We start from the raw sequence: 113,285 nt of genomic DNA, 5'->3' as shown, positions 1-113,285 counted from the left end.
GAAAAGTCTGGGCGTCAACGCGATTGAGCTGATGCCCGTGCACCATTTCGCAAACGACTCGACTCTGATCGACAAGGGATTGTCGAACTACTGGGGTTACAACACCATCGGCTTTTTCGCCCCGGACTTCAAGTACACCTCAAGCAGCACGCCTGGCGGCCAGGTGCAGGAGTTCAAGACGATGGTCCGGGCCCTGCACTGCGAGGGCATCGAAGTGATCCTCGACGTGGTCTACAACCACACCGCCGAGGGCAACCACCTGGGCCCGACGCTGTCGATGCGCGGAATCGACAACGCCGCGTACTACCGCTTGGTCGACGACGAGAAGCAGTACTACCTGGATTACACCGGCACCGGCAACAGCCTGCACGTCGGTAATCCGCATTCGCTGCAACTGATCATGGATTCGTTGCGGTACTGGGTGACCGAGATGCATGTGGACGGGTTCCGCTTCGACCTGGCCGCGACACTGGCCCGTGAGTTCTATGACGTGGATCGGCTGTCGGCGTTTTTCGAACTGGTGCAACAGGATCCGACCGTAAGCCAGGTCAAGCTGATCGCCGAGCCGTGGGATGTGGGCCCGGGCGGTTATCAGGTCGGCAACTTCCCGCCACAGTGGACGGAGTGGAACGGGAAGTTCCGCGACACCGTGCGCGACTACTGGCGAGGCGAACCTGCGACACTGGGCGAGTTCGCCTCTCGGCTGACCGGCTCGGCCGACCTCTACGAGCACACCGCCCGGCGGCCGGTGGCGTCCATCAACTTCGTCACGGCCCACGACGGGTTCACGTTGCGCGACCTGGTGTCCTACAACGAAAAACACAACGAGGCCAACGAGGAAGACAACGACGACGGGGAAAGCCACAACCGATCCTGGAACTGCGGCGTCGAAGGCCCGACCGACGATCCGGAAGTCAACGCGCTGCGCGCCCACCAGCAACGCAACTTCCTTGCGACAACGCTGCTGTCGCAAGGGGTTCCGATGATCTCGCACGGCGACGAGCTCGGCCGCACTCAGAACGGCAACAACAACGGCTTCTGCCAAGACAACGAGATCACCTGGGTGCACTGGGATTCGATGGATACCGATCTGCTGGAGTTCACCCGATCTGTGTCCGCGCTACGGGCCGCGCATCCGGTGTTTCGGCGGCGCCGCTTCTTTCGAGGGGTGCCGGTGCGGCGGCGCGGCACGGAGGGGCAGCCCGACATCTCCTGGTTCCGACCGGACGGCTCCGAAATGAACGACGAGGACTGGGATTCGGGTTTCGGCAAGTCAGTCGCGGTCTACCTGAACGGCCTGGGTATCGCCGACCTCGACGCCCGCGGCCAGCGAGTGACCGACGACTCGTTCTTGCTGTGCTTCAACGCCCACCATGAGCCGATCGAATTCACGCTGCCGCCACAAGAATTCGGCCACACCTGGACATGCGTCGTTGACACCGCGGTCGCGGCTGGCAATCTCTTAGACCCGCAATCGACAACGGCCGACGGTGCTGTCCAGGTGGCGGCGCGGGCGATGGTGGTGTTGCAAGCCAGCGGCGAGTAGGACGCCGGCGCTAAGGATTTCCCGCTCAGCCGTGTGGCGCCTCGGAGATCTTGCTGTCCGGCTTGCCCAGCGTCTGGCAGAAGGTTGCGGCGGACAACCGGGTGGCGGTGATCTGCAGATTCGACGGGTCGGATCCACTCTTGTCCTTCAGCATCTTGCTGATCTCGTCGTTCTGCTTCTTCTCGTCCTGCGTGGTGAAGTCTTTGCACTTGGTGTCACCACCGGTGTTGACAATCTGCGAAGCCGAGCATCCACTGAACAGAACCGCGGCGATCGCGATCGCGGCCGGCGTCATTGCCTTCATCATGGGGCCCTTTCTTAGAACGACGTAGCAACTATTAATACACCGCGACGCGCTTTTTCATCCAGAGTCGGATGGACCCGGGCGGCGGCTGGTTCAGGTCGACCACGGCATCGCGTTGCGTGATCTCGACGTTGCCGACGCTCGCCAAGTCGAAAGCGATGCCGCAACTTTGCTCGGTCAGGTTGCGCCACCGACCGCGCGGGCCGCAGTGCGCGGGGCCCGCTGGCGAGCGATCAGCCCTTGCGGCTCTTGACCGCTTCGGTGAGCTGCGGCGCGACCTTGAACAGATCGCCGACGATGCCGTAGTCGGCGATCTCGAAGATCGGCGCCTCTTCGTCCTTGTTGACCGCGACGATGGTCTTCGAGGTCTGCATGCCGGCGCGGTGCTGGATGGCCCCGGAGATGCCCAGCGCGATGTAGAGCTGCGGCGAGACCGTCTTGCCGGTCTGGCCCACCTGGAACTGGCCCGGGTAGTAGCCGGAATCCACCGCGGCACGCGAGGCGCCGACCGCGCCACCCAGCGAGTCGGCCAATTCCTCGACAACACTGAACTTGTCGGCGCTGCCGACGCCACGACCACCGGCCACCACAATGGTGGCCTCGGTCAGCTCCGGGCGGTCGCCGGCGACGGCGGGCTCGCGGGAGGTGATCTTGGTGGCGTTCTCGGCGGGCTCAGGCACCTCGACGTCGACCTTCTCACCTGCGCCGTCGGATGGCTCCGCCTCGATCGCACCCGGCCGCACGGTGATCACCGGGGTGTCGCTGTTGGCCTGGCCCTCCACGGTGAACGCGCCACCGAAGATGGACCACACCGCCTTGTTGTCGGGCTGTACCTCGACCACGTCGACCAGCAGGCCCGAACCGATCCGGGCAGCGAGCCGGCCCGCGATCTCCTTGCCGTCGGCGTTAGCGGCCAGCAAAACGGCTGCCGGAGTTGCGGATTCGGCCAATGCGGCAAGCACGTCGACGGCCGGGGTGATCAGGTAGTTCTCCGCGTCGTCCGATTCCGCGACGTAGATCTTGGCGGCGCCGGCGGACTTCAGCCCGTCGATGAGCGGCTCGGCGGTGCCGGGCTTGCCGACCACGACGGCGGCCGGATCTCCCAAAACCCTTGCTGCGGTGATCAATTCGGAAGTGACCTTCTTGATAGCGCCTTCAGCGCGCTCAACGAACACCAATACTTCAGCCATGAGTTGTTCCGTGTCTTTCGGTTAAAGGTTCAGGTTTCAGATGATCTTCTGGCCGACCAGGTATTTAGCGATGTCGTTGCCGCCCTCGCCCTCGTCGGCGATCTTCTCGCCCGCAGTCTTCGGCGGCTTGGGCGTCGACGTCAGCACCTTGGAACCGGCGTTCGCCAGCCCGACCTCGTCAGCCTCGACACCGATCTCGGCCAGCGTGAGCGTGGTGACTTCCTTCTTCTTGGCGGCCATGATGCCTTTGAAGGACGGGAAGCGGGGCTCGTTGATCTTTTCGTTGACGCTGACCACCGCGGGCAGGGTGGCCTCGACGGTGAACACACCGTCGTCGGTCTCCCGCTCACCGGTGATCTTGTCGCCGTTCAGCGACAGCTTGCGCAGGTGAGTCAGCTGCGGCAGGCCCAGGTATTCGGCGATGACGGCCGGAACCGCGCCGCCGGTGCCGTCGGTGGCCTCGTTGCCGGCGATGACCAGGTCGGTGCCCTCGATGGTGCCTAGCGCACGCGCCAGCGCCCAACCGGTCTGCACCACGTCCGAGCCGTGCAGACCGTCGTCGAGCAGGTGAACGGCCTTGTCGGCGCCCATCGACAGCGCCTTGCGGATCGCCTCGGTGGCACGCTCCGGACCGGCGGTCAGCACGGTGACTGATCCTTCGGTACCGTCGGCGGCTTCCTTCTCGCGGATCAGTAGCGCTTCTTCCACGGCGCGCTCGTTGATCTCGTCCAGGACGGCGTCGGCAGCCTCGCGGTCGAGCGTCCAGTCGCCGTCCTTGAGTGTGCGCTCTGACCAGGTGTCCGGGACCTGCTTGATCAGGACCACGATGTTCGTCATGAGAGTGGCTCGTCCTCCTCGAGTGCGCTCTGCAGCCGCAGAACTTAGGTCACGTCTTGTGCGCACCGCACCCGCATGTTACTGGCTGGTAACTTAGTGTGGTTTGCTCCCCCACCATAGCGGGTCGTCCTGCAGGTTCTGCCCCCCGTGCCCCCACAAGCGGGCAGGCCCGCTGCCAACAACGCTGGATTACCCGAAGTGACGCATTCGCGAACACGTCGCCACGCGTTAGCCTGCCTATGCAATGAGCGCATTCACACCTGAGGTTCCGCGCACGCCCGCGGACGCCGCCCTGCCGTTGACCGGTGAACGCACCATCCCGGGTCTCGACGTGGAGAACTACTGGTTTCGCCGCCATGAGGTGGTCTACCAGCGGTTAGCGCAGCGTTGCGCGGGTCGCGACGTGCTCGAAGCGGGCTGCGGCGAGGGCTACGGCGCCGACCTGATCGCCGACGTCGCGCGGCGCGTGACCGCGGTGGACTACGACGAGGCGACCGTTGCGCACGTGCGCGCCCGTTATCCGCGGGTGCGGGTGATCCACGGCAACCTCGCCGAGCTGCCGTTGCCGGACCAGTCGGTGGACGTTGTGGTCAACTTCCAGGTGATCGAGCATCTGTGGGATCAACCACAGTTCATCGCTGAATGTGCCCGCGTCCTGCGGCCGTCGGGACTGCTGATGATGTCGACTCCCAACCGGATCACGTTTTCGCCGGGCCGCGACACCCCGATCAATCCGTTTCACACCCGGGAGCTCAACGCAGACGAGCTGATGGAGCTGCTGCACCACGCCGGCTTCGCGATCGACGGCGTGTACGGAGTTTTCCATGGACCGCGGCTGCTCGCGATAGACGCCCGGCATGGCGGCTCGATCATCGACGCCCAGATCGAGCGCGCGGTTGCCGATGCGCCGTGGTCGGAGGAGCTGCTGGCCGATGTCGCCGCGGTCGCCGCCGCGGACTTCGATCTCGTCGAAGCCGGCACCGATACGGCGCGGCATATCGACGACAGCCTGGACCTGGTGGCGGTCGCGGTGCGCCCCGCCGGCGACGATGATGCCGGCGCAGCCGGGATCGAGGCGTGGCGCAAGTGACACCGCCGTCTGAGAACACAGTCCCCGGGTTGTTCACCCTGGTGCTGCACACCCATCTCCCGTGGCTGGCCCATCACGGCCGCTGGCCGGTCGGCGAAGAGTGGCTCTACCAGTCGTGGGCGGCGTCCTACCTGCCGCTGCTGCAGGTCTTACGCCGACTGGCCGACGAAGACCGGCACCGGCTGATAACGCTGGGCGTCACACCGGTCGTGATGGCGCAACTCGACGACCCGTATTGCCTTGACGGGATGCATCATTGGCTGGCCAACTGGCACCTGCGCGCGGCCGAGGCCGCCAGCCTGCGCCCCGGTGATGCCACCGGCGGTCCGCCTGCCTCGGCCCCGGACGCTCTGCGCGCCTTCGGTATTCGAGAAATGGCGGAAACCGAGCACGCGCTGGAGGATTTCACCACCTACTGGCGCCACGGTGCCAGCCCGCTGCTGCGCAGACTGATCGACGCGGGTACCGTCGAGTTGTTGGGCGGCCCGCTCGCCCACCCGTTCCAGCCGCTGCTGAATCCGCGACTCCGCGAGTTTGCGCTACGCGAAGGACTGGCAGATTCCCGGCAGCGGTTGTCGCACAAGCCAACTGGGATCTGGGCTCCCGAATGCGCCTACGCCCCGGGCATGGAGCACGACTATGCCGCCGCGGGAGTCGGCCATTTCATGGTCGACGGCCCGTCGCTGCATGGCGATACCGCGCTGGGTCGGCCGGTCGGTGACTCGCACGTCATCGCGTTCGGGCGCGACCTGCAGGTGAGCTATCGGGTGTGGTCGCCCAAGTCCGGCTACCCGGGCCACGCGGCCTACCGCGACTTCCACACCTACGACCACCGCACCGGCCTCAAGCCGGCCCGGGTCACCGGCCGCAACGTGCCCTCGGACAAGAAGGCGCCGTATGACCCCGAGCGCGCCGAGCGTGCCATCGACAGCCACGTTGCCGATTTCGTCGATGTGGTGCGCCGCCGGCTTTCGTCGGAGTCGCAGCGCATCGGCCGGCCGGCCCACGTGGTGGCGGCGTTTGACACCGAGTTGTTCGGCCACTGGTGGTACGAGGGCCCGGCGTGGCTGGAGCGGGTGTTGCGGGCTTTGCCCGCAGCAGGGGTGCGTGTTGGCACGCTCAGCGATGCCGTCAGCGCGGGTCTCGTCGGCGATGCTGTGGAATTGCCGCCCAGCTCTTGGGGTTCCGGTAAGGACTGGCAAGTGTGGTCGGGCGACAAAGTTGCCGATCTGGTACAGCTCAACGCCGAGGTCGTCGACACCGCGTTGGCATGCGTCGACAAGGCGCTGACCCAGACGGCGTCGTTGGACGGGCCCATCCCCCGCGATCACATCGCCGACCAGATTTTGCGCGAGACCCTGCTCACGGTGTCCAGCGACTGGCCGTTCATGGTGAGCAAGGACTCGGCGGCCGACTACGCCCGCTATCGCGCACATCTGCACGCGCACGCCACCCGCGAAATCGCCGGCACCTTGGCAGCGGGTCGCCGTGCGGTGGCACAGCGCCTGGCCGATGGCTGGAATCGCGCCGACGGACTGTTCGGCGCGCTGGATGCCCGGAGGCTGCCGCGATGAGGATTCTGATGGTGTCGTGGGAGTACCCGCCGGTGGTGATCGGCGGACTCGGCCGGCACGTTCATCACCTGTCGACCGCGCTCGCCGCCGCCGGCCACGACGTCGTAGTGCTGTCGCGGCGCCCGCCGGACACCGACCCGAGCACCCACCCGTCGTCGGATGAAATCAACGAAAACGTCCGGGTGGTCGCGGCAGCGCAGGATCCGCACGAGTTCGCCTTCGGCACCGACATGATGGCGTGGACGCTGGCGATGGGCCACGCGATGATCCGCGCCGGGATCTCCCTCAAGCAACCGCGCAGCGACCAGCACTGGCGGCCCGACGTGGTTCACGCGCACGACTGGCTGGTCGCCCACCCCGCGATCGCGCTGTCCGAATTTTACGACGTGCCGATGATTTCCACTATCCACGCCACTGAGGCCGGTCGGCATTCCGGATGGGTCTCGGGATCGCTGAGCCGGCAAGTGCATGCCGTCGAGTCCTGGCTGGTGCGCGAATCCGACTCGCTGATCACCTGTTCACACTCGATGAGCGACGAGATCACCGAACTCTTCGGGCCCGGGCTGGCCGAGATTACGGTGATCCGCAACGGCATCGAGGCGGCGCGATGGCCGTTCGCACCTCGCAAGCCGCGGAGCGGCCCACCGGAACTGCTGTACGTCGGCCGGCTCGAGTACGAGAAGGGTGTGCACGAGGCGATAGCGGCGCTGCCGCGGGTCCGCCGGGCTCACCCCGGTACCACCCTGACCATAGCCGGCGAAGGTACCCAGCAGGATTGGCTCGTCGAGCAGGCCCGTAAATACAAGGTGCTCAAGGCAACTCACTTCGCCGGTCGGCTCAACCACGACGACCTGTTGGCCGCGCTGCATCGCGCCGACGCCGCGGTGCTGCCCAGCCACTACGAACCCTTCGGGCTGGCAGCGCTGGAAGCCGCTGCCGCGGGCACCCCGCTGGTAACGTCGAACATCGGCGGCCTGGGCGAAGCGGTGATCGACGGCGAGACCGGAATATCCTGCCCGCCAAGGGATGTAGCGCGGCTGGCCAAGGCTGTCATCGCAGTGCTCGACGATCCGGCGTCCGCCCAGCGCCGGGCACAGGCCGCGCGGCAACGCCTGACCGCGGACTTCGACTGGCACACGGTGGCCGACGAAACCACGCAGGTCTATCTGGCGGCCAAGCGTGCCGAACGCCAACCGCTGCCCCGGCTGCCCATCGTGGAGCACGCGCTACCGGACCGGTAGGCGGTGCCCGGCTTCATCGCCGAGCCGAGTCGGCGCGCAGGTACCGTCGGCGTCATGGGACTTGTGTATTCGAGCGTCATCGACGCACCGATCTATGAGGTATTCGACTGGCACACCCGGCCCGGCGCCTTCACCCGACTGACGCCGCCGTGGTCGCCGATGCGACTGATCGTGGAGGCTGATTCGCTGGAGAACGGGCGGGCCGAGCTCGGCCTGCCGGGCGGCCTGCGCTGGGTGGCCGATCACCAACCGGACGGCTACGACCCGCCGCGCCGTTTCGTCGACAGCATCGGCACCGACGGACTGGCGTCGCTGCCGGCCAGACTGGCGGTGCGTTGGCGGCACACCCACGACTTCGAAGAGGTCGACGGCCACCAGACTCGGGTCATCGACAGGGTTGCGACGCCGGTCCCCGGCGCCGCACTGCGGTCGATGTTCCGCTACCGGCACCAACAGTTGGCCGACGACATCGCCGCGCACCAAGAGGCGGCCGCCCACGGGTTGGCCCCGATCACGGTCGCCATCACCGGGGCCTCCGGGCTGGTCGGCTCGCAGTTGGCCGCCTTCCTGTCCACCGGCGGCCACCGGGTGATCCGGCTGGTTCGGCACGCTTCTACCAAACCCGATGAGCGGCAATGGGATCCGGACAGCCCGGATCCGGGCCTGCTGGCCGGGATCGACGCGGTGATCCACCTCGCAGGCGCCTCGATCGCGGGCCGCTTCAACGACGCTCACCGAGCCGCGATCCGCGACAGTCGGATCGGGCCGACGCGACGGTTGGCCGAGCTGATCGCGCAATCGAGCGATGCGCCCAAGGTGCTGGTCAGCGCGTCGGCCGTCGGCTATTACGGCTACGACCGCGGCGATGAGACGCTGACCGAAGACAGCGAGCGCGGCGACGGATTTCTGGCCGATGTGGTCGCCGACTGGGAGGATGCGACGATCCCGGCCGAGCAGGCCGGCGCCCGCGTGGTCCGGGTGCGCACCGGGATCGTGCAGTCTCCCGCCGGCGGGACGCTGCGTCTGCTCCGGCCGCTGTTCGCCGCCGGGCTCGGCGGTCGGCTCGGCAACGGTCAGCAGTGGTTGTCGTGGATCGGGATCGACGAGCTGGTCGACGTCTACCACCGCGCGCTGTGGGACACCGACCTGTCCGGGCCGGTCAACGCGGTCGCCGCCGATCCGGTCCGCAACGTCGAATACACCCGCGTGCTGGCCCATGTGCTGCACCGGCCCGCGGTGCTGCCGGTGCCGGCACTGGGACCGAAGGTCCTACTCGGCGACCAGGGTGCACGCGAACTCGCTCTGGCGAGCCAGCGGGTGCTGCCCGCGCGACTGCAACAGGCCGATCATCACTTCCGCCGGTCCACCCTCGAGCGCACTCTGCGGCACCTGCTGGGCCGCGGTTAGAGACCGCGCGGTGCCACCTTGACCGCGGCCGGTGGTGTTCCACCGTTGCAGAGCGTCGGAGCATGCGGACCCACCTTGCGAAAGGTGGCCACCAGAACACTTTGTTCGCGCTGCGCTGCTGTCACGGGCGCCGCTCCTCCTGCCGCTCGGGATCGCACTAACTATCGTCGCCGACGCGCGTCGTGGGCGTCACCCCAGGCGAGGTACTGCGCTGGCAAGCAGAAGAGATGTTCATTAAGTTAATCTTTAACCTTGTGAAGAGAACCTGGCTGGTCGGGCTCGCGTCTTTGCGTGTGCCCGGTGGGAGGTATGGGTGCGTGTGACTCCGAAGATGACTAGCTTGGTACTGACCCGAGCGTTCGAGAGGGGCCTATGTGGGTGAGGTGCGTGCACTCTCGTTAGCACCATCCGCGGCTCCTGCTGAGCTGGATCAGCAAATGTGGGCTGATCCTGAGCAGTTCGAGGTGTGGCGAATCGAGTTACGTCGAAAAGTCCTCGCCCACCTCAGCGAGTTCGTCGCCGGACGGTGCACCGCCGAGCTGGCCGAGTCGGGTGTGGACGTGGCTGGCGACATCCTGCTGAACTTCGTGGCCGGCGGGAAATGCCTGCGCTCGACCTTCATGTACCTCGGCTGGCTCGCGGGTTCCGCAGACAGCGACGAAGCGCTGTTCGCCGCCGCGGGATTGGAACTTCTGCACGCCTTCGCACTGCTGCAAGACGACGTGATGGACGCGGCGTCGTCGCGCCGCGGCCGCCCCGCCGCGCATATTCAATTCAGCCAATGGCACCGGAACCGGAAGCTATCCGGGCCGGCCGAACGATTCGGCGAATCGGCGGCGATCCTGCTGGGCGACCTCTGCCTGATCTGGGCCGAGCAGATGCTGCGCGAAAGCGGCGTGGAGTATCGGAGTCTGCAGCAGGCATGGCCGCGCTACGACGCGATGCGCACCGAACTCGCGCTCGGCCAATTCGCCGATCTCACAAGCGATATCCGCGATCTACCCTCGATGGACACAGTCCTGGACGTGGCACGGCGCAAGTCCGGCAACTACACCGTGCGCCGACCGTTGGAGATGGGCGCGGCAATGAGCGGCTGCAGCGATCGCACCATCTCGGGCTTGGGCCGCTACGGCGAAGCGGTCGGCGAAGCCTTCCAACTTCGCGACGACCTGTTGGGGGTGTTCGGTGCCGCGTCGGTGACCGGCAAGCCCGACGGCCAGGACCTCGTCGAACGCAAGGCCACCAGCGTCGTCACTGCCGCCTATCAGCTGGCCGATCCACTCACTCGCAGGCAGCTCACCGAACTGATGAGCACCGCTGAACTCGACGACGCCGCCATCGAGCGTTGGCGGACCCTGATCGTCACGACCGGCGCGGTGCAATGGATCGAACACGCCATCGGCGATCGCGTCTCCGCGGCGCTCCACGAGCTCGACCAGCTCCGGATCAGCGAACCGGTGCGGGCCGCGCTGACGAACATGGCCGCCGTCTGCACGGAGCGAACCGAATAATGCGCTGCGTGCAAGGCCCCAACAGCCGTGTCGTCGTCGTCGGCGCGGGCCTCTCGGGACTGACCGCGGCCCTGCACTTGGCCGGCCGGGGTCGTGAAGTGACGGTCGTCGAGCGGGAGAGCTGGCCCGGCGGGCGTGCCGGCCGCCTCGACACTCACGGCTATCAGCTCGACACCGGGCCCACGGTGCTCACGATGCCCGACATCATCGACGACGCCTTTGCCGCGGTCGGCGAAAAACTGTCGGATCGACTGGATTTGATGCCGGTAGATCCCGCGTATCGCGCTCAATTCGCCGACGGCAGCAGCCTCGACGTACACAGTGACGCAGACCTCATGGCGGATGCCGTCGAAGAATTCGCCGGCGCCAAGCAGGCCGACGGCTATCGGAAGCTGCGCGCCTGGCTGACGAAGTTGTATCACACCGAATTCAACGGCTTCATCGCCGAGAATTTCGATTCCCCACTGGCACTGGTAAATCCACAGCTGGCGAAGCTGACGGCCCTGGGCGGATTCCGCAAGTGGGACACCATGGTCAACCGCTACATCTCCGACCCGCGACTGCAGCGCGTATTCACGTTCCAATCGCTGTATGCCGGAGTTGCGCCATCCAAGGCGCTGGCGGTCTATGCGGTGATCGCCTACATGGACACCATCTCCGGGGTCTACTTTCCGCGCGGCGGAATGCGAGCACTGCCCGACGCGCTGGCCGCTGCCGCCGCCGATGCCGGAGTTCGATTCGTCTACGGCACAACGGTTACGGGATTGGAGCGCAACGGCAGCCGGGTGGCCGCCGTGCTCACCGACACCGATGAACGCCTCGCCTGCGACGCCGTGGTGTTGACCACCGAACTCCCCGCCACATACTCGCTACTGGGCCGACAGCCACGACGTGTCGGTCGCCTGCGACCGGCACCCTCGGCAGTTGTCGCGCACATCGGCCGGCGCCAGTCCGAGCCGACAGATCAGTCACTGGCACACCACAACATCATCTTCGGCGAGGAGTGGGACCAGACTTTCGACGACATCATCCGGGACGGCCGCTTGATGCGGGACCCGTCACTGCTCGTCACCCGCCCGACGGCCAGCGACCCCAGCCTGGCGCCGCACGGCCACGAATTGTTCTTTGTGCTCGCCCCCGCACCGAATCTAGACCGCGGTGTGGTGGACTGGTCGAAACTCGGCGAAAGCTACACCGAGCAGCTCATCGATACCGTTGGCGCACGGCTGATTCCGGGCTTCCGCGATGGCGCCGAAGTGCTCCATGTCGTCAACCCCGAGGACTGGGCCGCTCAGGGGATGATCGCCGGCACGCCGTTTGCGCTGGCTCACACGTTCGCCCAGACCGGGCCGTTTCGCCCGGCCAACACGGTGCGGGGCATCGACAATGCGGTGCTTGCCGGGTCGTCGACGGTTCCCGGCGTCGGCGTGCCCACCGCAATGATCTCCGGCCGACTGGCCGCCGACCGGGTCACCGGCAACGCCAATCAATCGAAGCAGACCCTGACCTCGGAAGCCGGCCAGTCATGATCCGCACCGAACTGAGCGCCGCAGGTATTGACGATCCGGACTTGCGTGAGGCATATCAGCGCTGCCGAGCACTGAACGCCGCGCACGGCCGTACCTTCTTTCTCGCCACCCGACTCCTCGCCCCGGATCAACGCCCGCCGATCCACGCGCTCTACGGCTTCGCCCGTTACGCCGACGACATTCTCGACGACTTCGATTCGTCGTTGGACACCCAGTCCCGGGCGGCGCGCCTGCAACAACTGTCCGAAGAGTTCTTCGCCGCCGACGAGCATCCGAGCAACCCGGTGCTGGCCGCGGTCCGGCACACCGCGCAGCGTTACGCGATCGGCGACGAACTGTTCGACGACTTCCTGACGTCCATGCGGATGGACCTCACGATCACCGACTATCCCGACCGCGACGCGCTCAACCGATACATGAAAGGGTCCGCGGAAGCAATTGGCCTGCAAGTGCTTCCGATCCTGGGCAGTATCGGCCCCGCAGACGAGGCCGCACCGCACGCCGCGGCGCTGGGCAGAGCGTTTCAACTGACGAACTTTCTGCGGGACATCGACGAGGATCTGGTGCGTGGGCGGGTTTACCTGCCGGCCGATGAACTGGCGTCCTACGACGTCGACCGCGAACTGTTGATGTGGTGCCACACCAATCGCACCACCGACCACCGGGTACGCACTGCGCTGGCCGACCAGCACGACATCGCCCGCGGCGTCTATCGCTACGCCGCTGACGGTGTCACCCTGCTGGAGCCGCGGTCGCGGCCGTGCGTCGCGACCGCATTGACGCTGTACGCCGAAATCCTCGACCGCATCGAAGACAGCGACTTCGCGGTGTTCAGCCACCGCGCCACGGTGGGCAACGGGCGACGACTGCGCGTCGCCGGTGCCGGTCTGATCCGCTCGTGGCGGGCACGGCGATCACATCCCGTCACCTCAACGGCGCCCAAATCTGGTGCAGCGTAGTGGATCGCTGGCAATATTTGATTGTGCTCGGTGCCTGCCTGGCGATCACGCTGCCGCTCGAGATCTTTCGCCCCGGCGTGTACCGCCAGGCGTGGCGCACCGCGCGCGCTGTGTTACCAGTTGCCGCCGCGTTCGTGCTGTGGGACGAAGTAGCGATTGCCGCCCATATCTGGACCTACAATCCCACTTACGTCACCGGCGTGGACATCCCTTTCCACATGCCGATTGAAGAGGTCTTGTTCTTTCTGGTGATTCCGTTGTGCGCTTTGCTGACCTACAACGCGGTGAGCGCCATCCTGCGACGGGCCAATCGCCGATGATGGGCCTGGGTTACACCGTCCCTGCCGTGGTGTCGGCGCTGGCCGTCTGCGTACTCGAATTGATGTTGTTGCGCACCGGCCTTTTTCGACGTCCGGCTTACTGGCTGTCGATGGTGATTGTGATCGGTTTCCAGATCTTGGTCGACGGCTGGCTGACCAAACTGAGCGCCCCGATCGTGATCTACGACAACCGGCAAACCAGTGGTATCCGATTCCCGTTCGACATCCCGATCGAAGACTTCCTGTTCGGTTTTGCCTTGGTCACCGCAGTCCTGCTGCTATGGGAGCGACAACGTGAACATCAGTAACACCGGTCTGTCCCGCGAAGACGTGCCGGCCGCTTTCGACGTCGGCGCTTCGACCTACGACCGCCTCGTCGGTACCAGCCCGGGATACCATGCCCACCTTCGACTTTCGGCACAGCGATTGCGGCTGCCCCACGAGGGGCGCGGGCTGCGATTACTGGACGCAGGATGCGGCACTGGCGCATCGACGGCGGCGCTGCTCAGTGTTGCCCCGCGCGCCGACATCGTCGCGATCGACGCGTCAAAAGGCATGCTCGACGAAGCGAAGAACAAGTCGTGGCCTCCGTCGGTCCAATTCGTGCACACGCCCGTTGAAGGCCTCGCCGAGAACGGCGTCGTCGGTCCCTTCGACGGGATCCTGGCCGCGTATCTGATCCGCAACCTGGCCGATCCCGACACCCAACTGAGGGCTCTGCGCGACCTGCTGGCGCCCGGCGCCACTCTGGCGGTGCACGACTACTCGGTGCGCGACTCGCGCGCCGCCACCGCAGTGTGGAACGCGGTATGCTGGGGCATCATCATCCCCTCGGGATGGTGGCAAACTCGCGACGCGACCCTGTATCGGCATCTGTGGCGCAGCGTGCTGACATTCGACGGCGCAACACGTCTGCGGCAACGGATGCGTGACGCGGGTTTCGTGGCGGTGCACAGCGAGACCATGCCCGGCTGGGAGACCCACATCGCACACACCTTCCTCGGCGACGCGCCGTCATGACCGATCGGCACCGCCGCACATTCCCGGCACCGCAGGGCCTGCCCAGCGCCACCGCGCTGTCGTCGCAGCCGCGAGCCGTCGTCGTCGGTGCAGGCATCGCGGGCCTGGCCGCAGCCACCGGTCTGGCCGAACGCGGCATCGGCGTCGACGTCGTCGAACGCCAGGAGTATCTCGGCGGACGGGTCGGCGCCTGGACCGAGCAGGTGGACGGCGTAGAACTCGCCATGAACCGGGGTTTCCACGCTTTCTTCCGGCAGTACTACAACCTGCGGGCACTCCTGGGCCGCGTCGACCCCACGCTGTCGATGCTGACCGCGGTGGACGACTACCCGCTCGTCGACGGCGCCGGTCGCCAGGACACCTTTCGCGGTCTCCCCCAGACGCCGCCATGGAACGCGCTGGTATTCGCCCTGCGCAGCCCCACTTTTCGATTCACTGACCTGCTCAGGATCGACGCCGGCGCCGCCGCACCGCTGGCCGCGGTGTCGCTGCCGGATATCTTCGACCGCCTTGACCACCTCGACGCCGAGACGTTCCTGAAGAGCATCAATTTCCCCGAGGCGGCCCGACATCTGGCCTTCGAGGTCTTCTCCCGCAGCTTCTTCGCCAGCCCCGCCGAGCTGTCCGCCGCGGAGTTGGCCACCATGTTCCACATCTTTTTCCTCGGCTCCAGCGAGGGCCTGATCTTCGACGTCGCCAACTCCAACTTCGACACCGCACTGTGGGAGCCGCTCCGACAGTACCTCGTCGGCCTCAGAGTCCGCTTCCATCAAGGCATTTCGGTATCGCGCGTCAGCAGCGGCGATGGTCAGACGTTTCGCGTCCACACCGATGCCGACGATCAACTCGACGCCGATGCCGTCGTCCTGGCCACCGACGTCGCCGGACTGCAACGGATCGTCGAGGCATCACCGGGTCTCGGCGACGACCCGTGGCGGGCCCGAATCAAGCGGCTACGCACCGCCCCGCCGTTCCTCGTGCAGCGGTTGTGGCTGGACCGCCCGGTGGCCGTTGGCCGGGCCGCATTTTTGGGCACCTCCGGCCACGAGCCGGTCGACAACATCAGCGTCTTGGACCGCTATGAGCGCCAAGCCGCCGACTGGGCCCAGCGCACCGGCGGTTCCGTGGTCGAGTTACATTCGTATGCGGTTGAATCCGCTCAGCCGCACGATGCGATGCTCGGTCAACTGCACACCCTGTACCCGGAGACCAAAGGCGCGCGGATCGTCCACGAACGCATGCTGCAGCACCACGATTGTCCGCTCTTCGCACCGGGAGCCTACCCACACCGGCCCAGTGTGCTCACCCCGCAGCCGGGGCTGCTACTGGCCGGCGACGGCGTACGCATCGACTTACCGGTCGCACTGATGGAACGTGCTGCCACCACCGGCTGGACGGCCGCCAACGAAATACTGCAGCGATGGGGCCTCACCGGCCACGAGCTGTGCACGGTCCCCACCCAGGGCCGCTCGGCACTGCTACGCCATCTCGCCGGCCGAGGGAGGCTTTCGCAACGATGAGCATCCGCGACACCGTACGACGCCGCTGGCCGAAAGATTGGCCGCTGCAGCCCATCCCGCCAGGTCACTGGTCGGAGCAGCGTCCGACCTACCGCGACGCGTCCCCGGCGATCATCAAGGCGGCGCTGGACCGGTCGCAACGCCGACCGACAGGCAACTGGTACACCTTCGCCGCGAGCCGCGACGTCCGCAGCGGTAAACCGCTCGGGTTCACCGTCGCTGGTGTCGAGTTGGTCGCGTGGCGCGATCAACAGTCCCGGCTGTGCGTCGGCCCGCGCAGTTGCCCCCATCTGGGCGCCGACCTGGCGACGGCTACGATCCACAACGGCGACCTGATCTGCCGATGGCACGGGCTGTGTCTCGGTCGCGACACCGACGAATACCGTTGGCGGCTCCTGCCAAGCTGCGACGACGGCGTGCTGGCATGGGTCCGCCTCGACGCCGTCGGAGGTGAAGACCCGCTGGATTATCCGGTGATCCCGACCCGGCCGACCGGCGACACGTTGGACGCCGTGGCGGTAATGGTCGGAACCTGCGAACCATCCGACATCATCGCCAACCGGCTCGACCCCTGGCACGGCGCGTGGTATCACCCCTACTCGTTCACCAAACTCGAAGTGCTCAGCACTCCCACCGAGGCGACGGACAGCTTCCTTGTTGCGGTGACATTCCGGATCGGCCGTGTCGGCGTACCGACTGTGGCTGAGTTCACCAGCCCGGAAGCGCGGACCATCGTGATGCGCATCGTGGACGGCGAAGGCGTGGGCAGCGTGGTCGAAACTCATGCCACTCCAATCGGTTTGGGCCCTGATAAGCTGCCACAGACCGCGGTGATCGAAGCGACCGTCGCACATTCCGAGCGGACTGGGTTCCGGCGCGCACTGTCCGCCGCTCCGTTGATCACACCGCTCATGCGGATAGCGGCGGCCCGGCTGTGGAAGGACGACCTCGCTTACGCCGAGCGTCGCTACCAGCTGCGGGCCGGCATCGCGTAGCAGCTAGGACGGCGCCGCTGTGTCAGCGCCGCTTGCTCTCGCCGTGATGTCACGGGCGATACCGGCGAACACCGCGTCGCGTAACAACGTCGACACCGCCCAAAATGCTTCTCCAACAATGCCGTAGGGCTGAAACAACACCCGCTGGCGAAAAAGGCAATGACCGTTACCCGAGGCGCAGACCGACAGCTCCAGCCACAACCGTCCGGGTAGCGAAACGTCAGCCCGCAGCCGCAAAAGCCGCGGCCGATCGACATGCTCGACCCGCCACCAGTCCAGCGCCTCGCCGGGGTGAAGTTGACGCGGTCGCTGTGAACGCTTCTGGCCGTTGCCGTTTCGACCGGTCCAGCCGCGCAGCGCCCACGTCGGTGGCGCTGCCGACCAGCCGTGCTCGGCGCCGATCGACTCGAACACCCGCCACAGCGTCTCGGCGTCGCAATCGACACGTCGTTCCGACACCCGCTCGTGCAGCGAACCGCCGGCCCAAGCCGGATCCGTGGGTAACGGCTGCGACGGGGCTTCGTCGCCACCCGGGCGCGACCACCGGGTGGTCAGTACCCTCTCACGAGTCCGCTCCAGCGCCAGTTCGACGGCGTCCTCGTAGTGCGTCAAGCCGTTCTCGGGGTCGGGGATGTGATTGGCGATGTCGTGCTCGGTGCACACCACGTCGTTCTCCAACGACTCCATCAGCGAAGAGACCAATGATCGAGGCAGCGGGGTGATCAGCTTCACCCAATGCGAGGACAGCAACGGCGTGAGAACCGGCACCGGAATGGCGATGCGCCGTTTCAGGCCGGCGATCGCCGCGTACTTCCGGATCATCTCCGTGTAGGTGAAGGTGTCAGGACCGCCGATGTCGAAGGCCCGACTGACATCGGCCGGTAGCTCGGCCGCCTTCGTCATGTAGTAGAGCACGTCGCGGACCGCAATCGGCTGCACCTGAGTGCGCAGCCAGCGAGGGGTGACCATCACCGGCAGCCGCTCGGTGAGGTACCGCAGCATCTCGAAACTCGCCGACCCCGCTCCGATGATGGCCGCGGCGCGGAGTTCGGCGGTGGGAACTCCGGAGTCATGAAGCAGGCGGCCGACTTCCGCGCGCGACGCCAAATGGTCGGACAGGTCCTGGTGCTCGGGGATAATGCCGCCGACATAGACGATGCGGATCAGGCCCGCTTGCGCGGCGGCGTCAGCAACGATCGAGGCGCCCCGCGCGTCGACGTCGACGAAGTTCGCACTCAGCATCGAGTGCACCAGGTAGTAAAGAACCTGCTGCCCGTCGAGCGCTCGTCGCACCTTGTCGGCATCTGTCACGTCACCCTGGACGACCTCGACAGCGTGACGCCACGGCACGCCGTCGAGCTTTTTCGGCGTACGGGCCATCACCCTGACCTCGTGACCGGCAGCCAGCAGTACCGAAACCAGGCGTACTCCGAGGTAACCGGTGGAGCCGAGCACTACGCACCGCATCGCTTACTCCTTGCCTTGCGCAGAGCTTCGTCACGGCGACGATCGTCGCGGCGATGGGCACCGCAGGGTGGGTGTACCCGGTTTCGCGAAGCCGCTTCGGCGTCCGGGACGGTCGACCTGCATCTCCTCCGAATTATCAGTAGTTAAATTTATAGTCACATCTTCTCAAGTGGGGAGCGGATTCACACTGCTGCCAGGCTTGATCGAGGTCACGACCGAATTGGTACCCGGCGCCCGGGTGTGCCCGCCTCCCGGTCACCCCGCGACGACCTCTCGCCCAGATTGCTTCGGCGACTCGCCGCCACCCCGTAACCAGCAATGCCGCGCCGCTCTGGTCTCCCGCGACGGCATCGGTCAGGCCGAAGACGGGATGATCTAACGGTTCGTTTTGACGCCGCCGCACTCGCGATCTCATCGAAGATCGCGAATTCCCAACACCGTGACAGGAGTCGTCGTAGCAACCGACGGCACCCTTCAACAGACAGTCGATACCACCATGGGTATGGCACCCGCGTAGCATCGCTGATCCAGGTGGTTTTCGATAGCCTGGGTCCAGAGTCGCTAACTAAGGATGCAGTCAGGTGACTGAGCGGGGCACAAGTCCACCTCCCAGCAGACCACAGCTGGAAAAGCTGATGTCGGCAGACATGCGGGCAGTCACGGCTCAATCCGACCGGATTGGTCGCTACTTCGCGCGCCAGCACGACGTGAGCGGCAACGACTTCCACGCATTGCTGCACGTCATGGTCGCCGAGACGGCGGGAACGCCGATGACCATGGCTCAGCTCCGTCAGCGGATGGACGTCTCACCGGCAGCGATCACCTACCTTGTCGACCGGATGATCGACGCCGGCCACATCCGGCGCGAATCTGATCCTGCTGATCGGCGCAAAACGCTGCTGCGCTACGAAGCCAGCGGGATGGACCTGGCGCGCGAATTTTTCACGCCACTCGGCGTGCACCTCCGTGCCGCGCTCGCAGGGCTGCCCGACAAGGATCTTGCCGCCGCGCATCGGGCCTTCAGCGCCATGATCGCTGCAATGTCCGTTTTCGAGGACGAGCTCGTGGCGCAGCAGAAGGCGGCATCGGCGGCGCGCGACACCCAGCGCGCTACCGCTGACCTGCAAGAAATCTAAACCGGTGTGAGGCCGATGTGGCGTAGCGCCAAAACATCCGCGGCACCGGCGCCATGCAAACAGATCCGTAATTCGTCGATAAAATGTTGCAGCCAATCCACCACCGCCGCAGTCGATTCGATCGCTGCGGCCAGCAGCGGGCGGGCGACGGCCACCACGTCTGCCCCCAACGCGAGCGCTTTGGCTGCGTCCATGCCGGTGCGGATGCCACCGGAGGCCACCAACGGGATGGCCGGCAGCACCCCGCGCACTTCCACGACGGCCTGAGCCGTCGGTATGCCCCAGTCGGCCAAATCGGGGAACCGGACCTCGCCATACCGGACCAGTTGCTCCACCCGCGACCACGACGTCCCGCCCGCGCCGGCAACGTCAATCGCGGCCACCGGCAATTCTTGCGATCCCATCGTCAATTCCGTGACCGCCGAGGCGCCGATACCGTGGCCGACTTCCTTGAGCAGAACCGGATATTCCAACACACCAGCGATTCGACGCAGTCGGTCGAGCGATCCGGAGAAGTCGCCGTCGCCGTTTCGCTGCACCGCCTCCTGCAGTGGATTGGTGTGCACCGCAAGCGCATCCGCGCCGACGCGAGTGAGCGCATTCGAAATATCCTGGACAGCAGCAGTAGTCAGTTGCGCCAGCCCAATATTACCGAACAGCAACACATCCGGCGCGACGTCTCGAACGGTGAAACTGGATGCGGCCTGCTCCCCCAACGCGCTGTCCAGCATGATGCGTTGCGAGCCGAGCATCATCCCGACACCCATTTGTTGCGCGGCCGCGGCCAGATTCTTGTTGATCGTTCCCGACAGTTCGGCGCCGCCAGTCATTGCACCGATCAATATCGGCGCCCGCAACGGTGCGCCCAAGAAGTGGGTGGACAGGTCAACGCTGGCGAGGCTGGTCTGAGTCAGCGCGTTGTACGGAAGCCGGTAACGCTCCAGCCCGGTCGTCACCCCGGTATAGGTGACCCGCTCGTCGAGGCACACGTCGATGTGGCGTCGTTTGCGCGTGGTGATCCCGTCGGTTGGCACGGCACCTGCCCTCCTCATAATCCTCAATCGACCGGCGGCACAGGTAGCTTGCACGATGCGAGATGGTTCTGATAACTCCGCATTGCCTCGATCAGCGCGGTGAACACTCGGCCCGCCGCGTGCAGGTCGGCGTCGGGCAAGTCTGCCATCGCCTCATGAGAATGGCTTCCCAGCGGGGCAAAGAACGCCCGTGCAGTTGCCAGCCCGGAGTCCGAGTGACGCAAGATCACCTTGCGTCGATCGGCGGGGTCGGACTCCCGGGTGATGTGACCGGATGCCATCATTCGATCTACCAGGTAGGTGATCGCAGCGCCAGACAATCCCATCCGCTGACGTAGTTCACCGGAAGTGACTGGCTCTCCGGCGCTTTCGGCCACCATAACGTGCAGCAGTGCCCGAAAGTCAGTGGGCCGCACGTCATGTAACGCCGCGAAGGCCCGGCCGATCTGCTCGGACTCGGCCGTCATCACCCGCAGATATGCGAAGATCTGCTGCTCGAGTGCGGCTCGGCCGCCCGTGATCTGTTCGGGGCCCATGACGAAGACCAGCTTATCGGTATTGTGCCATTACTTCAGTTGATTAATACTTAATTAACTGAAAGACTTGGTCGAGCCGAAGGGACTTCAGGTGAACAGACAGACACTGGCCGCAACGACTCTCGCCGTCGGCGCAACCGCAGGTATTGGCAGCATCGCCAGCCAACCGAGAATCACCCGGTGGTACTCCCGGCTCGAGAAACCGCGCTACGTTCCACCCAACGGGGTATTTCCCGTCGCGTGGACCACGCTCTACGGAGACATCGCGGTGACTTCCGCGACCGCCATCGACCGCCTGCGTTCAGCCGGCCGTCACGACGAAGCCCGCAGCTACACCGTCGCGCTGGCCGCCAATCTGATCCTCAATGCCGGCTGGAGTTGGCTGTTCTTCAAGTACCACAAGCTGGGCGCCTCAGCGCTAGGAGCAGCCGTACTGGCCGCCAGCAGCGCCGATCTGGCCAGGCGAACCGTTGCCGCCGACCCCCGAGCCGGCGCCGCGCTGATTCCTTATCCGCTGTGGTGTACCTTCGCCACATTGATGTCAGGGCATATTTGGGTTCTCAACCGCCGATCAAACAGGTGAGCCGCTGATGGCCGCGTTGTTGTGGTTCCGTCGCGACCTCCGATTGCGTGACCTTCCACCGCTGCTACGAGCCGCCGCCGACAGCGACGATGTGCTGGCGTGCTTCGTGCTCGACCCGAAACTGGAGGCGTCATCGGGCAGCCGGCGGATGCAGTTTCTGTGCGACTCGCTGTGGCAGCTGCGTGCCGACCTGGACGGTCGCCTGCTGGTGACGCGGGGCCGGGCAGAGGAACGAATCCCGGCCCTGGTCAAGGAGATCGACGCGCCCTCGGTGCACATCTCGGAGGACTTTTCACCGTACGGCCGGCGACGCGACGACCGGGTGCGCGAGGCGCTGGGCGACGTGCCGTTGGTGGCGACGGGGTCGCCGTATTTGGTGTCACCGGGGCGGGTGACCAAGGACGACGGCGAGCCCTACAAGGTGTTCACGCCGTTTTTCCGCCGATGGCGCGACATCGGCTGGCGGCCGGCGGCCCGCACCGGGGCCAAGGCCGCGAGCTGGGTCGATCCCCGACAACTGGGCAAGTGCGCCAAACCAGTGGAGATTCCCGACCCAGCAGTCGAGCTAGACCATCCCGCGGGCGAGGAAGCGGCGCGACGGCAGTGGAAGAAGTTCCTGGACTCCGGACTCGAAAACTACGGCGACGACCGCAACCGGCCGGACCACGACGGTACGAGTCGAATGTCGGCGCATCTCAAATTCGGTACGATTCACCCCCGGACGATGGCCGCCGACCTGGACCAGTCGCGCGATGGCGCGCGAGCGTATCTGCGGGAGTTGGCTTTTCGCGACTTCTACGCCACGGTGTTGCATCACTGGCCCGACAGCATCTGGCGGAACTGGAACCGCGACTTCGACTCCATCGAGGTCGATGACGGGACGGAAGCCGAGAAACGCTTCGAAGCCTGGAAAGCCGGCAAGACCGGTTTCCCGATCGTCGATGCTGGCATGCGCCAGCTGAGCGAGACCGGCTTCATGCACAACCGGGTACGGATGATCGTCTCGTCGTTCCTGGTCAAGGACCTGCACCTGCCGTGGCAGTGGGGAGCGCGGTGGTTTCTCGACCAACTTGTCGACGGTGACATGGCCAGCAACCAACACGGCTGGCAGTGGTCGGCCGGATGCGGCACCGATGCGGCGCCCTACTTCCGCGTGTTCAACCCCACCAGACAGGCCGAGAAGTTCGATCCGGCAGGTGATTACGTCCGCCGCTGGGTCTCAGAACTTGCCGGCGCCAAAGACGTCACGTTGACCAAAGGAGACCGGCCGAGCGACTACCCCGAACCCATGGTCGACCACACTTCGGAGCGCAGTGAAGCACTGCGCCGCTACCAGAAGATGAGCTAGCGGGCGGCTTTCTTGCGCTCGATGTCGGCCAGCGCGGCAGCCAATTCGGCGCGCCGGGCGGCCGAGGTTTCCCACGCCAACTGGCGGTTCTTGACCACCTTGGCCGGGGCCCCGACCGCGATCGAGTAGTCCGGCACCTCACCCCTGACGACGGCGTGTGATCCCAGCACGCAGCCCCGCCCGATCGCGGTGCCGCGCAGCACCGTGGCCTTCACCCCGACCCAGGTGTCGGGTCCGATCCGCACCGGGGACTTGACGATTCCCTGGTCTTTGATCGGCAGCGTGATGTCGTCCATGCGGTGGTCGAAATCGCAGATGTAGCACCAGTCGGCCATCAACACCGAGTCGCCGAATTCGATGTCGAGGTAGCAATTGATGACGTTGTCACGGCCCAAGACCACTTTGTCGCCGAATCGCAGTGAGCCCTCGTGGGCACGGATGGTGTTCTTGTCGCCGATGTGGACCCAGCGCCCGATCTCCAGCTGCGCGAGTTCGGGAGTCGCGTGGATCTCGACACCCTTGCCGATGAACACCATGCCGCGGGTGATGATGTGCGGGTTGGCCAGCTTGAACTTCAGCAGCCGGAAGTAGCGCACCAGATACCAAGGGGTGTAAGCGCGGTTGCGCAGCACCCATTTCAGCGAGGCCGGCGTGAGGAACTTGGCTTGCCGTGGGTCGCGCAGGTTCGAGCCCCGCCAGCGGCGGTGGATCGGGGCGCCCCACATGCTCGTCATGGGCGGAAAGCCTAGACGATGCGCACCCCAACGGTGGGCGCAGGAGCCGGACCATCAACGGACGCACGGCCGGGCAATAGGCCGTACCTGAGCTGGCACAGGTTACCCTCGGCTGTACTCGATGTCTGCTGATGGCCGCCGCGCCGCCGCGTTCCGGGAAGGATTGGGAACCCACACCGTGTCATGGCCGATTGCCCTCCGTGCACTGCGGCATTGGTCATCGATGGTGTCGGCGATCCTTCTTACCGCAGTCGCAGCGGGATGCGGCAACACCGACGCTTGGGTCGACACCGCGCCGGCCGAGGGCTGGCCCGCGCAGTACGGCGACGCCGCGAACAGCAGCTACAGCGCCACACCTGGCGCCGACCGGCTGAGCCTGCGCTGGACTCGGTCGGTCAAGGGGTCGCTGGCGTCGTCCGTGGCGCTCAGCTCGCGTAATTGGCTCGCCGCCAACGCGCAGACGCCGGGCGGCTGTTCGCTGATGGAGTGGGAGAACGACCACAACGGCCGGCAACGGTGGTGCACCCGGCTGTATCAGGGCGGCGGCATTTCCAGCCCTCTGTTCGACGGTTTCGACAACCTTTACGTAGGCCAGCCCGGGGCCATCCTGTCCTTCCCGGTCACCCAGTGGATTCGTTGGCGACGGCCGGTGATGGGATTGCCCTCCACGCCAAGGATTCTCGGGCACGGTCAGGTCTTAGTGGTCACGCACCTGGGCCAGGTGCAGGTTTTCGACGGCCATCGCGGCACGGTGGTCGGCAACTCGGTGGACCTGGTGGACAACGTCGACCCAAGCGACTTCACCCGTGGGCTTGCGGACTGTGGACCGGCCAAGGAAGGGTGCCCGGTGGCGGCCGCACCGGCGTTCGCCAAGGAGAGCGGGTTGGTGGTGATCGGCCTGTGGGAACCGGGTGCGCCGGCGCCGGGCCTGGTCGGGCTGAAGTACCACCCCGGCCAGAATCCGCTGCTGACCCGGGAATGGACCAGCAATGCCGTCGGCGACGGTGTGCAGTCCAGCCCAGTGGTGTCCAGCGACGGCTCTACGATTTACGTCAACGGCCGCGACCAGCGACTGTGGGCACTGCATGCGTCCGACGGCAAGCCGAAATGGTCGGTTCCGCTGAAATTTTTGGCGCAGACGCCGCCGTCGGTGACGCCGGACGGATTGATCGTATCGGGCGGCGGCCCCGACACCCGCCTGGTCGCGTTCACTGATGTCGGCGACCATGCGCACGAGGTGTGGCGACGCAACGACGTCAGCCCGCTGTCGACGTCGAGCCTGGCTGGAAGTGGAGTCGGCTACGCCGTGGTGACCGGTGGGCCGGGTGAAGGTGCGCGGGGCATGACGCTGCTGGTCTTCGATCCGGGCAGCGGCCGAACGCTCAACAGCTACCCGCTGCCGGAGGCGACGGGTTACCCGGTGGGCGTCTCGATCGGTCGTGATCGCCGCGTCGTCACCGCCACCAGCGACGGCCAGGTGTACAGCTTCGCCCCGAGCTAGCCGCTCTTGATCGCCAGCGGCGGGATGGCGTTGCGCGGAACGTGAACCTGGCTAGCGCCGGCCAATGACGGCAAAAGTTCGCCGGGCGCGAAGTAGAAAATCAACTCGTCGTCGGTGATCGCAAAGTTTTGATAATGCGAAGCATCCAGTCCAGACCCGGGCGAAATTACGGCACCGAGTCCGGTTTGCTTTCCGAGCTCCCGTTGCACGATCGGGAAAATGGAATCGAGCGGCTTGGTGTTCGGCGCGAAAAGCGTGTCGAAAGTGATGGCCTTCTGCCCTGCCAAGTCGTAATTGAAGCCCTTGTAGAAAGTCGACGGCCGCGGGCCACCGAGGTCTTCGAAGACTTTGAGCACGACGCTACGGGTTCCGCCGGGCGCCTGGCCGGAGTGGTACTGCTCCGAGCTGACATCCATCTGGTAGGGCACATCACGCGGGCCGGAGGTCTGCGACGACGTCTGGGCGACGTTGATGAAACCGTCCCGATTCTGGCCGAGGAAATCGGTCAGCGACTGGTCTGGATAGTCCGCCGGGAATGTCATGTTCACCGTGTAAGTGGACGTGACCGTGTGCACGTTGCAGTTATCGTCGCCCTGGAGCGTGCCGCCCAAGCTGACGCATGCCGAGTCCGCGGCTGCGACCGCGCCGCCGGACCAGCTCAGCAGGGCTCCGGCCGCTATCATCGCGGCCGACATCATGTTGCGCATCGGTCGACTCGTCCTCGCAGACTCGGAACGGCTGACATGCCGTCCCGCCAGCGTACCTGGCCCCCTCCGGCCGAACTGCAGATGTCGCTCTGCAGAGCGCCTGCCCGGGTCCGTGAGAACAGAGCCGTGAGGTCAGTCCACACGTTGCTGACATCCGCCGCGATCCCGGCGCCGTCGAAGGCCGAGACCAGGTCAGTCCAGAGGTTGCTGCCGTCGGCCAGGGCACCTGATGCGGCTGTGCCCGACAACAGGTCGGCCAGGTGGTTGGTGGGCTCAGCAGCTGCGAAGGTAGACGCCGACCCGCTGCCGCCATAAAACTTCACGAGGTCGAACAGATAGTCGCTGCCTTGCGCGTCGGCCGTCGCGAGATCGTTACCTTCGACGTAGGAGCCGTCGTAGCTGCCCGCACCTGCGGCGTCGCCGCCGGCCAACGCGGGTTCGCCGTTGCCGAACATCACCGTGTAGTCGAAGTTGCCCGGGTTTGCGGGGTCGGTTGTTCCAGCCAACTCATAACTTTGGTCGCCGAAGACGAATGCCGTGTTGTCCGCCGAGCTGCCGGCCGTGTCGGCGTTAGTGGCACCGGCAACCGCCGTAGAACCGGTGCCGTCCACGCTGGCGTAGTTGTTGGTGCCGAAGGCATAGGCGGCACAAGATCTAACACAGAGATAACGGCCAGTCGACCGTCGCCCCGGCGGGCATCGTCAGCGCGACGGTCGGCAGATGAACACTGTCCTGCGCGCTGCCGCACCCGACCCGATCCGAGTGATCACCACTGCCAGCGACTGAACACCCCGCAGAGTCAATCGTTGGCGCAGTGCATCGGGATCGACGTCCACACCGCGGACCAGGATCTCCAGCACGCCGCAATGCAGTGCCGACAACGCTTGCCTGAGCCGGCGCTCGTCGAACCTCAACTGCTCGAGGACCTCGAAGCCACGCACGCCCGACGGCAACTGGTCGCCGGACAGGTAGGCGATCATCGGGTCGAGTTGCCACAGCCCGTGCCGGGCGGCGAAGTGTCGAACCAGACCGGCTCTCACCACCGCCCCGTCGGGGTCGATGATCCACCGGCCCGCCGCTTGCACCGGACAATCGTCCGGCTCGGCGTCGGTGACCTGCTCAGCACGGTCCAGCATGCTGGCCCGTCGGCGTACACCCGGCTCGGTCAGACCCGTCGACCACAGGCAGGCTTCTCGCACCGAGCCGCGATACGAAGTCACCTCGATCTCGCCGTCGAACCCGAGTTGCGTCAGCGCATCGAAATCGACTCCTGGGGCGCATTTAACGACCAGGTTACGGCTCCGATAGGCCTCGATCAGCTCGTCCAGGGCGGGCTGGTAGTCGCGCGGATCGAACCGCCGCCGACCGCCGCTTCGTCGTGCCGGGTCGGCGATCACCACCGTGCCGCGGGTGATCGGATCCAGCGCGTCGGCGCGGCAGAGGTCGGCGGTACCGCCGAGGTTGTGCCGAGCCATCGCCAGTCGGACCGGGTCGATGTCACTGCCGACCACCCGAGCGGCCGATCCGCGCAGCGCCGCCAGCTCAGTGCCAACTGAGCAGGTCACGTCGTGAATGACATTGCCGTGCAGACGCTTAGCCCGATGCAGGGCGACCGGACCGGCGCTGGCCTGCTGCAGCGCATCGTCGGTGTACAGCCAATCCTGAGTTCCGGGCAACTCGGCGAGCTTTCGTAGCGCGCGCCGGCGCAGCAGCACCGTCTCCACCAACACCGGTGTGCGGTCGCCGAATTGCGTTCGTAGCGTTGCGATATCACCGACGCGGTCGGTCAGCGGAAGCGCTCCGACCACAGCCAGCGCAGCCGAGCCCTCGTCCGACGCCAGGTAGGCAACGTCGTCGAGACCGAAGTTCAGGACGGCTTGATCCCGGTGATCTCGACGTTGTAGAACCAGTCCTTCGGTACCAGGTGGCGCCAGAGGGTGGCGTCGGCCCAGCTGAGCACCTTCCAGCTGGTAAACGCGAAGTTGGCCCACGCCCAGCCCAGCTTGTCCGACTGCACCGCGTATTCGAAGGTCCGCAGCGGCCAGCCGAGCATCGCCGCGGTGAACTCGACGGTGGCGGTGTCGACATCGACGGCACCGGCGGCTCTGGCCATCTGTTCCAAACCGGCCGGGGAAAACGTGTGCAGGTCGACGATGGACTCCAACGCCGCGGCGCGGGAGGACTCGTCGAGCTCGGCCTGCGGACGCCGCCAGCTGTCGAGTCCGGGCAACTTGGTGGCGTTCGTCGCGACCCGCCAGGTCAGCGTCGACAGCGTGCGCGCGTAGCCGTTGCCGACAGTGGTCGGCTCGCCGGCGAACACGAACCGGCCGCCCGGCCGCAGCACCCGCAGCACCTCACGCAGTGTCAGCTCGACGTCCGGAATATGGTGCAGCACAGCATGTCCGACGACCAGATCGAAGGAGTTGTCGTCGTAGGGGATGCGCTCGGCGTCGGCGACCCGGCCGTCGATGTCCAATCCCAGCGACTGCCCGTTGCGGGTCGCGACCTTGACCATGCCCGGTGAAAGGTCAGTGACCGATCCTCGCCGGGCCACCCCCGACTGGATCAGGTTCAGCAGGAAAAACCCGCTGCCGCAGCCCAGTTCGAGGGCATGGTGGTAGGGCAAACGGTGAATCTCGTCGTCGGGAACGACGGTGTCGAAGCAGTTCCGGGCGTAGTCGATGCAGCGCTGGTCGTAGGAGATCGACCACTTCTCGTCGTAGTTCTCCGCTTCCCAATCGTGATAGAGGATCTGGGCCAGCTTGCTGTCGTGACGCGCGGCCTCGACCTGCTCGGCGGTGGCGTGCGGTTGCGGCGCCGGATCGGTACTGGTCATGGTCGCCCAGCCTATCGGCCGAGCGGGCCGGCGGGCATCCTGGCTCTGGGTAGCCTCCAGTCCCCTGCCGCGGCGGCGGTCTCAGGTGGATTCCAGGAGTTGTCTGAGACCCGCGATCGCCAGGTCGAGTTCGAATTCAAACTGGTCGTCGGGTGCCTCGGTCTGTACGGAAGCGAGGATTCGGCGCAGGCCGGGGAACTGCTCGGCCGTGGCGCGGCCGAGCACATCCGTGAGCTCCGCCTCCTGGGGATACCTGCCCTGATGCTGGATTTTGACCAGATCGATGTTCGCGTGCGTCATCGCCACATTCGAGATGAGAGATAATCCTCGGCGAGCGAGGGTTTCGTCGAACCCGGCATCGAACAGTGACTGGACAACGCGCTCGGTCAGTTTCATCGCGGTTATCCCCGCCATGCCGTGCAATTGGACGTAGGTGGTCGCGACGCCGACCTGCACCGCGCCGTCGCGGAACGCATGTGCCCACGCGCGCAGCACGGCTTGCCAATCCGCATCCGGCAGGTCGATGTCGGCAAGTTCGGATTCGAAGAGGTCGGCGACGACGAGATTCAGCAGGCCCTGCTTGTCACCGACGTGGTGGTGCAACGCTTTTCGACTGACGCCCAGGGCGTCGGCGATGGCCTTCATCGTCAGCTGGTCGCGTGGCACGCTGCGCGCCGCGGCAACGATTTGCTCGCGGCTGATCTGCGGCGGGCGACCACGGCGCGGGGATTGCGCAGCGCTGGTGTCGACCGGTTGGTGGGCTTCGGTTATCAAACGCGTATATCACGTTGTCGGGCTGACGGTGACACTGACGGTGCTTGCACCACTATCGGAGGCGATGACCAATTCGGCGGCGTTGGGCGCTGACACGACTTCGCCGCCGGTGACTGCCACCGCGTAGCCGTGCGGGAATTCGACGGCCGGCACCGAGATGGTGGTCTGTGACCCGGCGGCGAAGCTGCCGAGTCCGTCGGGCGCTTCGGTGGAGTAGCTGAATTGGAAGACACCGTTGGCAAACGAGTACGAGTCCGGGGTGCCCGAGATGACCTGCGGATATGGTGAAGCCAAGGTCTCCAGAGTCGCGGTGTTGACATTGTCGCCGGTCGGCGCCTGGGCGAGATCGTAGACCAGCGACTCGATGCTCGAGGGGGACGCGGTGGTGGTGATGTCGTTTTGGCCGGTGAAGGCCCACTCGGTCCAACCAGTCAGATCCTTGTTGGCGTCATCCATGATGCTGCCGATCGTCGCCTGGTTGTCGGTAGCGCCGAATTCGGTCATGAATGCCGGGATATCATGCGCCTGAGCGTATTCCAAGGCGTTCTGCACTGAGCTGGCCCCGGTGTAGTCGTGGAACGACAGCACCGTACCCGTGGCGTTGACGGTGCCCAGGCCGATCGGCAGACCTTCAGTGGTGATCGCGTCGGGTTCGAAGAAGATCGGTGTGGTCGGGTCGACAGACCGAATCGCCGAGGACGCTTGGTCATAGAAGGGGGTCAATTCCTGGGCGTCGAAGAATTGGCTGCCCAGCAGCGTCGAGAGCGTGTCCGAGCCCGGTGAAGGTTCGTTCATGATCTCGATGCCGGCGATCGCGGGGTTGCCGTTGAAGGCGCTGGCGAGGTACTGCAGCATCTGCGAGTAGTCGTCCTCGAGCCCAATTCCGTTCGGCGCGTCGCTGTTCGACCAGAACGAATCCCACGCCTGGGTCTCTGCGGGGTTGAAGAATTCCATGTACGGGAAGGGCAGGGCGGGATTGGCCGCCCCGTTGGATTCGGTCGCCCACGCGGGTGCGCCTTCGCCGCCGAATTCGGTGCTGTAGCCATCTTGGTGCACGTCGAGGATACTGACGATCCCGTCTTGGTGCAGGGTCTGGACGGTCGATTCGATCGAGGCCAAATACGAGGTGTCATACACACCGGGCTCGGGTTCCAGTGCAGCCCAGTCGATTCCGAGGCGCACTGCGTTAAAGCCGTTCTCCGACAGGAACTGGGCATCGGCGCTGTTGAATCCGGCGCCTTCGGGTGTGTAGGGCGGGACCTTGATCACCAGGTTGGTGCCGTGCAGTAGCACGACCTGTCCGGTGCTGTCGGTCAGGTAGGTGCCGGTCGTGGTCAGGGGCAACACCGCGCCGACGTCGGTGTTGGTTCCGTTGTCGGGGATCGCGGCCTGGGTGGATGTGGGCGCGGATTCACCCGCGATCGTCCCGTAGCCGCCGGCTGCGCCGTGGTCGCCGAACACCCCGCCGTTGCCCCCGGCGCCGCCGAGCGCCGGCAGCACACCGGAGCCGGTGGCCGCCCCGCCGTCGCCGCCATTACCGCCGTTGTCGAACAGGCCGGTGGCCGCCCCGCCGTCGCCGCCGGCGCCGCCGGTCACTCCTTCTCCGCCGTTGCCACCGTTGCCACCGTCGCCGAGCACCGTCCCGCCAGCCCCGCCGGCACCGCCGGCGCCGCCGTCGGCTCCGGCGCCACCGTCGCCGCCGTCGCCGTACAGACCTGCAGCCCCGCCGGCACCGCCGACGCCGGCGGCGTCGGTGGCCCCGTTACCGCCGTCGCCGAAAAGCAACCCCCCGTTGCCGCCGGTGGCTTCGGCCAGGGTTCCGCCATCGACGCCATTGGGGCCGTCGCCGATCAACATGCCGCTACCGCCGAAGTCGGTCCACAGCGTGTTCACGTTGTCGTCGAACTTGATCCCGGCCGCGCTGGTGATCCACTCCTGTTCCAGGGTGTGCAGCACCGAGTCGAACGAAGCGGCCGTCGCCGAATCCGACACCGCCGAGGCTGACGCACTGCTACCGGCCAGATCCGCAGCGGCCGCGCTGACCGCACCCGTGTCCAGCCCCGCGGTACCCAGGTCGAGGGCCGACAGGCCCGCCGCGGGATCAAGGCCTGCAAGCGCGTCTGTCGCACCCGTCAACGCCGAGGTGATCGCAGTGACGACCGGGTCCGCCACCACGTCCCCGATATCGGCGTTAGCCGACGGCGTCGCAGTCAGTGGTATCAGACCGAATGTCAAAAATGCACCCGCAGTGGTGCGTACGCCCCGCACACGACCGCGAGCCCTTGCTACCTGACGACGACCGTTGTTCGATGCGATCATCACTGTGCCTACTCTCAGGTTTGGACTCTGTCTAGGCGTTGGTTCGGATATCTACCGGGTGGGAATTATTTTGTCAATGCCGATCTCAGAACCGCCCATGTTACCGGCGCAGCCCGCTCGGGGGCAGGGATAAGACCAGTTCAACACGCCATCAACCGGATAGCTCGGGCGCCACGCGAAGTCAGCGTGGCACTCGACGAGAAGCATCTCATCGTTGGTGATTAATCTCAGGCTTTTCTTGGACAAGACGCTCCGCGAGCAGACGCGGGGCAGGCGGATACCTGCCGCTGCCGCGACGAAGCCCTATGTCGCCTCAGCTGCGGGCTGGGTGTCGGGTGCGTCGAACACTTCCAGATAACGCCGGCGCTCAGCATCCCATCGTTGCGTCGGCGCAACCCGGTAGACGTCGTCGAGGCCGGCCTTGGCCGCGGCGAGCGCGGATCGCGGGGTGTCGCCAAAGCGACTCGCCCACGTCGCGGCTGCGTCGAACACGCCGTCGGGAGCCACCATCTCGTCGATCAACCCCAGCTCCTTGGCCTCCTCGGCGCCGAAGAACCGGCCGCTAAACACCATCTCCTTTGCCTTGCTGATCCCGACCATGCGGGCCAGCCTCGCCATGGCGTCCCCGTCGGGAACCAGCCCGGCCAGGATCTCCGTCGCACCGAACCGGACGTTGTCCCCGCTCACCCGCCAATCCGCAGCCAGTGCCAGTCCCAGCCCGGCGCCCAGCGCGTATCCGGTGATCGCGGCGACAGTGGGCTTGGGAATCGCCGCGATGGCGTCGACGGCGGCGCGGTGCACGCGGATCCAACTCTCGGCTTCCGGCGCGGTCAGCGTGCGCAGCTGCGCCATGTCGTCACCCGCGGAGAAGATCTCATGGCCGCCGAACAGGATGACAGCGGCGATGCCATCGTGACGGCCCACCTCGTCCGCGGCCTGCTCGATCTCGCGGTACACCTGCCGCGTCAGCGCGTTGGTCGGCGGTCGCGAGAGCACGACGGTCCCGATGCCGCGACGGTCGGCGTCCAGATGGACGTGGACGAACTCGCTCAATTCCGCCATCGCATTCCGCCGGCCTGGCGGGACCGGTGATAGCGATCGGAGTCGAAGAACTCGAAAATCCAGTTTTCGCCGTCGATGTGGACGTTTGGCTGGACGGTGACGATCTGACGCTCCACCGCCAGCACATCAGCCACCGGGTGCCCGATCAGCGAGTCCAGCTGGGTCCAGGTCGGCGGCAACAGGAAGCAGCGGCCGGCTTCGAAGTCGGCGATGGCGGCCTGCGGCGTCGTCCACTCCGCGCGATCGGATTCGGTGTTGTCGCCGTCGGCCCGCTGCCCAGCCGGCAGGGCACCGACGAAGAAATACGTGTCGTAACGACGGGTGCGCTCGGCTTCGGGCGTGACCCAGTTGGCCCACGGCCGCAGCAGATCCGAGCGCAGCACCAGGTTTTCCCGGCGCAAAAAGTCGGCGAACGACAGCGTCCGGTCATCGAGGGCGCGGCGGGCGTCGGCGTAGACCGAGGCGTCGCGGACAACTCCGTCCGGGTCGTCGGCCCGGCCCGCGAACAACACCCCGGACTCCTCGAACGTCTCCCGGGCCGCCGCGCACACCAGTGCCGTGGCCAGTTCGGTGCCGGTACCGAACCGCTGCGCCCACCATTGCGGCGGCGGTCCGCTCCACGCGATATCGGCGTTGCGGTCGCGGTCGTCGACACCGCCGCCAGGGAACACCATGGTCCCCGGCGCGAACTCCATCTTCGAGTGGCGCCGCATCAGGAAGACCTCTAGACCTTCTGCGCCCGCCAGACTTTCGCGCACCAGCATCACCGTCGCAGCCGGGCGCACCGGCAACGGGACAAATGTGTCGTCACTCATGAACGCCTCCGATGTGCCGCGCGGGTGCGGGTACGACGGGCGAAGTAACGCCCGTCGATCACGTCCACATCGATCGACTGACCGAACGCCGCGGACAGGTTTCCTGCGGTCAGCACATCAGCCAGCAATCCCGCTGCGACGACCCGCCCCTCCGACAACAGCATGCAGTGACTGAAGCCGGGCGGGATCTCCTCGACGTGGTGGGTGACCAGGACCAGCGCGGGCGCGTCGGGATCGGCGGCCAGGTCGGCCAGCCGGGACACCAACTCCTCGCGTCCGCCCAGGTCGAGGCCGGCGGCGGGTTCGTCGAGCAACAGCAGCTCAGGGTCGGTCATCAGCGCACGCGCGATCAGGATCCGCTTGCGCTCACCCTCGGACAGGGTCTCGTAACGGCGGTCGGCCAGATGCTCAGCGCCCAAGCTCTCCAGCATGTCGACGGCGCGGTTGTAGTCGACGTCTTCGTAACGCTCCCGCCATCGGCCCAGCACCGCGTAGCCGGCCGAGACGACCAGGTCGCGCACCACCTCGTCGCCGGGTATGCGCTGCGCCAGCGCCGAGGAGCTCAGACCCACCCGTGAGCGCAGCTCGGACATGTCGACCCGGCCGAGCCGCTCCCCCAGCACGTGGGCGACCCCCGAGGTGGGATGCTCGGCCGCCGCGGCGATGCGCAACAGCGACGTCTTGCCGGCGCCGTTCGCCCCGATGATCACCCAGCGTTCGTCGAGCTCAACCGACCAGGTCACCGGACCGACCAGGGTGTGGCCGTCGCGACGCAGTGACACGTCGGCGAAGTCGATCAGCAGATCGGGGTCGACTGCCTCACCAACGTTTTCGGCCATCCGACCATCGTGCCGTACCGCGGCGCCACGACGGCTGCCGGGCTACCTCGCCTGACAGCTGCTCGGCAGTTATTCCGTTTCGATGTCGACGCGGCTCACCACGCCGTCGAGCGCGTCGGCGGCCTCGATCTCGCCGCGCGTCACTCCGAGCAGGAACAGCACGGTGTCCAGGTAGGGGTGGCTCAGCGACGCGTCGGCGACTTCGCGCAGTGCGGGCTTGGCGTTGAACGCGATGCCCAGGCCGGCGGCCGACAGCATGTCGATGTCGTTGGCGCCGTCGCCGACCGCGACCGTCTGCGCCATCGGCACCCCGGCCTGACTCGCAAAGTCGCGCAGCGCCTTGGCTTTTCCGGCCCGATCGACGATCTCGCCGAGCACCCTCCCGGTAAGTTTGCCGTCGACGACCTCGAGCACGTTGGCGGCGACGAAGTCCAGCATCAGCTCGTCGGCCAGCGGCTGGATGACCTGCCGGAAGCCGCCGGAGACCACACCCACGTGGTAACCCAGGCGGCGCAGCGTGCGGATGGTGGTCCGCGCACCGGGAGTCAGCTCCACGTCGTCGGCGACGTCGTCGAGCACCTCGGCGGGCAGGCCGGCCAGCGTGCCGACCCGCTGGTGCAGCGACTCGGCGAAGTCCAATTCGCCGCGCATGGCGGCGTCGGTGATCGCCTTGACAGCGTCTTCGGCGCCCGCTCGCGCCGCGAGCATTTCGATGACTTCCTGCTGGATCAGCGTCGAGTCGACGTCGAACACGATGAGCCGCTTGGCCCGACGCGCAATGCTGTAGTCCTCCAGCGCGACGTCGACGCCGACGTCGGCAGCGACCCGCGTCAACATCTCCTGCAGCTGTCCCCCGACGCCCGACGGCACGGAGACCCGAAGCTCGAGACCCGTGACGGGATAGTCGGACACACCGCGGATCAGGTCGATGTTGACGCCCAACGACGCGACCTCGCGCGCGACGGCGCCGAACGCCTCAGCGGTGATCGGACGGCCCAGCACCATGATCGTGTGCGTCGGGGGTTCGCGGATGATCCGCAAATCGTCGCTGCGCTCGATCGTGACGTCCAGCCCTACCGAGTGAATGGCAGCCTCGACTTCGTCCCGAAAAGCCTTGCCGTCAAGGACCTTCGATGGCGCCGTCACCAGCACACCCAACGTGAGCCGACCTCGGATCACCACCTGCTCGACGTTGAGCAGCTCGACGTTGTACCTGGAGAGGACTTCGAACAGCGCTGACGTCACGCCTGGTTTGTCGTGACCGGTGACGGTGATCAGTGCCGACACCTTGCGGGGGCTGCTCACCCCAGATGGCCTCCGCGATAAGGCATTACGTGCGGACGTTGATGTCGTCGGCCCGGGCGACGTCGCCGTCCGACCGAAACACGTGAGACTCTGCGCGGATCCGCTCGATCATGTGCGGGTAGTGCAGCTCGAACGCGGGGCGCTCGGACCGGATGCGCGGCAGCTCGGTGAAGTTGTGTCGCGGCGGCGGGCAACTGGTCGCCCACTCCAGCGAGTTGCCGTAACCCCACGGGTCGTCGACGGTGACGACCTCGCCGTAGCGCCAGCTCTTGAAGACGTTCCAGACGAACGGAAGCATCGAGATACCTAGGATGAAGGCGCCGATCGTGGACACCACGTTGTAGGGCTGGAACCCGTCGGTGGGCAGGTAGTCGGCGTAACGACGCGGCATGCCGATGTCGCCCAGCCAGTGCTGGATCAAAAACGTCGTGTTGAAACCGATGAACGTCAGCCAGAAATGCAGCTTGCCCAGGCGATCGTCGAGCATCCGGCCAGTCATCTTCGGGAACCAGAAGTAGGTGCCGGCGTAGGTGGCGAACACGATCGTGCCGAACAGCACGTAGTGGAAGTGCGCGACCACGAAATAACTGTCGGTGACGTGAAAGTCCAGCGGCGGGCTGGCCAGCAGCACGCCGGTCAGACCACCGAGCAGGAAGGTGACCAGGAAGCCGAGCGAGAACAGCATCGGTGTCTCGAAGGTCAACTGCCCCTTCCACAAGGTGCCGATCCAGTTGAAGAACTTGATGCCGGTGGGCACCGCGATCAGGTAGGTCATGAACGAGAAGAACGGCAGCAGCACCGCGCCAGTGGCGAACATGTGGTGCGCCCACACCGCGACCGACAGGGCGGCGATCGACAGCGTCGCGTAGACCAGCGTGGTGTAGCCGAAGACGGGTTTGCGGGCGAACACCGGGAAGATTTCGGTCACGATGCCGAAGAACGGCAGCGCGACGATATACACCTCGGGATGTCCGAAGAACCAGAACAGGTGCTGCCACAGCAGGACTCCGCCGTTGGCCGGGTCGTAGATGTGGGCGCCCAGTTGCCGGTCGGCGGCGAGGCCGAACAGCGCCGAGGTCAGCAGCGGGAAGGCCAGCAGGATCAATATCGAGGTCACCAGGATGGCCCAGGTAAAGATCGGCATCCGGAACATCGTCATCCCGGGTGCCCGCATGCAGACCACCGTGGTGATCATGTTCACCGCGCCGAGGATGGTGCCCAAACCGGCGACGATCAAGCCCACGATCCACAGGTCGCCACCGACGCCCGGCGAGTGGATCGCATCGCTGAGCGGCGTATAAGCGGTCCAGCCGAATTCCGCCGCGCCCCCCGGGGTGATGAAACCCCCCAGCACAATCAGCGCGCCGAACAGGAACAGCCAGAACGAGAAGGCGTTGAGCCGCGGGAACGCCACGTCCGGCGCGCCGATCTGTAGCGGCAACACCAGGTTGGCAAAGCCGAACACGATCGGCGTCGCGTAGAGCAGCAGCATGATCGTGCCGTGCATGGTGAACAGCTGGTTGTACTGCTCGTTTGATAAAAACTGCAGTCCGGGTGCGGCCAATTCGGCCCGCATCAACAGCGCCAACAACCCACCGGTGAAAAACATGGCGAAGCATGTCACCACATACATCATCCCGATCATCTTGTGATCGGTGGTGGTGATCAGCTTGTAGATCAGATTGCCCTTAGGACCTGTGCGCGCCGGGTACGGGCGACTGGCCTCGAGTTCTCCCAGCGGGGGCGCTTCGGCAGTCAAGAACTCCTCCAAACGTCGAGCAGGGCAACCGCGGTCACTGGGTAGCGAGTCTAGCCTCTGCACGGCCGCGGCGACGGCCAGGTCCTACAAACTGTCGTAATAAGCGGATGCACACTTGTGCCCGGACTCGCCGGACGCGGCTTTACCTGGCCGGATGTTAACGTCGGAGCCGTGCCGATCAGGGGTGTACGACCCGCTCTCGCCGCTGCCGCCACGGCAGCCATCTGCGCCGTCGGCTGCAGCGGTTGCACCTCGGATTCATCCGGCGGAAACAAGTCGTCTCAGTCCTCGGTGATCACCAGCACCACCCAAATCGCCGGCGCAGGCGTACTGGGCAACCAACGTCGACCAGACGAGTCCTGCGCCCCCGAACCCGCCGGCCTCGACGCCCCGGCGTCGCCGCGCATCGCTCACAACGCGGCCGGCGTCCAGCCCGACACCGCCGAGGTCCCCGACGACCCGCAGCGCATCATCGTGCTCTCCGGCGACCAACTCGACGCGCTGTGCGCGCTGGGTCTGCAGTCACGCATCGTCGGGGCGGCGCTGCCGGACGGCTCGTCGGATCAACCGTCATACCTGGGCACCGTCGTGCACGAGCTGCCGGGCGTGGGCACCCGCAGCAACCCCGACCTCGGCGCCATCAAGGCCGCCAAACCCGACCTGATCCTCGGCTCGCAGGCCCTGACGCCGAAGCTGTACGCCGACTTGGCGGGAATCGCGCCGACGGTGTTCACCGGCGCACCCGGGGCCGCATGGCAGAACAACTTTCGCGGAGTCGCCGAGGCAACCGCTCGGACCGATGCCGCCAACGGTGTGATCGACCGCTTCACCACCATGGCCCACGACGATGGCGCCGCGCATGACGCCGCCCACTACCAGGCGTCGGTCGTGCAGTTCACCGAGAACGCCGTGCGGATCTACGGGGCCGACAGTTTCCCGGGCAGCGTCTTGACCACCGTCGGCATGGATCGGCCTGCGGCGCAACGGTTTACCGACAAGACCTATATCGAGGTGGGCAGCACCGACAACGACCTTTCGGGCAACGCGAACTTCGCGGCGGCCGATGCCGACGTCGTCTACGTGTCGTTCGACTCGGCGGCCGCCAAAGACCGCGCGCCGACCATCTTCGACAGCGACGCGTGGCGCCGCCTGTCGGCCGCCCGCGACAACCGGGTCTTCGTGGTCAACAACGAGATCTGGCAAACCGGCGAAGGCGTGGTCGCCGCCCGCGGCATCATCGACGACTTGCGCTGGATCAACGCGCCGATCAATTAGCTCTCGGTGTGAGGTCCACCTCACTCATCGAAATGCATAGCTTGCCTATGTTAATATGGGTGGCGTTCAATGGAATTCGACACGAAATTTCGCGCACTGCAGAGGATCGCTGATGAGCACCGTTTCCGCCTACGCCGCTTCCGATAAGTCGGGGCACCTGACCAAGACCACGATCGAGCGCCGCGACCCCGGCCCGCACGACGTCGCTATCGACATCAAGTTCGCCGGCATCTGCCACTCCGACATCCACACCGTCAAAGCCGAGTGGGGCGTCCCCAAGTACCCGATCGTGCCCGGCCACGAAATCGCCGGCGTCGTCACCGCCGTCGGCGCGCAAGTCACCAAGCACAAGGTCGGCGACCACGTGGGCGTGGGCTGCATGGTCAACTCCTGCGGCCACTGCAGCAGCTGTAGCGCCGGCCTCGAGCAGTACTGCAAGAACGGTGCGACGTTCACCTACAACGCCAAAGACAAGGACGGCACGATCACCCAGGGCGGCTACAGCCAGGCCGTCGTCGTCAACGAGAACTTCGTCGTGCGCATCCCCGATTCGCTGCCGCTGGACAAAGCGGCGCCGCTGCTGTGTGCCGGTATCACCCTGTTCTCGCCGCTGCGGCACTGGAAAGCCGGGTCCGGTACGCGGCTGGCGATCATCGGCCTGGGCGGCCTGGGGCACATGGGCGTCAAGCTCGGTGCCGCGATGGGCGCCGAGGTGACCGTGCTGTCGCAGTCGCTGAAGAAGATGGAAGACGGTCTGCGCCTGGGCGCCCAGCACTACTACGCCACCGCCGACCGGGACACCTTCAAGAAGCTGAGGGGCAGCTTCGACCTGATCCTGAACACCGTCTCGGCGAACCTCGACCTCGGCGCCTATCTGGGTTTGCTCGACGTCGACGGCACGCTGGTCGAGCTGGGCATTCCCGAGCACCCGATGGAAGTGCCGGTCTTCCCGCTGGCGCTGGCGCGGCGCAGCCTCTCCGGGTCCAACATCGGTGGCATCGCCGAGACCCAGGAGATGCTGGACTTCTGCGCAGAGCACAACACGCTGCCCGAAATCGAAGTCATCGCAGCGGATTACGTCAACGAGGCCTACGAGCGGGTGCTGGCCAGCGATGTGCGCTACCGCTTCGTGATCGACGTATCGACTCTGTGAGTTGGGCCCTCAGGACCCCGGCGTGCCGGCCTGGTCGCCGATGCCGGACAGCGGCCAACCGGCGGCGGCCAGTCGGGCGGCCACCCGCGCGATGTTCTCCGGGCCCGCGTCGTAGTGCGTCACGTCGGAAATGAAGTCGGCGATCACATCGCGGTCGATGTCGTTGTCGGACAGCTCTTCTTCGTCGATCGAGTCGACCACCTCGGTGATCTCTGCCTCGGTCAGCGGCGTGCTGCGCAGCAGCGCCAGTAGCGCGACGCGGTCGGGCCCCGGGACGCCGTCGGGGTAACCGACCTGCAGCCACGTGATCACGGAGCGGAAGAAGTTGACCGCGGAAGCTGGGGTAATCGCCACCGCGCCAGTGTCGTGGCTGTGTGGTCAGCATCGCCACTTTCGCGCCCGCCTGTGTGCACAATTCATACGCCGTTCATGACACGTCTGTACACAGCTGAACCTCCTTGACCCGCAGTCTTTCTGAATTTTGCTTGGCGATTCTTGGTCACGCTTTGGTTGCGTGAAGGTTCGAACGATTATTCTCAAGTATTCGCGCCATTGGTCGACCGGCATCGCCACGGCGGCCGGCGAGAGCCCTCAGGGCCGACAGTAGGCTCGGCGCTCGCTACCTGCCCGTCCTTGACGGTTGCGCGATGGGCACAGACATCGATTGGATACGAGACCCGGGACGAAGCATCGGCAATTGAATGCCCTGCCCTGTGCGGGTCTTCGACACCGCGCACCGCGACGACGCTGCGCGGTGGCTAGCCGCTCTGGCCACCGCCGGCCAGCCATCGATCGCGCCGACGGTGCAGGCCTATGTCGGCGGATCCGCCGGTGCAGCGACCAGCATCGCAAAGCTTCTACTGGTCAAGCGATTTCGCCGGTAACCACCGCATCCAGACCGAGTTCACCAATCAGACGTTGCCGGGTCAGCGGCAGGGTCAGAAGTTCCAGTCCTCGTCTTCGGTGTTGACGGCCTTGCCGATCACGTAGCTCGAACCCGAACCCGAGAAGAAGTCGTGGTTCTCGTCGGCATTCGGCGACAGGGCCGACAGGATCGCCGGGTTGACGTCGGTTTCGTCACGCGGAAACAGCGCCTCGTAGCCGAGGTTCATCAGCGCCTTGTTGGCGTTGTAGCGCAGGAACTTCTTGACATCCTCGGTCAGGCCGACCTCGTCGTAGAGGTCCTGGGTGTACTCGACCTCGTTGTCGTAGAGCTCGAAAAGGAGTTCGTAGGTGTACTCCTTGAGTTCGGCCTGCCGGGCCGCGTCCTCGCTCGCCAGGCCCTTTTGGAACTTGTAGCCGATGTAGTAGCCGTGCACGGCCTCGTCGCGGATGATCAGCCGGATGAGGTCGGCGGTGTTGGTCAACTTGGCCCGACTCGACCAGTACATCGGCAGGTAGAACCCGGAGTAGAACAGGAAGCTCTCCAGCAGCGTGGAGGCCACCTTACGCTTGAGCGGATCGTCGCCGCGGTAGTAGTCCATCACGATCTCGGCCTTGCGCTGCAGGTTCGGGTTCTCCTCCGACCAGCGGAAGGCCTCGTCGATCTCGACAGTCGAGCACAGCGTCGAGAAGATCGAGCTATAGCTCTTGGCGTGCACCGACTCCATGAATGCGATGTTGGTGTAGACCGCCTCCTCGTGCGGCGTCAGCGCGTCGGGAATCAGGCTGACGGCGCCGACCGTGCCCTGGATGGTGTCCAGCAGCGTCAGCCCGGTGAACACCCGCATCGTCAACTGCTTCTCGCCTGCTGTCAGCGTCCCCCAGGACGGGATGTCGTTGGACACCGGCACCTTCTCGGGCAGCCAGAAGTTTCCGGTCAGCCGCTCCCAGACCTCCGCGTCCTTCTCGTCGTGCAGACGGTTCCAGTTGATCGCGGAGACCCGGTCGACCAGCTTCATTCCATCAGTCACCAGAACCCCACTTCACCAGGACGGATTGCCGACGTTACGTAGGCCACAAACACTACCCCTGGGGTACGACATGGCAACGCAACACAAGAGGTTGTGTTCTCGCGTGTCGCACGCGGAACACTCACAGCGCCGCAGCACCGGCCGCGGCGCTGATGATCTGGCCGTCCCGCCGCGACGGCGCTTCCCCGGCGAAGATCATCACCCGGCCCGCGAAACTCGGGTGCATACCGAACAACGGCCCGTCAGGCTGGCTGTCGTCCTTGATCACTCGGGTCTCGCTGTCAAAAGCCCTTGCGGTCCAAGCCCTGTTGACGCTGATGTCGATACTGTCGATCCATCCGCACGTGCGTCACCAGATTGCCGTCACTGTAGACGACCGCAATGTTCTGCGGTTGATCAATCTCACCGGCCCGCTTCTCGGCACCGGCGACGACGCGACCAGCGTCATCGAACGCGATCGTGCCGTCTCCTATTTGACCGGATGGTCCCGGGCACAGTCGACGAGGCCGGCGTCGACGCGGCCGCACGAGCCTTCGCGCAACTCCTCAGGCGCTGACCGTCGCACGCGAACCAGTGCCCACCCCGAAGAACTTGTACTCGGCAAGCGTGAGCGAGCGGGTGTCGCGCCAGTACTGCCAGGTCATGCCGCTCCACAACGTCCGGTTGACGCCGTGCTCGTCTAAATACCAGCTGCTGCAGCCGCCGGTATTCCACACCGAGCCGGCCAGTTTGCTCTGCAGTTCGGCGTTGGATCGGGCCTGGGCAGAACGGCTGGGCGCCAACGCTTGTGCCCCCGCCTTGTCGACGGCCGCGATCGCCCGGGCTACGTAATGGATCTGCGACTCGATCATGAACACCACCGAAGTGTGACCCAGTCCGGTGTTGGGACCGAGCAGGAAGAACAGGTTCGGCATGTCGGCCACCGCGATCCCGCGGTGCGCGACGACTCCTTCGCGGTTCCAGCGATCCACCAGATCCTCGCCGCGCAGGCCCTTCACATCGACATAGGTGTAGGAGTCGGTGGTGTGAAAACCGGTGGCGTAGACGATGACGTCGGCGGGATGCTCGACACCGTCGCCGGTGACGATGCCGGTGGCGGTGATACGGCTGATCCGGTCGGTGATCAACGTCGCTTTCGGATTGGCGACCGCCTGGTAGTAGCTGCCGGAGTAGAGAATTCGCTTGCAGCCGGCGCGGTAGCTCGGGGTGAGCCGACGACGCAGTTCCTTGTCTTTGACGTAGCGGCGAATGTTCCACCGGCCGACCAACTCGACGGCGCGTAGCAGGCTCGGGCGTTGGGTCATCGCGAACCCGAGGCCTTCGAGCCCCCAGTAAATACCGGAGCGCACCAGAAATCTCAGCCCGGGCACCGTCGCGAAGGCCTTGCGAACGGCGTCGGGCAGCAGGCTGTTCGGCCGCGGCACCACCCACGGCGGTGTGCGCTGGTAGAGCTGCACCTCGGCTACGCCGGCGTCGCGTCGCACCAACTCCGGCACGATCTGGATAGCGCTGGCGCCGGTGCCGATGATCGCGACGCGCTTGCCGGTCAGGTCGACGCTGTGGTCCCATTCCGCCGAATGAAACGCGGGGCCGCGGAATTCATTCATGCCCTCGATGTCCGGGGTGCGCGGAATATGCAAAGCGCCGGCGCCCGAGATGAGGAACTGCGCGACGTACTCGTCGCCCGCCTCGGTGAACACGTGCCAGCGGTATTCGCTGTCGTCCCAGTGCGCGCGGCTCACCTTCTGCCCGAAGCGGATGTATCGGCGCAGGCCGTACTTGTCGGTGACGCCCTGCAGGTAGTCCAGGATCTCCGGTTGCGGCGAGAACAGCTTGCTCCAGGTCGCTTTCGGCTCGAAAGAGAAGGAGTAGAGGTGCGACGGCACGTCGCATGCGCACCCGGGGTAGCTGTTGTCCCGCCAGGTGCCACCGATGTCGTCGGCCTTCTCCACGATCACGAAGTCCACCCCCTGGCGCTGCAGCGCGATGGCCATGCCCAACCCGGCGAATCCCGTCCCGATGATGAGTGCGCGGGTGCGGATCGGCGCCGGCGGCGCGTCGGGTTGGGTAGTCGACTCGGCAATACTCACGGTGAATCAGCCTTTCTTCTCGAATGACCTCGGCCCCGTCAACGCCGCCCGATGCTAGCTGGCAGCGGAGTTGCGCGGCATCGCGTCGTGAATGGGCCGGTCAGGATCCAACTTGATGCCGAGCATCTCGGCGGTACCGCTGATGACGCCCATCGTGATCGTGGTCAGGTGCTCGACGAATTGCTCACGGGGCATCCGTCGCGGGCTGTCGACGTCGGAGCCCAGCCACCAGTCGGTGGCCGCCGCCGCGCAGCCGTACGTCGCGAACGCCGCGAGTTCGAAGGCGCCCGGGTCGAGCTCCATCTCGCGCAGCTCGTTGTTGAACATCTCCGCCATGGCCAACGTGATCTCGCGGCCTTCGCTGAGCGTCCGCGTCGTCGACTCGGACTGCTCGGGGAAGCGGCCCTGGAGGAAGAACCGCAGCACGTTGGGATGCTCGTCGACCAGGCTGACATGCTCCTCTGCGGTGCGATGGATGATCGCGCGCACCGAGTCGTTGGCGAAGTCGATCGACGGAAAGACCGCCGCCCACAGCATGTCGCGCAGCCGCTCCCCGATCGCCTGGAACAGGTCGGACTTGTCGGTGAAGTGCCGGTAGATCTTGGGCTTCGCTGTGCCGGCCTCTTCGGCGATCTCACGAACGCTGAGATCGGGTCCGAGCCGGTCGATGGCGCGAAACGCCGCCTCAACGATCTCCGCGCGCACCTTCTTACGGTGTTCGCGCCAGCGTTCGCTGCGCGCGTCGACCTTCACCCCAGGCTTGGACCCGGGGTGCGGCAGCGCAGGCCGGGGAATTCTGACCACGTCAAGCACCATACCCCGGTGCGGTCGCTGACCTGGCATTCCTTTCGCCGTCGAGTGTGAATATCGCGACGGGACACGCCGCTTACGCGTCGCCGAATTCACATTCGGCAGCAAGGGTCACAGCATGCAGGAGACGCAGCCCTCGACCTCGGTACCTTCCAGCGCCATCTGCCGCAGCCGGATGTAGTACAGCGTCTTGATGCCCTTGCGCCAGGCGTAGATCTGCGCCTTGTTGACGTCGCGGGTGGTCGCGGTGTCCTTGAAGAACAGCGTCAGCGACAGCCCTTGGTCCACATGCTGAGTGGCCGCCGCGTAGGTGTCGATGATCTTCTCGTAGCCGATTTCGTAGGCGTCCTGGTAGTACTCCAGGTTGTCGTTGGTCAGATACGGCGCCGGGTAGTAGGCCCGGCCGATCTTGCCTTCCTTACGGATCTCGATCTTGGATGCGACCGGGTGGATCGACGACGTCGAATGGTTGATGTAGGAGATCGACCCGGTCGGCGGCACCGCCTGCAGGTTCTGGTTGTAGATGCCGTGAGTCTGCACGGATTCCTTGAGCCGCTTCCAGTCGTCTTGGTTCGGGATGCGGATCTTCGCGTCGGCGAACAGCTCCCGTACCCGCTCGGTCTTGGGTTCCCAGAGTTGCTCGGTGTACTTGTCGAAGAACTCACCGGAGGCGTACTTCGACTTCTCGAAGCCCTTGAAGTGCGAACCGCGTTCGATCGCAATGCGATTCGAGGCGCGCAGCGCGTGGTAGAGCACCGTGTAGAAGTAGATGTTGGTGAAGTCGATGCCCTCTTCGGACCCGTAGAAGACGCGCTCCCGGGCCAGGTAGCCGTGCAGGTTCATCTGCCCGAGCCCGATCGCGTGCGAGTCGTTGTTGCCCTGCTCGATCGACGGGACCGACCAGATGTGGGTCTGGTCGCTCACCGCGGTCAGCGCGCGGATGGCCACCTCGATTGTCTGGGCGAAGTCCGGCGAGTCCATCGTCTTGGCGATGTTCAGCGAACCCAGGTTGCACGAAATGTCCTTGCCCACTTTGGCGTACGACAGGTCGTCGTTGAACAACGACGGGGTGGAGACCTGCAGGATCTCCGAGCACAGGTTCGAGTGGGTGATCTTGCCCTCGATTGGGTTGGCCCGGTTCACCGTGTCCTCGAACATGATGTAGGGGTAGCCCGATTCGAACTGCAACTCGGCCAGCGTCTGGAAGAACTCGCGCGCCTTGATCTTGGTCTTGCGGATCCGCGCGTCGTCGACCATCTCGTAGTACTTCTCGGTGACCGAGATGTCGGCGAACGGAACCCCGTAGACACGTTCGACGTCGTAGGGCGAGAACAGATACATGTCCTCGTTGTTCTTGGCCAACTCGAAGGTGATGTCCGGAATCACCACACCGAGGCTCAGCGTCTTGATCCGGATCTTCTCGTCGGCATTCTCCCGCTTGGTGTCCAGGAAACGGTAGATGTCGGGGTGATGCGCGTGCAGATACACCGCGCCGGCGCCCTGCCGAGCTCCCAACTGGTTGGCGTAGGAGAACGAGTCCTCGAGCAGCTTCATGATCGGGATGACGCCCGACGACTGGTTTTCGATGTTCTTGATCGGCGCGCCGTGCTCGCGAATGTTGCTCAGCAGCAACGCGACTCCCCCGCCGCGCTTGGACAGCTGCAGCGCGGAGTTGATCGAGCGCCCGATCGACTCCATGTTGTCTTCGATGCGCAGCAGGAAGCAGTTGTGGACGACCGTGCCACGAATCGTGTAGGTATGCGTGTCTTTAACGTGAAGGTTGTAGACCTTGTCCGGAACTTCCTGTGTGCACTTCAGTTCGCGGATGCCATACACGTGCCGCCCGTGCACGACCTGATACGTCGTGCGCGAGGCACCCTTCTGGCCGACATAGTTGTGCAGGTTCTTGCCGACGTCAAAGATGAACTCTTCATTGGCGCCGGGCAAGCCGGGCACAAACACCTGTCCCGTAACGTTGCCCGATTGGTTCACGTACTGGCGGACCCTGGATAGGATTCCGATTCGGCGCAAAAGAAGCTGAACTTGGTCAATCAGATCAGGATTCACCAAGTCGAGCACCATTCCGCCAGCGGTACTGCACCCATCCCCGCGGAACAATCCGGCCAACAATCCGCGCTGAAACTCGTCGTCGGCGGTGAGGACATCATGAGACAACCGTTTTGAGTGATATCCAGTGCCGACCAGTGACAGGAAAAGTGACGCAACGACTTTGCTGTCGCAAATCATGCGCACCGACTGGTCCGACACACTCTGGTAAACGGAAAGATCGGCCGCGAACACTCGCTTGAATGCCGTCGCCAATTCCTGTTGGTACTCGAGTTCGTGTGTGCCGATCGTGAAGTGAATGCCGTTGGGTGTCGGGCCCGCGGAACCAGATCGCTTGGAAACGTGACCTTCGGCGACATACCAGCCCAGGAGAAGACCGAGGTCGTAGGACACTTCAACGAGGCGATTCACTGATACGAAGTTCATGTTGTGACGCTGCTTGTTGCGATGCTTCCGGTCACAATTGACCTTGCGGATGAGGCCGTCGACCTCTTCGTATTCGCCCGATCCGACGTACTCCATCAGGTCATACACACGCCGCTCACGGCCGTCGAGCGGTGCCGCAGTCACGATGAAGTCTTCTGCGTGAATGTCTTTTGCCGCCAACCACACGAATCCGCTAAACGGATCGGCACCATCGCCTTCGATGAGACTCTCGACCTCGCGCTTCGTCCACACCAGGATCGGATGCTCGGGAGTGCAGCGGATCGGCTCCTTGTGCCCGAAGTGTGAGATCGACACCAGAGCTTGGTCGTTGGGGTTCTCGACAACAGACTCGACGATGGAGAAAGACCCGTCATGCGAGAGCACCCGTTCACCAGCCTGCAGAACCTCGATCGCCTTTGGCCCCTCAGGGGTGTCCACCGGAGTTCCGGCTGGAAAACAGCTCACCGGCTCACCGCGCTGCTTCTTGCCGGAGTTGAGGAACGTCGGCGTCGCCGGCTGGAAGCGGCCGTCGATGATTTCGTCGACCAACTTCTCGGCCAGCCCGGTGTCGCCGGAGGCCAGCGTCAGCGCCACCATCACGACGCGGTCTTCGAAACGCTCGAGGTAGCGCTTGCCGTCGAACGTCTTCAGCGTGTACGAGGTGTAGTACTTGAACGCGCCGAGGAAGGTCGGAAACCGAAACTTCTTGGCATACGCGCGATCCAGCAGCGTCTTGACGAAGTTGCGGCTGTACTGGTCGAGGACCTCGCGCTCGTAGTAGTTCTCCTTGACCAGGTAGTCGAGCTTCTCGTCCTGGTTGTGGAAGAAGACCGTGTTCTGGTTGACGTGCTGCAGGAAATACTGATTCGCGGCTTCGCGGTCCTTGTCGAACTGAATCTTGCCGTCCGCGTCGTACAGATTCAGCATCGCATTGAGCGCGTGGTAGTCCGTCTCGGGCGGGCCTCCCGGAAGGGAGGGGCGAGTGCCGGAGGTTACAGGCTCTGCAGCGACGGTTGGTGACACGTCTGTTCCTTCCAAAAGTCAGCGAGACCCGCGCGGACGGCGTCCACGTCGTCCGGGGTGCCCATCAGTTCAAAGCGATAGAGATAAGGGACGCCGCACTTTCGCGAGACCACTTGGCCCGCGTAGGCGAATTCGGCACCGAAGTTGTTGTTGCCCGCGGCGATGACGCCGCGGATCAGCGATCGGTTGTGTTCGTTGTTCAGGAAGGCGATGACCTGTTTGGGAACATAGCCACCGCGCTCGATCTCAGCGATGCTCGGGTTGCGCAGGCCGCCCCCGTAGGTCGGCAGCACCAGCACGTATGGCTGGTCCACCTCGATACGTTCGTGCAGCGGTATCCGCGTCGCCGGGATGCCCAGCTTCTGCACGAATCGGTGCGTGTTCTCCGAGACGCTGGAGAAGTACACCAAGTTGGAGGACGGCACGGCGATCCCCTCCTTGTCCTGCTACGCCGTTGTGTCGATCAGGCGCTCAGGACGGCCGCGCCGAGCCCTTTGATCCGGTCCGGACGGAAGCCCGACCAGTGGTCGTTGCCGGCCACCACGACGGGGGCCGCCAGGTAGCCCAGCGCCATCACGTAGTCGCGGGCCTCGGAGTCCAAGGTGATGTCGACCTTCTCGTAGGCGATGCCCTGCTTGTCCAGCGCCTTGTAGGTGGCGTTGCACTGCACGCAGGCCGGCTTGGTGTAGACGGTGACGCTCATCGGCGGTACGACCTCTCTTTGACTGGTGCGACTTGACTGGTGAGACTTGAGATGAACAGGGCGAGGCTGGCAACTACTCATGTACTGCTATTCAGCGAGCCGCCGCGCCGCGGAATTCCCGTCTTGCCGGTCCGCTTCAGCCCGGTCGCCGCTGTCGGCTGGTGCATCCCGACTGACCAGGTGCACCTGGGGTCCGTCGGTGTCCGAAACACTACACCTAGTGGTCGACAATAAGTGGAGATACAAGATGTTCGGAAAAACATTCATGAAATTCCCTGGTCGTAAGCCCTGGCGGGACGTGTATTCGGCGTGTCGCAGGTCACAACACAGCCTCGCGACGGCGTACGGACAGGATTACCATCCGGCACCGACATCGGGCCCCGCCGGGCTTGGCACAGCAAAGCGCCCCAACGGCGTGTGACCGCTGGGGCGGGTCGGAGAAATCAGCTGACTTCGGCAGCCAGCTTGCCCACCGCGTCACGCACGTTGTCAGCCACTTCGGGGTGATCGCGCGGGTGTTGACCGCCCAGCGTCTGGAACGGGACCGACAGCTTGATCGTGTCGATCACCCGGGCACCGGCAATCCCGAACGATTTGCGGGTGTCGTCGTGCGCCCACACTCCGCCGTACTGGCCGAACGATCCGCCGATCACCGCCAGCGGCTTACCTTTGAGCGCGCCGTCGCCGAATGGCCGGGACAACCAGTCGATCGCGTTTTTGAGGACGGCCGGATAGCTTCCGTTGTATTCCGGCGTCACCACCAGGGCGGCGTCCGCGTCGGCCGCGGCCGCTCGCAGCGCGGCCACCGGAGCCAGGGACGGGGCCTCGGGGTTCATCACGTCGTCGATCTCCTCGTTGTAGAACGGCAGATCGCCGATGCCTTCAAAGACGGTGACGGTGACTCCCACGGGGGCCACCTCGGTGGCCAGTTCGGCGATCTGGCGGTTGACCGACGCGGCGCGCAAGCTTCCTAACAGCGCCAACACTGTGGTGTCCGGCATGATCTTCAGTCCCTTCACTGGCTGGTGCCTATCCTTGCACCGAATCAACCGGACCGTAGTCCGCTTTGTTCCGATGACGCTACAGTAATTTCGTGAATGCCGTCGACCCGGTTCGCGACCTGCCGATTTCCGTGCCGCAGGAGCGCGGTGACGCTGCCCGCAACCGCGCCCTGCTGCTGGACGCGGCCCGACGATTGATCGACGAGCGCGGCGCCGACGCGGTCACCATGGACGACATCGCCTCGGCGGCCGGCGTCGGCAAAGGCACGGTGTTCCGGCGTTTCGGCAGCCGGGCCGGCTTGATGATGGTGCTACTCGACGGGGACGAGCAGGCCAACCAACATGCGTTCATGTTCGGCCCGGCACCGCTCGGGCCCGACGGGCCGCCGCTGGAGCGGCTTCTGGCATTCGGCCGGGCACGGCTGAAGTTCGCTCACACTCACCACGAACTGCTGCTGGCCGCCAACCGCGATCCGGCGTCGCGCTACGGCGCGGCGGCGACGGTGCTGCACACCCATGTCCGGATGCTGCTGACCTCGGCCGGCACCACCGGCGATCTGGACGCCCAGACCGATGCCCTGCTGGCCCTGCTCGAGGCCGACTACGTCGAGCACCAGCTGATGGAACGCGATCAATCTCTGCAGGCGCAGGGCGATGCGTGGGAAAGCCTGGCGCACAAGCTTTGTGGACGATGAAGCCGCGCTGGATCCGGCACGTCGACCTCGACCAGGTCCTGGCCTCGGTGGAGTTGGGACGTCACCCCGACCCGGTGGGCCGGCCCGTCATCGTCGGAGGCCACGACGGCACGACCGGAGCCGGCTTGAGAACCTTGGTGAATACCAGGCTCAGCTGCCGCATCGCGACGCTATAGGGCCACCACGCAACACGTTTGAACGCGTACAAGGCGCGGATGTCGGGCGAGGTGTAGATCAGGAACCGGTTCCTGGCGACCCCGGACAGGATCTTGTCCGCAGCCTTCTCCGGCGACACCGCATGGCCGCTGAAGCGATCCACCCAGCGGCTGACCTGCGGGTCGCCGCGGTCGACTCCGGCGATCTCGACGGTGTTGACCAGCGGAGTCCGCACCGCACCGGGCACCACCACCGACACCCCGATGCGATAGCGGGCCAAGTCGAACCGCAGCACCTCCGACAGCCCGCGCAAACCGAACTTGCTGGCGCTGTAGGCGGCATGCCAGGGCAAGCCGATCAGGCCGGCCGCCGAGGACACGTTGACCACATGCCCGCCGTTGCGCGCCGCCACCATCGGGGGCACAAAGTTTTCGATCACGTGGATCGGACCCATCAGGTTGATCGAGATCATCTTGTCCCACTGCTCGTGCGACAGCCGGTCCACGGTCCCCCACGCCGAGACCCCGGCGATGTTCATCACGACGTCCATGCTCGGGTGATTGGCATGAATCGCCTCGGCGAAAGCCGCGACCTCGTCGTGGTCCGCGATGTCGAGTGCGCGATGCTCCGGCACCCGAGCGCCGAGCGCGCGAACGTCGTTCACCGTCTCGGCCAGGCCGTCGGCGTTGCGGTCGGTCAGATACAACTCGGCACCCTGGCTGGCGAGCCGCAGCGCGGTAGCGCGGCCGATGCCGCTGGCCGCGCCGGTGACCAGACACCGCTTACCCGCAAACGTCTCCTTCGACATGAGCAATGACGATACCTACCCATCCTGGCCGGGCGCGGTAACGCTAGGCTTTGACCGGACCGCCCCACAGCGCGTTGAGCCACAAGGCCTCGAGCACCCGCACACCACGCTGGACGTCGCCGTGGTCGCCCAGATAGGCGGAATCCCCGGACAGCATCTGCGCGGTGGTCACCGACAAGGTACGCACCAACGTCGCGATGTCGTCGCTGATCGGGTGGGCGGTGCCGGCCCGTAACTCTTCTTTGACGACGCCGATAATCTGTTGCACGACGCCTTCGACCTGCTGGTCGAGCAGGTCGTGGATTTCGGCGTCGGTGTTGCGCGCGGCATTGCACGCCGACATCACCGGGTCGTTGTGGGCGTAGACCGCCGCGGCGCTTCCGACCATGCGCTTGGCGAACGCGGCCGGGGTCTCGTCGACGCCGCGCGGGGCGAAGTATTCGGTGAGCTCCTCGAGTTCCCGTGTCGCGTCGGCCAGGATCTGGGCCAGCACGGCGTACTTGGAGTCGAAGTAGAAGTAGAAGCCCGACCGCGCCACCCCGGCGCGATCGCTGATCGTGCTCACCGACAGCTGGGCGAACGGCTTTTCCTCCAGCAACTCACGCACCGCTCGCACGATGGCGTGGCGCTGACGGTCACCGCGGCGCCGCGGAACCGGCGCCTGCTCGGCCCCCTGCTCGATTCGCACCCGTATGACCTTGCACCACGCCACACCCAAAAGGAAACTTGACAGCCGTCAAGTTTCCCCGAAGGATGGCAGATGGTGATGTCTGCCACACTGTCGATCGACCTCGGCCGTACGCCCCGTTAAGAGGAAGTGTCTTAATTGTCCCAGGCGACCATCAGCACCACCGAATATCTGCTCGACCAGGCCAAGCGCCGATTCACCCCCACGGTCAACACCATCCCCGGCATGGGGCTGTTGGAAAGACGGCTGCTGAACTTCGACTGGAAGCAGCGGGAACTGGCCATGCCGCCACCCGGCAGCGGCCTGCGGCCGGTGATGGGCGACCGGGGCCTGCCCGTGCTCGGCCACATCATCGAAATGTTCCGCGGCGGCCCGGAATTTCCGCTGCACCTCTACAAGACGCGCGGCCCGGTGTTCTACGCCGAGTCGCCGGCCCTGCCGTCGATCGTCGCGATCGGCCCGGACGCCACCCAGGCGATCTTCTCCAATCGCAACAAGGACTACTCGCAGAAAGGTTGGCACCCGGTGATCGGGCCGTTCTTCAACCGCGGCCTGATGATGCTCGACTTCGAGGAGCACATGTATCACCGGCGAATCATGCAGGAGGCGTTCACCCGCAGCCGGCTCACCGGCTACGTCGACCACATCGACCAGGTGGCGTCGGCGGTGGTGGCCGGCTATCCGACCGACGACGCCCGCTTCCTGTTCCACCCGGCGATGAAGGAACTCACCCTCGACATCGCCTCGGTGGTGTTCATGGGCCACCAGCCCGGGACCGACCACGACCTGGTCACCAAGGTGAACCAGGCGTTCACCACCACCACCCGGGCCGGCGGCGCGATCATCCGGACCAGCGTCCCGCCGTTCAAGTGGTGGCGCGGACTGCAGGCCCGCAAAGTGCTCGAGGATTACTTCGTCGAGCGGGTGTCCGAGCAGCGCCGCAACGCCGACGGCACCGACATGCTCTCGGTGCTGTGCCACACCGAGGACGAGGACGGCAACAGCTTCACCGACTCCGACATCGTCAACCACATGATCTTCCTGATGATGGCCGCCCACGACACCTCGACGTCGACCACCACGACGATGGCCTTCAACCTGGCCGCCAACCCGGACTGGCAGGAGCGTTGCCGCGAAGAGTCGGACCGTCTCGGCGACGGCCCGCTGGACATCGAGGCGTTGGAGAAGCTAGAGACCCTCGACCTGGTGATGGACGAGTCGTTGCGGCTGGTCACCCCGCTGCCGTTCAACATGCGCCAGACCGTTCGCGACACCGACCTGCTGGGCTACTACCTACCGGCCGGCACCAATGTGGTCACCTGGCCGGGCACCAACCACTGGTTGCCCGAGCTGTGGACCGATCCGCTGAAGTTCGACCCGGAACGGTTCCTCGAGCCGCGTTCGGAGCACAAGCAGCACCGCTACGCGTTCGCGCCGTTCGGCGGCGGCGCCCACAAATGCATCGGGATGGTGTTCGGCCGCCTCGAGGTCAAGACCATCCTGCACCGGCTGCTGCGCCGTTACCGCCTCGAACTCGCCCGGCCCGGCTACCAGCCCAAGTGGGACTACGGCGGCATGCCGATCCCGATGGACGGCATGCCGATCGTGCTGCGGCGTCTCTAGCCGCAACGCGAGCAGACGCAAAATCGCCCTAAAACCACCGGTTTTGGGCGATTTTGCGTCTGCTCACCCCATCAGCCGTACAGCCGGTTCGCGCAGGCGATGACCGCCGACAGGGCGGACTGCAACGGGTCCGGTGAGCAGCCCATCGCCCAGGCGGCCCGAGCGCCGTCGGTGCCCTGGATGAACGTCGCGGTCGTGTCGTCGGACTGCAGCTGATGGAACTGCAACATCTCCACGGCGACACCGCGCTCGTGCAGCATCGCGGTCAGCGCGGCGACCGGGCCGTTCGCCGTGGCGGTCGCGGTCTCGATGCGATCGCCGAGCGCCAGCGTGGCCTGAAATGTTCGCGGCCCCAACCGGGTGGCCGATCGGCCGGTGTCGGTGCAGTGCCATTGCCCCAGGCGCAGCGGCCCGCCGCTGGGCGCGTAGGTCGCGGTGAACGCGCTCCACGACAGGGTGTCGGCGTCTTCGCGGAGTCCGCGCGGTAGCGGCATGCCGTCGAACAGCAGTGTCGACGATTCGGATGAAGCAAAGGTGATGGTCATGTGCCGGTCTTCTCTGGTCGTCATGAAGTGACCGACGGGTAGTAGCCTCCGACCCACAGCGGGGAGTCGGTCTGGATCAGACCCCGCTGCGGGTGCTGGCTACTACGAGAAGATGTTGCACGATCATCGACGTTAGACGCTGACGGGCGACCGATGCAACTTCTTTTACAGCCACCTGGACGCGGCCGCGTCCAGGTGGCGTCGGATGCGGTGACGGGCCAGGCTGTCGTCACCTTGGTCGATCGCCTCGATGATGCGCAGGTGCGCGTGCCGCACCTCGACCAGATCCGTGTGACTGAGGACCGGCTGGTCGCTGCTGGCCCAGTGCCGGCGGAAAAGCTCACCGAGAATCCGCAGGAACAGCTCCAGCACGGCGTTGCCGGCCAACGCGGCCAGGCCGCTGTGGAACAGGAATACCGCAGCAGCGACCTGGCGTGAGTCGTCGCCGGCCTGCTCGAAAAGCAGCCGGTGCTGTTGCAGGAACGCGCGCACCTGCGGCGTGTCGCTGCGTCTGACGACCTTCACGACATTGTCGATCTCGATGGCGTCGCTGATCATCCGCAGGTCCGCACGGCGGGGCTGCCGGTACTGCAGATACAGCGCGATGGCGTCGATGCTGGCTTGCGCCTGAGGCTCCGCCACCACCAGCCCGCCGCCGGGTCCACGCCGCATGGTTGCCACGGCGTGATACTCCAAGAGCCGCACCGCTTCTCGCAATACCGATCGGCTGACCCGATAGCGTTCCAGCAACGCCATTTCGGTCCCGAAGACTTCCCCCACCTGGGAGCCGCTGCTGACGATGTCGTCGCGAATGGCGGCAGCCAGCACTTCGGCGAGCTTGCCCGGTGGCTCGCCGCTTGGCCGGCCGACCGGGTGGTGATGGTCTTGCAGCCACGCCGTCACCGATTCCGCGTGACGTTCACTCAGCGCCATCGCACGTGCCGCGTCGCCCGCGGTAACTGCGTCCACGATGTCAGCGTGATCACGGTGACGGTGCTCGATCGCCTCGAAGGCATCGCTGGCGGAATCCAGTCGCGAGTCCTCGGCGTAACGGACCGTCAGCCGCATCAGGATGTCGATATACAGTTGCAGCACTGGGTTTTTGGAATGCTCGGCCAGCACGGTATGGAATTCGTCGTTCGACGGCTGCCGGTCTTGTTCGGCACGCAGCACCGCACGCAGTCGATCGATGCCCTCCTCGTCGATGCGCTGGGCGGCGAGCGATGCGGCCAACGGCTCCAACAGCAGTCGGGCATCCAGCAGGTCGCCGACCGTGATGCCCAGGTATTCCAGATAGATGATGAGCGCGTGGGTGGCCGGGGCAGCGTCCGGCTCGCAGATCAGCAGCCCGCCGTTGGGGCCCCGACGCATGCGCGCCACCCGGTGATGCTCGACGAGTCGAACCGCTTCCCGCAGCACCGATCGGCTGACCTGGTAACGCTCTTGCAAAGCCTGCTCCGAGCCGAGCGACACCCCGATCGGCCAGCCCCGTCGAATGATGTCGGCCTCGATACGGCGGGCGATCCGGGTAGCTCGCTTGTCTGCCTGCGCCCCAACTCTCAATTGCCCTCCCGCACAGACGTTTTCAGCACGTCAGCAACAGACATCCGGCGATCGGCCCACCGCCCACTGCGGCCACGGCGACCTCCGGCCGGCGGGCCACCTGGCGCTCGCCCGCCTCGCCGCGCAACTGCAGGCAGGCTTCGTGCAGCAGCCAATAGCCGTGCATGCGCCCCGCCGAAAGCTGGCCGCCGTAGGTGTTCAACGGCAGGGCACCATCCAGCGCGATCCGTTCGGCGCCCTCGACGAAAGGTCCGGCTTCGCCGTCACCGCAGATGCCCAACGCTTCGAGCCAGGCGAAGGTGAGGAAGGTGAACCCGTCGTAGAGTTCGGCGAGGTGCAGGTCGGCGGGGGTCAGATCGGTCCGCGACCACATCTGCGCCGCCGCGTCGACCGACGCCATCTTCGGGTAGTCCGGGCGGTGGAACCAGCCGCCGGCGCCGTTACTGCCGCCGACCGCCTCGACTTTCACGGCCCGATGCGGGCAGTCGTCGGCGTAGCTCGCGGCCGACACCACCAGCGCGATCGACCCGTCGATCGGTACGTCGCAGTCCAACAGACTCAGAGGCAGCGACACCGGGCGTGCGCCCAGGTAGTCCGCCATGGTCATCGGGTCGCGGTACACCGCTCGCGGATTCAGCGCAGCATTGCGCCGGCTGTTGATGGCCAGCCAGCCCAGCTGCTCTTTGGTGGTTCCGTAGAGCTCCATGTGCCGGCGGCATGCCAGCGCCAGCCAGTTCGCGGCCGAATACGCTTGCGCGGCAACCAGATCGTTGACGTCGTCCATCGGGCCGACGACCGGTGGCGGCTCGCCTTCCGGTGTGTCGAACATCCGCGCCAGCGGTGGGGCGGGTGCGTTCTCGTTCTGCTTCACCGGGACTGTGCCGCCGAGCATTTGGACGGTCCGGTAGATGAGGACGTGTCCCGCATGCCCTTCGGAGACCGCGCGGCAGGCCGAGATCACCGGGTTCATCAGACCGCCGGTGCTGAAACCCGTCCCGCAGTCGGGGGCTTCGATGCCCAGTGCGGCGTTGACTTCGGCGGCGGGGGTGTCACCCAGGGTGGCGATCCCGTCGAGATCGCTGGGGGCCAGGCCGGCGTCCTCGATAGCGGCCCGGACCGATTCCATCGTGAGGTCGGGCCCGGGAATGCCGGTACGACGGCCGATTCGGGAGATCCCGATACCGGAAATGATCGCGTCTTTTTCGAAGTAGCTCATCCACGCCGTCCGTTAGACCAACCCGAGGGGAGTTGAGTGTACTGTATTGCCCGTGTCAACCGGGGCGACGTCTTCTTCTCAGCTGCTGGTCGAGCATTGCGACCACTGCGCGCTCTGGGTTCATCCCGCGGCCGGCACCTGCCGCAATTGCGGTCGTCCGTTAGCGGCCAAGCCGGTGTCGGGGCAGGGCTCGGTATTCACCTACACCGTGAACTATCACGCGTTCAACCCGGAGATCCCGACGCCTTATGTGATCGCGCTGGTCGAGCTCGCCGAGCAGGACGGGCTGCGGGTAGCCGCGAATATCGTTGATTGCGAACCGGATTCAGTGACATGTGGCATGCCGGTGGAAGCATTGCCGGAGCGAGGCCCGGGCGGCGCACCGCGGTTTGCCCGCACTGGCTGAGCGGCGCGGATTTCCGCGAGCGTAACGCCAGGACGGTTTTCCAGGCCGTACCGGGCCGGCTCGGCCAGTCGCTCGCGGCGGCGGTTCCCCGGCCGACCTAGTTGATCAGCGGGTCGCGTGGCATCCCGAGGATCCGCTCGGCGATCTGATTGCGGGTCACCTCCGAGGTGCCGCCGGCAATCGCCATGGCCCGGGCGCTCATCACCAGTCGGCCGGCCAGTGCGCCGGCGCCGTCGTACAACGCGGTGTCGGGGCCCGCCAACGCGGCCGAGATCGCGCCGCCTTCGACCATGTGGTCGGCCAGTTTCAGCTTGGTGACGTTGCCTTCGGGGCCCGGGCCCGCGCCCTCGACACTGCGCGCGACGCGGCGCAGGTTCAGCAGTCGCAGCGCGTTCTCCTCGGCCAGGTAGCTGCCCACCCGAGTTCGCCCGCCCGCCAACCGGTCCGGCTGAGCCTTCACCTGCTCCAGCAGTTGGGTGGCCAGGCCCGCGTAGAAGGACCCGCTGCCACCGATGCTGACCCGTTCGTTGCCCAGCGTCGCCCGCGCCACCGTCCAACCGGTGTTGGGCTCGCCGACGACATCTTCGTCGGGCACGAACAGGTCGTTGAAGAACACCTCGTTGAAGTCCGACCCGCCGGTGATCTGACGCAGCGGCCGCACCTCGACCTCGGGGGCGTTCATGTCGACGATCACCGTCGTGATGCCGGCGTGCTTCGGCGCGTCCGGGTCGGTGCGCACGGTGGCCAGACCGCGGGCACAGTAGTGCGCACCACTGGTCCACACCTTCTGTCCGTTGATCTTCCAGCCGCCGTCCACCCGGGTGGCCTTGGTCTTGATCGACGCGGCGTCCGAACCAGCTTCGGGTTCGGAGAACAGCTGGCACCAGATCTCGTCTTTGCGTAGCGCTTTCTCGACGAAACGCTCGATCTGCCGAGGTGTTCCGTGTTGGACCAGGGTCAGGACCACCCAGGCGGTGATGCCGTAGTCCGTGCGCTTGATGCCCGCGGAGCGGAATTCCTCTTCGATGACCAACTGCTGCACCGGATCTGCGGCCAGTCCCCACGGTTTGGGCCAGTGCGGCATCACGTAACCGGTCTCGATCAGCTTGTCCCGCTGCGCCTGCTTGTCCAGCGCGGCGAACTCGGCGACCTCGGCGCGAATCCGGGTCCGCATTTCCTCGGCCTCGGGCGGCAGGTCCAGGCTGTTCTCCCGGGTGACACCGGCGGCGGTGCGCTCGAAGACGTCGTCGGCGGGTGCGTCACCGCCGAACAGAGCCGTCGTCACCAGCGCGCGGCGCAGATGCAGATGCGCATCGTGCTCCCAGGTGAACCCGATACCGCCATGCACCTGAATGTTCAACTCCGCGTTGCGCGCGTACGCCGGAAACGCCAGTGTCGCAGCCGACGCGGCCGCCAGCCGGAACTGCTGCTCGTCCTCGGACGCGGCCCGCGCGGCGTCCCACACCGCGGCGATACCCGACTCACTGGCGACGAGCATGTTGGCGCAATGGTGCTTGATCGCCTGGAAGGTGGCGATGGTGCGGCCGAACTGCTGCCGGACCTTGGCGTACTCGACCGCGGAGTCGACACAGTCGGCCGCTCCTCCGACCGCCTCGGCGGCCAGCAGCGTCCGGGCGCGCGCCAGCGCCGAGTCGTGCGCAGCCGGAAGAATGTCTTCATCGCTGACGCTGACCTTGTCCAGCCGGACACGTCCGGAGCGCCGGGTCGGGTCCAGGTTCTCCGGCACCTCGATCGAGACGCCGGAGCGGTCGCGCTCGATCACCAGCATGTCGTCGCCGGCCGCGACCAGCAGCAGGTCGCCCAGACCGGCCCCCAGCACGATGCCCGCATCACCGTCGGCGACGCCATTGCTGACGCTCACGTCACCGCCCAGGCCGATGCTCGCGGTGGTGGTGCCGTCGACAAGGACCGGCAGCATCCGTGACTTCTGTTCCGCGGAGCCGTCTTTGGCAATGATCGAGGAGGCGATGACGGTCGGCACGAACGGACCGGGTGCCACCGCACGACCGAGTTCGTCGATGACGACGACAAGCTCCGGCAGCCCGTATCCCGAGCCGCCGTGTTCCTCGTCGATGTGCAAGCCCAGCCAGCCGAGTTCGACCAAGGCCTGCCAGAACGGCGGCAAGGCCTCCTCGGGCGCATCGAGCAGCGAACGCGCGGCGGCGCGAGCCTTCTGCGACGTGAGAAACCCGCGGGCTACCTCGGCGAGTTCGCGATGGTCGTCGGTAAGTGCGATACCCATTGCAGGGCCTTCCTCTGGGACGGCATTGGCCGGTCGGAAAGAGTGTACTTAAATGCGAGCGCCTCCCAACCGGGTGGTCGGTCGGGCGGCGTCCAGGCGTAGGACCTCGCCAGCGCGACGGACTACTTGGGCGCGAAGCGTTGACCGGCGTCCAGACGCAGGCACTGACCGTTCAACATCGGATTGTCCACGATCGCCGCGACCAGCTTCGCGTACTCCTCCGGGCGGCCGAGGCGCTTGGGGAACGCCGCGTCCTTGGTCAGCGCGGTGGCGTATTCGTCCGGAATGCCCTTAGTCAGACCGGTCGCGAACAGGCTCGGCGCGATCGCCAGCACGCGAATGCCCAACGACCCGAGGTCACGCGCCATGGTCAGACACATGCCGGCGATGCCGGCTTTGGCGGCGGTGTAGGCGACCTGCCCGATCTGGCCCTCGAACGCCGCGATCGAGGCGGTGTTGATGATGACGCCGCGCTCGTCGTCCTCGGGCTCGTTCTGACTCATGTAGCTGGCCGCCAGCCGGCTGATGTTGAACGACGCGATCAGGTTGAGATCGATGACGGCCTGGAAGGACGCGAGGTCGTGCGGACCGGATTTCGACATCGTGCGCTTGGCGATACCGCCACCGGCCGTGGTCACCGTCACGTGCAGGCCGCCGAGCTTGTCGACGGCAGTCTTCAGCGTTTCCTCGGTGCCGGCGAAGTCGGTGACGTCGACCGGGTAGAAGTCGCCGCCGATTCCAGCCGCGACGTCCTTGCCGTCGGAGCCCTCGCGGTCCAGCACCGCGACGCTGGCGCCGCGGGCAGCCAGCAACTCGGCGCTGGCGCGGCCCATCCCGGAAGCGCCGCCGATCACGATGACCTTCTTGCCGTTGATCTCCATCCATACCTCCTTGTACGGGGCCGACAGCCCGTGCGTCAGCTGCACGTTATCGCGACGGCGCGTGACGTTGTCGGTCAGGCGTGTAAAGGTGAGTTGTGCTGCTGATCGACGTCGCGACCACCTCTGTCGACGTGGGCGGCTCGGCCTCGCGGCGGGCCAAGATCGCGCGGATCGCCGGGTTGCTCGGCTACGCCAGCTCCGATCCCGCGCTGGTCGCAATCGTCGTGGCATGGCTATCCGGTGATCTGCCACAGCGCCAAATCGGGGTGGGCTGGGCGACGTTGCGGTCGATCCCGCCCGCCGCGGCGCAACCGAGCCTGACCGTGCACGGCGTTGACGCAACGCTGTCAGAGATCGGTGCGGTCGCAGGCCAGGGCTCACAGGCCCGTCGCGCGGGACTGGTCGCCGGGTTGTTCTCGGCGGCAACGGAAGTGGAACAGACATTCCTGCGTCGCCTGTTGACCGGTGAGCTGCGTCAGGGCGCGCTGGCCGGCGTGATGGCCGACGCGGTGGCCGCAGCGGCCCAAGTCCCAGCCACCGCGGTCCGTCGCGCGGCGATGCTCGGTGGCGCCCTGCCCGCGGTCGCCGCGGCCGGGATGTCCGGCGGGGCGGCGGCGTTGGAAGCCTTCACCCTGAAGGTTGGCCGCCCGGTCGGCCCGATGCTGGCGCAGACCGCTGCCGGCGTCGGCGAAGCACTCGAAAAGCTGGGCGGCGAGGGCGTTTTCGAAGCAAAGTTGGACGGCGCCCGAGTCCAAGTCCACCGGGCCGGCGACGAGGTCACCGTGTACACCCGCAGTCTCGACGATGTCACCGCGCGACTGCCCGAAGTGGTGGAGGCGACGCTGGCGCTGCCGGTGCGCGATCTGATCGTCGACGGCGAGGCGATCGCGCTCCGCCCGGACGGCAGGCCGCAGCCCTTCCAGGTCACCGGGTCACGCTTCGGCCGGTCCGTGGATGTGGCCGCCGCCCGCGCCGCCCAGCCACTATCGGTGTTCTTTTTCGACATCCTGCACCGCGACGGCATCGACCTGCTCGACGCGCCGACCAGCGAGCGCGTCGCAGCGCTCGACGAGATCGCGCCGCCGCAGCTGCGGGTCGACCGGTTGATAACCTCCGATACCGTTGTGGCACAACAGTTTCTAGCTGCGACGCTGACCGCCGGCCACGAGGGCGTGGTGACCAAGTCGCCGACCGCACGCTACGAGGCAGGCCGGCGCGGGGCCGGCTGGCTGAAGGTCAAACCGGTGCACACCCTGGACCTGGTGGTGCTGGCCGTGGAGTGGGGATCTGGACGGCGACAGGGCAAGCTGTCCAACATTCATCTCGGCGCCCGCGACTCCGCCACCGGCGACCTCGTCATGGTGGGCAAGACATTCAAAGGAATGACCGACGCGATGCTGGAGTGGCAGACCGCACGGTTTCAGGCCTTGGCCGTCGGCGGTATCGAGGACTACGTCGTCCAGGTGCGGCCGGAGCAAGTGGTCGAGGTGGCGCTCGACGGCGTGCAGAAGTCGTCGCGCTACCCCGGTGGTTTGGCGTTGAGGTTCGCCCGGGTACAACGGTACCGCGACGACAAGCGAGCCGACGAGGCCGACACCCTCGACACGGTGCGGGCCATGTACGCGGATTAGACTGCCAGCGGCCCATTCGGCGTGTCCCGTTGCCAGTCCGTGATCTGTGCGATCACGCCACGTGCACCCCGTCTCGGGCTTGTTCGGCAGCAGTGCGACCGCCCGCAAGCGTGGCAGGTTTTCGGATACGAATTCGCAACTGTCGCATAGAAGCCCGCACCGGCGTGGTCGGGAAGCCTTGCTGCCCTATCCGTTGGCGATGGCCTTCGTGCTGGTGTACCCCGCCGAACCCTTCCTCGTCGACATCCCGTCGGGCCGGGCGCCTGCCGCCGCGGTGTCGACGGTGCTGGCTCTCGTCGACTCGTGGTGGTCGCGCCGTCGTGCCTCGAAATCAGCTCTCGCGACTCAGCCAGCGGGCGATCTTGGTCGCAGCCTCCCCATAGAAGACCCGGTAGACCTGTTCGGCGACGTAGCCCATGTGCGGGGTGGCGGTGACGGAGTCCAACGTGCGCAACGGATGCCCCGCCGGCAACGGCTCGGTGTCGAAGACGTCGAGACCGGCACCGGCGATGCGCCGCGACCGCAGAGCATCCACGAGAGCCGACTCGTCGACAAGAGGACCGCGAGAAGTGTTTACTAGCAACGCCGTTGGTTTCATCAACGCCAGTTCGGCGGCGCCGACCAAACCGCGGGACCGTCCGCTGAGAACCAGGTGGATGGTCAAAACGTCAGCACGAGAGAACAACTCGTCTTTCGACACGTAGGTCGTCCCGGCCTGTTCGGCGGCCTCAGGCGACAAGTTCGTACTCCACGCGATGACGTCCATCCCGAACGCCTTACCGACCTGCGCGACCCGGCCGCCGATCCGACCCAATCCCAGCACGCCCAGCGTCGTGCCGCCGAGTTGCCGGCCGACGGAGATCTGCCAGCCGCCGTCGCGCACCGATACCGCCTCGTCAACGACCCGGCGGGCGGTCGCCAAGATCAGCGCCCAGGTGAGTTCGACGGTCGACTCCAGGTAGCCGCCGGTGCCGCTGACGTAAATGCCGCGTTCTTGGGCGGCCGCGGTGTCGATGGCGGCGTTGAACGGCCCGGTGGACGCGATCATCTTGAGTTGGGGCAGCCGCTCGATGACGCCCCGGGGCAGCGGTGTGCGTTCCCGCATCACGCACACCACGTCGAATGGCTTGAGTCGCTCGACCACGGCGTCCGCATCGGCGAGGTGATCGTTGAACACGGTGATCGTGGCGCGCTCGGCAACCTGCGACCAGTCGGCCATGGACAGTGCGACGTCCTGGTAATCGTCGAGGATCGCGACCCGCATCCTGCCAATCTCGCACACCAGGTTTGGCGCCCAGACCGGCCGGGTACAAACCCGACGCGAAGCAGCAGTGTCCAGTGAAGGGAGCTGAAGCGCATGGGAGCCCACGACAAAGTGAGCAACAAGATCGACGACGTCGCCGGGAAGGCCAAAGAGGCCTTAGGCAAGGCCAGCGACGACCACGGCACCGAAGCCGAGGGCAAGCTCGACCAGGCCAAAGCGAGCCTCAAGGACGCCGGCGAGAAGGTCAAGGACGCCGGCGAGAAGGCGAAGGACGCCTTCAAGCACTGACCACGAACTTGAACCTGGGACGGCCACCGGTGTATTGACCCCGGTGGCCGTCCGCTTTCCGAGGCGCCCGATGCGGATGAGATTAAACCGGTTTGGCTCGCGGGTGCCGACCGCCGCCGGTTCAGTGGCCCCGAGAATCTCGAACGTCAGAAGCTGACGGTCTCTTCGAAATGCGCTGAGTGACGGGCACATCGGAGAGTGCCGATCGAGGCCAATTGCGCTGGCCTGGTTGGATCTGCGCGATCCACGGCGACCACGCTGAAACCTCAATCACAATTCATTTCGAGAACGGGCTTCGTGATCGTATGGGCGAAAGGCATCCTTGTCGGATGCATCAGATCAACGGAGTCCGCGACCCGGCGACGAGCTTCCCACTCCCCGTCACCACCGACGATGCAGGCGAACGCCGACAGGCCAACCGGGCCGTCGGGATCAGCGCCCTAGTACTTGCGCTGACCGGGTTGATCGAACTGGTCATCGCCGTGGTCTCGGGCTCGGTGGCTTTGTTAGGCGACGCGTTGCACAACCTGTCGGATGTCTCGACCAGCGCCCTGGTGTTCGTCGGATTCCGAGCCTCACGCCGCCTCCCCACCGAGCGATACACCTACGGCTACGAGCGCGCCGAGGATCTCGCTGGAATCGGTGTGGCGCTGGTCATTTGGAGTAGCGCAATCGTTGCCGGCCAGGAGAGCGTCGAGAAGTTGATCAACCACGGCAGCACCGGCCACGTCGGCTGGGGCATCGCGGCCGCGGCGGTCGGCATCGCGGGCAACCAACTCGTGGCTCGTTACAAACTGACGGTGGGCCGTCGCATCCGGTCCGCGACCGTGGTGGCCGATGCCAAACATTCGCGGCTGGACGCGCTGTCGTCTGCCGGAGCGATGCTGGGCCTGATCGCTGTCGCTCTCGGCTGGACGTGGGCTGACGCCGTCGCGGGTATCGTCGTGACCGGGTTCATCTGCCACGTCGGCTGGGAGGTGACCGCGGACATCGCCCATCGCCTGCTCGACGGTGTCGACCCCGAGATCATCACCACCGCCGAATTCGCTGCCCTCGAGGTCGCCGGGGTCCAGCACGCACACGCTCGCGCCCGATGGACAGGGCGGACGCTGCGGGTAGAGGTGGAGGGCTTCCTCGATTCCGAGACCTCGCTTGCTGCGGCGGATGAGATCGGTCGCGGCGTCTGCGCAATCCTCACGTCCCGCATCCCGGAACTGCAGAGCTTTACCTGGTCGGCACGCGCCGCCTGATGGAGTGCGACGATCACGTCGCCACATCCGACGCCGGCGATGGCGCTGACATCGACGATGTTGCAGGCCCCTGCTCGCCCGTGTCTGGGTCGGGAGCGTTCTCGATCACGCCGTGCGCCCAGCGATCTTGATCAAGACGTCGATGCCGCTAGCCGAGCATTTCTGCGCACCGTCGCGGTGAGGTCACACGCGAGACACGCCTCGGCCAATACGCGAGGTAGGCGCTAGCCGATCTCGCTGTCGAGGTTGACCGCGACATAACCGATCGGGATACCGGTCCACATCGCGATGCATTCCCGCGCCGCCAATTCGACCGCGGCGCGACGGTGCGTGCGGGTGGCCCTGCCGATCTCGGGAATCTGGATCATCCACCCGTCCGCATCGCGAGTGACTTCGATGTCGAAGCACTGACCGACCGTCGGGCACTTAACGCGGGAAGCGAATCGCTGGGCGCTGCGCACGTGACGTGGGCGCACCAGCACGGGCTGAATGGGCATGGCCGCTTTCCTGAGTCGAGAACAAACCGCGCGCTAGCGTATTGCGAACACAGGCGAAAACCTAATCGGCGACGAGCATCGATGACTCGACCTTGAAAAATCCATCCTGAGCTGCGGTTTTATCGCGTGGAGGTGGATCCGCCATCCCGGTCGTCACGGCAGTTTTTCTGACGGTCAACGCGCCGGGAATGAACCGCGACGCCCCCGGTGTTACACCATGTTGAGTTTGACCAGCGTGACTTTCGGATATCACGATGACCAACGGCACCGACGCCGAAGCCCACGCTGCGGTGGAGTCTTCCACCACTTACGCTGCAAAAAAGGCGATCTCGCTTTGACGAAAGGTTCTTCTGTGCATGAGACGACCCGATCTGGCATATCGCCGTTGACATGGTGCGCGCAGCCGATGACGAAGCTGCTGCAGAGGGCAGCCGTCGTCACGATGCTGTATGCCGCGGCGGTCACGACCCCGGCCGTCAGCGAGGCCGCCGGCGATGGACAGTGCCCGGACGTCGAGGTCATCTTCGCGCGCGGCACTCTCGAGCCCCCCGGGCCCGGGACCGTCGGGCAGCAATTCTCCGACGCCCTCACCTCGCGCCTGGGCGGACGCTCGGTCGATGTGTATCCGGTCAACTACCCCGCCTCGCTGAACTTCTCGCAGGCTGCTGACGGCGTTGCCGACGCCGCCAACAAGGTCATGGAAACCGTCAACACCTGCCCCGCCACCAAGATGGTCCTGGGCGGCTACTCGCAGGGCGCTGCCATCGCCGCCTACCTCACCTCGGACAATGTCCCGCCCGGCTACGCCCTCCCCGCCGGCATCAGCGGCCCGTTGCCGCCCAACGTCGCGTCGCATGTGGCCGCCGTCACCCTGTTCGGCAAGCCCTCCAACGGGTTCCTCAATCTTGTCGACCGCGACGCCCCGCCGATCACCATCGGCCCGGCCTACGTGCACAAGACACTCGAGCTCTGCACGCCCCAGGACCCGGTGTGTTCGTCGGGCCAGGGATTCAGTCGGGCCGCGCACAGCGAATACAAGACGAACGGCATGACTGATCAAGCGGCCGACTACGCCGCCAACAAGCTCGGTCGCTGACTCCGGCGTCCACACGTCGAGTCCCTGCTGGACCATGATTGCGGCGACTCGACCAGTTTCAGGCGGTCGAGTCCTTCACGGCCACGCTTCTGCCACCTATCCTTGATCGATGAGGCAAATCGTGGTGCGCGCAGTTCTACTTCTGGGTGCGTGGGCGATCGGACTCCTGGTGGCCGCGCAGGTCGTTCCCGGAGTTTCGTTGTCGGTGTCGGGGTTCATCGTCGCTGTCGCGGTGTTCTCTATAGCGCAGGCGGCCCTGTCACTGTTTCTCTTGCGGCTGCCCCATGGATATGCGTCGCTACTCCTGGGCGGCACCGGCCTGGCAATAACCGTTTTTGCGCTGATTCTCGCCACGGCAGAAACGCACGGGTTCACCATTCGTGGGATGGCGTCCTGGGTGGCCACGACGCTGGTGGTGTGGCTGGTGACCACGATTGGGGCAGTCGCACTGCCCGAGCTGTTGGGTCCGCAGCAAACTGGCTCGACCTGACGCCGGAATAACCATTTCGGCAAGCCTGCTGGGTGAGTAGCATCCTTACCATCGCGTCCGACGACGGAGGAAGGTGAGATGGGCGACACTCATCACGATCCGACGGATCACTCTCGGACCACGCAACCGCATGCCGGCCTCGCCATGAAGGACAACTTCTACTGGCCTGGGTTGATCCTGCTGGCCGTATCTGTGTTCGGGATGATCGCCACGGTGGCGGCCGCGGCGTATCGACATTACGAGTGGCTCGGCACGACGGTATTGATCGCGGCACTCGGAGCGCTCGCCGGAGCGTTATGGCTCGTCGTCGAACACCGCAGGGTGAACAGCATCGAGAGGCAGTGGCACGCAGCGCACCCCGAGGCTCAGTTGCGCTAGCCAGACCTCTGGAGCGAGCAGGCCAAGGCCCGAGTGCTAAGACTAAGACCAGCACAACCCCATCGGTTCGTTTGCCGGCACCGCTGGTCGCGGTCACGACGACGAGAGCCGGGGAACGAGGGGAAGTACATCCCCGCCGGCGACCAGGCCGACACGTCCCCGCAGGCGCGCAGCAGTGCGCGAGCGTAGCCACTCGAACCCGTTGGCGACTCCGATGGCGCCGGCTGCGGTGTCGGCGATGCCGGGGTCGTCCCCGGCCGTGTAGTTGTTGTTTTCCCACATCGAAGGCTGGTCCTTGTCGTGGAAAAAGACCGAGCCATCGGGCTCGCAGACCGCGTAGGTGCCGAACGCGTGGCCGCCACGGACGGCGAGGTAGCCGCCGCCGACAATGCAGTCGTGCTTCGCCGCGAGGCCCCGAAGCACGGCCAGGGTCGGACCGTCGACCGGTTCGGTGACGTCGCGCATGACGCGGCCGTGGATGTTGGGGTGGTTGGCGCTCTCCGGTAGGAACACCATTTCCGGGGAGTGCTCACGGACCGCCTGACCGACGATGCCCTCGATGTGGTGCAGGTTGCCCGGGACGTCCCCGACCCGCACCGCGGGCTGGACGGCGACGATGCGGCGGGTGCTCGTTAGCGGCGAACCCGGCCTCCAGCCCGTCGGCGGACCCCAGCGCGCGCCCGAGAACACTGCATTCCGGCACCCGCTCGGCGGCCCCGAACGCCTTCATGGCCTCGACCAGCGCGATGTCGTCCCCGATCACATCGAAGTCTGCAAGACGGGGCGGAGTGTTGAAGGTGGCCCGATTAGAAGCGGTGACGCGGCTGGAGGGGGTGGCCGCGACGTTGGTGAGGATGCTCATGGATCCGATGTAAGCGGCACCGGCCCGCGAAATAAAGCGAGTTGCCCCCGAATGACGACAAGGTGCACCCCGAATGGTAAAGAACCCGTCGCCAGGGTCGATCTACGGTTTATTTTTCGGCTGAGATCAACGCCACCCATACACCGATCACCGACACGCCAGTGAGGAACTGAGTCCCGCAATGTCAACACAGCACTTGGATACCGACTATTTGATTCTGGGCGCCGGCGCCATGGGCATGGCGTTCGCCGATGTGATCCTCGCCGAGGACCCGGTGGCGCGCATCATCATGGTGGACCGGCACGCCAACCCGGGCGGCCACTGGAACGACGCTTACCCATTCGTCAGGTTGCACCAGCCGGCCGCGTTCTATGGTCTCAACTCGACGCACCTCGGGCAGGGCGGTGAAGACCTGAGCTCGGTTGCCGATATCGTCGCCTACTACCGGGACGCGATGGACCGCTTCTTACACACCGGCCGGGTGCGGTTCCTTTCGATGAGCGAGCACAAGGGTGACGGCCGGATCGTCTCCACCGTTGACCGCGACCGGGTCACCACGGTCACCGCAAACCGCCGGATCGTCGACGGCACTTACATGCAGGTGAAGGTGCCGTCGATCTGCCCACCCCGCTACACAATCGACTCCGACGCCACCGTGATACCGCCCAACGGCCTGGCCCAGATCAGGCGGCCGCACGAGCGCTACGTAATTATCGGCGCCGGGAAAACCGGAATCGACTCGCTGCTGTTCCTACTGGACAACGGTGTTTCGCCGGACCGAATTCAGTGGATTGTGTCGAACGACTCCTGGCTATTGGATCGCGGCATGATGCAGCCCGGGCTGGTGCTGGACACCGTCGTGTCCATGGTGCGCAGCATCGCCGACGCCACCAACATCGACGATGCCTTCTTGCAACTCGAACGAAAAGGCATCGTCTTCCGACTGGACACCCAAAGCCTGCCGACCAAGTGGCGCTGCGCCACGGTCGACCGCAGGGAGCTTGCCGAGCTGCGTCGGATCGACAATGTGATCCGGTTGGGCCGGGTGCAGCATGTCGGCGGCAGCGGGATCCGCCTCGATCGCGGAACTATCGGCGTCGTCGAAGACACCCTGTTCGTCGATTGCTCGGCCAACGGTCTGGCCAAAGTCGATGCGCGGCCGCTGTTCTCCGCGGGTCACGTCACTCTGCAGTCCGTATTCATGTGTCAACAGACGTTCAGTGCGGCGCTGATCGCTCACCTGGAGCTGCTCAGTCTCAGCGACGAGCGCCGCAACCGGATCTGCGCCGCCGTGCCGCACCCAGAGCTCAAGCAGGATCTGCCGACCGCCCTGGTCACCACCGCCCAGAACATGCTCAACTGCAACCGGCACATGCCCCTGTGGCTGCGCCGCAGCCGCCTGTACCTCGGCCACCACGCGGCGCCACACCGCTACCTGTTGGGCTCCGGCAAGCTCGCCCTCCTGCAACGCCGGGCCGTTACCTCCATGGACAATATGCGCCAGCAGGCGAGCATCGCGTGAATCGCCGTTTGGTCCGAAGGAGCGTCCAGCCAGCGGTGTTCCTGGCCCGAACAATCGCCGATTCATGTCCGGACCAGTGCCCCCCTGGCCTATGAGGGCGACATCACAACTGCCCACCCGCGCGCTGCTGTCTACCGCTTGTATCGGGTAGGCCCGCCAAGAACTCGACGATGGCGGCCGCGCCGGTCTGCGGGATCTCTGCCTGCCAGAAGTGGCCGGCAAACGGCAGCAGTTTGACGTCGTCCGGCGAACCCGGAATGTCGTGCGCCAACCGCACCCCCCAGGACGGCGGCAGGAAGTAGTCCTGCGCGGCCCAGATCACCCGGGTCGGTTTGGTCCAGGCCCGCAAAGCCGGGACCGCGTCCAACGTCCAGCGCGGTGATTGCGCGATCACATAGCGGATCCAGTCCCGCTGTGCCTGCCCGCCAACCCGCAGGGCATGAAACCAATCTGCGGCCAGCGCCGGCGGGAAACGGCCACGCACCACCGTCAGCGGCAAGGTATGCGCCTTCAACATCAGCTGCAGGATGCCGAGCCGACCCAAAACCGGGATCAGGCCGTGCCTGGCCAGCCACACCAGCATCGCCACTACCGGCACCAGCCAATTGTCGTAGCAGACCACATCGGTGAAGACGACCGCCTTGATCCGCGCGCCGTGCAGCTTGAGGAACTGCTGGCCGTGCGCGCCGCCCTGATCGTGAAAGACCGCATCGGTTTCGACGATGCCGAGTGCGTCGAGCAGTTGCGCCAGCATCGCCGCCTGACCGGGGCTGGACAGGTCCGCGTCCGGGTTGGGTACCGACCGCCCCAGGCCGAGCAGATCCGGTGCGATGCAGTCGTAGTGCTCGCCCAGCGCACCCAGCAACGGCTCCCACAGCCGGCAGGAGGTCGGAATTCCGTGCACCAGCAGTAGCGGTGGCCCGGTGCCGTGCCGCAGGTACGCCACCCGCCCGCAGTCCAGATCCAGGTAGTTGCGGTCCAGGGTCCCGATCGCAATCGACGGGTCTTCCGGGCGCATCTGGCGCAGCGGACGCCGGTTAGCCGTCAGCACCATGAGTCTTGGACGATGACGCCGCGAAGGTTCTTGCCGTCGCGCAGATCCTGATAGCCCTCGTTGACCTGCTCCAGGGTGTAGCGGCGGGTAATGAGTTCGTCGAGCTTGAGCTGACCGGCGTCGTAGAGCCGCCGTAGCCGCACAATGTCGTACTGCGGGTTGGCCGAGCCGAACAGAGTGCCCTTGATGGTTTTTTCGGACAGCGTCATCTCCGCACCGTAGATGTGCACAATCAGCTTGTCCAGGCTGCGACTCACCAAAACTGCCCGCGAAACATCCTCTGTGCCTCACGTAAAAGTGCCCGCGAAACGGTGACCGCTCATTCGGCTGGCGAACCCATGGCGCGAGCTTGATTCTGCGACTACTTGAGTGTCCATTCTCATTGAATCTGGGGCAGCATTCTCATCGAATGTGGGGCGTGCTGGTCCGGGACATGCGCGGGGTCAATCAACTAGTTGGGTAGTCTAGGTAACACGACGGTTCACTGTTGCGCGTTGCCCGGTGGGACTCGGTTCGGTTAGCGGATGACGCCCGCGTGGCTGGCGACGGTTGCGACCGCCGGCAGCATCAACCAGCCGCACCGAAGCCGCCACTCCACAGGTAGGGCTGTTGCCGTTAATTGCGCGTGCGGGGCGGTGCGCGGCGTTAACACATTCAGCTGTGTAAGGTTGCGGGTATGTCCGTTCGCCGTGTCGGGGTGGGGCTCGCCGGGGGAGCCGCCGTGGCTGCCGCGATGCTCGGAGTTGCGGTCGCGCACGCCGACGAGATCAACGGGTGGACGGTGACACCGACGAGCGGTAGTGATGTGGTCCTGCTGCCCCCGGCCATGCTGTCGGACCCCAGCGATTCGCTGGGACTGGGCACCTCACCGATAGCGGGCGGCTTTGACAGTGTTCCGGCCACTCCGCTCAGCGGCATCGGATCGAACGAGCTTTTTGCCACGCCGCTTTCGACCATCGGGTCGCCGGACAACCTCGCCATCCAAGATAACTGGTTGCCCGGAATCGAGGAGGTCTCAGTCCAAACCGGCAAAGACAACAACGTGCTCGCGTTCCTAGTGCCCGCCGACGGAGATAAACAGGTCGTCGATCTGGTCAACTTCGCCGCCCACGACGCTCCGCCGCTGTTCAACCCCGACTCCACCGGCCCGATCGACGTAGGCGGAGTACAGCTGGCATCGCCGCAAGACGGGGCGCTGTTCAACGACCTCGGCACGGCGGTGTTCACCGGTGACGCCGCAGACTTCGGCAAGGCGACGACGTTGTTCGACGACCTGCTCGGCATCAACCCGTCGAGCGCGGCCAGCGCTCAGGCTTACCCCGCCAGTGTCGTTGACGCCGCAGCAAACGCTGCTGTCACGGCCAACCCCGATGACCTACTCAGCCAGGCCAGCACGAACCTGACCGAGGCCGACAGCGTGATCACCGCCACGCCGGACGTGTCGCCCGCTGTGATCTTGAATCTGTCCGGGGTCGTCGACGGGGCATTCGGGGCGGGCTTTGGCCAGGGCATCGCCGAGAAAGCTGTCGAGCAACTGCAGTCGGCTGAGGCCGTCGTCTCAGCGCACGACGGCTCCTTGTCCAGCCAAGTTGGCCAGCTGTTTTTCGATCCTCTCAATCAGGATTGGGACACCACCAGCGCAGCTTTGCTGCACGCCGACCAGGCTTACGAAGCCGCTCTCGCCAGCGGTTCTGGCCTTGACGCAGCCGATTCGTCGCTGTTCACGGCGGACTTCCAAGCGCTCGGCGACCTCGTCAACACCATCCCCATTCTCGACGTCGCCAACCTCATCAACCTCTTCTGACCCGACCACTGCCGCTGCCCTGCCCGGCGAGTCGGAGCAGATCGGTCATCAGCGTCCGGCGGTGCCGATGTCGGTCCGAACACCCAGCGGTGACTCCACCCGGACCTCCTCGTCGCGAATCAGGCCGCGCAGCAGCGCGGTGCTGAACTCGGCGGCGATCTCCTGGGCGCTGCGGCGTCCGCTCGGGCGCAGCCAGCGGTAGGCGCCCAGCGTCATACCGATGTAGCCCAGCGCCAGGACGTGTGAGTCGCACGCGCAGAATTCGCCGCTGGTGATGCCGCGGTCGATGAGCCCGTGCACGTGCTCGTAGACCTGAATCTCCTTCTCGCGGACCTCCTCGACCTGTTCTTCGGTGAACCACTCGGTGATGTAGGGCTGCTCCTGGAAGTACACCGCCGCACCTTCGGGGTTGGCGGCGATCTGATTGAGCAACCGCACCGTGTACTGGTAGAGCGCCTCGCGAGCCGACATCGTCGAGTTGAACGGCCGGGTTTGCGCGCTACGACAACTGGTCAATTAGCCACGTCGGTCTTCGGGAATGTGCCTGGTGGCGCTTCTTCCCGCTGCCTTCATTGTTCACCCGCGGACCGACAGCCTATGGCTGCTTTCCATCCAGTGTAGCACTTGTGCTATCGTTGTCGCGTGGAAACCGTGGGATTGCGTGAGCTGCGCCAGAATGCTTCCGACCTCGTGCGCCGCGTAGAAGAAGGCGAAGAAATCACCATCACCGTGGCCGGCAGACCCGGCGCGAGGTTGGTACCGGCCAGGCCGAGGGCCTGGCGGCGCTGGAATGATGTCTCCGAGCTGTTCGCTGGTCCCGTGGACCCCGATTGGGACACCGACCGCAACGAGATAGCCCACGATGTTCGCGATCCCTGGGGGGCCAAATGAGGTCGCTGCTCGACACCAGTGTGGTCATCGCAGCCGAGGTTGCCCCTCTCGATGGCGACCTGGCGATTAGCGCAGTCACGTTGGCAGAGCTGCATTTTGGTGTCCTCGTCGCCAGGAATCACGCCGTACGCGCTGAGCGATTGCGCCGACTTCTTGTGCTCCAGCGGGCGTTTGATGCGCTCCCGCTCGATGAGGCTGTTGCAGCAAGCTACGGCCAGATCGCGGCCGCGGTCGTCGATGCGGGGCGTCAACCCCGCAGCAGGTCCATGGACTTGCTGATCGCGGCGACGGCTCACGCGAATTCAGCCACGCTCTACACCTGTAACGCGGACGACTTCCGCGGTCTTGACGGCCTAATCGACATTATCGCCGTCTAAGTCCGCCTCTTGTTGGCCGTCGCGAGTCAGCCAGCTGGTGGTGTGGGTGTCGGGCTTGGGGATGGCTGGGTGTTCGCGGCCGGAGCTGCCGGCGGCTGGGGGGTGGCCGGGCTGGGTGCGGGTTGTCCGGTGCCGGGCTGCAGGGGTGTGCCTTGGCTGCCAGCCGGTGCTGGCGCGGCGCTGGGACCCTGCCAATTCGACCTCGACCAACTCGCAGCCACCGGGCCGCAGATGCGAACTTCCGACGCGAACTGGTCACCGCTGATAATTGGGATCGGACATGCCGTCACCCTGTTCCGAGTACAGGTATGCGCTTTCTTTGACCGGTTGCGGGACGAGCCCTATTCGCGCGGTTTTGTCGCGGGCGGCTTGTGAACAGGGTGGCATGCTGCCCGGCTGGGTGGGGCTGGCTGCTGGGTGGGACCAACTGATCTGATCCCACCCAGCAGTGGCGCGGCCCTACTGCTGGGTGGCCTCGGCGAGGTAGTCGTCGTAAACCTCATCGGCGGACCTGGCTTTGGTCACGATTTCCTCGACGGCGGCGAGCTGGTAGTCGTTGTCGGCCAGCCAGCGCAGATATTCCCCGCTGCCGACGTGACGGCCCCAGCAATTGCCGGCGTTGCCGCGCCACGCGTCCTTGGTGTCCGGGATTCCAGTGCTCCCAGCACCAACGCCAAAGCGATGACCTGGGCGCGGCTGTCACCGGTGGCCGGCAAATCGGCCACCAGCCTGGCCACGGCCGGCCCGTTGTCCACTCCCAACAGCGCGGCAGCGGTGTCTTGAGCTTGATACTCGCTCAATAAGGCGCTGTCGCGTGCCAGGCAGTCGGCCACGAACATCGCTGCACCGGTGGGCGGGGGCTTGCCGGTGAGCAGCTTGGTCACGAAGTCACGCCGCAGGTACAACGCCGCTTCACCGAGCTTGTTCAAAGCAATCACCTTGCGCCGCTCCCGCCGCTCGGCATCCAGTTTGGCCTGCGCCGCCACAGCCTCACCGGCCGCTTTGGCGTCGTCGTCCTGGCTGTCGAAATCCACTGTGCCCGTAGACTCGTCGCCTCGACGTGGCACGCGAGCAGAGTTCTCGAACTCCTCACTGAGCGCCAAGCCAGCGGCGGAGTAGTCCAGGCAGTAGCACTCCGGGACGAACACCGTGGCCTCGGTGACGGTGTGGCGCAGGCCCTTTGCCGCGACGGCTTCGGGGGTCATCCTGGGTTGACCAATCCACAGTTTCGGCATCGACCGGTTCGCAGGTACGAACCAAGCTGAAACTTCGATGCCCGCACACCGAGAGACCGCATGCCCGGGAAATCCGCTGCCACGATCTCCTGCGTGTAATCGGCCAACCGGACCTGCGCCACCCCGTCGAGCGGTAGCCCTCTCCCACTGAGCAATTCGGCAAGACTGACAGTCGGTGACGCGATCCCTCGCTCCGTCAAGGTCATGGGACGCATCCGTAGCCGCCCAATACGCCCCGCACGGAGTGGGCCGTCGCCCCGTGACGGGCTGAAGCGCTCCCGGTAAGCAGAAACTGGCCACCAGGCGGACTGGCGTCGACGGCACGCCGTACGACGTCCCACACCTCGGGAACCTGCTGCCACTCGTCGATGAGCAGTGGCCGCGGCCGAGTCAACAGCAGACCCGGGTCGGCGTGCACCGCCTCACTGTTGGGCTTTGCATCGAGTCTCAGCAGGCCGACGACTCGCTGCTCGGCTGTCGTCGTTTTCCCACTGCCTTCGGGCCGTCGATGGCGATCGCCGGTACCTGTTCGAAGAGCTCGTCCAGTTCGTCGTCGATGATGCGTCTGGCGTACCGCAGGCATTGAATCAGTCAGATAGCAGGGACTGAATCAGTCAATTGGCACCGCCGCCGCTCAACCGCACATCCGAAGATCGCTGCCCAGTTCAACGATCTGCACTTGAGCCTCCAAAAACCACGGTTTCCGGTCGTCCGCGGGGCCTGACGTTTCAACGGTGCCCAGGTATCCCCCGTCGGCCTCCGTTGTCTTTCCGGCTTTCTGTGGGTACGGCCCATCGCCGGTACCCGGTCCTCCGGTCGAGGTTGCCCTTGGAGTTCAGGTGACCACCGACTTGGCTCGTAGACTCGCGGGCGCTTTCTTCACAAGACGCCCGGAATCAGCGCGGCGATTGCGTCTGCAACCAGCATCTCTCGCAAACTCCTGCGGTTTGCCGAACGCGCGCGGGGGTATCCCATTACCCTGTCCGTACAACCCGACCGACATCGAAACTAGGTAAACGTCATGATTGGTCTCGGAATCCTCCTTATTATCCTCGGGCTGGTGCTGCCTGCCCTGGTCCCTACCTTCGCCTATGCCCACATTTGCCTGGTCATTGGGATCATCCTGCTTGTCATCGGTCTGATACTGATGGTCGCGGGGAGGATGGGCCACGCTGTCGGCGGCCGCCGCCACTACTACTAAACGGCCACCGCTGATCGAACTAACGACCATTTCAACCAAAACTCAAAGGAGCCAACATGGCTACCAGCACTATCGTTTGGGTCGTCGTTGTCGCGGTGGTGGTAATTGTGCTCATCGCCGCTGTTGTTTTGGTGGCGCGCAACAAGCGCAACCAGCATCGCCACGTCGAAGCCGGCAAGATCCGAGATCAGGCCCGAGAGGAAACGCTCCGAGTCAAGCAGCGGGAAGCGCTCGCCGACGAGACCGCCGCCAAGGCCCGCGCCGCCCAGGCCGAAGCCGATGTGAAGGCGGCCCAAGCTTCGGGTCTGCAACAGCAAGCCGCCGCGCAACGTGACGAGGTAGCGACGTCCCGTGACGAGCTGAACCAGCAGTTCGCGCGGGCGGACAAGATAGATCCGCGCTCGCAATCCAGCGACACAGCGCGAGACGACCCTGAAGTCCCAGATACGCGTCCGGGGCCCTCGGCCGACGATCAACGTCCCCCAGTGATGCCCCGATCGGGGTGAAATGCGAGAGCACCTTCACCCGCCACATCTCGCACCTCAGCACCGCCCGGACTTTTGATCCGGGCGGTTAGGAGCGCGCCCAACGGCTGAGCACGCGGCGTCCGCCGCGGCCAGCCGACATTCTGCGACGACCGGCGGCCGGTGACGGCGCGGTCGTCATAACGATCATTACCGCGACACCGCCGGGCTCGCGGCGCCGAAGTTCGGCCTGCGATGTGCTCGACCTCGCGTAGTTCAGTGGAGCTAAGGGGATTCGAACCCCTGACCCCCACACTGCCAGTGTGGTGCGCTACCAACTGCGCCATAGCCCCGAAGATGTGCCTGTCGAAGTTACACCACGGTCTGCCTGCCTTCAAAGTCGCTGCTCAGGCAGGCTCCGCCGCCGGTTCCCAGTCGTTTTGCGTCAGCGGGTCGAGGTGCTGAGTTTCGGGCGCGAACATCCACACGACCGCGGCGCACAGCAGGACGAACGCGCTAGCGATGAAGCCCCACTCGAAGCCGAAGTGCTTGGCGATCTTGGCCACCCCCATGGCGCCGGCGATCGCACCGAGATCGGCCATCATCTGGAAGGTCGCCACCGCGGTGCCGGCACGCGCCGCGTTGCCGAGAATGTCGGCGATCGCGGCCTGCTGCGGTGACGCAAACACCCCCGACGCCGCACCTGCCACGCACGCGGCGACCAGGAACACCGTCAGCGACGACGAAATGCCCAACCCGACCGTCGCCACGCTGCAGGCCAGCAGACCACCGATCAGCAGCGCGCGCCGACCGATTCGGTCCGACAGGTAGCCGCTGGGCATCACCACGATGACGTTGCCGACCGCAAAGACCGCCAGCGCCACACCCGTCATCTGCGGCCCGCGACCCAGCACATCCGAAATGAACAGCGGCACAACGGCCATCCGCAGTCCGAACACCGCCCACCCGGTAGCGAAATTCGACAGCAGCGCCGAGCGATAGGCGCGGTGCCGCAGCGCGGTACGCAGGGTCACCGGCGGATCGACGTGCTCGGCCGGCGCGCCCAGTTCCGACCCTCGCAAGCTGTAGGAGACGATGAGCGCGGTGAGCATCATCACCACGCCGTAGATCAGGAAGGGCGCCCGAAGACCGAAACCCGCTGTGAGACTGCCTATTAGCGGACCACCGACCAAGCCGACCAAGAACGAGCTGGCGAACAGCCCCGCGACCCGGCCGCGGGCACCGGGCGGGCTGATCCGAATCATCAAGCCCAGCGCGGAAATAAAGAACATCGTCGAGCCGATGCCGCCGATCGCGCGGAACACCAACAGCTCCTGGTAGTTGTGCACGAATGCACACATGGCGGTCGATACCGCGACGATCAACAGCCCGGCTAGGTAGACCGGCCGCTCCCCCATTCGCTGAACCAACAGCCCGCTGGGCGGTGCGAAGCACAACCGCATCACCGAGAAAATGGTGATCGCGAACGTCACCGCCTCGATGCTGACGCCGAACGTGCGGGCGTATGCCGGTAGCACTGGCGACACCACGCCGTAGCCCAGCGCGGCCACCACGTTGGCCGCGATCAGCACCCACGCTTCACGCGGCAGGCTCGTCTTGTCGCGGCGCCACGCCATGTAGCGGGCGCGCGGAGAGACGAGGATCACCCGATGACTTTATCCACAACCTGTTGCGCCTCTCGCTGGACCTCGGCCAGGTGCTCCGGCCCGCGGAAGGACTCGCCGTAGATCTTGTACACGTCTTCGGTGCCCGACGGCCGCGCGGCGAACCAGGCATTGGCGGTGGTCACCTTCAGTCCGCCCAGCGGTGCGCCGTTGCCCGGCGCCGTAGTCAGCTTGGCGGTGATCTGTTCGCCGGCCAACTCGGTGGCGCTGACCTGCTCCGGCGACAGCTTCGACAGCCGGGCCTTCTGCTCGCGGTTCGCGGGCGCGTCGAGGCGTGCGTAGGTCGGGGCGCCGTACTTCTCGGTCAGCTCCTGGTAGCGCTGCGACGGGGTGGACCCCGTGACCGCCAGGATCTCGCTGGCCAGCAGCGCGAGGATGATGCCGTCCTTGTCGGTGGTCCACACCGATCCGTCGCGGCGCAGGAACGACGCCCCCGCGGACTCCTCGCCGCCGAAGCCGATGGTGCCGCCGATCAGACCGTCGACGAACCATTTGAAGCCGACCGGCACCTCGACCAGCGTGCGCCCGATGCCGGCCACCACCCGGTCGATGATCGACGAGCTGACCGCGGTCTTGCCGACGGCCACACCCTCGGGCCAGGACGGCCGATGGGTGTAGAGGTAGTCGATCGCGACAGCGAGGTAGTGATTCGGGTTCATCAGCCCGGCGTCGGGCGTGACAATGCCGTGCCGGTCGGAGTCGGCGTCGTTGCCGGTGGCGATCTGGTAGCGGTCGCGGTTGGCGATCAGGGATGCCATCGCGTCGGGCGAGCTGCAGTCCATCCGGATCTTGCCGTCGTGGTCGAGCGTCATGAACCGCCACGTCGCGTCGACCAGCGGATTGACCACGGTCAGATCGAGGTTGTGCCGCTCGGCGATCGCGGCCCAGTAGTCGACGCTGGCCCCGCCGAGCGGGTCGGCACCGATCCGGATGCCCGCCTTGCGGATGACATCGATGTCGACCACGTTCGGCAGGTCGGCCACGTAGGCGTCCAGGTAGTCGTGCCGCTGGACGGCCTGCAGCGCCCGGGCCAGCGGCACCCGCTTCACCGCCTCGCCCTTGCGCAGAATCTCGTTGGCGCGGTTGGCGATTGCGTTGGTCGCGTCGGTGTCGGCCGGGCCGCCGTTGGGCGGGTTGTATTTGAAGCCGCCGTCATACGGCGGGTTGTGCGACGGCGTCACCACGATGCCGTCGGCCAGTCCGTCGCTGCGGCCGCGGTTGTAGCTGAGGATCGCATGGCTGACCGCCGGAGTGGGTGTGTAGCGGTCGGCAGAGTCGACGGCGGTGACGACGTCGTTGGCGGCGAGCACCTCCAGCGCCGACATCCACGCCGGCTCCGAGAGCCCATGGGTGTCGCGGCCGACGAACAACGGACCGCATGTGCCGTGGGCGGCGCGGTACTCGACGATGGCCTGAGTGATGGCCAGGATGTGGGCTTCGTTGAAGGCGCCGTTCAGGGCCGAGCCGCGGTGTCCCGACGTCCCGAACGCCACCTGTTGGGCGACGTCGTCGGGGTCCGGTTCGATCGCGTAATACGACGTGACCAGGTGCGGCAGATCGACGAGGTCTTCGGGTAGCGCCGGCTGACCGGCGCGAGGGTGGGCCACCATGCCACCAATTCTGCCGAATAAGCTGCCAGAGCACGCCTCGCCGGCAACGAAAGGAATTTTCGACGAGTGGCAAGCTTTGCGTCGCCGCGCGACTACCGGGAGTTGGCCGCGGTGTTCGTTGGGGGCGCGGTGGGAACGTCGGCACGCACCGGTCTGAGCCTTCTGGCGACCACCGATCCGTCGCGCTGGCCCTGGCCGACCTTCACCGTCAACATCGTCGGCGCGTTCCTGTTGGGCTACTTCACGACGCGGCTGCTGGAGCGGTTGCCGCTGTCGAGCTACCGCCGCCCACTTTGGGGAACGGGCGCATGCGGCGGCCTGACCACCTTCTCCACGATGCAGGTCGAGACGCTGACGATGATCGAATACCGGCACTACGGCCTCGCGATCGGATACACCTGCGCCAGCATCGTTTTAGGGTTGCTCGCAGTGCATCTGGCGTCGGCGCTGGTTCGCCGGGTCGCGGTGCGCTGACGATGATCTGGATCGGGGTGATTGTCGCGGGCGGCCTCGGGGCGGTGCTGCGGTTCCTGGTGGACGGCGCGGTCGCTCGCCGGGCGGCGAAGTCCCATGTGTTCGAAACCCTGCCGTTCGGGACGCTGGTGGTCAATATCAGCGGCGCCGCACTGCTCGGGTTTCTGGGGGCGCTGGCCTTGAATCGCTACGCCGCACTGCTCGCCGGCACCGCTTTCGTCGGCGCGTACACCACGTTCTCCACCTGGATGCTGGAAACCCTGCGCCTCGGCGAGGAGCGGCAGGTCCGCCACGCCGTCGCCAATATCTTCGTCAGCGTCGTCCTGGGCATCGGCGCGGCGCTGTGCGGGCAGTGGATCGGTGGCCTGCTGTGAACCAGTCCTGCCTCGAACTCACCGCCTACGTCGGCGAACCGCGGCACCCTAAGCGGTCAAGGTGGTGATCCGCCGAATTACTTCGTCGCGGCCGAGGGTGCGCGCGATCTGGAACAGGTCCGGGCTCTTGGTCGAACCGGTCAAGCCGACGCGGATCAGCTGCGAGGCCTCCCGAATCGAGCCGGGGTAGGCCTCGGGGTTTTTCTTGTAGTCCCTGGCGTTGGCCGCGAAGCCGAACTTGGCGGCCAGGTCGCGGATCTGCTGGAACCACTGAACCGAGTCGTCGAGATCCCGATAACTCGCCACGAACTCGCCGGCGAACGACCGGACCAGCTCGCGGGGCGACCCACCCAGCCGAGGGTCGTCAGCGGCCACGGTGGTGAACAGTTCGGCGAAGAAAAAGCCGTACGCATCGCGGAAATCCGACCACTTGCGCAGGTCTTTGCGCGGGTTGTCCACGCCGTCGCGCTCGACGGCCAGCGCGGCCAGCGTCTGCTCAGGATGAGCGTCGATCACATCCAGCAACTCGGGATCGAACTCGGCCGCCCACACCGTCAGCGCAGCATAAATCTGCTGCCCGCTCAGCGTCGCGATGTGGTCGGCGCTGATGTCTTCCAGCTTCACCAGATCCACCAACGGGCCCGCGCCGCCGCACTCGGCCAGCGAGATCGGCGCAGCGAGAGCTTCGGGCAGCGGAACCTCGGCCAGGCGCCCGTTGGCCAGACCGCGCAGGTAGTACAGCACCGCGTCGGCCGGGTAGCCCGAGCGGATGTAGAAGTCGACGTCGGCTTCGGGGTCTTTGCGCTTGGAGAGCTTGCGCTTGCCGCCGGGAATCTGCTTCATCAGCAGCGCGATGTGCGCATAGGTGGGCGGCTGAAAACCCAGCGCCTCGAACAACTGCAGGTGCAGCGCCGTCGACGACAACCACTCCTCGCCACGGATCACCAGGTTGCATCGCATCAGGTGGTCGTCGACGGCGTGGGCGAAGTGATAGGTCGGAAGTTGCACGGCCGCAGACGATTTCAGGATGACCACGTCGTTGTAGTTGTCCTCCATGGACAGGTTGCCGCGGATCGCGTCGGTGAAGGACGCCCGCCCGCCGGTGCGACCGGGTGAACGGAAGCGCACGACGTAGGGCGCACCGTTTTCCAGCTGCTCGCGAACGGCAGCATCGTCGGCGTCGCGCCAGATGGCCCATTCGCCGTAGTAACCGGTCGGACGCTTGAGCTGTTGCTGGCGGGTGCGGATCTCGATGAGCTGATCGGAGGTGGCGAAGCACAGGTACGCCGTGCCGGAGCGCAACATCTCGCGCACATAGCTGAGATAGATCGTCGCCCGCTCCGATTGGCGGTATGGCCCGTAGTCACCGCCGGCGCCGACGCCCTCGTCGGGGATGACCCGAAAGTAGGCAAACGCCCGATCGAACTGTTCGTATGCGCCGGCCACTTCCCGCGACTGGTCGGTGTCTTCGATCCGCACGAAATAACGGCCGTCCGCCTCGTGCGCGACCGACAGATCGATCATCGCGGTGTAGATCCCGCCGAGGTGGATGAAGCCGGTCGGCGACGGGGCCAACCGGGTCACCTGAGCATCGGCGGGCAGTTCGCGGGGCGGGTAGCGCTGTTCCCACTCACCCGGTTCGGGCAGCTCGGCGGGAAAGAGGCGGTCGACCTCGTGCGGCTCCAGCATTCCGGTGACGGCTCCTATCGGCAGAAGGTTTGCCTGGTCGATAGTAGTCACGCTGGTCACAGGCCGAGTCGCCCGTAGGCTGGGCACGATGAGCGTCACGCCGGACACAGGAGTTGCTCTGCAGCACCGCTTCGCCAGCGACCTGCCCGAGATGGGCGTCAGTTGGCAAGCTCAGGCCTTCCCCGACCCGCGACTGCTGGCCTTCAACGCGCCGCTTGCCGACGAGCTGGGGCTCGACCCGGCGTGGCTTCAGAGTCCCGACGGGCTGCGCTTCCTGGTCGGCAACCACGTTCCCGACGGCGCCGCGCCGGTCGCGCAGGCCTACGCGGGGCATCAGTTCGGCGGATACGTGCCGCTGTTGGGCGACGGTCGAGCCCTGCTGCTGGGCGAGCTCGCCGACGCCGACGGGCGGCTCCGCGACATTCACCTCAAGGGTTCGGGTCCCACACCATTCGCTCGCGGCGGCGACGGCTTGGCGGCGGTGGGGCCGATGTTGCGCGAATACATCGTCAGCGAGGCGATGCATGCGCTGGGCATCCCGACCACGCGATCACTGGCCGTGGTGGCGACGGGCCAGCTGGTGCAGCGCGAGACGCCGCTGCCCGGCGCCGTGCTCACCCGCGTCGCCGCCAGCCATCTGCGAGTGGGCAGCTTCGAATACGCCACCGGGACCGGCAACCTCGACCTGGTGCGTCGCCTCGCCGACCATGCGATCAGCCGCCACTACCCCGGCGCCGCGATGCTCGACAACCCCTACCGCGCGCTGTTAGAAGCGGTGGCCGCGGTACAGGCGTCGCTGGTGGCCCGGTGGATGCTGATCGGCTTCGTGCACGGCGTGATGAACACCGACAACATGACGATCTCCGGCGAGACGATCGACTACGGACCGTGTGCCTTCCTGGAGGCCTACGACCCCGACACGGTGTTCAGCTCGATCGATCACCGGGGTCGCTACGCCTACGGCAACCAGCCCGCCATCGCCGGGTGGAACCTCGCTCGGTTCGCCGAGGCGCTGCTGCCGCTGCTGGCCGACACCGTCGACGAAGGCGTCGCCCTCGCGCACAAGGCGTTCGAGGTTTTCCGCAACCAGTACGACGCCACCTGGACCGACGGGATGCGGGCCAAGCTCGGCCTGGCCGCGGACGTCGAAGCCGCAACTGTCGCGTCGTTGTCCGAGGATCTGCTCACGCTGCTCACGGTGGGGCGAGCTGACTACACCTCGTTCTTCCGCACCCTCGGCAGCGACACCGCACGCCTCGACGTCCCTGGCACCGGCGAGTGGATCTCGCGCTGGCGAATGCTGAACCCTAGTGGGGCACTGATGGACCGAAGCAATCCGATCTACCTCCCGCGCAACCATCTCGTCGAGGAGGCGCTGACCGCAGCAACCTCCGGAGACCTGAATCCCTTACAGCAGTTGCTCGTTGCGATCAGCGCCCCGTACGACGAGCGACCGGGCTTGGAGCGTTATTCCCGCCCGGCACCCGACGATTTCGGCGACTACCACACGTTCTGCGGTACTTGAGCTAGCGCGGCACGCTGTTTCTGCGCGACCTGCAGGATCGAGCCGGCAGTCACGAATGCGGGTTTGTCGCGATCAGCAGCAACGATCGCCAGGCCGGCAGCCCGGCGGAGCACCATCAGCGCGAGCCCGCTGTGGGTGGTGTAGGAAACGATCAACAAGTTGACCCGCGCCTTGTCGCCGTTGACGGTAATGACGTGCTGCGGCTTGTGTTCCCAACCCGGCCAATTGAAGTCAGGCGGTCGCTGCAGGTGCGGCCAGTTCACACTGATCGAGGTGATGTCGCCCAGCAACGGGTTCAGGGCCTGAATCAGACCGGGCAACTCGAGGGTCATGCGGTCCACCCGCGGCCACCATGCCCCATCGATTTCTCCGCCCAACTCACTGCCGAGCGAAACTCGGACGGGATTCGCCGACCGCCAGTGCGTCATCTAACAGCAGATCGATTTAAGACGAAAACATTGCTGTTCAACGGAATTCCTTCACGGCTGGCGTCGCCCCCTGCCAACGCCGAGGTGCGGAGGAATCCCATTGCCCGTGAGTGCCATGCTCACGTGTCGCGATGGATTACCGCTGACAACGAAAAGGCTCATACCAACGGTACGCCACCACCGGCACGGTTGGGTCACTCGGGACACCACTGTGGGACTTTTGCGCGTAGGATGAGGAAAACGGTTAGGAATTAGTGTTCACTCAAAATTGGCGTGACGCGCCCGAGATCCATCCGTCCCAGATCCGTGTTGGCGACACCATCGGCACACTGCGTGAGACCGATGTGCGCTACACCGTCAAGCTGATCAGCACCCCGCAGAAGACTCCCCGCAAGTGGACGTTCTTCGTCCGCGACGACAGAGGCGCCGACTACGCAAACGTATTCGGTGAAAGCGACCTCGTTCGCCGGTACGCCAAAGCTTTGTGACGAAGCCCGGCGACTACCACGCGTCCCGCGGCATCTGATGCGATTGCGGCGCCGAACCTAACTTGTTGGTGCCACGAACTTCGCTGTCGGGCAACGTACGTGGCGTATTTCCGCGTCAGCAGGGTGCTGATCGACTATGCCCCGGCCTAACGCGCGCCGCGCACCAGCCGTCCGGGACGCGCGCCGGTGTCGGCACCGTCGCGGCGAGTCACTACGCCGTTGACGATGGTGGCGTCGTAGCCCGACGCCCGCTGAATCAGCCGCTTCCCGCCAGCTGGCAGGTCGTAGGCCATCACCGGCCGGTGCAGGGTGATCGCATCCATGTCGATCACGTTGACGTCGGCCCGCTTTCCGATCTCGACGACACCGCGATCGGACAATCCGAACAGTTGCGCGGTGTCATTCGACTGCTTGCGGACCAGGTATTCCAGCGGCAGCCTTTCGCCGCGCCGCCGGTCGCGCGCCCAGTGTGTGAGCAGAAACGTCGGGAACGACGCGTCGCAAATCATGCCGCAGTGCGCACCCCCGTCGGAAAGCCCGACCACACCGGCCGGATGGGTCAGCATCTCGCGGATCGCGTCGTGGTTGCCGTGGGCGTAGTTGTAGAACGGCAGCATCAGCATCGACGTCGTGCCGTGTTCGAGCATCAGGTCGTAGAGCGTGGACAGCGGGTCTTCGCCGCGGTCAGCCGCGATCTTCTTCACGGTGCGCTCGTCGGTCGGCTCGTAATCGGGCGGGTCGCCCATCGCGTAGGTTCGGCCCATGGCGTACTGAGCGAGTGCAAACATGTTGTCGAACAACAGATTTGGATCCGGAGGCAGGTCGTCCTCGGCAAGGATCGCGGCCTTGACGCCCACGTCGGCGAGCCGCTGCGCGAGCTCGTCGCGGGTACATTCGGCCTTCAGCCGGCGGAACGTCGGGCGGTGGGTGAACGCGTGGTGCCCGTGGAAGCCAAACAACATCCCGAACGGACGCGCCGCGATCTGCGGGTACAGTCGGCTACCCGCGGCATGCGCGGCCGCGGAGATGTCCAGCTGTTCGCGCCAGAGGTCCGGGGCGGCATCCACCTGGATCATGCCGAACGAGATGGGGCGATCGATCTCGCCGCCCAGCCGCTGCATCCACTCCAGTTCTTTCTTGGGCGCGATGATGTCTTCGCCGGCCACGCCTTGCGGAGCCAACTCGAACACCGCCTGGCCACCTGCGGCCATCGCCCGGCCGAGCCCGAACAGCTCGTCCTGCGCGGCGTACGTTCCCGGCACCGGTTCGCCGTCGATGGCGCGGTGACCGAGCGTGCGCGAGGTCGAAAAGCCCAGTGCCCCAGCCTCGATCGCTTCCCGAACCAGGCAGGCCATCGCCGTGATGTCGTCAGGTGAGGCTGGCTCGTTGCGGGCACCGCGCTCCCCCATCGCGTACGCGCGGATCGCCCCGTGCGCCACCTGGCTGCCGACGTCGATGGAGAACTCCTGCTTTCCGATGACGTCGAGGTATTCGGGATAGCTCTCCCAGCCCCAGGCGATGCCCTCGGTGAGCGCGGTGCCGGGAATGTCCTCGACGCCTTCCATCAATCCGATCAACCAGTCCTCCTGGCCGGGCCGCACCGGCGCAAACCCGACGCCGCAGTTGCCGGTCACAACGGTGGTCACCCCGTGGCCGCTGGACGGCTCCAGCAGCGCGTCCCAACTGACCTGCCCGTCGTAGTGGGTGTGGATGTCGACGAAGCCGGGCGCGACGATCTTGCCGGTCGCGTCGATGGTCTCGGCGGCCTCACCCTCCAGCGGCGGACTATCCGGCCCGCGGCGCCGAATCTCGACGATCTTGCCGCCCTTGACAGCGATGTCGGCGGCGAACCGGTCCGCGCCCGTTCCGTCGACGACGGTGCCACCGGTGATTTTGAGGTCGAACACGATTACTCCCTTGATTGCGCCGCCCGGCAGGCTACAGTGACCCCTACAGGACTGTAACACCGTTACAGAGGCCCGGGAGTGCTTCGATGACCACGCACGCATCGCCTGATGTCCGGCGCGACGATGCGATCGGTACGCCACCACGGCGGCCGACGCTGGTGCCCGCTGACCTGACGGTGATGTGCTCCCGTCCAAGACCCGATCCCGACCACGGCGAGCCGGTGATGATGTTGCGGATGCGCATGCCACCCGGCGCGCCGCGCGGCACACCCGCCGACGTGAGGCTCACCGCAGACCAGGCCGAGCCGGGTCTGGTTTTGAGCCACGATAATTCGGTGCTGGCCGGGCTTCAACGTGGTGTGCAGATGAAGGAGCGGCGCCATGCACCGCGGAGGTGAACCGAGTGCCGGAAGCACCTAGCGCGGCGAGGATCCTGGACACCGCCGCGGGCCTGATCGAACGCCTGGGCGTCGATGCGTTCACCATGCGGGGCCTCGCCGAAGAACTCGGCGTGGCGGTGACGTCGATCTACTGGCATGTGGGCGGCCGCGACAAGCTCTTCGACAACCTGATCGACCGATTGCTCAGCGAGATGGCGCATCTACTCATCGAGGGCCGCACACCAGTGGAACGTATTGCCTCCCTGGCTCGTTCGCAGCGCCGGGCGCTGATCGACCGGCAACACCTGCTCGCAATCGCGCACGAACGCGACCGGACGCCGACGCTGTTTCTGCCGATCCAGCAGAAGCTGGCCGCCTTACTCGCGGAGTTGGGCATAACCGGGACCGAGGCCGCCCTTGTTCTGCGCGCTGTGCAGGTACACGTCATCTCGTCGGCGGTGATGCAGTTCTCGGCGGTGCGCGGGGCCAAACACGAAGAGGAAGACCCTTCGTTGTGGGACGACGACTGGCCCGATCAGGCGCTGGTGCGGGCGCTCCAATCCCCTACCGACTACGACGCGGTATTCGAGTACGGGCTGGGCGCGCTGCTCGCGACGCTGCCTCAGTAGCTAACCAGTAGAAAATCCGCCACGATCCCGGCCATGTCGTCGATCGCGGCGCGCGGAATCACCTCGAAGCTATGCGTGCTGAGCGTGGGCAGACACAGTAGTCCCGCCCGTGGCGTCAGCCCGCTGGCCTTGGAGTGCGAAGCGTCAGACATGAAGGCGCCCAACGCCGCCGGTTGTGGCGACAGGCCGCGAACGGTCGCAATCCCCATCAATCGATCGGCAACATCTTTGTCGTAGACACACAATGCGTCGCTGTAGCCGATGATCGGACCGCCGGTGACGGTTGTCGCGTACTCGCGTTCGGTCGGTCCAACCTCCAACGCGATCGTGAGGGTGCCGGGCAGCGTGGCGCTCGCGTACGAGCCGCCGACGCCGCCGATCTCCTCGTTGGTGGTGAAGACCAGATACACGTCCTGCTCCGGCCGTTGCCCGCGTTCGCGAATCAGGCGCGCCGCGCGCAGTAGCGCCGTGACGGCAGCACGATCATCCATGAAGTACGAGCCGATGTAGTCGCCGAACTCGACGAGGTCCCGCTTGCTTCGATCGACGCACACCCGAGTTCCGGCGTGCACCCCCGCGGCGGCGAGTTCTCCGGGAGTGCGCCCGGTAAACACGTAGACGTGCTGCCAGTCCAGCGAGCGGTCACCCTGGTCCGGTTTGGTTTCCCAGATTCTTGGGCTCTCCTGGGTGGTGTGCTCGGAGCCGAGAGTGAGCACGGCGGTCAGTGTCTGGTGGTCGCCGAGCAGAGCGACCGGGCCCAACCCGAAATTCCCCGGGTACATCGTTCCGAGCTGAGTCATATGCAGCGTGCCGTCTGGTTCGACCCTTTTGACCAACATGGACAGTTCGTCCATGTGCGCCATGACCCGGGTCGCGGCCCCGCCGGCGACCGACGTCGTCCGGTGCCGGTGGTCGGTCGACTGTGACGAATTTTCGGCAGAGCTCAGGTAGCCGATGAGATTGCCGGCGTCGTCGATCCACATATCGTCGACCAAGGGCTGCAGCTCTTGAGCGCACACGTCGCGTACCGCGTCCTCCTGGCCACAGGGCCCGTAGGTCCACAACAGTTTCTGCAACAGGCCGTCGGTCGTGTCCAAGTCGAGCTGCGCCATCGGTGTCCCTCCCTTTTTGCCCACCTTAGCGATCGACGCCGCCGACGGGGCTGGCGTGGTTTGCCGATGTGTCAGAAGTGGTAACCGCGACCTTGAGGTTGCGCAATGCTGGATTCAGCGGGTCGGTTATCGGAGTGCGGAAGGATCGCAATGAACGAAGAGCAACTCGAGGAGATGGGCTCGGGCCGCGGCTTCATTGCCGCGCTGGATCAAAGTGGCGGCAGCACCCCCAAAGCGCTGGCTCTCTACGGGATTCCCGAGCATGCGTACGGCAACCAGGTACAGATGTTCGACCTCATGCATCAGGCACGCGCCCGGCTGATCCGGAGCCCCAGCTTCACCGGCGACAAGATTCTGGCAGCGATTCTCTTCGAGCAGACGATGGATCGGACCATCGACGGCGTGGACAGCGTCGACTTCCTCTGGAAACAGAAGCACATCGTGCCATTCGTCAAGGTCGACCAGGGGCTCGCGGACGTGCTGTACGGCGTCCAGCTCATGAAGCCGTTGACGCAACTCGATGGGCTGCTCGAGCGCGCCGTCGCCAAGGGCGTCTTCGGCACCAAGATGCGTTCGTTCATCCAGGAGCCGAATGACGGTGGGATCAGGGCGATCGCCGACCAGCAATTCGAGGTCGCCGAGGCCATCGCGCGACATGACCTGATGCCGATCATCGAACCGGAGGTCAGCATCAAATGCGCCGACAAATCGACGGCAGACCGACTGTTGGTGGCAGCGCTGCAGGCAAAGCTCGAGGAACTTCCCAACGACCGGCAGGTGATGCTCAAGCTGACGTTGCCGGACGAGGCAGGCCTCTACCAGCCGCTCATCGAGCATCCTCGGGTTTTGCGGGTCGTCGCCCTGTCCGGCGGCTACAGCCTTGCCCACAGCGCCGACATTCTGTCCCGCAATCACCTCCTGATCGCGAGCTTCTCGCGGGCGCTCACCGAAGGCCTCACCGTCGACCAGAGCGATGCCGAATTCGACCAGAAGCTCCAGGCGAATATCGACGAGATCTACGCCGCCTCGGTGACCTGACCGAGCGGCCGACCGGTCGGATTTTCCATAAATGCGTGCCTTGATGCTGAAAGTCCGCCACCAGCCGACCGCTCCGACCCGAACCCTGCGTCTCGCGTCGGGCGACCGGATCCCCGCGCACCGGCACGACAACCACCAGATCGTCTACGCGGGGCTCTCATTCCGGTCTCAGCGACTGGCGGCTTCCAGGAAGCGGCCGGCCTGCAGTTCGGTACCGAAGCCGGGCGCGAATTCGCCGTTGTCGTAGACAATGTGGCCGCCGACGACTGTCGCGCTGACGAGGTTGTCGTTGCGGTTGACCATGCGCTTGACACCCGGCGCCCCGGGGTACGGGGCTTCCGCATACGCGGCGCTGGACCCGTCGAATCCGGCCGGGTTGATGATCGCGATGTCGGCCCGTGCTCCGTTGCGGAGGTAGCCAGCGTCGAGCCCATACCAGTCGGCGAGCTCACCGGTGAGGCGCCGGACGGCGGTCTCGACGGCCATCGAACGGCGACGGTGGACGCGTTCCAGCATGCGCAGACCAGCGTTGTAAAACGCCATATTGCGAAGGTGCGCACCGGAATCGGAGAAGCCGATCTGGACGTTCGGCGACCGTTGCATGCGGTCCAGCACCTCTTCGCGGTCGTTGGCGACGACAGTTCGCCAGCGCAACCTGGCACCGTGCTCGACGGCCAGGTCAAGCAGTGCATCGGCGGGTTCGATTCCCCGGGTCGCGGCGACGTCGGCAAAAGACTGCCCGACGACGGAATTGTCCGGGCACGCCACGATTTCTGCGTCGGACAGGTCGCGACTCCAGACCCGCGGGCCGAACTGCTTGGCCAGGTCTCTGCGGAATTGGCGTCGGTAGGACTCGTCGGCGAGCAGCTTCCCGCGACTGGTCTCGTCGCGGAAGTTGAGTGCGGCCGAGCCGGAACCGAACTCCTCGAAAACGACGAGATCGACTCCGTCGGCGTACATTTCGAACGGCACCGGCAGGTGCTGCCAGCGGAAGTCGCCACCTGCCCGATTGGTGAGACTCGCAGCGAGCAACGTCAGTCGCGCTGCCCTGCGGTCGGCTTTGACATCGGCGGCGGCGATCAAGGTGGTCTTCAAAGCTTTCCGGGGTCCGCGGAATCCGCGGCCGATGCTCTGGGAGAGGTAGCGCGAGACTTCGACTTGCCGCGCCAGGTTCGGGGTGCTCTGGTGTACGCGCCCCCGTTGCCGCAGAACGGCGTTGAGCGCGCTGAACTCCGACCAGGTGGCGTAGGTCGACGGCAATTGCCGCGCCGGAAAGCGGGTGCCTTCGAGCTTGGAGAAGGAACTGCGCAGCGTCGACAGCCCGAGGAAGCCGGCATCGAGTGCATCGGACAGCATCTGCTTCATCTGACCGATCTGGGCGCGGGTCGGCCGGTAGTCGGCATCAACTGACCGGCCCAGACCCAAGACCGCGGCCCTGATGTCGGAGTGGCCGATGAACGCGGCGACGTTCGCCCCGAGCGGCAAAGAGTCAATCGTCTTGACGTATTCGGCCGGGCCACTCCAGGTTTTCGCTTCGCCGACCGAGTCGTGCACGATCTGCCACGGCAGCGCCTCGACGCGCGCGAACATGTCCGCGCAATCGTTCGCGTCGCTGTACACCGTCGACAGCGAGCAGTTGCCGAGGACGACCGAGGTAGTCCCGTGCCGGACCGATTCGCCGAGTCCGGGGCTGAGCAGGACTTCGGCGTCGTAGTGGGTGTGCACGTCGATGAGCCCGGGCAGCACCCACCGACCGCGGGCGTCGACGGTCCGGGCGCCCTCCGGGAGACCCTGGGCGACCGCGGCCACCTTTCCGTCGCGGATCCCGACGTCAGCCGTGATCGGCGCCGCACCGGTTCCGTCGAACACGGTCCCGCCACGGATGACCAGTTCGAAGTTCGACATCACACCACGCCTTTCGATACTTTTGGGTATCCAATCGATACCGTCGAGTATGCTTTTACGCATGTCGCCTGTCAAGCCGCCGCGAATCCGCCCCACCCGGGGTGAGGTGCGGGACCGGATAATGGAAGCAGCCTCGAAAGTTTTCGCCGCCGAAGGCTTCGCCGGGGCCACCATCGACGCGATCGGTCAGGCGGCGGGATTCACCAAGGGGGCGGTCTACTCGAACTTCGGGTCCAAAGACGAATTGTTCCTGGCCCTGCTCGACCGTGAATTCGAGCTTCGCGGTGAGCAGATCGCCACGGCGCTGGAAAGCGGCGGCGACATCGACGCGGCAGCGCGGTCGTTGAGCCGGTCGGTGCTCGACTCGGTGCACGATCACGCCGACTACTACGTTCTCTTCGTCGAGTACTGGCTGCGCGCCGTGCGCGATCCGGGCCTGCGGGAGCGGTTGATCGCGCGTCGGCGTGCCGCGGCTGCCGAGCAAGCAGACAACTTCGCCGAATCGGCGGCCGCAGTGCCGTCCGGTCGGCCGTTGGCCGAACTTGCCCAACTCGTCGTCACGCTGAACTTGGGTATCGCAATGGAAGAAGTCCTGCGGCCGGGGACGATCGACCCGGACCTGCTCGCCCAACTGATCACCGCCCTGCTGGAATCTGTTGCCGTCCGCGGCGATTAGGAGCAATACATGGATGCGCATGATGAAAAGGACGCCACGGCACTGATCACCGCGACCGGACTGGGCGTCGATGGCGAGCACGGGCCGCTGTTTTCCGGTATCGACTTGGCGCTTCCCGAGGGCTTTCACGCCATTCAGATGCCCGGCGGGCCCGGACAGACCACGCTGTTGATGACGCTGGCGGGTCGTTTCAAACCCACCCACGGCACCCTGACCGTTCGCGGCGACACCACGCCACGCGCGATTCGCCGGCACTGCGCAATCGCCGCGTTCCCCGACATCGACGAACTCGAGGAATCAGTGACCGTGCAGACGGTGCTCGCCGAGCAGCGGCGCTGGCTCGCACCCTGGTATGCACAGATACCCCGCGAAGCCGGCCAATCCACGATGACCGACGTGTTCGGCGACAATCCGCCGCCGTCCCCCGGCACCTACATCGTCGAATTGTCCGATCTGGAACTATTTTTGCTGCGGATCACCTTGGCGACGCTGTCGAATCGTCCGATCCTGGTGGTCGGCGACCTCGAGCAGGTCCGCGACAACGCACGCCGGGCGATCGCCGTGGAGCGCCTGGGCGTACTCGCCAAGCAGTGCACCGTCGTGGTCGGGGTGACCAATCCCCTCGGTAGCGACGCACCGGAACACGGATTGCACGATCACCGCATCTTGACAAAAGGGGACTGACAATGCTCGCTGGACTCGCATTCGGCTCGGAAATCAAACGTTTCGGCCGCAGCCGACTGACCCGGGTGGCCATCGTCGTGCTGATGCTGCTGCCGTTGGTATACGGGGCATTGTACCTCTGGGCGTTTTGGGACCCGTTCGGCCATGTGGACAAAATGCCTGTGGCACTAGTTAATTCGGATAAGGGTGCGGTGGTGTCCGGGCAGCAGTTCAACGCGGGAGCCGAGATCACCAAGAGCCTGACCGCCGACGGCAGCCTGGACTGGCATGTCGTCAGCCAGGAGGAAGCACGGAATGGAGTCGAGCACGGCAAGTACTACTTCATGGTCGAGTTGCCAGCGGACTTCAGCGCGGCAATCGCGTCGCCGGTGACCGGGCAACCGAAGAAAGCCAACCTGATCGTCGTCTACAACGACGCCAACAACTACATCTCGACGACTATCGGCCGTACCGCGATTAGCCAGGTAATCAACGCCGTCTCGTCGCGGATCTCCGGGCAGGCGGTCAATCAGATGCTGTCCGTGGTGGTTTCGTCGGGATCCGGCATCAAACAGGCAGCCGACGGCGCCGCCCAACTCGCCGACGGCGCCAGCCAACTGGCGGACGGTCTGGACACCGCCCGGTCAGGTTCGGCGACCCTGGCGACCGGTGCGCAACAGCTCTCGGACGGAATCAATTCGGCCACCGAGCCGCTGCTCACCGTGAGCAAAGCCCTGTCCCAAATCGGCGGCAGCACCGAGCAGTTGCAGCAGGGCGCCACCGCGCTGCAGCAGGCAGGAGATCAGATCGGCGCGATTGCCAAGGCGCAGGACAACGCCGCCGGTGCGCTGTCGGCTGCAATAGACCAGCTCGCCGCCAGACAGGATCCTCTGGCGAACACCTTGCGCGGTGTGCAGGATCAGCTGCGCCAGCACCAGTTCACACCGCAGATCCGGCAGAGCCTCACCGACGCGCAGAACGCCGCGATCAACATGACGTCCGGGCTGCGCGCACCGGGCAGCCCGCTAGCATCGGCGCTCGACCACGCCGGCAGTAAAGGGCAGGACCTGACGAACAAACTCACCCAGCTGCGCGACGGCGCCAAGCAGGTCGCCGACGGCAACGCTGCGTTGGCAAGCGGGATAGCCAAACTCGACGACGGCGCACATCAGCTCAAGTCCGGGTCGGCGGAGCTGGCGACCAAGCTGAGCGACGGGGCCAAACAGGTCCCCAATTGGACCCAACAGCAGAAGGATGCCCTCGCCGAGACCATCGGCGGCCCGGTTCAACTCGAGACCTCGCACGAGAATGCCGCACCGAACTTCGGCACCGGCATGGCCCCGTTCTTCCTCACGCTGGCGTTGTTCTTCGGAGCACTGGTGCTCTGGATGGTGTTTCGGCCCTTGCAGAGTCGCGCGATCGCCGCCGAGGTGCTTCCGATCCGGGTGGTGCTGGCGAGCTATCTTCCCGCTGCCGCAATCGCGATGTTCCAGGCGATCATCCTGTACTGCGTGGTGCGTTTCGGCCTCGGCATGCACGTCGTGCACCCGGCCTCGATGCTCGGCTTCATGGTGCTGGTTTCGTTCGCGTTCGTGGCCGCAACGCAGGCGATCAACGCGCTCGTCGGCCCGGCGGTGGGCCGGGTGCTGATCATGGCGCTACTCATGCTGCAACTGGTCAGCGCCGGCGGCATGTACCCGGTGGAGACCACCTCCAAGCCGTTCCAGTTCCTGCACCGCTTCGACCCGATGACCTACGGCGTCAACGGGCTTCGGCAGCTCATCCTTGGCGGCATCGACGGTCGGCTGTGGCAGGCGATCACGGTCCTGATCGGGATCTGGGCTGTCGCGATCGGAGTCTCGTGCCTATCGGCCAGACGAGACCAGCTGTGGAACATCGACAGACTGATACCGGCGATCACGATGTAGCGCCGCGCGGACAGCCATCCGTGACGATGCAGGTCAGGTCGACTGGCGTCGCGGAGGGATGGAAAGCCGCGCACTTTCGTCGAGGTCGACGTCGAGGGCGTTGAGCATCAGCGCCAGGCCTGCGTAGCGGTTGATGACCATCAGCACTTCGACGGTGGCCTCCGAGCCAAGCGCCCGGTGCACGCGGTCGAAGGTTTCCGCCGTGACGCCGCGGGTGGTCAGCAGTTCCGTGGTCAGCTGAAGCACCGCGAGTTCGTCTCCGTCGAACGGGTTTGTCCACCAGTCATTCTCGGACAGAATCGCGGTGATCTCGTCGACGCTGACACCCGCGGTACGGGCGACGTCGCGATGCTGGCCGAGCTCGTAATCGCAGTCCATCAGGTAGGCCGTGCGCAGCACGACAAGTTCACGCAGCCGGGTCGGCAGTGTCGGACTGGTCAGGGCGGCGTTTCCCGCCACCATCCAGCCGGTGAATACCTTGTCGGCGTTGGCCAGCGTCCGATAGACGTTGAGATTGCCTCGGGCTTGGGTCAATTCGCGGGCCTGCGGTGTCATGTCACCCGGCTCGCGGTAGGCGATTCGCGTCATCGGGCGTCGACCTCGACGTCGACCGCGTTGAGCACCAACGCGAGCCCGTAGTAGCAGCTGACGAGCATCAACAACTCGGTAAGTCCCTCGTCGCCGAAGACGTCGCGGGCGCGGCTGAACGACGCGTCGCTGAGTCGGTGGGTGCTGCACAATTCGGTGACCACGTCGAGCAGCATGCGTTCTTCGTCGTCAAAATCGTCGAATTCGTCGGTTTCGACGATCGCGCCGATCTGCTGCTCGGTGAGGCCCGCATCGCGGGCGATGTCGATGTGCTGGCTGAGTTGGTAGCGGGAGTTCTGCAATCGGGCCACCCGGAGGATGACAAGTTCCCTGGTCCGCAAGGTGAACGTGGGGCTGTCGAACAACTCGTCGACCATCTGCGTCCAGCCGACGAAGACGTCCGGGGCGTTGGCGAGCACGCGAAACACGTTGAGCGCACCCCGGCGTGCCATGAATTCGCGAATGGGTGCAGGCTGCTGCTCGACAGGAGCGAGCGGTATGCGTGACATCGGTTTTTTCCCTTGGCTATTCGGACCACCGCTTGCTCCGCGGTGGCGACGGGGTCGGGCACATCGTCAATGGGCAACACGCCTGGGTCGCCGAACTCGGTGAAGCGCAGCGCCCGCACGGGCTCAGCCGTCGACCGACGCGGACGCCTCGCTCGACCCGGTGGTGTGGCGGACCGCTCCCCACAATCCGGTGCCGACGCCGACGATGGCGCCGCCCAGCCCGATCAATTGCTGCGAGCGCTTCATCTCGTGACGCACGCTCATGCCGCCCAGCAGATCGGCGGCGTCAGCGCCGGCGGAGGCCAGGAACCAGCCGCGGGTGTTCCTGCCGCGCAACGACGCCGCGGCCAGCAACCCGCCGATCAATGCGTCGCGGTAGCCCATCGACCGCAGCAATAGCTGCGCGGTGGCCGAAGGTTTATCCGGGTCGCCCCACATGCGATTCGCCCGCAGGGGGTCGACGAGAAACGAAATGCCCGAGGCAAGTCGGATGGCACCCACGGCCAGCGCCGCACGGTCGATTGTCATGGTATCCAAGCTTATCGGTTCGCCGAGGGTCGAGTTGTTGGGCGTTATCGAGCGATATTTCCCACCATGTCGACGTTCGTGCTCACAGCGGGATGTCAGAATTCAGGTCATGATCGAAGGATCCCCCGCGGCCTGCGCACCACGATTCGAGCCTGACGAGGGCTGGGTGCCCGCCGATGAACGACGGCTCGGCCTGGACCGGCGCACCCTGCGCCCGACTCTGGTGGTATTGGCCCTGGTCGTCGCGATGTCGGTGGTGTTGCCGGTGATCAACGCAGCTGTTCCCTACCACGACATCGTCAGAGCCGGCGATGTCATGCAAATCGAAGGTGACGTGACCTTCGTCCCGGAGGCCGGCTGGGGCATCACCTCGGGCGTGCGCGCCGGTCACCCCCCGATGTCCGGGCAGTATCCCGCCTCCGCCACCGTCGAAGACGGCGCGCTGAAGTTCACCCTGCGCACCGGGTCGTTCCGCGGCGACGCCGACCAGCTTCTCGATCAGATTCAGACAACATCCGAGGCGTTGAACCGGGGGCGCGGAGTGCACATCACCGGCACACCCGCCACGATCGTCACCGCGCAGGGCAAGCAGGGCGCGACCGTGCGAGTCACCGGACCGCACACCGGCGGGTTGATCGCCGCTTTCGTGTTCGGCGACCGCGGAGTCGAAGCGGTGGCGACCGGACCGACCGACGCCGGTAGCACGCAGAGCGCCGCGGTGCTGCGGATGATCGGCAGTATCAACAAGTCCAGCCAGGAACAGCGATGACGACTCTGGCCGACCTCGATCGCGCGCGCGACGTCGCCCTCGACATTTCCGGGTGGGGCCGGCGGTTCGTCTTCTACCAACCGCGCAACTTCGCCTTCTGGGGATATCTGACGCTGGTGGGAGTAGGTGTCCTGACATTCTTCTCGACGCTGGCGCGCGAATACAACGCGTACGGCGAAGCGATCGGACTCGCGGTCACCTCCTTTGCCAGCTATGCGGCGTTGTTCTGGTGGTTCACCGATCGGATCGACCGCTACGCCAAACTCCCCCACAAACTGATGGTCGTCGCGTTCCTGTGGGGTGGCTTCGCCGCCACCGGGGCGATGGCCGCCAACGCCAACCATGCGCTCCTGGCCCTGTACGGCAAGAACTTTGGCCAGGTGTGGGCGCTGAACTGGGGTGCCGGACTGGCCGCGCCATTCACCGAGGAACTGGCCAAGGGTTCGGGGCTGTTGCTGCTCATCGCGTTGGCGCAACGGCACATCCGAACCGCTTTCGACGGTTTCATTCTCGGCGCGTTCATCGGCCTCGGATTTCAAATCGTCGAGGACATCACCTACGCCATGACGTCAGCCGGTACTCAGTTCGGCGCCAACCAAATTGGCGCATCGATTGGCACCATCATTCTTCGTATGCTCACCGGGGTGGCCGCGCACATTCTGTACAGCGCCATCTTCTGCGCCGGCGTGGTCTACCTCCTCGGCCGGCCCGCCGAGCCGCGCAAAATCGGTCGCGGACTGATCCTGATTGCGATACCGATGCTGCTGCACGGGACCTGGGACTCGGTGGCCGCCTTGGCCGGCCAGAATACGGCGACGCTGATAGGACTACTGGTCGGCACGATCATCGTCGCGCTGATCATCGTCGCGCGGGTGTACAAGTTGACCGTCGCCCGCGAACGCGACTTCGTCCGCGACGTGATGGCTCCCGAGCAAGCCCGTGACGTCATCACGCCGGCCGAACTCGATGCGATGTCCGGTAACCGCAAGGCCCGCAGAACTTATCGCAAAACCGGACGCAACCGTCAGGAACGCCGCCGCGCCCGTTACATCCTCAACGCTGCATATGCCCTCGCCGATCAGGTGGCCGCCGCGCGGGGCGCCGACACCGACCGGGTGCGCTTCGCGCGTTCGGAGGTCGGCCGTATCCGCGCCGGCCTGCCCTCACCCTGGTGAACCTATCGGATGACTGAATCGTCAGGCACGCGGGGCGATTCGTCGGGAGTCCAGGCCAACGGTTGACCCGGCTGACCTGGAAATAGGTAGTCAATGAAAGCCGCTGCGGTGGGCTGTGGTTCGTGGTTCGCCAGACCCGGCCGCTCGTTGGCTTCGATGAAGACGTACTCCTCGCCGGTGACATCGGGAACGAGCAGGTCGATACCGGTCACCGGGATGCCGATCACCTCGGCAGCCGTCACCGCGACCCGGCACAGCTCAGGATTCACGTCCGGGGTGACGTCGTGGATGGTTCCACCCTGATGCAGGTTGGCGGTATGACGCACGCGCAACCGATTACCTTGGGGCAGAACGCTATCCATCTGCCATCCGCCTTCGGAGACCGTCGCCTCCGTCACAGCGTCCAGCGGGATGTTCGACTCACCACCGGTAGCCGCCGAGCGCCGTCGGCTCTCTGCCACGATCAGATCCCGCACCGTGTGCTTGCCGGTGCCGATGACCTCAGGCGGCAGCCGCAACGCCGCGGCAACCACGCGTCCGTCGATCACCACGAGTCGCAGATCGTCCCCGACAACGCGCTGCTCGATCAGCGCCTCGGGGGATTGCTCGCGCGCCCGTGCCAATGCGGCAATGAGATCCCCGGGGCCGTTGCCGGCGGTGACACCGACCGTGATGCCCTTGCCCTGCTCTCCCCGAGTGGGTTTGACGACGACCTCACCCACCTGTTTCAGAAAGGCATAGTCGTCGTTGTCGAAAGTCGCCAGGCGAGCACGCGGCACGATGATGCCCGCGTCGGACACCAGCCGGCGGGTCAGTCTTTTGTCGTCGCAACGGCACATCGCGATGGCGGAGGTGAACTCCGACAACGATTCTCGAGTGATGACGCTGCGACCGCCGTGGTTGAGGCGCATCTCGCCGGTTTCGGCGTCGAGCACCTCCACCCAGATGCCGCGACGCAAAGCCTCATCGGCGATGATGCGCGCGTAGGGGTTCAGGTCGTCGATGGTCTCCGGCGGCGGGCTGAACAACGGCTGGTTGATCGCATTCTTTCGCTTGATCACCAACACCGGGACGCGGCGGAAGCCCAGCTTTTCATACAGTCGGATCGCGGCCGAATTGTCGTGGGTGACCGAAAGATCCATGTAGGCGCGGCCTGCATGCCGGAAGTTCGAGGCCAGTTTCTTGGTCAGCGCGATGCCGATTCCGGGGATTCCGGCAGCCGGATCGACCGCCAGCGTCCACAAACTCGAGCCGTGCTCGGGATCGTTGAACAACAGCTCGTGGTCGACACCGGTCACCGTGCCGACCACGGCACCGTCGTCCTCGCGTACCGCGAGCAGGTAGGTGACGGCGGGATCGTGCAGATTGTTGCGCCAGATCGTGTCGACCGGCGCGGGAACCATGCCACAGCGGACGAAGACGCGGTTCATCGCGTCGGCATCGGACGAGTCATCGAGCGGGCGCACGTTGACACCGACCGGGGACGGCGTCGACTGGTCCTCGTCAGAGTCGTCGGCAAAGCGCAGCCGATAAGTGTGGCTTGGGTCGATGAAAAGCTCGGAAGGTGCTCCGGCGACGACGACTTGGGATTCGCGGGCGTAGATGCAGATGTCCCGCCGCCCGGGCGCCTCCCGTCGGAGTGCCTCGGCCAGCGTGCTGGCATCGGCAAAAGTCTGGCCGAAAATGAGTTTCCCCCAACCCAATTCAAGCTCGACGTCCTTGGACATCGCGTCGACGAGGTGCGGCGGTGACGCATCGTGCAAGCCGAGTGTGATCGCCTCGGGGTGGTCCTCTGAGGGACCAAAGGAGCTCATGCCGCCGGCCCGGTTACACCATGTCGTTGTAACCAGAGTTCCAGCAGCGCAATCTGCCAGAGCTCATTCCCGCGAAGCGGGGTCAGGCGGCCGTTGGGGTCGGCCAGCAGCGCGTCCACTGCGCCAGTATCGAACAACCCGCGCTCCTTGGCGACCGGTGCGTGCAGGGCATCGCGAACCATGTCGAGATAAGGACCCTCCAGGTGGGTCAGCGCGGGAACCGGGAAATAGCCCTTCGGCCGGTCGATGACTTCGGACGGAATGACACGTCGCGCCGCCTCTTTGAGGACACCCTTGCCGCCGTGCGCGACCTTGAGCTCCGGCGGGCAGCTGGCCGCCAGCTCGACCAGTTCGTGGTCCAGGAACGGGACCCTACCCTCGAGGCCCCACGCCATCGTCATGTTGTCGACCCGCTTGACCGGATCATCGACCAACATCACCATCGTGTCGAGCCGCAGCGCGCGGTCGATGCCGGTTTCGGCGCCGGCCCGCGCGAAATGCTCGGTGACGAACCGCAGGCTGGGATCGCCCGGCGCTAGGTAGCTCTCGGCGAGAATCGCGGCCAGACCCGCCTCGTCACGATCGAAGAATGCGCCCCGGTATTGGGCGACCGAACCCTCGAGCGTGGCGGCGGCGGATTCGCCCATCGGCGGATACCAGTGATAGCCGGCGAACACTTCATCGGCACCCTGCCCCGACTGCACCACCTTGACGTGCTTGGCGACTTCCTGGCTGAGCAAGTAGAACGCGACGCAGTCGTGGCTGACCATCGGCTCGCTCATGGCGCCGATGGCCCCGTCGAGAGCGGGCAGCATCCGGTCGGAGCCGATCCGGATCTGGTGGTGCTCGGTCTCGAAGCGCTCGGCGATGATGTCGGAGTACTGGAACTCGTCGCCTTTGATGTCGCCGGCGGACTCGAAGCCGATGGAAAACGTCGACAACCCGTGTTGCCCGGCCTCGGCGAGCAATCCGACGATCAGGCTGGAGTCGACTCCGCCGGAGAGCAGGCACCCGACCGGAACATCCGCGACCAGCCGGCGCTCGACTGCGGTGCGCAGCGACGCCAGCACAGCGTCCTCCCAGTCGGATGCGGACCAGCCGGAGCGGTCCTGGTGCCGGGTGAAATCGGGCAGCCAGTACGTGGTGGCGACGCGCCGGCCGTCCGGCTCGATGGCGAGCAGCGATCCGGGCGGGATCTTGCGCACGCCGCGCAGGATGGTGGCCGGCGCGGGGACGACCGAGTGGAACGTCATGTAGTGGTGCAGCGCGTCGTGATCGATCCGGGTGTCCACGCCCCCGCCGGCCAGCAGTGCGGGCAACGACGACGCAAACCTGACCCGGTGGCTGTCCTCGGTCACATACAACGGCTTGATGCCCAGGCGGTCGCGACCGAGCAGCACGCGGCCGCTGTCGCGTTCGACGATGGCGAAGGCGAACATGCCCATGAAGTGGCTGACGAAGTCGTCGCCCCAGCGGTGGTAGGCCTTGAGTAGAACCTCGGTGTCGCTGGTCGAGAAGAATCGGTAACCGTAGCCCTGAAGCTCGGTGCGCAATTCCTGGTAGTTATAGATGCAGCCGTTCCAGGCGATCGTCAGGCCGAGGTCGGAGTCGACCATCGGCTGCGCGCCGGTTTCGGTCAGGTCAATGATTTTCAGTCGACGGTGCCCTAGCGCGACTCGACCTTGTGACCACACGCCCGAGCCGTCCGGGCCCCGCGGCGCCATGACGGCGGTCATCGCTGCCACCGCCGCTACATCGGGCGCTCGACCATCGAGTCGAACCTCACCGGTGGCTCCACACACCTCAATAACCCTACAGAGGCCGATTCCAGCCGGGGGCGGGGCTGACCGGCTGTTGTTCCGCCCAAGCCTTATGCCCACCAGCGCAGTCGCCAATTCGCACTCGACGTCAGCAGGGCATCACCGTCCCCGCCCACGATGAACGCCGCCACATCCAACCAGCCCTGCACGCCTTCAGCTTGCCGCGCGAGTTGCGAGCCCGTAACGCTGAAATCGTCCCATTCGTAAACGGCTTGACCAATAATTGCATCGCATAGCAACGAAGGGAGCGGCATGGTCTCCGCGACGCGCAACATCACTGCGACTTCAGTTCCGCCGGGTTGGATGCGTTCCCTCGGATTGGCGGCAACCGCGCTGGCGGGCGCAGTCGCGATGGCGATCACCGCGCCGCACGCCAAATCTGATCCGGCCTACCAACCGGCGCTCGACCAGCTCCTCGAGGCCATGCATCAGGCGGCGGCCTACGACGCCGGCCTGCCGTTTGCGACTGCCGGCAGCGACACCATGCTGATGACCGGTCTGCAGAACACCAACTATGAACTGCTCTCCGCTGGACTATCCAGAGTCACTGAGCTTTTCAACGGCGTCTTCTTCCAGTCACCGGAAGCAGTAGCCACTGATGCCGCCGATTCCCGTCAGTACTTCCAGTTCTTCACCCCTGACATCTACTACCACGTGACTGCCGGACTGGCGCCCGGTGCGACCTACGAGCTCACCGGCACCGTCGGCAAAGGCACCGAAGCGCTCGCCTTTGCGACCGAAGCCGTCACCGGCTCGACCGCTGTCAGCAAGGAGAGTCTGGAACTCGACCACGGCCTGGTCGTGAAACCGGACGGCACGTTCACCGTCGACATCGGGCCCACAGAGCCAACGGGCGCGGTCAACTTCATCAACGACACCGATGCCACCACCCACGGTGACGCCTCCCTGTTGATTCGAGATGCGCTGGGCGATTGGGCAAAAGGCCCGAGCAGCCTCAGCATCCACTGCGTGTCCGACTGTCCGGCGTTTTTTGCCATCCCGAGCACCGGCATCTTCCCCAGCGCGGGTGAGTCTGCAGCCGAAATAGGCGCTCTGGCAGCACCTTCCACGACCCACATCACCTCCGTCGACTCGCTGCTGACGACGCTGTTCACCGCGTTCAGCAACATCGTCGGACCCTTCAACCAGGAGAACATGGGCCTTGCCCAGATCGCCGGTATCGATCTGCCGCCCAACACGATGGGCGCGCTGGCGCCTGAAACCAGTTTGTTCGCAACGGGTCTGCCCAGCGCAGAGGTCTCCGGTGGGAATTTCGACCTGAATCCCGGCCAGGCCCTGATCGTGCAAGTGCCCGACGTGCCATCCGGCTACAGCGGGATCGAGCTGATGAACGTCTTCGGAGCCGGGCTGCCGTCCACCTTGGCGCAGACCACTTTGAACAACACCACGGCGTTCGCCGATCCGGATGGATACACCTACTACGTGGTCAGCGCGACCAATCCCGGCGTAGCGAATTGGCTTGACAGCAGCGGTGTCAGCAGCGGTGAGATCTTCGCCCGGTACGAGAATCTCCCCGACGGCGTCGATCCGACAGGCCTTCCGGTGACGACGGAGGTGGTGCCGGTGGCCGACGTCGCCAGCTATCTGCCCGCCGACACTCCCACGGTCAGCCCGGCGGAGTATGCGGCGGACATGTCGCAGCGCGTGCTGTCCTACGACTTCGCCCTGGACTCGTCCCGCGAGAACGTCCAACCCGATTGGGTGCTCCAGGAATTGCTCCTGCACGGTCTGCAGGGAGTGATGGGCGCCGACAACTTCGCCGCGGTGTTCGGCAGCGATCCGAGCATCCCGTTGGACCTCAGATTCACCCCGGCGCTGTCCCCGGACTGGGCCACCGTCGACCACGACCTGCTCACCAATCCGGTCGGCAGCCTGGAGGCGATCGTCAACACCCTGCCCCTGGCGGCCAGCGACATCAGCCTGCCGACCGAATTGGCGGTGGGCCAGACCGCCCTGTCGCTGCTACTCCCTCAGCAACTCGGATCCCTGTTCAGCGACACAGTTCTCGACCCGAATACCGGGATCATCGCCGGCTTCCTCAATGCCCGCGACGATCTGGCGACAGCGATCCTGAGCGCCAACAACGACTTCCCCACTGAACTGGGAAGTTTGGCGACGGCGGAATGGGCGAACATGCCCGAGCTGGTTCAGTCGACCGCGAGCACACTGCCGACTGAGCTTGGCGCGCTACTCGCCACATAACCCACATGCTTGAGCGCGATCAGCGTCGTGCTCCTGCCGGCAAGCGGCCCGCATCGCGACCGATCGCACCGTCGCCGTCGCGCGCGGTGTCACTCTCGAGCCACCCTCCGCGATCCGAATCGTTTTTATTCGTTAGGGATGTTTAACCCAACTGTGATAACGGGAATTACAACAATGTGATTCGCCGTTACTCACCTTGAGATAGTCCAACCCAGAGTCGAGAAAGGACAACCGATATGAACACGATCCTCTACTTCAGCCCTGACGGCGTCGTTTACGAAACCAGCGCCTATAGCAATGCCGATATCGTCGGGCTCGTCCACGACTATGGGCTGGAAAGTCTGACGAGTGCCGATCGGCAGTTCGACTTCTGGTTCACCCCTTCGACGCGCCGCTGCCCACGGAAGATCAACCGCAACGCGACCGAAATGCTGCTGGCAACCACGCAGTTCACCGCAAAAACCGTGCCGCTTCTTTTCGGCGCCGTTGTGGTCGCTACTCACGACTCCGTCGGCGATCTCGATGGGCTCAGCTGGAAGCAACTGAATCTGCTGAGCGAGCGCGGTGCCGCTTTGACTCGACGCGACGACCGGGTGCTGAACCGGCGAATCAAGCGGGAAGCACGACGAATGGCGAGCCTGCCCACGGCGAATGTCGTCACCGGCCGCTACGTCGAGCAACGGATCATCACTGGGAACTGACTGACCCTGAAAAAGCGGGCCGTTGCTGAGATCGCGATCCGTACCGTGGGCGCATGGACGCGCGCCGTGATGAGGTCAACCGTCGTCAACTCCTCGGGCTCGCCGGCAGCGCAGCATTGGTGTCCACCATCGGCGGCTGTTCCAGCGCTGCGACGTTCACCGTTCGCACCCGCTTGACCAGCGCCACATCGGCCTTGCTGCTGTGCCGCGAAGCGTGGGGCGCACGTCCCGCCCGCCCTGGCGGCAAGCGCCACACCATCACCCGGATGACCTTGCATCATGAGGCAGTGCTGCTCGGCGACAATCGGAATGCGCCTGGACGCCTGCGCAAAGACCAGCTGTATCACCAGGACCAGAAGGGCTGGATCGACATCGCGTATCACGTCGGCGTCGACCGCAATGGCAACCTCTACGAACTACGCAGCACCGAGTTAGCCGGCGACACCGCCACCGATTATGACACCACCGGGCACTTCTTGGTGCTGTGCGAAGGCGACTTCGACAAGGAAGCAGTGTCGGAGGCGCAACTTCAGGGAACTGCGCTGGCATTCGCGTGGGCTGCTCAGAATTTTCACCTCAAGACCGATACGTTGGCCGGTCATCGGGACTTCGCTCAGACGTCGTGCCCCGGTGCGAACCTCTACAGCCACCTGTCCTCGGGCGACCTCAAGCGCCGCATCGACGTGCTGCTCGCGACTGGCGGGGTGAATCTCGAGCGCTTCTGCGGACCCGACGCCGCCGCACGGGTTGCGGCTATCGAGGTCGGCAACTAGCGGCGGTCACCGCGTCGATCGACCAGATTTCCCGGGCTCGCATGCCAATCCATCCCCGATCGACAGAGTGACGGCAGGGCCTCCGACGCCCATGAGATCGAGGAGCGCGCCCTCGTCGGCGCGCTGCTACGTCTGGCCCAGAAAATCAAACCCGACCTGTCGAGTAGCCTGCGCAACGAATTTTCGCGTCGCTCCTACCAGCTGCTCGGCGAGTAATCCTTCAGGAAACAGCCGTACAGATCTTCGCCGGACTCCCCGCGGACGATCGGGTCGTACACCCGAGCAGCGCCGTCGACAAGGTCGAGTGGGGCATGAAAACCTTCGTCGGCCAGCCGCAGCTTGGTCGGGTGTGGCCGCTCGTCGGTGATCCAGCCCGTATCGACGGCGGTCATGAGAATGCCGTCTTGGGCCAGCATTTCAGCCGCGCTGGTCCGGGTGAGCATGTTCAAGGCGGCCTTCGCCATGTTGGTGTGGGGATGCCCCGGGCCCTTGTATGCGCGACTGAACTGGCCCTCCATCGCGGACACATTCACGATGTATTTGCGGCGGGACGTTGACGCGGCCATCGCCGGGCGCAGGCGGCTCACCAGAATGAACGGCGCGGTCTGGTTGCACAGTTGGACTTCGAGCAGTTCCATCGCGTCGACCTCATGCACGCGTTGGGTCCAACTGTTGACCGGCGCGGTATCGGGGAGCAGACCGCCCGCGTCGATGGCGGTACCCGTGGCGATCCGGTCTGGAGACGCGCTTCGGGCGGCGAGGGCCAGTTGGGTGAGGGCGTGCGGAGTTTGGTGCTCGGCAAGGCTTCCGGTCAGTGCCGCGGGATGGGCGTCGCTGACGCGGTCGAACGTGATCACGTCGACGATTTCCGGTGCCGGGGTGCGCTCCGCTTCGACGAGCGCCGAGTACGAACCGGGCGCGCGGCGCACCGTCTGGGCGGCGTTGTTGATCAAAATGTCCAGCGGGCCCTGTGCGGCCACGGTGTCCGCGAGCACGACGACCTGAGATGGGTCGCGCAGGTCGATACCTACGACACGTAGCCGGTGCAGCCACTCGGCACTGTCGCGCATCGTGGCAAAGCGGCGCACGGCGTCGTTCGGAAAGCGAGTGGTGATGGTGGTGTGAGCGCCGTCGCGGAGCAGTCGCAGCGCGATGTACATGCCGATCTTGGCGCGGCCACCGGTGAGCAAAGCGCTCCTACCGCTGAGGTCGGTGCGAGCGTCGCGCTTGGCGTGGTTGCGCGTGGCGCACGCCGGGCAGAGTTGGTGGTAGAAGACGTCGACCACCGTGTAATGGCTCTTGCAGATGTAACAGGCACGCGAGCGGAGCAAGGTGCCCGCGGAGGCGCCCACCGCCGTCGATACCAGCGGCAGGCCTTGCGTCTCGTCGTCGATGCGGCCGGCCGCGCCGGTGGCGGTAGCGGCAACAACAGCGCGATCGGCAGCCGCGATTTCGTCGCGCTTGGCGTCGCGGCGGGCCTTCCTGACCGACTTGAAGATGCGGGCCGTGGCCCGACGCACGGCCACTGCGTCGGGATGCTCAGGCGGTAACGACTCGATATCGGCGAGCACCTGCAGGCAGACGTTGAGCTTGTCCGGGTCGATCGCATTCACCAGGGAAGGGTACGGGGTCGCCCGATTCGCCGCGGTCGACGAGGGCTCCTTTGTGTGGGCCCTCGACACCCACGGGTGGTTCTGGTCGGGCCGCATCTCGGGTCGGCGTCCGTCAGTTCAGGTCCTGCGAAGGACGCGGCGGCACTCCGAGGGCTACCGTCAGCTCGAGAGTGGTGTGCGGGTCGTCGAGCCGCTCGCCGTAGAGCTCACGCAGCTGGGTCATGCGATAGCGCACCGTCTGGACGTGCACGAAAAGGTCCGCTGCGACGGCCTCACGCTGTCCTCGGTGCAGCACCCAGGATCGCAGGGTGTGGGTGAGCCGTTCGGCGGTGCTCGGACGTAGTCCGGCTAGTGGTGCGAGGACTCGTCGACGCAGATCCTCGACGGCGGCGCGGTCGGCGGTCAAGACGAGCTCGACCAAGTGGTCGTCGGTGTCGACCACGTCGACCTCGTCGGGCACCGCGAGGTCACGCGCCCGTAGCGCACGCTGATAGGACGACCGCACCGCGGTCCAAGGCCGGGCGGGCCCCACCAGCGCCCGTCGTCCCTGCAGGGCCGATCGCAGCTGGCTGCGGGCCCGGGCGTGCAGATCCGGAACCAGAAGCACTGCCAGCGCCTCGGTGGGCTCCACACCCGGCAGGTCCTCACTCAGTTGTAGGGTCGCCGTGCCGAAACGCGCTGACAAGCCGCGGGTTTGGCTCTCGGCCAGCACGATCGCGGTCAGCGAGGCCGGCGGGTTCCAACCCGCCTTTTCCGCGCTGGCCCGCAACGTCTCGGTCGGCTCGCCGGCGAGCAGCTGCTGAACTAGGCGGTCAAGGTAGCGTTGCCGCACCCGGCCGCTGGTGGCCAACTCGTCGGCGTGGCCGGACACACTGGAGGCCGACAGCTCGTCGATGAACGCGAACACCAGCTCGGCGAACCGGGCGATGGTGTCGGCGGTCAGACCCGCGCCCACAGCGGTGGCCGACAGTTCCTGCCAGGCCACCCGAGCACCGACCCGGTATGCCGACAGCAACGCGTCGATGGAGCGACCTTGGCGGGCCTCGCCGCGGCCCAACCCGTACGCGCCGTCGAGCGCGGGCGACAGGGTCGCGGCCGGATCGGAATTTTGCGCCTGCACGGCCAGTCGCAGGAAGGCGCCGAGCGCCATCTGCACGGCGTTCTCGATGTTCTGCCCCATTCGCCCGCTGAAGGCGTCGGTGTAGCTGGGCACCTCGACGGTCACTGCGGCGACCGTGCGCTCGGCCATCCTCGGGAGCACGGCCTGTAGGGCGGCGGCCACGTCGTCGGCCAGCTCCAAACCGGTGAAACGCAGCGCGGATTCTGACAAATCTGTTCCTTACGCACAAAACGCCCGTATTTATTCACACCATACAGCCAAGACTTATACGTCGTGCTCATCCAGAGTAGAGATATGACAACAACAGCACCCCGACCTACCGCCGTCGGCGCGTTGCGGGACCGGGTCATCAAACTTGCCGAGCGGCTCACCACGCCGCTGGTTCCGTCCGACTACCTCGACGTCATCGATCCACTGCGCTCGCAAAGCGACCTGCGCGGGCGGGTCGTCGCGATCCATCCTGAGACCCGCGACGCGGTCAGCGTGGTGATCAAGCCGGGACGCACCTGGCGCACTCACGTCCCCGGGCAGTACGTCCGCATCGGGGTCGACGTCGACGGGGTTCGGCAGTGGCGGGCCTACTCGCTGACCTCGAGCACTCGGCGACGGGCCAACGACCACATCGCCATCACCGTCAAGGCGATCCCCGGCGGGGTCGTCAGCAATTACCTGGTCCGGCGAGTCACCGTTGGCACGGTCGTACGACTCGACCAGGCCGCCGGCGACTTCACCCTTGATGGCACACAGCCGCCGAGGATTTTGTTCCTCACTGCGGGTAGCGGTATCACCCCGGTGATGGGCATGCTGCGCAATATGGCCGCTGGGGAGTCCGACGTGGTGGTGGTGCACTCTGCGCCGACCGCCGAGGATGTCATCTTCGGTGGCGAACTGCGGATGATGGCCAAACAGAGTCGAATTCGGTTGCTGGAGAGACACACTGACGTCGATGGAAAGCTCGATGTCGCTGACCTCGGCCACTTGGTCGAGGACGTCGCCGAGCGGCAGACGTGGGCGTGTGGTCCCGCTGGAATGCTCGACTCGCTGCAGGCGCGTTGGAATGCCGAGGGCATCGGTGACCGTCTGCACGTGGAACGATTTCGGCCCACCGTGATCGCGGCCGGCGACGGTGGCACCGTGCAGTTCACGAAGTCCGGGACAGTCGTCGATGCCGACGGTTCGCAGACTCTGCTCGATGCCGGCGAGGCCGCCGGCGTCCTGATGCCGTCGGGCTGCCGGATGGGCATCTGCTTTGGCTGCGTCGTCCCGCTGCGCCAAGGCGCCGTGCGCGACCTGCGTACCGGTGACCTCACCACCGCGGCACCCGGCGACGACGTCGCCATCCAGACCTGTGTGTCCGCCGCGGCGGGCGCCTGCGATATCGATCTCTGAGACTTCAACACTTCGACAACAGGAGAACTGACATGACCACTCTGCAACGCAAGGCCGACAACCCGATCGCCCACCTGAGCCACGAGGACATCGAGAACCTTGGCGCCGAGCTCGACGCCATCCGTGCGCAGGTGATCGCCAGCCGCGGCGAGCGCGACGCCGCATATATCCGCAAGGTCATCGACGGCCAACGCAAGCTCGAGCTCGCCAGCCGTGCCGTGCTGCTCTTCTCGCTATTCCCGCCGGCCTGGATCGCAGGGACCGCCGGCCTGACCGTCGCCAAGATCGTCGAAAACATGGAGATCGGGCACAACGTCATGCACGGTCAATGGGACTGGATGCGGGACAACAAGATTCACTCGACCACCTGGGAGTGGGACAGCGCCTCCCCCTCGGCGATGTGGAAGCACTCGCACAACGAGCTGCACCACACCTACACCAACGTGCTCGGCAAGGACCAGGACCTGGGCTACGGCATCATGCGGGTCGACGAGGACCAGCGCTGGAAGCTGTTCTACCTCGCCCAGCCGCTGACCAACTTCGTCAACGCCTGCATTTTCCAGTACGGCATCGCCGGCTACGACCTACAGATCGGCCGGTACCTGAAGGGCAAGACCGACAAGGACATATTCCGCCGTCAGGCCAAGGACGTACTGCTGAAAATCGGACGGCAGATGCGCAAGGACTACGTCCTGCACCCGCTGCTGTCGGGGCCATCGGCGCCCGCGACGTTCACCGCGAACCTCGCCGCCAACCTCCTGCGCAACCTGTGGACACACTCGGTGATCATGTGCGGCCACTTCCCCGAGGGTGTGCAAACCTACGAGAAAACGTCGATCGAGGGCGAGACCCGCGGCCAGTGGTACCTGCGCCAGATGCTGGGCTCGGCCAACATTTCCGGCAGCCCGACGATGCACTTCATGACGGGCAACCTGTCGTTCCAGATCGAGCACCACCTGTTTCCCGATCTGCCCAGCAACCGGTATCACGAGATCGCGCCCAAGGTGCAGGAGCTCTTCGAACGCTACGGACTTGACTACGTCAACGGTCCGCTGCCCAAGCAGGTCGCCTCGGCGTGGAAGAAAGTTTTCCGTCTTTCTCTCCCGAATGACTTCGCGCGCAAGGCCACCGCGGCCATCAGCCCAACCAACGTGACACGGGCGGTGTTCGGAAGCCCGACACCCACGGCATTCGCCGCCTGAGCCGGCGGCGGTTACCAGCTGTTGCGGGTTGAGTAATCGGTAGGGCCAACACTTTTTTGATGATGAGACGACCCTGGCATGAGGCCGGGGACAAGGTGGACGCTCGAAGGCCCGGGGGCGGGATTGATGATTCTCGACTTTTCCGGGTCGAAAGTGAATAGCATTTGGTTGCTAGAACAGCAAAACGAGTGAGTGGCAAGAGGCATCACGACAATGAAAGTCAAGATCGTCGCCGTCATCCCGATCTGCACCGTTGTCATAACGGCTCTCGGCACCATTGCTGGCTTTGCCGCGCGCGCAGACGATTTGGGGAACGCCATATACAGCGGCGTCAACCGGCTTCGCCAGACATGCGGGGTGATCGGCGACGACCCGGATTTGACGGTAGCAGCGCAGCGGCACGCCGACGACATGCTCAAGAACGGTTTGGGCGGCCACATCGGTTCGGACGGCTCTTCACCGCAGGCGCGTATCGCGGATACGGGCTACACCAGGACCGGCTACACGGGTGAGATCGTCTACTGGGGCACTGGATCCGCTGCTACTCCGAACGCAGCGTTCGACCGTTGGATGGAAAGTCCTGCACATCGAGCGATCATCTTGAACTGCGCATTCACCGTAGGCGGCTTTGCAGTAGCCTCGGACGGCAACAAGATGACCGCCGTCGGTGACTTCGCGGGTCGTTAAGACCGAAGCCGGGCCACGCTGTTTTCCGATCACCATCGCCTTCGCAGCAAGAGACACTCACGGCGAGGCCCTTCACGACCATTCCTCGTAGCCGATTGTGGCCGCCGCCCGTCGGGCGTCAAGGTCGGTTCTGCTCGCTTCGCTGCGGGGACTCCACTTCGACTCTCTCCTCGCCACGGCGCAGAGCGGCAAGGAACGAGGAATGGAGATGATCGCCGTGAATGACCGTTCCATGTGCAATCGGACTGTTGTCGCCCAACACCGGTGGAACCGGCGGGAATAATCCTGTACCGCATGACCTTCCGCTGGCGGGCCTCCAGGTATTGCTGAAATCGTCGGGTCAACTGCGCTTCTTTCTGAAACACTATACCGCTGAACAACGAGCAATGATCAAAACCTGTGGATGAGCCTCGGCGAGGTGGCGTGAAAGTGGGCGCACCCTCCCGGGGATGATCT

105 protein-coding genes, 1 tRNA gene and 6 pseudogenes (1 of these 112 running past the window's edge) are annotated in these 113,285 nt (G+C 65.5%); 55 read left to right on the top strand and 57 right to left on the bottom strand.

Features of this window, described 5'->3' with window-relative positions:
• Positions 1-1,546: the 3' portion of a glycogen debranching protein GlgX gene (glgX, locus tag ABDV69_RS00560; protein ID WP_343571368.1), read on the top strand. The gene continues 608 nt to the left of window position 1, outside the view; only the last 1,546 of its 2,154 coding nucleotides appear in the window; its start codon lies beyond the left edge, outside the window; it ends in the stop codon at positions 1,544-1,546.
• Positions 1,547-1,571: 25 nt separating this feature from the next.
• Here glgX and ABDV69_RS00555 read toward each other — a convergent pair whose 3' ends face one another.
• The 3 genes from ABDV69_RS00555 to ABDV69_RS00545 form a co-directional block, all read right to left on the bottom strand.
• Complete coding sequence (locus tag ABDV69_RS00555; protein ID WP_343571366.1) at positions 1,572-1,853, bottom strand: hypothetical protein; 282 nt, start codon at positions 1,851-1,853, stop codon at positions 1,572-1,574.
• Between the two features lie 230 nt (positions 1,854-2,083).
• Complete coding sequence (locus ABDV69_RS00550; protein ID WP_343571365.1) at positions 2,084-3,040, bottom strand: electron transfer flavoprotein subunit alpha/FixB family protein; 957 nt, start codon at positions 3,038-3,040, stop codon at positions 2,084-2,086.
• A 36-nt stretch (positions 3,041-3,076) separates the two neighbouring features.
• A complete protein-coding gene (locus ABDV69_RS00545; RefSeq protein ID WP_343571364.1) occupies positions 3,077-3,877 on the bottom strand; it encodes an electron transfer flavoprotein subunit beta/FixA family protein in 801 nt (266 codons plus the stop codon).
• A 244-nt stretch (positions 3,878-4,121) separates the two neighbouring features.
• On the opposite strand from ABDV69_RS00545, the gene ABDV69_RS00540 reads away from it, so the two are divergent.
• The 12 genes from ABDV69_RS00540 (at position 4,122) to ABDV69_RS00485 (ending at position 17,043) form a co-directional block, all read left to right on the top strand.
• On the top strand, positions 4,122-4,967 hold the full coding sequence (locus tag ABDV69_RS00540) for a methyltransferase domain-containing protein (RefSeq protein WP_343571363.1): 846 nt from the start codon (positions 4,122-4,124) through the stop codon (positions 4,965-4,967).
• Positions 4,964-6,541 (top strand): glycoside hydrolase family 57 protein, encoded by a 1,578-nt coding sequence (locus ABDV69_RS00535; protein WP_343571362.1) that lies wholly within the window; start codon positions 4,964-4,966, stop codon positions 6,539-6,541. Before ABDV69_RS00540 ends, ABDV69_RS00535 begins: the two co-directional genes overlap by 4 nt.
• A complete protein-coding gene (locus ABDV69_RS00530) occupies positions 6,538-7,782 on the top strand; it encodes a glycosyltransferase family 4 protein (RefSeq protein ID WP_343571361.1) in 1,245 nt (414 codons plus the stop codon). The genes ABDV69_RS00535 and ABDV69_RS00530 overlap by 4 nt, the downstream gene beginning before the upstream one ends.
• Positions 7,783-7,836: 54 nt before the next feature.
• On the top strand, positions 7,837-9,189 hold the full coding sequence (locus ABDV69_RS00525) for a TIGR01777 family oxidoreductase (protein ID WP_343571360.1): 1,353 nt from the start codon (positions 7,837-7,839) through the stop codon (positions 9,187-9,189).
• A gap of 437 nt (positions 9,190-9,626) precedes the next feature.
• Positions 9,627-10,700 (top strand): polyprenyl synthetase family protein, encoded by a 1,074-nt coding sequence (locus ABDV69_RS00520; RefSeq protein WP_343571359.1) that lies wholly within the window; start codon positions 9,627-9,629, stop codon positions 10,698-10,700.
• Entirely contained in the window at positions 10,700-12,229 is a 1,530-nt protein-coding gene (gene crtI, locus ABDV69_RS00515; RefSeq protein ID WP_343571357.1) for a phytoene desaturase family protein, read from the top strand. The genes ABDV69_RS00520 and crtI overlap by 1 nt, the downstream gene beginning before the upstream one ends.
• On the top strand, positions 12,226-13,188 hold the full coding sequence (locus ABDV69_RS00510) for a phytoene/squalene synthase family protein (RefSeq protein ID WP_343571355.1): 963 nt from the start codon (positions 12,226-12,228) through the stop codon (positions 13,186-13,188). The genes crtI and ABDV69_RS00510 overlap by 4 nt, the downstream gene beginning before the upstream one ends.
• A complete protein-coding gene (locus tag ABDV69_RS00505) occupies positions 13,188-13,508 on the top strand; it encodes a lycopene cyclase domain-containing protein (RefSeq protein WP_343571353.1) in 321 nt (106 codons plus the stop codon). Before ABDV69_RS00510 ends, ABDV69_RS00505 begins: the two co-directional genes overlap by 1 nt.
• A complete protein-coding gene (locus ABDV69_RS00500) occupies positions 13,505-13,816 on the top strand; it encodes a lycopene cyclase domain-containing protein (protein ID WP_343571352.1) in 312 nt (103 codons plus the stop codon). The genes ABDV69_RS00505 and ABDV69_RS00500 overlap by 4 nt, the downstream gene beginning before the upstream one ends.
• Positions 13,803-14,528 (top strand): class I SAM-dependent methyltransferase, encoded by a 726-nt coding sequence (locus tag ABDV69_RS00495; RefSeq protein WP_343571351.1) that lies wholly within the window; start codon positions 13,803-13,805, stop codon positions 14,526-14,528. Before ABDV69_RS00500 ends, ABDV69_RS00495 begins: the two co-directional genes overlap by 14 nt.
• Entirely contained in the window at positions 14,525-16,048 is a 1,524-nt protein-coding gene (locus ABDV69_RS00490) for an FAD-dependent oxidoreductase (protein ID WP_343571350.1), read from the top strand. Before ABDV69_RS00495 ends, ABDV69_RS00490 begins: the two co-directional genes overlap by 4 nt.
• Positions 16,045-17,043: a DUF5914 domain-containing protein gene (locus ABDV69_RS00485; protein WP_343571348.1), complete on the top strand. Its 999-nt coding sequence runs from the start codon at positions 16,045-16,047 to the stop codon at positions 17,041-17,043. The genes ABDV69_RS00490 and ABDV69_RS00485 overlap by 4 nt, the downstream gene beginning before the upstream one ends.
• Positions 17,044-17,046: 3 nt before the next feature.
• Here ABDV69_RS00485 and ABDV69_RS00480 read toward each other — a convergent pair whose 3' ends face one another.
• Positions 17,047-18,510 carry a DUF2867 domain-containing protein gene (locus ABDV69_RS00480; protein ID WP_343571346.1) on the bottom strand — a complete coding sequence of 488 codons (1,464 nt, stop codon included), beginning with the start codon at positions 18,508-18,510 and terminating at the stop codon, positions 17,047-17,049.
• 169 nt (positions 18,511-18,679) lie between these two features.
• On the opposite strand from ABDV69_RS00480, the gene ABDV69_RS00475 reads away from it, so the two are divergent.
• Together ABDV69_RS00475 and ABDV69_RS00470 are read left to right on the top strand one after the other, a co-directional pair.
• Positions 18,680-18,889 (top strand): hypothetical protein, encoded by a 210-nt coding sequence (locus tag ABDV69_RS00475; RefSeq protein WP_343571344.1) that lies wholly within the window; start codon positions 18,680-18,682, stop codon positions 18,887-18,889.
• Between the two features lie 256 nt (positions 18,890-19,145).
• Complete coding sequence (locus ABDV69_RS00470) at positions 19,146-19,646, top strand: MarR family winged helix-turn-helix transcriptional regulator (protein WP_343571579.1); 501 nt, start codon at positions 19,146-19,148, stop codon at positions 19,644-19,646.
• Here the strand turns inward: ABDV69_RS00470 and fni are convergent.
• Together fni and ABDV69_RS00460 are read right to left on the bottom strand one after the other, a co-directional pair.
• A complete protein-coding gene (gene fni / locus ABDV69_RS00465; protein ID WP_343571342.1) occupies positions 19,643-20,698 on the bottom strand; it encodes a type 2 isopentenyl-diphosphate Delta-isomerase in 1,056 nt (351 codons plus the stop codon). The two genes, ABDV69_RS00470 and fni, sit on opposite strands and share 4 nt — an antisense overlap.
• A gap of 5 nt (positions 20,699-20,703) precedes the next feature.
• Positions 20,704-21,216 (bottom strand): MarR family winged helix-turn-helix transcriptional regulator, encoded by a 513-nt coding sequence (locus tag ABDV69_RS00460; RefSeq protein WP_343571340.1) that lies wholly within the window; start codon positions 21,214-21,216, stop codon positions 20,704-20,706.
• A gap of 91 nt (positions 21,217-21,307) precedes the next feature.
• Here ABDV69_RS00460 and ABDV69_RS00455 point away from each other — a divergent pair, with 91 nt between their 5' ends.
• Positions 21,308-21,799 (top strand): TspO/MBR family protein, encoded by a 492-nt coding sequence (locus ABDV69_RS00455; RefSeq protein ID WP_343571338.1) that lies wholly within the window; start codon positions 21,308-21,310, stop codon positions 21,797-21,799.
• 7 nt (positions 21,800-21,806) lie between these two features.
• Entirely contained in the window at positions 21,807-23,147 is a 1,341-nt protein-coding gene (locus ABDV69_RS00450) for a deoxyribodipyrimidine photo-lyase (RefSeq protein WP_343571336.1), read from the top strand.
• Here the strand turns inward: ABDV69_RS00450 and ABDV69_RS00445 are convergent.
• Positions 23,144-23,881 (bottom strand): acetyltransferase, encoded by a 738-nt coding sequence (locus ABDV69_RS00445; RefSeq protein ID WP_343571334.1) that lies wholly within the window; start codon positions 23,879-23,881, stop codon positions 23,144-23,146. The genes ABDV69_RS00450 and ABDV69_RS00445 overlap by 4 nt on opposite strands.
• Positions 23,882-24,104: 223 nt before the next feature.
• Here ABDV69_RS00445 and ABDV69_RS00440 point away from each other — a divergent pair, with 223 nt between their 5' ends.
• Positions 24,105-25,382: a PQQ-binding-like beta-propeller repeat protein gene (locus ABDV69_RS00440; RefSeq protein ID WP_343571578.1), complete on the top strand. Its 1,278-nt coding sequence runs from the start codon at positions 24,105-24,107 to the stop codon at positions 25,380-25,382.
• Here the strand turns inward: ABDV69_RS00440 and ABDV69_RS00435 are convergent.
• The 11 genes from ABDV69_RS00435 to ctaD form a co-directional block, all read right to left on the bottom strand.
• The gene (locus ABDV69_RS00435; RefSeq protein ID WP_343571332.1) at positions 25,379-26,089 is read right to left on the bottom strand and encodes an esterase; all 711 of its coding nucleotides are present in this window, start codon (positions 26,087-26,089) and stop codon (positions 25,379-25,381) included. The two genes, ABDV69_RS00440 and ABDV69_RS00435, sit on opposite strands and share 4 nt — an antisense overlap.
• Positions 26,077-26,700, bottom strand: coding sequence for a hypothetical protein (locus ABDV69_RS00430; RefSeq protein ID WP_343571330.1), 624 nt, complete (start codon positions 26,698-26,700; stop codon positions 26,077-26,079). Before ABDV69_RS00430 ends, ABDV69_RS00435 begins: the two co-directional genes overlap by 13 nt.
• Positions 26,701-26,790: 90 nt before the next feature.
• Entirely contained in the window at positions 26,791-27,999 is a 1,209-nt protein-coding gene (locus ABDV69_RS00425; RefSeq protein WP_343571577.1) for a class I SAM-dependent methyltransferase, read from the bottom strand.
• A complete protein-coding gene (locus ABDV69_RS00420) occupies positions 27,957-28,925 on the bottom strand; it encodes a class I SAM-dependent methyltransferase (RefSeq protein ID WP_343571329.1) in 969 nt (322 codons plus the stop codon). Before ABDV69_RS00420 ends, ABDV69_RS00425 begins: the two co-directional genes overlap by 43 nt.
• A gap of 81 nt (positions 28,926-29,006) precedes the next feature.
• On the bottom strand, positions 29,007-29,570 hold the full coding sequence (locus tag ABDV69_RS00415) for a TetR/AcrR family transcriptional regulator C-terminal domain-containing protein (protein WP_343571328.1): 564 nt from the start codon (positions 29,568-29,570) through the stop codon (positions 29,007-29,009).
• A gap of 138 nt (positions 29,571-29,708) precedes the next feature.
• Entirely contained in the window at positions 29,709-31,934 is a 2,226-nt protein-coding gene (locus ABDV69_RS00410) for a cellulase family glycosylhydrolase (protein ID WP_343571327.1), read from the bottom strand.
• Between the two features lie 387 nt (positions 31,935-32,321).
• Positions 32,322-33,080 carry an enoyl-CoA hydratase gene (locus ABDV69_RS00405; protein ID WP_343571325.1) on the bottom strand — a complete coding sequence of 253 codons (759 nt, stop codon included), beginning with the start codon at positions 33,078-33,080 and terminating at the stop codon, positions 32,322-32,324.
• Positions 33,068-33,895 carry an NUDIX hydrolase gene (locus tag ABDV69_RS00400; protein WP_343571324.1) on the bottom strand — a complete coding sequence of 276 codons (828 nt, stop codon included), beginning with the start codon at positions 33,893-33,895 and terminating at the stop codon, positions 33,068-33,070. Before ABDV69_RS00400 ends, ABDV69_RS00405 begins: the two co-directional genes overlap by 13 nt.
• The gene (locus ABDV69_RS00395; protein ID WP_343571322.1) at positions 33,892-34,734 is read right to left on the bottom strand and encodes an ABC transporter ATP-binding protein; all 843 of its coding nucleotides are present in this window, start codon (positions 34,732-34,734) and stop codon (positions 33,892-33,894) included. The genes ABDV69_RS00400 and ABDV69_RS00395 overlap by 4 nt, the downstream gene beginning before the upstream one ends.
• A 69-nt stretch (positions 34,735-34,803) precedes the next feature.
• On the bottom strand, positions 34,804-36,039 hold the full coding sequence (gene serB / locus ABDV69_RS00390; RefSeq protein ID WP_343571321.1) for a phosphoserine phosphatase SerB: 1,236 nt from the start codon (positions 36,037-36,039) through the stop codon (positions 34,804-34,806).
• A 25-nt stretch (positions 36,040-36,064) separates the two neighbouring features.
• Positions 36,065-37,798 carry a cytochrome c oxidase subunit I gene (gene ctaD / locus ABDV69_RS00385; RefSeq protein WP_343571320.1) on the bottom strand — a complete coding sequence of 578 codons (1,734 nt, stop codon included), beginning with the start codon at positions 37,796-37,798 and terminating at the stop codon, positions 36,065-36,067.
• A 171-nt stretch (positions 37,799-37,969) separates the two neighbouring features.
• Here ctaD and ABDV69_RS00380 point away from each other — a divergent pair, with 171 nt between their 5' ends.
• Both ABDV69_RS00380 and ABDV69_RS00375 read left to right on the top strand, forming a co-directional pair.
• On the top strand, positions 37,970-39,073 hold the full coding sequence (locus ABDV69_RS00380) for an iron-siderophore ABC transporter substrate-binding protein (RefSeq protein ID WP_343571319.1): 1,104 nt from the start codon (positions 37,970-37,972) through the stop codon (positions 39,071-39,073).
• A 112-nt stretch (positions 39,074-39,185) separates the two neighbouring features.
• On the top strand, positions 39,186-40,226 hold the full coding sequence (locus tag ABDV69_RS00375; RefSeq protein ID WP_343571317.1) for an NAD(P)-dependent alcohol dehydrogenase: 1,041 nt from the start codon (positions 39,186-39,188) through the stop codon (positions 40,224-40,226).
• Positions 40,227-40,235: 9 nt separating this feature from the next.
• Here the strand turns inward: ABDV69_RS00375 and ABDV69_RS00370 are convergent, their stop codons facing one another.
• The 9 genes and pseudogenes from ABDV69_RS00370 to ABDV69_RS00330 form a co-directional block, all read right to left on the bottom strand.
• Complete coding sequence (locus ABDV69_RS00370; protein ID WP_343571316.1) at positions 40,236-40,580, bottom strand: DUF3349 domain-containing protein; 345 nt, start codon at positions 40,578-40,580, stop codon at positions 40,236-40,238.
• Positions 40,581-41,164: 584 nt separating this feature from the next.
• The gene (gene nrdF, locus ABDV69_RS00365) at positions 41,165-42,139 is read right to left on the bottom strand and encodes a class 1b ribonucleoside-diphosphate reductase subunit beta (RefSeq protein ID WP_343571315.1); all 975 of its coding nucleotides are present in this window, start codon (positions 42,137-42,139) and stop codon (positions 41,165-41,167) included.
• Positions 42,140-42,260: 121 nt separating this feature from the next.
• Positions 42,261-42,666: pseudogene (locus ABDV69_RS00360) on the bottom strand (heme-binding protein).
• 18 nt (positions 42,667-42,684) lie between these two features.
• The gene (locus ABDV69_RS00355) at positions 42,685-44,229 is read right to left on the bottom strand and encodes an NAD(P)/FAD-dependent oxidoreductase (protein WP_343571314.1); all 1,545 of its coding nucleotides are present in this window, start codon (positions 44,227-44,229) and stop codon (positions 42,685-42,687) included.
• A 54-nt stretch (positions 44,230-44,283) separates the two neighbouring features.
• Positions 44,284-45,033 (bottom strand): TetR/AcrR family transcriptional regulator, encoded by a 750-nt coding sequence (locus ABDV69_RS00350; protein WP_343571312.1) that lies wholly within the window; start codon positions 45,031-45,033, stop codon positions 44,284-44,286.
• A 117-nt stretch (positions 45,034-45,150) separates the two neighbouring features.
• Entirely contained in the window at positions 45,151-48,555 is a 3,405-nt protein-coding gene (gene nrdE / locus ABDV69_RS00345) for a class 1b ribonucleoside-diphosphate reductase subunit alpha (RefSeq protein WP_343571310.1), read from the bottom strand.
• A complete protein-coding gene (gene nrdI, locus ABDV69_RS00340) occupies positions 48,525-48,980 on the bottom strand; it encodes a class Ib ribonucleoside-diphosphate reductase assembly flavoprotein NrdI (RefSeq protein ID WP_343571309.1) in 456 nt (151 codons plus the stop codon). The genes nrdE and nrdI overlap by 31 nt, the downstream gene beginning before the upstream one ends.
• A 38-nt stretch (positions 48,981-49,018) precedes the next feature.
• Positions 49,019-49,258, bottom strand: a complete 240-nt coding sequence (locus ABDV69_RS00335) for a redoxin NrdH (RefSeq protein ID WP_343571308.1) — start codon at positions 49,256-49,258, stop codon at positions 49,019-49,021.
• Between the two features lie 443 nt (positions 49,259-49,701).
• Positions 49,702-50,259, bottom strand: a complete 558-nt coding sequence (locus ABDV69_RS00330) for an NADPH-dependent FMN reductase (protein ID WP_343571576.1) — start codon at positions 50,257-50,259, stop codon at positions 49,702-49,704.
• 92 nt (positions 50,260-50,351) lie between these two features.
• Between ABDV69_RS00330 and ABDV69_RS00325 the strand changes: the two genes are divergently transcribed.
• Both ABDV69_RS00325 and ABDV69_RS00320 read left to right on the top strand, forming a co-directional pair.
• Positions 50,352-50,954, top strand: coding sequence for a helix-turn-helix domain-containing protein (locus ABDV69_RS00325; protein WP_343571307.1), 603 nt, complete (start codon positions 50,352-50,354; stop codon positions 50,952-50,954).
• A pseudogene (locus ABDV69_RS00320) lies at positions 50,951-51,058 on the top strand (DNA polymerase IV); the annotation flags it as partial. The gene ABDV69_RS00325 and the pseudogene ABDV69_RS00320, both read left to right, overlap by 4 nt.
• Here the strand turns inward: ABDV69_RS00320 and ABDV69_RS00315 are convergent.
• Both ABDV69_RS00315 and ABDV69_RS00310 read right to left on the bottom strand, forming a co-directional pair.
• Positions 51,016-51,918: an SDR family oxidoreductase gene (locus ABDV69_RS00315; RefSeq protein WP_343571306.1), complete on the bottom strand. Its 903-nt coding sequence runs from the start codon at positions 51,916-51,918 to the stop codon at positions 51,016-51,018. The pseudogene ABDV69_RS00320 and the gene ABDV69_RS00315 overlap by 43 nt on opposite strands.
• 43 nt (positions 51,919-51,961) lie before the next feature.
• The gene (locus ABDV69_RS00310; protein WP_343571575.1) at positions 51,962-52,600 is read right to left on the bottom strand and encodes a TetR/AcrR family transcriptional regulator; all 639 of its coding nucleotides are present in this window, start codon (positions 52,598-52,600) and stop codon (positions 51,962-51,964) included.
• Positions 52,601-52,744: 144 nt separating this feature from the next.
• On the opposite strand from ABDV69_RS00310, the gene ABDV69_RS00305 reads away from it, so the two are divergent.
• Positions 52,745-54,229: a cytochrome P450 gene (locus tag ABDV69_RS00305; protein ID WP_343571304.1), complete on the top strand. Its 1,485-nt coding sequence runs from the start codon at positions 52,745-52,747 to the stop codon at positions 54,227-54,229.
• Between the two features lie 71 nt (positions 54,230-54,300).
• Here ABDV69_RS00305 and ABDV69_RS00300 read toward each other — a convergent pair whose 3' ends face one another.
• From ABDV69_RS00300 to ABDV69_RS00290, 3 genes are all read right to left on the bottom strand, one after another.
• Positions 54,301-54,774 carry a homocitrate synthase gene (locus ABDV69_RS00300; RefSeq protein ID WP_343571302.1) on the bottom strand — a complete coding sequence of 158 codons (474 nt, stop codon included), beginning with the start codon at positions 54,772-54,774 and terminating at the stop codon, positions 54,301-54,303.
• Between the two features lie 165 nt (positions 54,775-54,939).
• A complete protein-coding gene (locus tag ABDV69_RS00295; protein ID WP_343571301.1) occupies positions 54,940-56,337 on the bottom strand; it encodes an FCD domain-containing protein in 1,398 nt (465 codons plus the stop codon).
• 22 nt (positions 56,338-56,359) lie between these two features.
• Complete coding sequence (locus ABDV69_RS00290; RefSeq protein ID WP_343571300.1) at positions 56,360-57,553, bottom strand: thiolase family protein; 1,194 nt, start codon at positions 57,551-57,553, stop codon at positions 56,360-56,362.
• A 52-nt stretch (positions 57,554-57,605) separates the two neighbouring features.
• On the opposite strand from ABDV69_RS00290, the gene ABDV69_RS00285 reads away from it, so the two are divergent.
• Positions 57,606-57,959 (top strand): OB-fold domain-containing protein, encoded by a 354-nt coding sequence (locus tag ABDV69_RS00285; protein ID WP_343571299.1) that lies wholly within the window; start codon positions 57,606-57,608, stop codon positions 57,957-57,959.
• Between the two features lie 97 nt (positions 57,960-58,056).
• Here the strand turns inward: ABDV69_RS00285 and ABDV69_RS00280 are convergent, their stop codons facing one another.
• Both ABDV69_RS00280 and ABDV69_RS00275 read right to left on the bottom strand, forming a co-directional pair.
• On the bottom strand, positions 58,057-60,222 hold the full coding sequence (locus ABDV69_RS00280) for an acyl-CoA dehydrogenase (protein ID WP_343571298.1): 2,166 nt from the start codon (positions 60,220-60,222) through the stop codon (positions 58,057-58,059).
• 122 nt (positions 60,223-60,344) lie between these two features.
• On the bottom strand, positions 60,345-61,103 hold the full coding sequence (locus ABDV69_RS00275; RefSeq protein WP_343571297.1) for an SDR family NAD(P)-dependent oxidoreductase: 759 nt from the start codon (positions 61,101-61,103) through the stop codon (positions 60,345-60,347).
• A gap of 95 nt (positions 61,104-61,198) precedes the next feature.
• Between ABDV69_RS00275 and ABDV69_RS00270 the strand changes: the two genes are divergently transcribed.
• Complete coding sequence (locus ABDV69_RS00270) at positions 61,199-62,734, top strand: ATP-dependent DNA ligase (protein WP_343571296.1); 1,536 nt, start codon at positions 61,199-61,201, stop codon at positions 62,732-62,734.
• Positions 62,735-63,065: 331 nt separating this feature from the next.
• On the opposite strand, the gene ABDV69_RS00265 is transcribed toward ABDV69_RS00270, so the two are convergent.
• On the bottom strand, positions 63,066-63,998 hold the full coding sequence (locus tag ABDV69_RS00265) for a D-2-hydroxyacid dehydrogenase family protein (protein ID WP_343571295.1): 933 nt from the start codon (positions 63,996-63,998) through the stop codon (positions 63,066-63,068).
• Between the two features lie 93 nt (positions 63,999-64,091).
• Between ABDV69_RS00265 and ABDV69_RS00260 the strand changes: the two genes are divergently transcribed.
• A complete protein-coding gene (locus ABDV69_RS00260; protein WP_343571293.1) occupies positions 64,092-64,286 on the top strand; it encodes a CsbD family protein in 195 nt (64 codons plus the stop codon).
• A 329-nt stretch (positions 64,287-64,615) separates the two neighbouring features.
• Entirely contained in the window at positions 64,616-65,536 is a 921-nt protein-coding gene (locus tag ABDV69_RS00255) for a cation diffusion facilitator family transporter (RefSeq protein ID WP_343571292.1), read from the top strand.
• 224 nt (positions 65,537-65,760) lie between these two features.
• Here the strand turns inward: ABDV69_RS00255 and ABDV69_RS00250 are convergent, their stop codons facing one another.
• Positions 65,761-65,904, bottom strand: a complete 144-nt coding sequence (locus ABDV69_RS00250; RefSeq protein ID WP_343571574.1) for a long chain fatty acid-CoA synthetase Faa4p — start codon at positions 65,902-65,904, stop codon at positions 65,761-65,763.
• Between the two features lie 535 nt (positions 65,905-66,439).
• On the opposite strand from ABDV69_RS00250, the gene ABDV69_RS00245 reads away from it, so the two are divergent.
• The 3 genes from ABDV69_RS00245 (at position 66,440) to usfY (ending at position 67,997) form a co-directional block, all read left to right on the top strand.
• Entirely contained in the window at positions 66,440-67,129 is a 690-nt protein-coding gene (locus ABDV69_RS00245) for a cutinase family protein (protein WP_343571291.1), read from the top strand.
• A 109-nt stretch (positions 67,130-67,238) separates the two neighbouring features.
• The gene (locus ABDV69_RS00240) at positions 67,239-67,619 is read left to right on the top strand and encodes a hypothetical protein (protein ID WP_343571290.1); all 381 of its coding nucleotides are present in this window, start codon (positions 67,239-67,241) and stop codon (positions 67,617-67,619) included.
• Between the two features lie 78 nt (positions 67,620-67,697).
• A complete protein-coding gene (gene usfY, locus ABDV69_RS00235; protein ID WP_343571289.1) occupies positions 67,698-67,997 on the top strand; it encodes a protein UsfY in 300 nt (99 codons plus the stop codon).
• A 93-nt stretch (positions 67,998-68,090) separates the two neighbouring features.
• Here usfY and ABDV69_RS00230 read toward each other — a convergent pair whose 3' ends face one another.
• On the bottom strand, positions 68,091-68,687 hold the full coding sequence (locus ABDV69_RS00230) for a carbon-nitrogen hydrolase family protein (RefSeq protein WP_343571288.1): 597 nt from the start codon (positions 68,685-68,687) through the stop codon (positions 68,091-68,093).
• Positions 68,688-69,040: 353 nt separating this feature from the next.
• Between ABDV69_RS00230 and ABDV69_RS00225 the strand changes: the two genes are divergently transcribed.
• Positions 69,041-70,381 carry an NAD(P)/FAD-dependent oxidoreductase gene (locus ABDV69_RS00225; protein WP_343571286.1) on the top strand — a complete coding sequence of 447 codons (1,341 nt, stop codon included), beginning with the start codon at positions 69,041-69,043 and terminating at the stop codon, positions 70,379-70,381.
• 103 nt (positions 70,382-70,484) lie between these two features.
• Here the strand turns inward: ABDV69_RS00225 and ABDV69_RS00220 are convergent, their stop codons facing one another.
• Positions 70,485-71,435, bottom strand: coding sequence for an alpha/beta hydrolase (locus tag ABDV69_RS00220; RefSeq protein ID WP_343571285.1), 951 nt, complete (start codon positions 71,433-71,435; stop codon positions 70,485-70,487).
• Positions 71,426-71,698 (bottom strand): annotated as a pseudogene (locus ABDV69_RS00215) (alcohol dehydrogenase); the annotation flags it as partial. The gene ABDV69_RS00220 and the pseudogene ABDV69_RS00215, both read right to left, overlap by 10 nt.
• A 413-nt stretch (positions 71,699-72,111) precedes the next feature.
• Here ABDV69_RS00215 and ABDV69_RS00210 point away from each other — a divergent pair.
• Positions 72,112-73,239 (top strand): hypothetical protein, encoded by a 1,128-nt coding sequence (locus tag ABDV69_RS00210; protein ID WP_343571283.1) that lies wholly within the window; start codon positions 72,112-72,114, stop codon positions 73,237-73,239.
• 48 nt (positions 73,240-73,287) lie between these two features.
• On the opposite strand, the pseudogene ABDV69_RS00205 reads toward ABDV69_RS00210, so the two are convergent.
• Positions 73,288-73,707, bottom strand: a pseudogene (locus ABDV69_RS00205) (TetR/AcrR family transcriptional regulator); the annotation flags it as partial.
• 174 nt (positions 73,708-73,881) lie between these two features.
• On the opposite strand from ABDV69_RS00205, the gene ABDV69_RS00200 reads away from it, so the two are divergent.
• Together ABDV69_RS00200 and ABDV69_RS00195 are read left to right on the top strand one after the other, a co-directional pair.
• Positions 73,882-74,130 carry a type II toxin-antitoxin system prevent-host-death family antitoxin gene (locus tag ABDV69_RS00200; protein WP_343571281.1) on the top strand — a complete coding sequence of 83 codons (249 nt, stop codon included), beginning with the start codon at positions 73,882-73,884 and terminating at the stop codon, positions 74,128-74,130.
• Positions 74,127-74,507 (top strand): type II toxin-antitoxin system VapC family toxin, encoded by a 381-nt coding sequence (locus ABDV69_RS00195; protein WP_343571279.1) that lies wholly within the window; start codon positions 74,127-74,129, stop codon positions 74,505-74,507. The genes ABDV69_RS00200 and ABDV69_RS00195 overlap by 4 nt, the downstream gene beginning before the upstream one ends.
• A gap of 521 nt (positions 74,508-75,028) precedes the next feature.
• On the opposite strand, the gene ABDV69_RS00190 is transcribed toward ABDV69_RS00195, so the two are convergent.
• Positions 75,029-75,712: a hypothetical protein gene (locus ABDV69_RS00190; protein WP_343571277.1), complete on the bottom strand. Its 684-nt coding sequence runs from the start codon at positions 75,710-75,712 to the stop codon at positions 75,029-75,031.
• A 1,051-nt stretch (positions 75,713-76,763) separates the two neighbouring features.
• On the opposite strand from ABDV69_RS00190, the gene ABDV69_RS00185 reads away from it, so the two are divergent.
• Both ABDV69_RS00185 and ABDV69_RS00180 read left to right on the top strand, forming a co-directional pair.
• The gene (locus ABDV69_RS00185) at positions 76,764-76,943 is read left to right on the top strand and encodes a DUF6131 family protein (RefSeq protein ID WP_343571275.1); all 180 of its coding nucleotides are present in this window, start codon (positions 76,764-76,766) and stop codon (positions 76,941-76,943) included.
• A 56-nt stretch (positions 76,944-76,999) separates the two neighbouring features.
• Positions 77,000-77,449 (top strand): hypothetical protein, encoded by a 450-nt coding sequence (locus ABDV69_RS00180; protein ID WP_343571273.1) that lies wholly within the window; start codon positions 77,000-77,002, stop codon positions 77,447-77,449.
• Positions 77,450-77,687: 238 nt separating this feature from the next.
• Here ABDV69_RS00180 and ABDV69_RS00175 read toward each other — a convergent pair.
• From ABDV69_RS00175 to pgm, 3 genes are all read right to left on the bottom strand, one after another.
• Positions 77,688-77,760 (bottom strand) — tRNA-Ala (locus tag ABDV69_RS00175).
• Positions 77,761-77,814: 54 nt separating this feature from the next.
• Positions 77,815-79,044 carry an MFS transporter gene (locus ABDV69_RS00170; RefSeq protein ID WP_343571573.1) on the bottom strand — a complete coding sequence of 410 codons (1,230 nt, stop codon included), beginning with the start codon at positions 79,042-79,044 and terminating at the stop codon, positions 77,815-77,817.
• A 26-nt stretch (positions 79,045-79,070) separates the two neighbouring features.
• On the bottom strand, positions 79,071-80,702 hold the full coding sequence (gene pgm, locus ABDV69_RS00165; protein ID WP_343571271.1) for a phosphoglucomutase (alpha-D-glucose-1,6-bisphosphate-dependent): 1,632 nt from the start codon (positions 80,700-80,702) through the stop codon (positions 79,071-79,073).
• 66 nt (positions 80,703-80,768) lie between these two features.
• Here pgm and crcB (ABDV69_RS00160) point away from each other — a divergent pair, with 66 nt between their 5' ends.
• Positions 80,769-81,176 (top strand): fluoride efflux transporter CrcB, encoded by a 408-nt coding sequence (gene crcB, locus ABDV69_RS00160; protein ID WP_343571269.1) that lies wholly within the window; start codon positions 80,769-80,771, stop codon positions 81,174-81,176.
• 2 nt (positions 81,177-81,178) lie between these two features.
• A complete protein-coding gene (crcB, locus tag ABDV69_RS00155; protein WP_343571267.1) occupies positions 81,179-81,550 on the top strand; it encodes a fluoride efflux transporter CrcB in 372 nt (123 codons plus the stop codon).
• A 48-nt stretch (positions 81,551-81,598) separates the two neighbouring features.
• Here the strand turns inward: crcB (ABDV69_RS00155) and ABDV69_RS00150 are convergent, their stop codons facing one another.
• A complete protein-coding gene (locus ABDV69_RS00150) occupies positions 81,599-83,290 on the bottom strand; it encodes a glutamate--tRNA ligase family protein (RefSeq protein WP_343571265.1) in 1,692 nt (563 codons plus the stop codon).
• A gap of 37 nt (positions 83,291-83,327) precedes the next feature.
• Between ABDV69_RS00150 and ABDV69_RS00145 the strand changes: the two genes are divergently transcribed.
• Positions 83,328-84,764: a protein adenylyltransferase SelO family protein gene (locus ABDV69_RS00145; protein WP_343571264.1), complete on the top strand. Its 1,437-nt coding sequence runs from the start codon at positions 83,328-83,330 to the stop codon at positions 84,762-84,764.
• On the opposite strand, the gene ABDV69_RS00140 is transcribed toward ABDV69_RS00145, so the two are convergent.
• Positions 84,740-85,192, bottom strand: a complete 453-nt coding sequence (locus ABDV69_RS00140) for a DUF5994 family protein (RefSeq protein ID WP_343571262.1) — start codon at positions 85,190-85,192, stop codon at positions 84,740-84,742. The two genes, ABDV69_RS00145 and ABDV69_RS00140, sit on opposite strands and share 25 nt — an antisense overlap.
• A gap of 254 nt (positions 85,193-85,446) precedes the next feature.
• On the opposite strand from ABDV69_RS00140, the gene ABDV69_RS00135 reads away from it, so the two are divergent.
• Positions 85,447-85,680 (top strand): hypothetical protein, encoded by a 234-nt coding sequence (locus ABDV69_RS00135; protein ID WP_343571260.1) that lies wholly within the window; start codon positions 85,447-85,449, stop codon positions 85,678-85,680.
• Positions 85,681-85,826: 146 nt separating this feature from the next.
• Here the strand turns inward: ABDV69_RS00135 and ABDV69_RS00130 are convergent, their stop codons facing one another.
• The gene (locus ABDV69_RS00130; protein WP_343571259.1) at positions 85,827-87,587 is read right to left on the bottom strand and encodes an amidohydrolase family protein; all 1,761 of its coding nucleotides are present in this window, start codon (positions 87,585-87,587) and stop codon (positions 85,827-85,829) included.
• Positions 87,588-87,751: 164 nt separating this feature from the next.
• Between ABDV69_RS00130 and ABDV69_RS00125 the strand changes: the two are divergent.
• Together ABDV69_RS00125 and ABDV69_RS00120 are read left to right on the top strand one after the other, a co-directional pair.
• Positions 87,752-87,949, top strand: a pseudogene (locus ABDV69_RS00125) (aromatic ring-hydroxylating dioxygenase subunit alpha); the annotation flags it as partial.
• Positions 87,950-87,990: 41 nt separating this feature from the next.
• Positions 87,991-88,596, top strand: coding sequence for a TetR family transcriptional regulator (locus ABDV69_RS00120; RefSeq protein ID WP_343571258.1), 606 nt, complete (start codon positions 87,991-87,993; stop codon positions 88,594-88,596).
• Here ABDV69_RS00120 and ABDV69_RS00115 read toward each other — a convergent pair.
• Positions 88,590-89,708, bottom strand: a complete 1,119-nt coding sequence (locus tag ABDV69_RS00115) for a M28 family peptidase (protein ID WP_343571257.1) — start codon at positions 89,706-89,708, stop codon at positions 88,590-88,592. The two genes, ABDV69_RS00120 and ABDV69_RS00115, sit on opposite strands and share 7 nt — an antisense overlap.
• A 150-nt stretch (positions 89,709-89,858) precedes the next feature.
• Here ABDV69_RS00115 and ABDV69_RS00110 point away from each other — a divergent pair, with 150 nt between their 5' ends.
• Entirely contained in the window at positions 89,859-90,746 is an 888-nt protein-coding gene (locus ABDV69_RS00110; protein WP_343571256.1) for a fructose bisphosphate aldolase, read from the top strand.
• 168 nt (positions 90,747-90,914) lie between these two features.
• Here the strand turns inward: ABDV69_RS00110 and ABDV69_RS00105 are convergent, their stop codons facing one another.
• A complete protein-coding gene (locus ABDV69_RS00105) occupies positions 90,915-92,651 on the bottom strand; it encodes a hypothetical protein (protein WP_343571255.1) in 1,737 nt (578 codons plus the stop codon).
• Between the two features lie 49 nt (positions 92,652-92,700).
• Here ABDV69_RS00105 and ABDV69_RS00100 point away from each other — a divergent pair, with 49 nt between their 5' ends.
• The 3 genes from ABDV69_RS00100 to ABDV69_RS00090 are packed head-to-tail and all read left to right on the top strand — an operon-like array spanning position 92,701 to position 95,918.
• Positions 92,701-93,327, top strand: a complete 627-nt coding sequence (locus tag ABDV69_RS00100) for a TetR/AcrR family transcriptional regulator (protein ID WP_343571253.1) — start codon at positions 92,701-92,703, stop codon at positions 93,325-93,327.
• A 9-nt stretch (positions 93,328-93,336) separates the two neighbouring features.
• Positions 93,337-94,011: a hypothetical protein gene (locus ABDV69_RS00095; protein ID WP_343571251.1), complete on the top strand. Its 675-nt coding sequence runs from the start codon at positions 93,337-93,339 to the stop codon at positions 94,009-94,011.
• A 2-nt stretch (positions 94,012-94,013) separates the two neighbouring features.
• Entirely contained in the window at positions 94,014-95,918 is a 1,905-nt protein-coding gene (locus ABDV69_RS00090) for a YhgE/Pip domain-containing protein (RefSeq protein ID WP_343571250.1), read from the top strand.
• 33 nt (positions 95,919-95,951) lie between these two features.
• Here the strand turns inward: ABDV69_RS00090 and ABDV69_RS00085 are convergent, their stop codons facing one another.
• The 3 genes from ABDV69_RS00085 to ABDV69_RS00075 form a co-directional block, all read right to left on the bottom strand.
• A complete protein-coding gene (locus tag ABDV69_RS00085; RefSeq protein ID WP_343571249.1) occupies positions 95,952-96,506 on the bottom strand; it encodes a carboxymuconolactone decarboxylase family protein in 555 nt (184 codons plus the stop codon).
• Positions 96,503-97,015 (bottom strand): carboxymuconolactone decarboxylase family protein, encoded by a 513-nt coding sequence (locus ABDV69_RS00080; RefSeq protein WP_343571247.1) that lies wholly within the window; start codon positions 97,013-97,015, stop codon positions 96,503-96,505. The genes ABDV69_RS00085 and ABDV69_RS00080 overlap by 4 nt, the downstream gene beginning before the upstream one ends.
• 123 nt (positions 97,016-97,138) lie before the next feature.
• Positions 97,139-97,543: a DUF4267 domain-containing protein gene (locus ABDV69_RS00075; RefSeq protein WP_343571246.1), complete on the bottom strand. Its 405-nt coding sequence runs from the start codon at positions 97,541-97,543 to the stop codon at positions 97,139-97,141.
• A gap of 109 nt (positions 97,544-97,652) precedes the next feature.
• On the opposite strand from ABDV69_RS00075, the gene ABDV69_RS00070 reads away from it, so the two are divergent.
• Both ABDV69_RS00070 and ABDV69_RS00065 read left to right on the top strand, forming a co-directional pair.
• Entirely contained in the window at positions 97,653-98,312 is a 660-nt protein-coding gene (locus tag ABDV69_RS00070; RefSeq protein ID WP_343571245.1) for a hypothetical protein, read from the top strand.
• The gene (locus ABDV69_RS00065; RefSeq protein WP_343571244.1) at positions 98,309-99,487 is read left to right on the top strand and encodes a PrsW family intramembrane metalloprotease; all 1,179 of its coding nucleotides are present in this window, start codon (positions 98,309-98,311) and stop codon (positions 99,485-99,487) included. Before ABDV69_RS00070 ends, ABDV69_RS00065 begins: the two co-directional genes overlap by 4 nt.
• Before the next feature lie 2 nt (positions 99,488-99,489).
• Here ABDV69_RS00065 and ngg read toward each other — a convergent pair whose 3' ends face one another.
• From ngg to ABDV69_RS00050, 3 genes are all read right to left on the bottom strand, one after another.
• Entirely contained in the window at positions 99,490-101,301 is a 1,812-nt protein-coding gene (ngg, locus tag ABDV69_RS00060) for an N-acetylglutaminylglutamine synthetase (RefSeq protein WP_343571243.1), read from the bottom strand.
• A complete protein-coding gene (locus ABDV69_RS00055) occupies positions 101,298-103,103 on the bottom strand; it encodes an N-acetylglutaminylglutamine amidotransferase (protein ID WP_343571242.1) in 1,806 nt (601 codons plus the stop codon). The genes ngg and ABDV69_RS00055 overlap by 4 nt, the downstream gene beginning before the upstream one ends.
• Before the next feature lie 68 nt (positions 103,104-103,171).
• A complete protein-coding gene (locus ABDV69_RS00050) occupies positions 103,172-103,483 on the bottom strand; it encodes a hypothetical protein (RefSeq protein ID WP_343571241.1) in 312 nt (103 codons plus the stop codon).
• On the opposite strand from ABDV69_RS00050, the gene ABDV69_RS00045 reads away from it, so the two are divergent.
• The 3 genes from ABDV69_RS00045 (at position 103,473) to ABDV69_RS00035 (ending at position 106,818) form a co-directional block, all read left to right on the top strand.
• Positions 103,473-105,344, top strand: a complete 1,872-nt coding sequence (locus ABDV69_RS00045; RefSeq protein WP_343571240.1) for a hypothetical protein — start codon at positions 103,473-103,475, stop codon at positions 105,342-105,344. The two genes, ABDV69_RS00050 and ABDV69_RS00045, sit on opposite strands and share 11 nt — an antisense overlap.
• 236 nt (positions 105,345-105,580) lie before the next feature.
• Complete coding sequence (locus tag ABDV69_RS00040) at positions 105,581-106,045, top strand: hypothetical protein (protein WP_343571239.1); 465 nt, start codon at positions 105,581-105,583, stop codon at positions 106,043-106,045.
• A gap of 53 nt (positions 106,046-106,098) precedes the next feature.
• Positions 106,099-106,818 (top strand): N-acetylmuramoyl-L-alanine amidase, encoded by a 720-nt coding sequence (locus ABDV69_RS00035; protein WP_343571238.1) that lies wholly within the window; start codon positions 106,099-106,101, stop codon positions 106,816-106,818.
• 194 nt (positions 106,819-107,012) lie between these two features.
• On the opposite strand, the gene ABDV69_RS00030 is transcribed toward ABDV69_RS00035, so the two are convergent.
• Positions 107,013-108,431, bottom strand: coding sequence for an SDR family NAD(P)-dependent oxidoreductase (locus ABDV69_RS00030; protein ID WP_343571236.1), 1,419 nt, complete (start codon positions 108,429-108,431; stop codon positions 107,013-107,015).
• 16 nt (positions 108,432-108,447) lie between these two features.
• Between ABDV69_RS00030 and ABDV69_RS00025 the strand changes: the two are divergent.
• Positions 108,448-108,534, top strand: a pseudogene (locus tag ABDV69_RS00025) (GAF domain-containing protein); the annotation flags it as partial.
• A gap of 9 nt (positions 108,535-108,543) precedes the next feature.
• On the opposite strand, the gene ABDV69_RS00020 reads toward ABDV69_RS00025, so the two are convergent.
• Positions 108,544-109,761: a helix-turn-helix domain-containing protein gene (locus tag ABDV69_RS00020; RefSeq protein ID WP_343571235.1), complete on the bottom strand. Its 1,218-nt coding sequence runs from the start codon at positions 109,759-109,761 to the stop codon at positions 108,544-108,546.
• Positions 109,762-109,845: 84 nt separating this feature from the next.
• On the opposite strand from ABDV69_RS00020, the gene ABDV69_RS00015 reads away from it, so the two are divergent.
• From ABDV69_RS00015 to ABDV69_RS00005, 3 genes are all read left to right on the top strand, one after another.
• Positions 109,846-110,940 (top strand): ferredoxin reductase, encoded by a 1,095-nt coding sequence (locus ABDV69_RS00015; protein ID WP_343571234.1) that lies wholly within the window; start codon positions 109,846-109,848, stop codon positions 110,938-110,940.
• Between the two features lie 32 nt (positions 110,941-110,972).
• Positions 110,973-112,142, top strand: coding sequence for an acyl-CoA desaturase (locus ABDV69_RS00010; protein WP_343571233.1), 1,170 nt, complete (start codon positions 110,973-110,975; stop codon positions 112,140-112,142).
• Positions 112,143-112,355: 213 nt separating this feature from the next.
• Positions 112,356-112,829, top strand: a complete 474-nt coding sequence (locus ABDV69_RS00005; RefSeq protein WP_343571231.1) for a CAP domain-containing protein — start codon at positions 112,356-112,358, stop codon at positions 112,827-112,829.
• The last annotated feature ends 456 nt before the right edge of the window (positions 112,830-113,285 follow it).

Source organism: Mycobacterium sp. (genome assembly GCF_039583785.1).
GTDB lineage: Bacteria > Actinomycetota > Actinomycetes > Mycobacteriales > Mycobacteriaceae > Mycobacterium.
The sequence above is the reverse complement of the archived record's forward strand: the minus strand, read 5'-3'. Positions and strand labels throughout refer to the sequence as shown.

Excerpts from the sequence above, each read along its gene's own strand:
- ABDV69_RS00090 (WP_343571250.1), top strand. The coding sequence starts at position 94,014 with ATGCTCGCTGGACTCGCATTCGGCTCGGAAATCAAACGTTTCGGCCGC.
- ABDV69_RS00250 (WP_343571574.1), bottom strand. The coding sequence starts at position 65,904 with ATGATCCAGATTCCCGAGATCGGCAGGGCCACCCGCACGCACCGTCGC.
- ABDV69_RS00180 (WP_343571273.1), top strand. The coding sequence starts at position 77,000 with ATGGCTACCAGCACTATCGTTTGGGTCGTCGTTGTCGCGGTGGTGGTA.
- ABDV69_RS00265 (WP_343571295.1), bottom strand. The coding sequence starts at position 63,998 with ATGCGGGTCGCGATCCTCGACGATTACCAGGACGTCGCACTGTCCATG.
- ABDV69_RS00170 (WP_343571573.1), bottom strand. The coding sequence starts at position 79,044 with ATGGCGTGGCGCCGCGACAAGACGAGCCTGCCGCGTGAAGCGTGGGTG.
- ABDV69_RS00210 (WP_343571283.1), top strand. The coding sequence starts at position 72,112 with ATGTCCGTTCGCCGTGTCGGGGTGGGGCTCGCCGGGGGAGCCGCCGTG.
- ABDV69_RS00015 (WP_343571234.1), top strand. The coding sequence starts at position 109,846 with ATGACAACAACAGCACCCCGACCTACCGCCGTCGGCGCGTTGCGGGAC.
- ABDV69_RS00185 (WP_343571275.1), top strand. The coding sequence starts at position 76,764 with ATGATTGGTCTCGGAATCCTCCTTATTATCCTCGGGCTGGTGCTGCCT.
- ABDV69_RS00525 (WP_343571360.1), top strand. The coding sequence starts at position 7,837 with ATGGGACTTGTGTATTCGAGCGTCATCGACGCACCGATCTATGAGGTA.
- ABDV69_RS00145 (WP_343571264.1), top strand. The coding sequence starts at position 83,328 with ATGAGCGTCACGCCGGACACAGGAGTTGCTCTGCAGCACCGCTTCGCC.
- ABDV69_RS00450 (WP_343571336.1), top strand. The coding sequence starts at position 21,807 with ATGGCCGCGTTGTTGTGGTTCCGTCGCGACCTCCGATTGCGTGACCTT.
- ABDV69_RS00100 (WP_343571253.1), top strand. The coding sequence starts at position 92,701 with ATGCTTTTACGCATGTCGCCTGTCAAGCCGCCGCGAATCCGCCCCACC.
- ABDV69_RS00555 (WP_343571366.1), bottom strand. The coding sequence starts at position 1,853 with ATGATGAAGGCAATGACGCCGGCCGCGATCGCGATCGCCGCGGTTCTG.
- ABDV69_RS00255 (WP_343571292.1), top strand. The coding sequence starts at position 64,616 with ATGCATCAGATCAACGGAGTCCGCGACCCGGCGACGAGCTTCCCACTC.
- ngg (WP_343571243.1), bottom strand. The coding sequence starts at position 101,301 with ATGAGCTCCTTTGGTCCCTCAGAGGACCACCCCGAGGCGATCACACTC.
- ABDV69_RS00045 (WP_343571240.1), top strand. The coding sequence starts at position 103,473 with ATGGCGATCACCGCGCCGCACGCCAAATCTGATCCGGCCTACCAACCG.
- ABDV69_RS00490 (WP_343571350.1), top strand. The coding sequence starts at position 14,525 with ATGACCGATCGGCACCGCCGCACATTCCCGGCACCGCAGGGCCTGCCC.
- ABDV69_RS00110 (WP_343571256.1), top strand. The coding sequence starts at position 89,859 with ATGAACGAAGAGCAACTCGAGGAGATGGGCTCGGGCCGCGGCTTCATT.
- crtI (WP_343571357.1), top strand. The coding sequence starts at position 10,700 with ATGCGCTGCGTGCAAGGCCCCAACAGCCGTGTCGTCGTCGTCGGCGCG.
- ABDV69_RS00065 (WP_343571244.1), top strand. The coding sequence starts at position 98,309 with ATGACGACTCTGGCCGACCTCGATCGCGCGCGCGACGTCGCCCTCGAC.
- ABDV69_RS00480 (WP_343571346.1), bottom strand. The coding sequence starts at position 18,510 with ATGCGGTGCGTAGTGCTCGGCTCCACCGGTTACCTCGGAGTACGCCTG.
- ABDV69_RS00035 (WP_343571238.1), top strand. The coding sequence starts at position 106,099 with ATGGACGCGCGCCGTGATGAGGTCAACCGTCGTCAACTCCTCGGGCTC.
- ABDV69_RS00085 (WP_343571249.1), bottom strand. The coding sequence starts at position 96,506 with ATGACGCGAATCGCCTACCGCGAGCCGGGTGACATGACACCGCAGGCC.
- ABDV69_RS00290 (WP_343571300.1), bottom strand. The coding sequence starts at position 57,553 with ATGAGCTACTTCGAAAAAGACGCGATCATTTCCGGTATCGGGATCTCC.
- ABDV69_RS00440 (WP_343571578.1), top strand. The coding sequence starts at position 24,105 with ATGGTGTCGGCGATCCTTCTTACCGCAGTCGCAGCGGGATGCGGCAAC.
- ABDV69_RS00140 (WP_343571262.1), bottom strand. The coding sequence starts at position 85,192 with ATGACGCACTGGCGGTCGGCGAATCCCGTCCGAGTTTCGCTCGGCAGT.
- ABDV69_RS00330 (WP_343571576.1), bottom strand. The coding sequence starts at position 50,259 with ATGCCGGACACCACAGTGTTGGCGCTGTTAGGAAGCTTGCGCGCCGCG.
- ABDV69_RS00280 (WP_343571298.1), bottom strand. The coding sequence starts at position 60,222 with ATGGGTATCGCACTTACCGACGACCATCGCGAACTCGCCGAGGTAGCC.
- ABDV69_RS00545 (WP_343571364.1), bottom strand. The coding sequence starts at position 3,877 with ATGACGAACATCGTGGTCCTGATCAAGCAGGTCCCGGACACCTGGTCA.
- ABDV69_RS00445 (WP_343571334.1), bottom strand. The coding sequence starts at position 23,881 with ATGACGAGCATGTGGGGCGCCCCGATCCACCGCCGCTGGCGGGGCTCG.
- ABDV69_RS00240 (WP_343571290.1), top strand. The coding sequence starts at position 67,239 with ATGAGGCAAATCGTGGTGCGCGCAGTTCTACTTCTGGGTGCGTGGGCG.
- ABDV69_RS00400 (WP_343571324.1), bottom strand. The coding sequence starts at position 33,895 with ATGAGTGACGACACATTTGTCCCGTTGCCGGTGCGCCCGGCTGCGACG.
- ABDV69_RS00220 (WP_343571285.1), bottom strand. The coding sequence starts at position 71,435 with ATGGTGCTGACGGCTAACCGGCGTCCGCTGCGCCAGATGCGCCCGGAA.
- ABDV69_RS00540 (WP_343571363.1), top strand. The coding sequence starts at position 4,122 with ATGAGCGCATTCACACCTGAGGTTCCGCGCACGCCCGCGGACGCCGCC.
- ABDV69_RS00115 (WP_343571257.1), bottom strand. The coding sequence starts at position 89,708 with ATGGCGCAGCTCGACTTGGACACGACCGACGGCCTGTTGCAGAAACTG.
- crcB (WP_343571267.1), top strand. The coding sequence starts at position 81,179 with ATGATCTGGATCGGGGTGATTGTCGCGGGCGGCCTCGGGGCGGTGCTG.
- ABDV69_RS00095 (WP_343571251.1), top strand. The coding sequence starts at position 93,337 with ATGGATGCGCATGATGAAAAGGACGCCACGGCACTGATCACCGCGACC.
- ABDV69_RS00010 (WP_343571233.1), top strand. The coding sequence starts at position 110,973 with ATGACCACTCTGCAACGCAAGGCCGACAACCCGATCGCCCACCTGAGC.
- ABDV69_RS00460 (WP_343571340.1), bottom strand. The coding sequence starts at position 21,216 with ATGGGCCCCGAACAGATCACGGGCGGCCGAGCCGCACTCGAGCAGCAG.
- ABDV69_RS00245 (WP_343571291.1), top strand. The coding sequence starts at position 66,440 with ATGACGAAGCTGCTGCAGAGGGCAGCCGTCGTCACGATGCTGTATGCC.
- ABDV69_RS00080 (WP_343571247.1), bottom strand. The coding sequence starts at position 97,015 with ATGTCACGCATACCGCTCGCTCCTGTCGAGCAGCAGCCTGCACCCATT.
- ABDV69_RS00070 (WP_343571245.1), top strand. The coding sequence starts at position 97,653 with ATGATCGAAGGATCCCCCGCGGCCTGCGCACCACGATTCGAGCCTGAC.
- ABDV69_RS00275 (WP_343571297.1), bottom strand. The coding sequence starts at position 61,103 with ATGGAGATCAACGGCAAGAAGGTCATCGTGATCGGCGGCGCTTCCGGG.
- ABDV69_RS00510 (WP_343571355.1), top strand. The coding sequence starts at position 12,226 with ATGATCCGCACCGAACTGAGCGCCGCAGGTATTGACGATCCGGACTTG.
- ABDV69_RS00300 (WP_343571302.1), bottom strand. The coding sequence starts at position 54,774 with ATGACCATCACCTTTGCTTCATCCGAATCGTCGACACTGCTGTTCGAC.
- ABDV69_RS00335 (WP_343571308.1), bottom strand. The coding sequence starts at position 49,258 with ATGAGCGTCACCGTCTACACCAAGCCGGCCTGCGTGCAGTGCAACGCC.
- ABDV69_RS00105 (WP_343571255.1), bottom strand. The coding sequence starts at position 92,651 with ATGTCGAACTTCGAACTGGTCATCCGTGGCGGGACCGTGTTCGACGGA.
- ABDV69_RS00005 (WP_343571231.1), top strand. The coding sequence starts at position 112,356 with ATGAAAGTCAAGATCGTCGCCGTCATCCCGATCTGCACCGTTGTCATA.
- ABDV69_RS00470 (WP_343571579.1), top strand. The coding sequence starts at position 19,146 with ATGTCGGCAGACATGCGGGCAGTCACGGCTCAATCCGACCGGATTGGT.
- ABDV69_RS00195 (WP_343571279.1), top strand. The coding sequence starts at position 74,127 with ATGAGGTCGCTGCTCGACACCAGTGTGGTCATCGCAGCCGAGGTTGCC.
- ABDV69_RS00500 (WP_343571352.1), top strand. The coding sequence starts at position 13,505 with ATGATGGGCCTGGGTTACACCGTCCCTGCCGTGGTGTCGGCGCTGGCC.
- ABDV69_RS00260 (WP_343571293.1), top strand. The coding sequence starts at position 64,092 with ATGGGAGCCCACGACAAAGTGAGCAACAAGATCGACGACGTCGCCGGG.
- ABDV69_RS00415 (WP_343571328.1), bottom strand. The coding sequence starts at position 29,570 with ATGAAGGCCATCGCCGACGCCCTGGGCGTCAGTCGAAAAGCGTTGCAC.
- pgm (WP_343571271.1), bottom strand. The coding sequence starts at position 80,702 with ATGGTGGCCCACCCTCGCGCCGGTCAGCCGGCGCTACCCGAAGACCTC.
- ABDV69_RS00075 (WP_343571246.1), bottom strand. The coding sequence starts at position 97,543 with ATGACAATCGACCGTGCGGCGCTGGCCGTGGGTGCCATCCGACTTGCC.
- ABDV69_RS00190 (WP_343571277.1), bottom strand. The coding sequence starts at position 75,712 with ATGACCCCCGAAGCCGTCGCGGCAAAGGGCCTGCGCCACACCGTCACC.
- ABDV69_RS00315 (WP_343571306.1), bottom strand. The coding sequence starts at position 51,918 with ATGTCGAAGGAGACGTTTGCGGGTAAGCGGTGTCTGGTCACCGGCGCG.
- ABDV69_RS00395 (WP_343571322.1), bottom strand. The coding sequence starts at position 34,734 with ATGGCCGAAAACGTTGGTGAGGCAGTCGACCCCGATCTGCTGATCGAC.
- ABDV69_RS00040 (WP_343571239.1), top strand. The coding sequence starts at position 105,581 with ATGAACACGATCCTCTACTTCAGCCCTGACGGCGTCGTTTACGAAACC.
- ABDV69_RS00420 (WP_343571329.1), bottom strand. The coding sequence starts at position 28,925 with ATGACCAGTACCGATCCGGCGCCGCAACCGCACGCCACCGCCGAGCAG.
- usfY (WP_343571289.1), top strand. The coding sequence starts at position 67,698 with ATGGGCGACACTCATCACGATCCGACGGATCACTCTCGGACCACGCAA.
- ABDV69_RS00520 (WP_343571359.1), top strand. The coding sequence starts at position 9,627 with ATGTGGGCTGATCCTGAGCAGTTCGAGGTGTGGCGAATCGAGTTACGT.
- ABDV69_RS00550 (WP_343571365.1), bottom strand. The coding sequence starts at position 3,040 with ATGGCTGAAGTATTGGTGTTCGTTGAGCGCGCTGAAGGCGCTATCAAG.
- ABDV69_RS00485 (WP_343571348.1), top strand. The coding sequence starts at position 16,045 with ATGAGCATCCGCGACACCGTACGACGCCGCTGGCCGAAAGATTGGCCG.
- ABDV69_RS00405 (WP_343571325.1), bottom strand. The coding sequence starts at position 33,080 with ATGGCGGAATTGAGCGAGTTCGTCCACGTCCATCTGGACGCCGACCGT.
- ABDV69_RS00375 (WP_343571317.1), top strand. The coding sequence starts at position 39,186 with ATGAGCACCGTTTCCGCCTACGCCGCTTCCGATAAGTCGGGGCACCTG.
- fni (WP_343571342.1), bottom strand. The coding sequence starts at position 20,698 with ATGAGGAGGGCAGGTGCCGTGCCAACCGACGGGATCACCACGCGCAAA.
- ABDV69_RS00435 (WP_343571332.1), bottom strand. The coding sequence starts at position 26,089 with ATGCGCAACATGATGTCGGCCGCGATGATAGCGGCCGGAGCCCTGCTG.
- ABDV69_RS00225 (WP_343571286.1), top strand. The coding sequence starts at position 69,041 with ATGTCAACACAGCACTTGGATACCGACTATTTGATTCTGGGCGCCGGC.
- ABDV69_RS00530 (WP_343571361.1), top strand. The coding sequence starts at position 6,538 with ATGAGGATTCTGATGGTGTCGTGGGAGTACCCGCCGGTGGTGATCGGC.